This is a genomic window from Bizionia sp., from assembly GCF_048259285.1.
GTDB lineage: Bacteria > Bacteroidota > Bacteroidia > Flavobacteriales > Flavobacteriaceae > Algorimicrobium > Algorimicrobium hallyeonense.
Map to the genome: position 1 here is coordinate 1 of NZ_JBLXHU010000011.1, position 96,112 is coordinate 96,112.

The 96,112-nt window shown below is 34.1% G+C and carries 78 protein-coding genes and 2 tRNA genes; 39 read left to right on the forward strand and 41 right to left on the reverse strand.

The genetic code is table 11. From position 1 onward, the window contains the following. A partial coding sequence (locus ACN0QX_RS07265; protein WP_417196043.1) for a two-component regulator propeller domain-containing protein occupies positions 1-293 on the reverse strand: 293 nt, incomplete at its 3' end. A gap of 188 nt (positions 294-481) precedes the next feature. Between ACN0QX_RS07265 and ACN0QX_RS07270 the strand changes: the two genes are divergently transcribed. Beyond that, entirely contained in the window at positions 482-1,183 is a 702-nt protein-coding gene (locus ACN0QX_RS07270) for a class I SAM-dependent methyltransferase (RefSeq protein ID WP_417196121.1), read from the forward strand. Positions 1,184-1,261: 78 nt separating this feature from the next. On the opposite strand, the gene ACN0QX_RS07275 is transcribed toward ACN0QX_RS07270, so the two are convergent. From ACN0QX_RS07275 to ACN0QX_RS07310, 8 genes are all read right to left on the reverse strand, one after another. After that, positions 1,262-1,840, reverse strand: a complete 579-nt coding sequence (locus tag ACN0QX_RS07275) for an MliC family protein (protein ID WP_417196044.1) — start codon at positions 1,838-1,840, stop codon at positions 1,262-1,264. Between the two features lie 156 nt (positions 1,841-1,996). Then, positions 1,997-2,773 (reverse strand): LytR/AlgR family response regulator transcription factor, encoded by a 777-nt coding sequence (locus ACN0QX_RS07280; protein WP_417196045.1) that lies wholly within the window; start codon positions 2,771-2,773, stop codon positions 1,997-1,999. Beyond that, positions 2,766-3,812 carry a sensor histidine kinase gene (locus ACN0QX_RS07285; protein ID WP_417196046.1) on the reverse strand — a complete coding sequence of 349 codons (1,047 nt, stop codon included), beginning with the start codon at positions 3,810-3,812 and terminating at the stop codon, positions 2,766-2,768. The genes ACN0QX_RS07280 and ACN0QX_RS07285 overlap by 8 nt, the downstream gene beginning before the upstream one ends. Before the next feature lie 69 nt (positions 3,813-3,881). After that, positions 3,882-4,619, reverse strand: coding sequence for a hypothetical protein (locus ACN0QX_RS07290; RefSeq protein ID WP_417196047.1), 738 nt, complete (start codon positions 4,617-4,619; stop codon positions 3,882-3,884). A gap of 255 nt (positions 4,620-4,874) precedes the next feature. Then, on the reverse strand, positions 4,875-6,275 hold the full coding sequence (gene lpdA / locus ACN0QX_RS07295) for a dihydrolipoyl dehydrogenase (RefSeq protein WP_417196048.1): 1,401 nt from the start codon (positions 6,273-6,275) through the stop codon (positions 4,875-4,877). Positions 6,276-6,506: 231 nt separating this feature from the next. Continuing rightward, on the reverse strand, positions 6,507-7,277 hold the full coding sequence (locus ACN0QX_RS07300; RefSeq protein WP_417196049.1) for a response regulator transcription factor: 771 nt from the start codon (positions 7,275-7,277) through the stop codon (positions 6,507-6,509). 57 nt (positions 7,278-7,334) lie between these two features. Continuing rightward, positions 7,335-8,930, reverse strand: coding sequence for a S41 family peptidase (locus ACN0QX_RS07305; protein ID WP_417196050.1), 1,596 nt, complete (start codon positions 8,928-8,930; stop codon positions 7,335-7,337). A 226-nt stretch (positions 8,931-9,156) separates the two neighbouring features. Next, positions 9,157-9,615 (reverse strand): Lrp/AsnC family transcriptional regulator, encoded by a 459-nt coding sequence (locus tag ACN0QX_RS07310; RefSeq protein ID WP_417196051.1) that lies wholly within the window; start codon positions 9,613-9,615, stop codon positions 9,157-9,159. Positions 9,616-9,784: 169 nt separating this feature from the next. Here ACN0QX_RS07310 and ACN0QX_RS07315 point away from each other — a divergent pair, with 169 nt between their 5' ends. The 5 genes from ACN0QX_RS07315 to ACN0QX_RS07335 all read left to right on the forward strand — a co-directional run bounded on the left by ACN0QX_RS07315 (position 9,785) and on the right by ACN0QX_RS07335 (position 14,083). Beyond that, the gene (locus ACN0QX_RS07315; protein ID WP_417196052.1) at positions 9,785-10,984 is read left to right on the forward strand and encodes an aminotransferase class I/II-fold pyridoxal phosphate-dependent enzyme; all 1,200 of its coding nucleotides are present in this window, start codon (positions 9,785-9,787) and stop codon (positions 10,982-10,984) included. Between the two features lie 166 nt (positions 10,985-11,150). Further along, entirely contained in the window at positions 11,151-12,623 is a 1,473-nt protein-coding gene (gene nhaC / locus ACN0QX_RS07320; RefSeq protein ID WP_248400042.1) for a Na+/H+ antiporter NhaC, read from the forward strand. A gap of 141 nt (positions 12,624-12,764) precedes the next feature. After that, positions 12,765-13,403, forward strand: coding sequence for a peroxiredoxin (locus ACN0QX_RS07325; protein ID WP_248400043.1), 639 nt, complete (start codon positions 12,765-12,767; stop codon positions 13,401-13,403). A gap of 107 nt (positions 13,404-13,510) precedes the next feature. Next, entirely contained in the window at positions 13,511-13,819 is a 309-nt protein-coding gene (locus ACN0QX_RS07330) for a thioredoxin family protein (protein WP_248400045.1), read from the forward strand. Between the two features lie 6 nt (positions 13,820-13,825). Next, complete coding sequence (locus ACN0QX_RS07335) at positions 13,826-14,083, forward strand: DUF6952 family protein (RefSeq protein ID WP_066249974.1); 258 nt, start codon at positions 13,826-13,828, stop codon at positions 14,081-14,083. 90 nt (positions 14,084-14,173) lie between these two features. On the opposite strand, the gene ACN0QX_RS07340 is transcribed toward ACN0QX_RS07335, so the two are convergent. Further along, the gene (locus tag ACN0QX_RS07340) at positions 14,174-14,752 is read right to left on the reverse strand and encodes a fasciclin domain-containing protein (RefSeq protein ID WP_371922417.1); all 579 of its coding nucleotides are present in this window, start codon (positions 14,750-14,752) and stop codon (positions 14,174-14,176) included. A gap of 183 nt (positions 14,753-14,935) precedes the next feature. On the opposite strand from ACN0QX_RS07340, the gene tpx reads away from it, so the two are divergent. The 6 genes from tpx to ribB all read left to right on the forward strand — a co-directional run bounded on the left by tpx (position 14,936) and on the right by ribB (position 22,128). Further along, a complete protein-coding gene (tpx, locus tag ACN0QX_RS07345) occupies positions 14,936-15,442 on the forward strand; it encodes a thiol peroxidase (protein WP_417196053.1) in 507 nt (168 codons plus the stop codon). Next, positions 15,435-15,803 (forward strand): diacylglycerol kinase family protein, encoded by a 369-nt coding sequence (locus ACN0QX_RS07350; protein WP_248400049.1) that lies wholly within the window; start codon positions 15,435-15,437, stop codon positions 15,801-15,803. Before tpx ends, ACN0QX_RS07350 begins: the two co-directional genes overlap by 8 nt. A 128-nt stretch (positions 15,804-15,931) precedes the next feature. Further along, positions 15,932-18,316, forward strand: a complete 2,385-nt coding sequence (locus ACN0QX_RS07355) for a DNA translocase FtsK (RefSeq protein ID WP_417196054.1) — start codon at positions 15,932-15,934, stop codon at positions 18,314-18,316. Positions 18,317-18,369: 53 nt separating this feature from the next. Further along, positions 18,370-19,008, forward strand: coding sequence for a LolA family protein (locus ACN0QX_RS07360; protein WP_417196055.1), 639 nt, complete (start codon positions 18,370-18,372; stop codon positions 19,006-19,008). A 104-nt stretch (positions 19,009-19,112) separates the two neighbouring features. Next, positions 19,113-20,942, forward strand: coding sequence for an LptF/LptG family permease (locus ACN0QX_RS07365; RefSeq protein WP_417196056.1), 1,830 nt, complete (start codon positions 19,113-19,115; stop codon positions 20,940-20,942). Positions 20,943-20,973: 31 nt separating this feature from the next. Beyond that, a complete protein-coding gene (gene ribB / locus ACN0QX_RS07370) occupies positions 20,974-22,128 on the forward strand; it encodes a 3,4-dihydroxy-2-butanone-4-phosphate synthase (RefSeq protein WP_417196057.1) in 1,155 nt (384 codons plus the stop codon). On the opposite strand, the gene ACN0QX_RS07375 is transcribed toward ribB, so the two are convergent. The 12 genes from ACN0QX_RS07375 to ACN0QX_RS07430 all read right to left on the reverse strand — a co-directional run bounded on the left by ACN0QX_RS07375 (position 22,125) and on the right by ACN0QX_RS07430 (position 38,314). After that, positions 22,125-23,381, reverse strand: a complete 1,257-nt coding sequence (locus ACN0QX_RS07375; protein WP_417196058.1) for a hypothetical protein — start codon at positions 23,379-23,381, stop codon at positions 22,125-22,127. The two genes, ribB and ACN0QX_RS07375, sit on opposite strands and share 4 nt — an antisense overlap. Positions 23,382-23,558: 177 nt before the next feature. Further along, the gene (locus tag ACN0QX_RS07380) at positions 23,559-24,347 is read right to left on the reverse strand and encodes a T9SS type A sorting domain-containing protein (RefSeq protein ID WP_417196059.1); all 789 of its coding nucleotides are present in this window, start codon (positions 24,345-24,347) and stop codon (positions 23,559-23,561) included. 40 nt (positions 24,348-24,387) lie between these two features. Further along, positions 24,388-25,353 (reverse strand): hemagglutinin protein, encoded by a 966-nt coding sequence (locus ACN0QX_RS07385; protein ID WP_417196060.1) that lies wholly within the window; start codon positions 25,351-25,353, stop codon positions 24,388-24,390. Positions 25,354-25,379: 26 nt separating this feature from the next. After that, positions 25,380-26,354, reverse strand: coding sequence for a hypothetical protein (locus ACN0QX_RS07390; RefSeq protein ID WP_417196061.1), 975 nt, complete (start codon positions 26,352-26,354; stop codon positions 25,380-25,382). An 889-nt stretch (positions 26,355-27,243) separates the two neighbouring features. Next, positions 27,244-27,837 carry a hypothetical protein gene (locus ACN0QX_RS07395; RefSeq protein ID WP_417196062.1) on the reverse strand — a complete coding sequence of 198 codons (594 nt, stop codon included), beginning with the start codon at positions 27,835-27,837 and terminating at the stop codon, positions 27,244-27,246. A gap of 99 nt (positions 27,838-27,936) precedes the next feature. Beyond that, positions 27,937-28,794 carry a proprotein convertase P-domain-containing protein gene (locus tag ACN0QX_RS07400; protein ID WP_417196063.1) on the reverse strand — a complete coding sequence of 286 codons (858 nt, stop codon included), beginning with the start codon at positions 28,792-28,794 and terminating at the stop codon, positions 27,937-27,939. 308 nt (positions 28,795-29,102) lie between these two features. After that, positions 29,103-30,272 carry a hypothetical protein gene (locus tag ACN0QX_RS07405; protein WP_417196064.1) on the reverse strand — a complete coding sequence of 390 codons (1,170 nt, stop codon included), beginning with the start codon at positions 30,270-30,272 and terminating at the stop codon, positions 29,103-29,105. A gap of 362 nt (positions 30,273-30,634) precedes the next feature. Beyond that, positions 30,635-34,522, reverse strand: a complete 3,888-nt coding sequence (locus tag ACN0QX_RS07410; protein ID WP_417196065.1) for a two-component regulator propeller domain-containing protein — start codon at positions 34,520-34,522, stop codon at positions 30,635-30,637. 278 nt (positions 34,523-34,800) lie between these two features. Then, positions 34,801-35,175: a DUF4870 domain-containing protein gene (locus ACN0QX_RS07415; RefSeq protein ID WP_248400075.1), complete on the reverse strand. Its 375-nt coding sequence runs from the start codon at positions 35,173-35,175 to the stop codon at positions 34,801-34,803. A gap of 259 nt (positions 35,176-35,434) precedes the next feature. Continuing rightward, entirely contained in the window at positions 35,435-36,256 is an 822-nt protein-coding gene (locus ACN0QX_RS07420) for a hypothetical protein (RefSeq protein WP_417196066.1), read from the reverse strand. Between the two features lie 206 nt (positions 36,257-36,462). Continuing rightward, positions 36,463-37,656: a DegT/DnrJ/EryC1/StrS family aminotransferase gene (locus ACN0QX_RS07425; protein ID WP_417196067.1), complete on the reverse strand. Its 1,194-nt coding sequence runs from the start codon at positions 37,654-37,656 to the stop codon at positions 36,463-36,465. A 28-nt stretch (positions 37,657-37,684) separates the two neighbouring features. Further along, positions 37,685-38,314: a nitroreductase family protein gene (locus ACN0QX_RS07430; protein WP_417196068.1), complete on the reverse strand. Its 630-nt coding sequence runs from the start codon at positions 38,312-38,314 to the stop codon at positions 37,685-37,687. 178 nt (positions 38,315-38,492) lie between these two features. Here ACN0QX_RS07430 and ACN0QX_RS07435 point away from each other — a divergent pair. The 11 genes from ACN0QX_RS07435 (at position 38,493) to ACN0QX_RS07485 (ending at position 51,344) form a co-directional block, all read left to right on the forward strand. Next, positions 38,493-38,577: transfer RNA gene (locus ACN0QX_RS07435), tRNA-Ser, on the forward strand. A gap of 484 nt (positions 38,578-39,061) precedes the next feature. After that, on the forward strand, positions 39,062-39,787 hold the full coding sequence (locus tag ACN0QX_RS07440) for a peroxiredoxin (RefSeq protein WP_248400148.1): 726 nt from the start codon (positions 39,062-39,064) through the stop codon (positions 39,785-39,787). 100 nt (positions 39,788-39,887) lie between these two features. Next, positions 39,888-41,234, forward strand: a complete 1,347-nt coding sequence (locus ACN0QX_RS07445) for an MBL fold metallo-hydrolase (protein WP_417196069.1) — start codon at positions 39,888-39,890, stop codon at positions 41,232-41,234. Between the two features lie 100 nt (positions 41,235-41,334). Further along, positions 41,335-42,048, forward strand: a complete 714-nt coding sequence (locus tag ACN0QX_RS07450) for a class I SAM-dependent methyltransferase (RefSeq protein ID WP_417196070.1) — start codon at positions 41,335-41,337, stop codon at positions 42,046-42,048. Positions 42,049-42,050: 2 nt separating this feature from the next. Next, the gene (locus ACN0QX_RS07455; RefSeq protein ID WP_417196071.1) at positions 42,051-42,644 is read left to right on the forward strand and encodes a class I SAM-dependent methyltransferase; all 594 of its coding nucleotides are present in this window, start codon (positions 42,051-42,053) and stop codon (positions 42,642-42,644) included. Positions 42,645-42,994: 350 nt separating this feature from the next. After that, positions 42,995-44,452, forward strand: coding sequence for an NAD(P)/FAD-dependent oxidoreductase (locus ACN0QX_RS07460; protein ID WP_417196072.1), 1,458 nt, complete (start codon positions 42,995-42,997; stop codon positions 44,450-44,452). Between the two features lie 337 nt (positions 44,453-44,789). Then, on the forward strand, positions 44,790-46,100 hold the full coding sequence (locus ACN0QX_RS07465; protein WP_417196073.1) for a TolC family protein: 1,311 nt from the start codon (positions 44,790-44,792) through the stop codon (positions 46,098-46,100). 104 nt (positions 46,101-46,204) lie between these two features. Next, positions 46,205-47,284, forward strand: coding sequence for an efflux RND transporter periplasmic adaptor subunit (locus ACN0QX_RS07470; RefSeq protein WP_417196074.1), 1,080 nt, complete (start codon positions 46,205-46,207; stop codon positions 47,282-47,284). 208 nt (positions 47,285-47,492) lie between these two features. Beyond that, positions 47,493-50,687, forward strand: coding sequence for an efflux RND transporter permease subunit (locus ACN0QX_RS07475; protein WP_417196075.1), 3,195 nt, complete (start codon positions 47,493-47,495; stop codon positions 50,685-50,687). Positions 50,688-50,779: 92 nt separating this feature from the next. Beyond that, positions 50,780-51,085, forward strand: a complete 306-nt coding sequence (locus ACN0QX_RS07480) for a hypothetical protein (protein ID WP_417196077.1) — start codon at positions 50,780-50,782, stop codon at positions 51,083-51,085. 31 nt (positions 51,086-51,116) lie between these two features. Beyond that, positions 51,117-51,344 (forward strand): YgaP family membrane protein, encoded by a 228-nt coding sequence (locus ACN0QX_RS07485; protein WP_248400167.1) that lies wholly within the window; start codon positions 51,117-51,119, stop codon positions 51,342-51,344. Between the two features lie 116 nt (positions 51,345-51,460). Here ACN0QX_RS07485 and nhaA read toward each other — a convergent pair whose 3' ends face one another. The 8 genes from nhaA to ACN0QX_RS07525 all read right to left on the reverse strand — a co-directional run bounded on the left by nhaA (position 51,461) and on the right by ACN0QX_RS07525 (position 71,146). Then, on the reverse strand, positions 51,461-52,774 hold the full coding sequence (nhaA, locus tag ACN0QX_RS07490) for a Na+/H+ antiporter NhaA (protein ID WP_248400176.1): 1,314 nt from the start codon (positions 52,772-52,774) through the stop codon (positions 51,461-51,463). A 357-nt stretch (positions 52,775-53,131) separates the two neighbouring features. Next, positions 53,132-53,977, reverse strand: a complete 846-nt coding sequence (locus ACN0QX_RS07495) for a universal stress protein (RefSeq protein WP_417196080.1) — start codon at positions 53,975-53,977, stop codon at positions 53,132-53,134. Positions 53,978-54,084: 107 nt separating this feature from the next. Next, positions 54,085-55,056 (reverse strand): type IX secretion system membrane protein PorP/SprF, encoded by a 972-nt coding sequence (locus ACN0QX_RS07500; RefSeq protein ID WP_417196082.1) that lies wholly within the window; start codon positions 55,054-55,056, stop codon positions 54,085-54,087. A gap of 35 nt (positions 55,057-55,091) precedes the next feature. Beyond that, positions 55,092-64,691, reverse strand: a complete 9,600-nt coding sequence (locus ACN0QX_RS07505) for a T9SS type B sorting domain-containing protein (protein ID WP_417196084.1) — start codon at positions 64,689-64,691, stop codon at positions 55,092-55,094. A 122-nt stretch (positions 64,692-64,813) separates the two neighbouring features. Next, positions 64,814-67,519, reverse strand: coding sequence for a PorP/SprF family type IX secretion system membrane protein (locus ACN0QX_RS07510; protein ID WP_417196086.1), 2,706 nt, complete (start codon positions 67,517-67,519; stop codon positions 64,814-64,816). Then, positions 67,520-68,905 (reverse strand): gliding motility-associated C-terminal domain-containing protein, encoded by a 1,386-nt coding sequence (locus tag ACN0QX_RS07515; protein WP_417196088.1) that lies wholly within the window; start codon positions 68,903-68,905, stop codon positions 67,520-67,522. A 210-nt stretch (positions 68,906-69,115) separates the two neighbouring features. Further along, complete coding sequence (locus ACN0QX_RS07520) at positions 69,116-70,417, reverse strand: hypothetical protein (RefSeq protein ID WP_417196090.1); 1,302 nt, start codon at positions 70,415-70,417, stop codon at positions 69,116-69,118. 276 nt (positions 70,418-70,693) lie between these two features. After that, on the reverse strand, positions 70,694-71,146 hold the full coding sequence (locus ACN0QX_RS07525; RefSeq protein ID WP_248400190.1) for a hypothetical protein: 453 nt from the start codon (positions 71,144-71,146) through the stop codon (positions 70,694-70,696). Between the two features lie 257 nt (positions 71,147-71,403). On the opposite strand from ACN0QX_RS07525, the gene ACN0QX_RS07530 reads away from it, so the two are divergent. From ACN0QX_RS07530 to ACN0QX_RS07545, 4 genes are all read left to right on the forward strand, one after another. Next, a complete protein-coding gene (locus tag ACN0QX_RS07530) occupies positions 71,404-72,183 on the forward strand; it encodes a DUF3108 domain-containing protein (RefSeq protein WP_248400192.1) in 780 nt (259 codons plus the stop codon). Between the two features lie 6 nt (positions 72,184-72,189). Beyond that, complete coding sequence (locus ACN0QX_RS07535) at positions 72,190-72,597, forward strand: FUSC family protein (RefSeq protein ID WP_417196093.1); 408 nt, start codon at positions 72,190-72,192, stop codon at positions 72,595-72,597. A gap of 90 nt (positions 72,598-72,687) precedes the next feature. Then, entirely contained in the window at positions 72,688-73,725 is a 1,038-nt protein-coding gene (locus ACN0QX_RS07540) for a M28 family peptidase (RefSeq protein ID WP_417196095.1), read from the forward strand. A 113-nt stretch (positions 73,726-73,838) separates the two neighbouring features. Further along, positions 73,839-75,395 carry a M28 family peptidase gene (locus ACN0QX_RS07545; protein WP_248400198.1) on the forward strand — a complete coding sequence of 519 codons (1,557 nt, stop codon included), beginning with the start codon at positions 73,839-73,841 and terminating at the stop codon, positions 75,393-75,395. 167 nt (positions 75,396-75,562) lie between these two features. Here the strand turns inward: ACN0QX_RS07545 and ACN0QX_RS07550 are convergent. The 3 genes from ACN0QX_RS07550 to ACN0QX_RS07560 all read right to left on the reverse strand — a co-directional run bounded on the left by ACN0QX_RS07550 (position 75,563) and on the right by ACN0QX_RS07560 (position 77,581). Beyond that, a tRNA-His gene (locus tag ACN0QX_RS07550) sits at positions 75,563-75,638 on the reverse strand. A gap of 60 nt (positions 75,639-75,698) precedes the next feature. Next, on the reverse strand, positions 75,699-76,421 hold the full coding sequence (gene bshB1 / locus ACN0QX_RS07555) for a bacillithiol biosynthesis deacetylase BshB1 (RefSeq protein WP_248400200.1): 723 nt from the start codon (positions 76,419-76,421) through the stop codon (positions 75,699-75,701). Positions 76,422-76,423: 2 nt separating this feature from the next. Then, positions 76,424-77,581, reverse strand: coding sequence for a trans-sulfuration enzyme family protein (locus tag ACN0QX_RS07560; protein WP_248400202.1), 1,158 nt, complete (start codon positions 77,579-77,581; stop codon positions 76,424-76,426). Between the two features lie 189 nt (positions 77,582-77,770). Between ACN0QX_RS07560 and ACN0QX_RS07565 the strand changes: the two genes are divergently transcribed. Next, positions 77,771-78,142, forward strand: a complete 372-nt coding sequence (locus ACN0QX_RS07565) for a hypothetical protein (protein ID WP_248400204.1) — start codon at positions 77,771-77,773, stop codon at positions 78,140-78,142. A 10-nt stretch (positions 78,143-78,152) separates the two neighbouring features. On the opposite strand, the gene mscL is transcribed toward ACN0QX_RS07565, so the two are convergent. The 4 genes from mscL to ACN0QX_RS07585 form a co-directional block, all read right to left on the reverse strand. After that, entirely contained in the window at positions 78,153-78,596 is a 444-nt protein-coding gene (gene mscL / locus ACN0QX_RS07570) for a large conductance mechanosensitive channel protein MscL (RefSeq protein WP_248400206.1), read from the reverse strand. A gap of 13 nt (positions 78,597-78,609) precedes the next feature. Next, on the reverse strand, positions 78,610-81,822 hold the full coding sequence (ccsA, locus tag ACN0QX_RS07575; protein WP_417196099.1) for a cytochrome c biogenesis protein CcsA: 3,213 nt from the start codon (positions 81,820-81,822) through the stop codon (positions 78,610-78,612). 123 nt (positions 81,823-81,945) lie between these two features. Continuing rightward, positions 81,946-82,350 carry a group III truncated hemoglobin gene (locus ACN0QX_RS07580; RefSeq protein WP_248400218.1) on the reverse strand — a complete coding sequence of 135 codons (405 nt, stop codon included), beginning with the start codon at positions 82,348-82,350 and terminating at the stop codon, positions 81,946-81,948. 8 nt (positions 82,351-82,358) lie between these two features. Then, positions 82,359-82,655, reverse strand: a complete 297-nt coding sequence (locus tag ACN0QX_RS07585) for a hypothetical protein (protein ID WP_248400220.1) — start codon at positions 82,653-82,655, stop codon at positions 82,359-82,361. 71 nt (positions 82,656-82,726) lie between these two features. On the opposite strand from ACN0QX_RS07585, the gene ACN0QX_RS07590 reads away from it, so the two are divergent. The 7 genes from ACN0QX_RS07590 (at position 82,727) to corA (ending at position 88,029) form a co-directional block, all read left to right on the forward strand. Continuing rightward, positions 82,727-83,314 carry a Crp/Fnr family transcriptional regulator gene (locus ACN0QX_RS07590; RefSeq protein ID WP_248400222.1) on the forward strand — a complete coding sequence of 196 codons (588 nt, stop codon included), beginning with the start codon at positions 82,727-82,729 and terminating at the stop codon, positions 83,312-83,314. Positions 83,315-83,333: 19 nt separating this feature from the next. Continuing rightward, a complete protein-coding gene (locus tag ACN0QX_RS07595) occupies positions 83,334-84,125 on the forward strand; it encodes a Rossmann-like and DUF2520 domain-containing protein (protein ID WP_417196102.1) in 792 nt (263 codons plus the stop codon). Positions 84,126-84,203: 78 nt separating this feature from the next. Beyond that, positions 84,204-84,734, forward strand: coding sequence for a KdsC family phosphatase (locus ACN0QX_RS07600; RefSeq protein WP_248400226.1), 531 nt, complete (start codon positions 84,204-84,206; stop codon positions 84,732-84,734). Positions 84,735-84,792: 58 nt separating this feature from the next. After that, positions 84,793-85,710 (forward strand): geranylgeranylglycerol-phosphate geranylgeranyltransferase, encoded by a 918-nt coding sequence (locus tag ACN0QX_RS07605; protein ID WP_417196105.1) that lies wholly within the window; start codon positions 84,793-84,795, stop codon positions 85,708-85,710. Continuing rightward, positions 85,710-86,300: a Maf-like protein gene (locus ACN0QX_RS07610; RefSeq protein WP_417196107.1), complete on the forward strand. Its 591-nt coding sequence runs from the start codon at positions 85,710-85,712 to the stop codon at positions 86,298-86,300. Before ACN0QX_RS07605 ends, ACN0QX_RS07610 begins: the two co-directional genes overlap by 1 nt. Before the next feature lie 70 nt (positions 86,301-86,370). Continuing rightward, entirely contained in the window at positions 86,371-86,928 is a 558-nt protein-coding gene (locus ACN0QX_RS07615; RefSeq protein ID WP_248400232.1) for a mechanosensitive ion channel domain-containing protein, read from the forward strand. 33 nt (positions 86,929-86,961) lie between these two features. Then, positions 86,962-88,029 (forward strand): magnesium/cobalt transporter CorA, encoded by a 1,068-nt coding sequence (gene corA, locus ACN0QX_RS07620; RefSeq protein WP_248400234.1) that lies wholly within the window; start codon positions 86,962-86,964, stop codon positions 88,027-88,029. Positions 88,030-88,071: 42 nt separating this feature from the next. On the opposite strand, the gene ACN0QX_RS07625 is transcribed toward corA, so the two are convergent. After that, the gene (locus ACN0QX_RS07625; RefSeq protein WP_417196110.1) at positions 88,072-88,668 is read right to left on the reverse strand and encodes a hypothetical protein; all 597 of its coding nucleotides are present in this window, start codon (positions 88,666-88,668) and stop codon (positions 88,072-88,074) included. Positions 88,669-88,858: 190 nt separating this feature from the next. On the opposite strand from ACN0QX_RS07625, the gene ACN0QX_RS07630 reads away from it, so the two are divergent. From ACN0QX_RS07630 to ACN0QX_RS07645, 4 genes are all read left to right on the forward strand, one after another. Beyond that, positions 88,859-91,357, forward strand: a complete 2,499-nt coding sequence (locus tag ACN0QX_RS07630; protein WP_417196112.1) for a PIG-L family deacetylase — start codon at positions 88,859-88,861, stop codon at positions 91,355-91,357. A 123-nt stretch (positions 91,358-91,480) separates the two neighbouring features. Continuing rightward, positions 91,481-93,172 (forward strand): sodium:solute symporter, encoded by a 1,692-nt coding sequence (locus ACN0QX_RS07635; protein ID WP_248400240.1) that lies wholly within the window; start codon positions 91,481-91,483, stop codon positions 93,170-93,172. A 125-nt stretch (positions 93,173-93,297) separates the two neighbouring features. Continuing rightward, positions 93,298-93,774, forward strand: coding sequence for a hypothetical protein (locus ACN0QX_RS07640; protein WP_417196114.1), 477 nt, complete (start codon positions 93,298-93,300; stop codon positions 93,772-93,774). Beyond that, complete coding sequence (locus ACN0QX_RS07645; protein ID WP_417196116.1) at positions 93,764-93,964, forward strand: helix-turn-helix transcriptional regulator; 201 nt, start codon at positions 93,764-93,766, stop codon at positions 93,962-93,964. Before ACN0QX_RS07640 ends, ACN0QX_RS07645 begins: the two co-directional genes overlap by 11 nt. A 59-nt stretch (positions 93,965-94,023) precedes the next feature. Here the strand turns inward: ACN0QX_RS07645 and ACN0QX_RS07650 are convergent, their stop codons facing one another. The 3 genes from ACN0QX_RS07650 to ACN0QX_RS07660 all read right to left on the reverse strand — a co-directional run bounded on the left by ACN0QX_RS07650 (position 94,024) and on the right by ACN0QX_RS07660 (position 95,992). After that, positions 94,024-94,623 carry a hypothetical protein gene (locus tag ACN0QX_RS07650; protein ID WP_417196118.1) on the reverse strand — a complete coding sequence of 200 codons (600 nt, stop codon included), beginning with the start codon at positions 94,621-94,623 and terminating at the stop codon, positions 94,024-94,026. A 3-nt stretch (positions 94,624-94,626) separates the two neighbouring features. Next, positions 94,627-95,475, reverse strand: coding sequence for a DUF2911 domain-containing protein (locus ACN0QX_RS07655; protein ID WP_376859273.1), 849 nt, complete (start codon positions 95,473-95,475; stop codon positions 94,627-94,629). Positions 95,476-95,566: 91 nt separating this feature from the next. After that, positions 95,567-95,992 (reverse strand): hypothetical protein, encoded by a 426-nt coding sequence (locus ACN0QX_RS07660; protein WP_248400259.1) that lies wholly within the window; start codon positions 95,990-95,992, stop codon positions 95,567-95,569. Positions 95,993-96,112 lie beyond the last annotated feature (120 nt).

A 96,112-nucleotide genomic window follows, 5' to 3' on the forward strand; every position in this document is an offset into this window, starting at 1 on the left:
TATTCTAAAGATTTTCCAGAAAAACGAATTACACCATCGCCATTTGTGCCAAACCACAAATTCCCTTTACTATCTTGAAAAATATTACGGACAAAATCGCTAATTCTGTTGGCTGGTGGTTCATTTATAAATGGTGCGCCATAATTTGGACTATTTATTTGACTAATGTTGGAATTTGAATGTTTCTGAGCATTTGATTTTGCAGATGTTTTAGTTTGTCCGTTACAAGCCGTTAACAGAAACGAGCTAAAAACAATTAGGCATATTTTTAATACTAGGTATATTTCTTTCATTTTTGGCGAATATTTTTCTTTTCAAATTTAATATGAAAGATTCCTTTATAGCAGTCTGAAATGTAAAAAATATGTCAAAAAAGTGTCTTAATGAAGTTTGAAAACCAATTAAATCCTAAATTCCATTTTCCTTCCTACCGATTTTAGTAATTTTCTATCCAGAATAAAAAAAACTTACCTAATAATTGATGAATCCTGAAAAGAACTCAAAAGAACATAAAAAACCATGGCCAACTAAAGCCGCCATGGAGCAGGTTTACACCATGAAACTTTGGGGAGGCAACACTGCTCATTATTATTCTGGTGATGGCTCTCACCTACCAGAATTGGTAAACCCGTATATAGAAGCGGTCACCACGTTTTTAAAATCGTTTGAAAACCCGTTGACAGTTGTGGATTTAGGTTGTGGTGATTTTAACATTGGAGACAGCTTGGTACAACATACGAAGAAATATATAGCAGTAGATATTGTACCTGATTTAATAAAACATAACATAGAAAAATTTAAAACAGCAAATTTAGAATTCTACTGTTTGGATTTAGCTAAAGACGCCTTACCACAAGGAGATTGCGCCATTTTGCGCCAGGTACTTCAACATATATCCAATACTGAAGTGCTGGAAATCATCAAGAAACTGCACGCGTATAAATACGTTATAGTAACAGAGCATATTCCAAAAGAACCTTTTATTCCGAATAAAGATATTATTTCCGGACAAGGCATTCGGTTAAAAAAACAAAGTGGAATCCATTTACTAGAACCACCTTTTAATTGGATCGTGAAAAACGAAAGACAACTTTTGTCTATACCTTTGGCCCATGGCAAAGGATTAATAGTTACAACGCTATATGAAGTTTTTAAAGCCAGGCTCAGGTTTCCTGCCAAATAATAAAAAACCATATCCGTTAAGACATGGTTTTAATAATCCGTTTTCTATAGGCTAATATTCAGATATAAATAATGTGTTTTAATTTTCAAACACTACGTTGCCATCTTTAGTCAGCGTTAAATTCTCACCTTTTCCTCTTAATTCATAGTGGTTATTTTTATACCAAATTCCAGAGGCCGGTTTTTCACCTGTTAATTCTATTTGTTCGCCGCCATTTACATACACCTTTACAGTATTGGCAGTATTATTAAAGGTCATATCCAGGATATCACCATCTTTATTTTTAATTGAATAAATAACAATATTATCTTCATGCTTAAAAATAACGTCGCCATCTTTTTTCAGTTCAAGATCATTTCCTTTACCTCTTAATTCGTAACTTTCATTCTTATACCAAATTCCCGAAGCGGCTTTTTCTTGCCTTAACGTTACCGTTTCACCTTTGAAATTAAAGGTTACAGTTCCTTCTGAATTATTAAATATTAATTGTAATGTTTGTCCTTCATTATTGGTTGATGATGTTTCTACAATATCATCCTGTGTATTAGTTACAATTTCGGTGGTTGATGATTCTGCTTGATTTTGCTTTGGAGTTTCTTTACAAGCATTTAAAAATAGGGTTGCTACTACGCCAAGGGCTAAAAAATTCTTTGTCATTTTGAGGGTTCGTTTTTAAAATTAATTTTGTTTACAAGTATTGAGCAAAAAGTTTGCCATATGTATCAACTTAAACACTTATTATGATGCTAAATTTTATAAACTCTCTTTTGGTGGGTAATTAGTATAAGTGCGTTGTTAACAAAACGTTTTAAATTACAAATCTAACCAGTTATTAAAATCACTTGTTTTACTTTGGCTAGTTTTTAACGTTTTCTGTCCAGCATTTAGGTGGATGGAAAGCGTGTTTTTATTATATCTTTTAATTTTATTAATATATTGACGTTGCACACTTTCACTACGATTAATACGGAAAAATTTTTGTGGATCTAAAAATACTTCTATTTCTTTTAGTGTAGCTTGAGGCATAACATGACGTTTATTCATGGTATCAAAGGCACATATAATTCCGTTGTCTGCTTGAAAATAAACAATGCTCTCTGTTTTTAAAAAATATGTTTCACTTGCCATTTTTATGGCAAACTGATTTTTATAGGATTTAGAAACCGATTGGTTATTTTTTAACAACTGATGGATGGTTTCCATTAACTGATTATTGTTTACAGGATTGGTTTTATGTAATCGAATAAACTTATTCCACGCCTTTGAAAATCGTTCCAAAGAATAGGGTTTTAAAAGATATTCGATGCCGTTGGCTTCAAACGCATTAATTAAAAACGCGTTATAGGCGGTTGCGAAAATTATGGGGCAATTTAATGTTATAGTATTATACACCTCAAAAATATTACCATCTCTTAATTGGATGTCTGAAAAAATAATATCAATTTCCAGAGCTTGCTTTAGGAATGTTTTTGTATCCTCTACCGTTTCCAATTCCGCGACTATGGTATAAGCTCCACAGACTTCCGCGATAAACCGTTTTAGCTTTTTTCGAGCAGGTGCTTCATCTTCAATTATTAAAATTTTATACATCTTGGTTACTGTTTATAAAAGGTAGTGTTACTTTAAAATGGGTATCACTAGAGTCTATGCTGATATTTTTATCACTTAAAAGATTAAACTGTGTTGCAAGATTTTTTAAGGCTCTACCACCTGTTTTCTTTTGGTATTTTTTTGGTATACTATTATTACTTACAATAATTTTATCTGAAATAGAAATAGTTATAAAAACGGGTGTTTTGTCAAGACCTAAATTATGCTCAATAGCATTTTCAACTAAAACCTGTAAACAGAACGGTGGTACAAAAACGTGAGGTATTTGATGTTCGTTTTCTATTTCTAAATGATAATATCCCAAATATTTATGTGCCATTAACTCAAAGTAATTTTTAGCAAATTGTATTTCATCCTGTAAGGGGACTAATTTTTTTTCAGAGGTTATCAGAGAATACCGATACAGTTCTGAAAAATGATGTAAAAATGCACTGGCTTTGGCAGGATCTTCTTCAATTAATTCATCTAAAGTATTTAAATTATTGAATAAAAAGTGGGGATTTAGTTGTGCTTTTAATTGCTGAATAGCACTACTAGAAAGTGCCTGATTGTATTTTGTAATTTCCGTTTTAAACTTGTTGTTTTCATTATAGAATAAATACGCTAAATAAATACTACCAAATAAAGTAAATTCTACCATTCGCGACACATTATTTAAAAGTAAGGTGTGTGTATTAAAGTTTCTTACAATGGTATTGAAAAGCGCTGCAATAACAAGACTAAATACGTTAGAAATAATGAGATATAATATAAATGAAACACTAAAGTAAATAAGATATGTTTTAGCTGTGTGAATCTTTAAATCATGCTTTCTTTGGATATAGCTTATGGTTATTTTGATAAGAATCATAATAACAAAAACGGCTAAAAACTGCGCGATGGGTGCGTCTGGCTTTAGCACATTTAAGATATCCGTCTCCACTTTAATTCTAGAATCAATTATTAATAAGTAACTGATAAAAAAAATAAATATCGTGAAATAGCGGTCTATATCTAAAAAGTTAAATAGTCTTTTCATTGCTGCAAAATAAGATATATCCTTGAAAGAATTAATAATCATTTCATGGATATTCTGTTCTAGATTGATTTATTGAGGCCACGAATTAATGATTTCTCCATTCTCATCAAATACAACCAACTTTACTTGATTATGTTTATCAATACTAAATTGGGCTCTTGGGGTTCCATGGTCATCAAATAAAAACAGGCCGTTATTTTCACTTGGGGTTTTGCCCAGCAAAATTCTGGTGGTAGAACCCATTAAGTTTTGGTCTTTATAGGCTTGGTACTTTTTTCTACGTTCTTCTGGATTTTTTATAGCTTTTAGTTCTTCGCCAATTCGCATAGTTTCTAATTGGGATTCATTTTCTGCCCGATCATTAAACGCTAACATGCTAGAAACAATTCGTTTATCGTCTCTTTTACTATCAGTTGTTATTAATTGCATAACTTGATCACCATCATATTGGTCGTAAGTTAAAGAAAGGCCTGCGCTGTGTCCGTTATCATTTTTCGTTCCGTCATAAATAAAACCACCACATTCTATGCCGTCTTCATTAAAAAAAAGCATGCCCGAGCGTTTTTTACGTTCATGATACACGCGACTATTGATGGAATCACCAAAAGACGGAAAATGTTCTGTATTAGTTATAAGCATTTTAACGGTTCCATCCTTTTCTATAATATTTATGCGTTCTACATCAATAGTTCCAAACCTTTTATTGCTATTTGTATTAAAACTATATATACTTGCTATTACCATGACACCAACCACAGCGAGCGCAAAAGTTCTTAAGAATACTAATTCACGATTTAAATTTTTCATTGTCTTTGTTTTCGTTAATAATTAATTTGTGGCAATAGTAGTCCTAATTGCTAATTTCAGAAACAACAAAACAATAAACACAGGAATAAATTAAACGCATTAAGGAAATAAACCAGTAATTAAAATAGGAATGCTTGTAATGCGTGTACTATTAGTGTTATTTATAAAGAATAGTAAAATTAAATCAAAAAAAACCACTTCAATTGAGAAGTGGTTTTGTAATATTTAAATCCAATTTAATGGAATTTAGTGTTATTATACATGCAAAGCACGATTGTCTGTTGCTGCTAAAGCGGCTTCTTTAACGGCTTCTGCAAATGTTGGGTGTGCGTGAGACATGCGAGAAATATCTTCAGCTGATGCTCTGTATTCCATAGCAACTACAGCTTCAGCAACTAAATCGGCTGCACGCGCACCTACCATATGAAACCCTAAAATTTCATCTGTTGATTTATCGGCTAAAATTTTAACAAACCCGTCTAAATCCATACTCGCTCTACTTCTACCTAATGCACGCATTGGAAATTGCCCGACTTTATATTCTACTCCAGCTTCTTTTAGTTGCTCTTCTGTTTGACCAACAGCTGCAACTTCCGGCCATGTATAAACAACACCTGGAATTAAGTTATAATCGATATGTGGCTTTTGTCCAGCAATAGTTTCAGCAACAAATACGCCTTCTTCTTCCGCTTTATGGGCTAACATAGCGCCTTTAATAACATCGCCAATGGCATAAATGTTTTTGGTAGCTGTTTGTAAGTGATCATTAACTTCTACTTGACCTTTATCATTTAATTTTACACCAGCAGCTTCCGCATTTAATCCATCCGTATACGGACGACGACCAACTGACACTAAACAATAATCACCTTTAAACTCTACTTCTTCTCCTTTTTTGTTGTCCGCTTTTACAATGATTTCATCACCCTTACGTTCAACAGATTTTACTTTATGTGAGGTGTTGATTTTGAATTTTTGTTTCTTCAACACTTTATTTAATTCTTTAGAAAGTCCTGAATCCATTGTCGGAATAATACGATCCATGTATTCTATTACAGAAACTTCAGCACCTAAACGCTTGTAAACTTGACCTAACTCTAATCCAATAACACCGCCTCCAATAACAATCATGTGTTTTGGAATCTCCTTAAGCTTTAGCGCTTCAGTAGATGTTATAATACGCTCTTTATCAATATTTATGAATGGCAAACTTGAAGGTTTACTTCCAGTGGCAATAATAGTATTCTTCGCTTCAATTTCCGTTTCTTTTTCACCTGAAATCGTAATATGAGTGGCGTCTTTAAAGCTTCCTAATCCTTGGTAAACATCAATATTATTCTTCTTCATCAAGAAATCTATACCACCTGTTGTTGTATCTACAACTGCCTGCTTACGGGCAATCATTTGTTTTAAATTCACTTTAATTTCACCAGGAATATCTATACCATGTTCTTCAAAATGCTTGACTGCATCTTCGTAATGATGAGACGAATCTAAAAGCGCTTTACTTGGAATACACCCAACATTTAGGCATGTTCCTCCAAGGGTTGAATATTTTTCTATAATAGCAGTTTTCAATCCTAATTGCGCGCAACGAATAGCTGCTACATAACCTCCAGGACCAGAGCCAATAATGGCTACATCGTATGAATTCATATAAATATTTTTTTTCAAGTTGTATTAATACAAGAACAAAAATACAAATGTTTTATGGGAAGGCAATAAAAAAAATACAGGATAATAAGCGCCATCAAAATAAGTGTAAAAAAAAAGGGCAAAACTAACAATTTTGTTAGATTGCCCTAAATATAAGGTATCACCCTCAAATAATAGCATTACAAAAATGGTGTAATATTTCAGGTTTTGCAATACTCAATTTGAGTAATTTTACAGAAAATTCGTGTTCATTTTTAACATACCTATCAGCTCTCCTGTTGATGAAATGTTAAGTTTCTTTAAAATATTTCTTCGGTGTGTATCTACTGTATTAGGACTAATATTCAATAAATCAGCTATTTCCTTACTTGAATTATGCAAGGTTAATAATCGTATCACATCGCGCTCCCGATTACTTAAACCATCTGTTAATAGTTTTTGGGAATAATTATTAAAATATTTGGTTTCATATTCGTTGTTTTCATTGAGTAATTTGGCTGTAACCGTAATTGGCATTTGTATATTTATATCCATAACGGTGTAATGCGCTAATCCTATTATTGGTTTCATTTCCGCATCAAACTCTAAAGGTGTGGTGTTTTGAATTATGTTTACATATTCGTCCTGCGCATTTTTTAAGCGGTAATTCCATGTATAGCTCATTTGGTATCTGTGGTTTACCGGGATTTCAGCTAAAGTAAATTCCATTAAATCGTTTAAACCTCTTAACCAAAGTTCAATATCTTCTGGGTGAATGCGACTCCAAAAATTTCGCATACCTTCCTTTAGCAAGACATTTTTTTCCAAGCCTAGACAGGCCGTCATGTTTTTACTAACAAATTCAAAGGTTAAATCTTGGGTGTTTGTTATGCAGAAAAAGGTAGAACTGTATGGCAAATACACATCTAATTCCATGATTTTTTTAATATGCGTGCCTAATTCAGGGTGTGCATAAGACATGAAAATATCATGATAAATCTTTTTGATGTTTTTATAAAGCATCTATTTGGTATAAAAGTGTTTTTTGAAAAAAAATTCGCAATAAAGTTACATAAAAATCTATGGTTTCTCTTTCTCTACATGATTTAAAATCCATTCCAGCTCGGGATCACGTTCATGTAAAACATCATTCCAAGTTGGAACAATTGGAATATCCGGCTTAATACCATATCCATCTGGCTCTACTTTAAAAGGCGCATCAATTTGCATTAAACCAATGCGTACACGAACCTTACTATTTGGTAATTTATAAATTTTAAATAAACCCGCAACGGTTCCATTATAAGCACCTCCCGTTTCTTCACCAACAAATGTGGCTAAATTATGACCTTGAATATTAGTAGACAATATGGATGATGCCGAAAAAGAATTCCCATTAATAAGCACATATAAATTACCTTTAAAATTATCCGGAAATGGGGATTGCATTTTGGCATATTTAAATTTATAATAAATAGCATCATCAACCTTTTTGGTTTTTATTAAGTTATGGGTTACAATAACAGGTGAAAAAACGGCTCCAATTATCTTTAACATTAAAGGGCTACCATTGCTCATGGTGTACACCATAAATGGCACACGACTAGTTACCTCACTTTCATTAATAAACTGATAATCTTCTTGCGCCAAATAGCGGAATAAATAAGCAATTTCTTCTATTCGACCACCGCCATTATCTCGTAAATCCAAAACGAGATTCGGTGTATTTAATGAATCTAATTGGGCAAAACTCTGTTTATAGAATTTTTTATAATTCCCATTTCCAAAAGCTCTTATTTTCATAACGGCAACAGAACTATCTATTCCCTTAAAATTGAAATTACGCGTGTATTTGCCGTCTGAACCTTCAGAACCATATATTCGATCTTGTTTTCGCTTTTCTTTTGCTTTCTGCTTTCTAATTAATTTTTCTGCTTTAGTCAGTTGGGCTACTTTAATTGAATCAGCTTCCTGTTTTAATGAATCTATTGTGTGTGAAGTTGAATCTTTTGGAATGCGTCGGAAAACTTTCGTGTATAATGAATCTTGTTTATTGAAGGTTACGGATAAGCTATCTAAAAATCCTTTATCGCGTGCATACAATCTTTGAAATGCACGGCCCAATTGCCTATCCATCAACGTGGTATTAAAGCCATCAGAAGCATATTGTGTTTGATATTTCTGGATTAACGCGTTGGCAGATTCATTTTCAATCTGAACCACTTCACTTCCAATTAATAATGAATCTGATTTGGATCCTGACACCCATAATTGTTTGTCCATATAATTAAAATCTAAATCGTAAAACTCAAACCGTTCCTTCATTAAAACCTTACGTTCTTTTTTAGTGAATTGCATTTGAGGTGGCATAACCGAAATATGACCTTGACGCACTTCCATTAAAATAGGTGCTAATTGTTCATAAAAATCATGACTACTTAATGGTTGTGTGATACTGGTTTTTAGGCTATCAAATTTAAAATCTAACGCTTCTTTAGAAATATACTGATATAGGCGGGGATGATGTTTTTGCAGTTGATTATAAACCGCATCTACGTCCTCTCTCAATTCATCTGCATCATGCAAACTACTTACAACGGCGTTATTTTTTTTAACGCTTCCGCAGGATTGGACAATTATTATTACTACTAGAAACCACAGATATTGATATTTCATAAAGTTATATATGCTAGATATTGAACAACGAAATACGCAGTTATTTTTAAAAAATAAAAATAGATTACCAAAAATAACTAATTACCCCTTCCGGAATTTGATGGAATTCAGTCGTTCGCCTGGGTTTTATGGTTAAAAAACGAAAACCTACAAACAAGAATTGTAGCAAAAAGGTATACTAAATTCAATTTTACCTAATTCAAAATGTTTTTATCAGGCCGGCAAATTAAATCATAATGGCTGTAGTATGTTTTACTTCATTAATAACAAACATACTGTGGGTGCTACCAATATGATTAATAGATGTTAGTTTTTTAACCATAAACTCCCTAAAATCTTCCATATCCCGAACCATTACTTTTAATAAATAATCGTAATCTCCACTAATATGATAGCATTCAGAAATTTCTTCTAAATTGGCAACTTCACGCTCAAATTTCACAATGTTATTCTGTGTATGCTGAACAAGTTTAATATGACAAAAGGCAACAAAACTCCGATCCACCTTATTCTTATCCAACAAGGCCACATATTGCGCAATAACACCTTCGCGTTCTAACTTTCTAATCCGCTCGTAAACAGCTGTAACAGATAAATTTAACCTGTTAGATAACATTTTGTTGGTCTGCTTCGCATCTTCTTGAAGAAATTGTAATAACTTTAAATCTATGAGATCGAAATTCATAATAATTGAAAATTTTTCGTTTAAAAAACAATATTAACCAAATTAGACGTGATAAAAACTATTATTCATGTTTTTTATAGATTTATAATCTAAATATAAAGATATCTATTGATAGATAATCTAATATTAACGATTTTTACTGTATTATTAATTAATAAATTTTCACACTATGGCATTCAAACCAGCAAATAATATTCAAGATTTACAATATTTTGGTGAATTTGGAGGAGTAAACCCTTCTATTTCAGATTCATCAACCTACACTTTTTTATCGGCTAAAACCATGTTTGACACCTTTGAGGGTAATGCAGATGGCTGTTATTTGTATTCAAGACATTCTACGCCTTCAAACTTATATCTCGGCGAAGCTTTAGCAGCCATGGAAGGAACGGAGACTGCAAATGTTACCGCTTCAGGAATGGGAGCCATAACACCAGTCATAATGCAGCTTTGTGGCGCTGGCGATCATGTCGTTTCTAGTCGCACCATTTATGGAGGAACGTATGCCTTTTTAAAGAATTTTGCACCTAGACTTAACATAACAACGACTTTTGTAGATATTACAAAATTAGAAGTGGTTGAAGCTGCCATTACGAAAAACACAAAAATTTTATACTGCGAATCTGTTAGTAACCCGCTCTTGGAAGTGGCTGATATTTCAGGTTTAGCAAAGTTGGCTAAAAAGCACAATTTAAAATTGGTGGTAGATAATACGTTTTCGCCCTTATCTGTTTCACCTGTGCAATTGGGAGCTGATATCGTGATTCACAGTTTAACTAAATTCATAAATGGATCTAGTGATACGGTTGGTGGTGTAATTTGTGGTACACAAGAATTCATAAACGATTTACGAAGTGTCAACGATGGCGCCTGTATGTTATTAGGCTCTACTATGGACAGTTTAAGAGCCGCTTCTATATTAAAAAACCTACGCACATTGCACATTAGAATGCAGCAACATAGTTTAAATGCGACCTATTTAGCAGAAAAATTTGAAGCTGATGGATTAAAAACCGTGTATCCAGGTTTAGCTTCTCATCCAAGTCATGAATTATTTAAAAGCATGATGAATGAAAAATATGGATATGGTGGCATGCTAACTGTAGATGTTGGTTCTTTAGAAAAAGCAAATGCATTAATGGAATTAATGCAAGAAAAAAATTTAGGATATCTAGCTGTTAGTCTAGGGTTTTACAAAACCTTATTCTCGGCTCCAGGTAGTTCTACTTCATCGGAAATACCGGAAGATGAACAAAAAGAAATGGGCTTAAGTGATGGTTTAATTCGTTTTTCTATTGGATTGGATGCAGACATTGAGCGCACCTATAAAACTATGCGTTCTTGCATGGAGTCTCTTGATATATTATAGTAAGCCTAAATTACAAGTAAATTAAGGAGTTCGTTTAAGCGTGCTCCTTTTTTATTTTTAAAAACAAGGTCATTCCTTTCACCATATTAGCTTAAGCGACAATTAGTATTTGCATACTTTATCTGAAAATCGTAACATTACAATCCTAACGAAACTAACAACCAATATGCAGGACGATAAAAACCTATCAGATATTGATATTGAAGACCAAACAATTATTGAGAATAAAGAATTAAGTATCTGGGAAGCGTTAATTCCTGTGGTTATTTTAATGCTAATGCTGGCTTACAACATCTTTCTTGCAGATGGTGAAGCTTTAGGAGAATATTCCAATCAGTTTATTTTACTATTAGGTGCGGCTGTGGCTGCCATCGTTGGATTTTTTAATAAAGTCCGCTTTCAAATCATGATGAAAGAGGTCTGGGAAAACTTGCGCAGCGTATTTGTACCCATAATGATTTTGTTTTTAGTTGGCGCTTTAGCCGGAACGTGGTTGGTAAGTGGTGTTATTCCGGCCATGGTATATTATGGTCTACAAGTTTTAAGTCCGTCAATATTTTTACCGGCTTCTGTTATTATTTGTGCGGTTATTTCCATTGCAACAGGTAGTTCTTGGACCACTTCTGCAACGGTAGGTATTGCCTTAATTGGAATTGGAAGCGCTTTAGGAATTCCTACAGGCATGATTGCTGGTGCCGCTATTTCTGGCGCATATTTTGGCGATAAAATGTCGCCATTGAGTGATACCACTAACCTAGCTCCTGCCATGGCTGGAACGGATTTATTTACACATATTAGGTATATGGCGTTAACAACTATTCCTACGATTATAATTACATTAATAGCCTTTTCGGTAATGAGTATGACTATTGATACCACAGGAACTGCCGATTTAAGTAGTCTTTTAATAAGTATTGAAAACACGTTTAATATTACACCAATGTTATTTATTGTACCATTAGTGGTAATAGCTTTAATTCTTTTAAAAACAAAGCCACTTATTGCTCTTGGTGTTGGTGTTATATTGGCAGCCGTTTTCGCTTTTATTTTCCAACCCGCTATTTTAGATAGTTTAGGAGATTCTAAATTAGGCGCCACCGTTAATGCCATATTAACAGACACGCAAATTGTAACCGATAACGAAAAACTAAACGACTTATTTGCTGCAGGCGGCATGAAAGGCATGATTTGGACCATTCTTCTAATTTGCTGCGCCATGTTTTTTGGTGGCATTATGGATGCTATAGGCGCTTTGGCAAGAATTACTAAAGTACTCTTGTCTTTTGCTACAACGGTTTTCGGATTATTTGCAAGTACCGTTATCAGTTGTTTAGGATTAAATACTATAGCCAGTGATCAATATTTAGCCATTGTTATTCCTGGTAAAATGTTTAAGCAAGCGTACAAAGATAAAGGATTAGCTCCTGAAAATTTGAGTAGAACCTTGGAAGATTCTGGAACGGTAACGTCCGTATTAATTCCTTGGAATACCTGTGGCGCTTATCAAAGTAGTGTTTTAGGTGTTTCTGTTGCTGATTATTTTGTGTATGCCATCTTCAATTGGTTAAGTCCTTTTATGACCTTAACTTACGCGGCATTAAATATTAAAATTAAACAACTAACGAGCAACACTAAATAAGCATAAACTATCACTTTCTAACTTTACCATAAATTTAAGCTATACTTCAATAAAGAATTAAGATTTCATTTCGACTGAAATACTATGACTTGTTCTTATATTTGTCATTAAGAAAATTAATAACAATTAAAATATAAAAACATGGCATTTGTAGGAAAAAAATTCCCAGATTTAAACGTTGACGCAATGAATGAAATGGGCGACACTTTTAAAGTGAACGTTCTTGAAGAAGCAGTAAACAACAAGAAAAAAGTAGTATTATTCTGGTATCCTAAAGATTTTACCTTTGTATGTCCAACGGAGTTACATGCATTCCAAGCAGCAATGAAGGAATTCGAAAAACGTAATACAATAGTTATTGGCGCATCATGTGATACTCCTGAAGTACATTTTGCTTGGTTAAGCACAGCAAAAGATAATGGTGGTATAGAAGGTGTAACCTATCCAATCCTTGCTGATAGTAATAGAAACTTATCTAGCGTTTTAGGAATTTTAGATATTACCAACGAAATTTTTGATGAAGAGACAGGAACTGTTCAAGTTGAAGGCGATAATGTAACGTATAGAGCTACCTATATTATTGATGAAGATGGTATTGTACAGCACGAAAGCATCAACAACATGCCATTAGGTAGAAATGTTGGTGAATATATTCGTTTGATAGACGCCTTAACACACGTTCAAGAAAAAGGTGAAGTTTGTCCAGCAAACTGGGAAGAAGGAAAAGACGCTATGCAAGCTAACGCGAAAGGAACTGCTGCATATTTAGCATCTCACTAATTTAGATTTTTCAACTTCACACGAAGAACTTCAATACAACCTATATTAAACATCTAATTAAGTCCTTCCAATACGGAAGGACTTAAATAGCTAAAACTTTTAAAACTATGGTACAGGAATTAGAACAAGATAATTTACAGGATATCATTAATAATAATGATACAGTAGTTGTACAGTATTCAGCTACTTGGTGTGGAAACTGCCGCATTATGAAGCCTAAATTCAAGAAATTAGCAACAGAGCATGAAGGTGTTACTTTTGTGATGGCTGATGCTGAAAAATTTCCTGAAAGTAGAAAATTAGCAACTGTTGATAATTTACCAACCTTTGCGACTTTTAAAAAAGGGGAATTTGTTGGTCAAGAACAAACCAATAAATTCGACGCTTTAAAAGAACTTGTTGATAACGTAATCTAGATTAGTATGAAACTACCTATTATAAAACATTTAACACAGTTTATTGAAGAGAATGACGAGGATTATGTTCTTGAAACTATTGAAACTTTAGAAGCCTTAACGGAAGTATCATCATTAAAAGATGAAGAGCTAGATGTTATTGGCGAACTAATTTCTAACATGTATGGTGCTATTGAAGTGAATAAAATGATGAAAGATGGCACACCACAAAAAGAAGCTTTAAATAGCTTTATGAAACGCGTGCTTGGTTCTATTGACAAGTAATTGACATATTAAATCAACACAAAAAGGCCACTAAAATATAATTTTAGTGGCCTTTTTTAATTCAAATAAAATTAGGGACTAATTATAGTCTTACGACTTTGGTAATAATACGGCATCAACGACATGAATAACACCATTAGATTGGTTAACATCGGCAATCGTTACCAAAGCAGAGTTTCCATTCTCATCCGTAACATACACAGCTTTTCCTTTCATCCAAGCTGTTAATGTTCCACCACTTAAGGTTGTAATTTGCGCTTTACCATTACCCTTTTTAATGGCTTTCATAATATCTGAAGCATTCCATTTTCCAGAAGCAACATGATATTTTAAAATGGTTTGTAACATCATTTTGTTTTCCATCTTCAGTAAATTATCTACGGTTCCTTTTGGTAACTTATCAAAGGCACTATTGGTTGGAGCAAAAACGGTAAACGGACCTTCACTTGATAAAGCATCAACTAAATCTGCAGCTTTAACGGCTGCAACTAGCGTGGTATGATCTTTAGAATTCACAGCATTCTCAATAATGTTTTTTGTAGGATACATTTCGGCGCCACCAACCATTTTAGTCTCCTGTTTCATCATGTTGCTTTGAGCACTCATATTTAAAGACATTACAAATGTTAATAGACATGTTGCTACTGTTACTAATTTCAAATTTTTCATATTGGTAATTTTTAAGTTATTAATTTGTTTATACCCTACTAACGTAATTATCTAGGTTGCGGTTTTTATTTATTTTTCGTTTAACGCATTATTAACATACAATAGAATAAAAAAACCTTATATTTTAGTAATGTTTCAGGGGAAATATCCCTATTTTTATAACAACTAAAATTTTAAAAAATTATGGCAACAGTAACCTTACATGGCGATGCAATTCAAACATCTGGATCACTTCCAAAAACGAACAGTAAAGCACCAGATTTCTCTTTAACCAACACCGATTTAGGAACTAACACATTAGCAGATTATAAAGGACAAAAATTAGTGTTAAATATATTTCCAAGCGTAGATACAGGTACGTGTGCAGCTTCAGTCAGACAATTTAACCAAGAGGCAAGCGAATTAGACAACACAAAAGTACTATGTATTTCTAGAGATTTACCATTTGCTTTAGCTCGTTTTTGTGCGGCGGAAGGATTGGACAATGTGGTATCGCTTTCAGATTTCAAAGATAGAAGCTTTGGAAAAAATTATGGCGTGGCTTTTACATCTGGACCATTAGAAACGTTACTTTCAAGATCAGTAGTAGTTATTGATGAAAAGGGACAAGTAGTTTATACGGAACAGGTTCAAGAAACGGTTGATGAACCAAACTATAAAGCAGCTTTGGAGGCTTTAATGGATGCCTAAAAAAGATTCATTTTTAATTAATAGATTAAAAAGCGTTACATATGCTTTTAAAGGCGCTTTTATATTAGTTTCCACAGAAGCTAGTATAAAAGTGCAACTTTGTATTGGTATTATCATGACAGTTGCGGGTTTTTATTTTGAAATCTCAACAACCGAATGGCTAATTCAAATAGGAACTATTGGTTTAATTATGGCTTTAGAGGGTATAAATACAGCCATCGAAGAAATAGCAAATTTTATACATCCAGAATATCATAAAAAGATAGGACTCATTAAAGATATAGCCGCAGGCGCTGTTTTTATTTTTGCTATAACGGCAATAATCATAGGATGTATCATATATATTCCAAAGATTTTTTAAATACATTTAGCTTTAGGATTAACGCGAACTATTTGTATTTTTGTGACCATCTGATGTCACATCAATTTGAACCTAAATTTTCAGAATTAATTACACAATAACCTTTTTCTGTTTTACGGAAAGTATATATGGCCAAAAAGAAAACAAAAGCAACAAAAGCGACGAAACCCAAGTTCAAAGCGCCTAGTTTTAAACTATCCAATCAACAAAAGTTGGTATTTGGCAGTTTTTTAATTCTTTCAGGTCTTTTACTTTTTATTGCTTTTGTGTCGTACTTTTTTACAGGGCAAAACGACCAGAGTACGCTTTCAGAATTTGGTAATAAAGCTATTGAATCTCAAAATTGGCTTAATAAAACAGGTGCTTGGGTTAGTGATTTTTTTATCCATCGTGGCTTTGGTGTGGCTTCATTTATTTTTGCAGGTCTTATTTTCCTATCAGGTGTTTTCGTTCTTACCAATGGCAACCGCTCTAAACTTCGCAAACATTGGTTTTGGGGCACTTTAATTGTTGTTTGGCTTTCTATAATTTTTGGGTTTTTCGCTGAAAAATGGAGCTCTTTAGGAGGAACAGTCGGTTTTGAAATAAATACCTATTTGCAAATCTATTTAGGAAAAATTGGAACCATACTTCTACTCGTTTTTGGTTTAATATTCTATTTAGCCATTCGGTTTAGATTGACTTTTGATAACATTAAAAACGCTTTTAAATCCGTTAAAAAGGACATTAACGCCAATATAAAGGATAGTCAGACAGCTGATGATCCATTGGTTCCTTTGGATAACGATTTGTCAGCGGAAGCGGAAGATATTAAATCTGCTTTCGATTTAACTGTAGAAAAAAACGAATCAGAGGCTCCAATTACACCGCCAACAAAGAAACCAGAACCTAAACTTGTAGCAAAAGTCGATACGGAAGAGCCTGAAATGCAGATTGAAGTTGAAACGGTTGAAGAAGAACTTTCGGAAACTGATAATTTAGCGAATAAATTGGTTGAAGATTTTGGCCAATTTGATCCGACTTTGGAGTTGAGTAATTACCAATTCCCATCATTAGACTTACTGAAAAAATACGATTCTGAAGGTATAACTATTAACCAAGAAGAATTAGAAGAAAATAAAAACCGCATTGTAGATACGCTAAATAACTATAAAATTGGTATTTCCAATATTAAAGCAACCATTGGACCAACAGTAACCTTGTATGAAATAATACCAGAAGCTGGAGTCCGAATTTCTAAAATTAAAAACCTAGAAGATGATATTGCTTTATCGCTTTCCGCTTTAGGAATTAGAATTATTGCGCCAATTCCAGGAAAAGGAACTATTGGTATTGAAGTTCCAAATAAAAATTCTACTATCGTTTCTATGCGTTCGGTTATTGCCTCGCAGAAATTTCAGAAATCGGAAATGCAATTGCCAATTGCTTTAGGTAAAACGATTAGTAATGAAACTTTTGTGGTAGATTTAGCCAAGATGCCTCACCTGCTAATGGCTGGTGCAACAGGGCAAGGTAAATCGGTTGGATTAAATGCGGTATTAACATCACTACTCTACAAGAAGCATCCTGCGGAAGTAAAATTTGTATTGGTAGACCCGAAGAAGGTTGAATTGACGCTTTTCAATAAAATTGAACGTCATTATTTAGCCAAACTACCAGATAGTGAAGAAGCCATAATTACAGATAATACCAAAGTAATTAATACACTTAACTCATTGTGTATTGAAATGGACAACCGTTATGAATTATTAAAAAATGCGTTGTGTAGAAACATTGCCGAATATAATGCGAAATTTAAAGCGCGAAAATTAAATCCAAATGATGGCCATCAATTTTTACCCTATATCGTTTTGGTGGTGGATGAGTTTGCCGATTTAATCATGACAGCTGGTAAAGAAGTAGAAACCCCTATAGCACGATTGGCACAATTGGCACGAGCCATTGGAATACATTTAATTGTAGCCACCCAAAGACCTTCTGTAAACGTTATAACAGGTATTATTAAAGCAAATTTCCCAGCGAGGATTGCATTTAGAGTAACCAGTAAAATAGATTCTCGTACTATTTTAGACGGTTCTGGAGCTGATCAATTAATTGGACGTGGTGATATGCTTTTTACACAAGGAAACGAAATGATCCGTATTCAATGTGCCTTTGTTGATACACCGGAAGTGGAAAAAATTACCGATTTTATCGGTTCTCAAAAAGCATATCCAGAAGCTTACTTACTGCCAGAGTACGTTGGTGAGGAAAGTGGCACAAGTCTTGATGTAGACATAAGCGATCGGGATGTTTTGTTTAAAGATGCGGCAGAAATTATTGTCACAGCCCAACAAGGTTCCGCATCATTATTACAACGAAAATTAAAACTAGGATACAATCGTGCTGGTCGTTTAATAGATCAGTTGGAAGCAGCAGGAATTGTTGGTGGATTTGAAGGTAGTAAAGCCAGACAGGTTTTGGTACCAGATTTAGCAGCGTTAAATATGCTTTTAGAAAACGAAACATCTTAAAAATTAAATAACAAAAAAAGCGTAAAAATTAATAGCGCATAAATTTATTCGTAATGAAAAAACTATTAGTATTAGTATTAATCATGGTCACGTCTGTAACTTTTGCACAAGATAATGAGGCCAAAACTCTATTAAACAAGGTTTCTAAAAAAGTAAAAAGTTATGATAATATATCCATTGACTTTAAATATGCTTTAAGCAATGATGTAGAAAACTTAAAGCAAGAAACACGTGGTGATGTGGTTATTGCGGGCGATAAATACCGTTTAAATATACTAGGAATGACCCGCATCTACGATGGCAAAACACTTTATAGTATTAGCCCTGATGATGAAGAGGTAACCATTTCATCAAATAACACCGAAGATGAAAATAGTATTACCCCAAGTAAAATGTTGTCTTTTTACGAAACCGGATACTCTTACAAAATGGATATTCTTCAAAATGTACAAGGTCGGAAAATTCAATATGTAAAATTAACACCTAGTGATTCTGGTTCCGAAATTAAAAATATTCTTTTAGGTATAGATGCTCAAACCTATCACATTTACAATTTAATTGAAACAGGTAAAAATGGTACAAAAACTACTTTAACTGTTAATTCTTTTAAAACAAACGAGCCCTTATCAAAAACCTTATTTACCTTTGATGCTAACAAATATAAAGACCATTATATTAATAAGTTAGATTAGACTGGTTAACACTTTGCATTTCAAGAATTTAAACTTCATAATAAACCTTTAATAATCAGCCATTTTTAATTTCAAATTGGATAAATGAAGGAAACTATAACCGTGTGAAAATACTAGACCGTTACATACTTACTACGTATTTAAAAACCTTTTTCAGCGTGTTTATCATACTCATGCTAATTTTTGTATTACAAACCATTTGGCTTTATATAAAAGAATTAGCTGGTAAGGATTTGGACATGGTTGTCATTTTAAAGTTTCTATTTTACTTTACACCCAAACTTATCCCACTAGTATTACCACTAACTATTCTTCTATCTTCGATTATGGTTTTCGGTAGTTTTGCTGAAAACTATGAATTTGCCGCCATGAAATCCACTGGAATTTCGTTACAGCGCGCCATGACTGGCTTAAGTATTTTTATAGTAGGATTGGGCATTACCACCTTTTTATTTGCTAACAACGTTATACCTTGGGCTGAATTTAATTCACATAATCTTCGGAAAAACATTGCCACCTTAAAACCTGCTATGGTAATTGCCGAAGGTCAGTTTAATGATGTCATGGATTACAACATTAAAGTTGAAAAAAAATCAGGTGAAAATGGCAGGTATTTGAAAGGTGTGGTCATGCACAAGAAAAGCCAAAGAAATAATGCCAACAACACGATAATAGTTGCTAAAAATGGTGAACTTATAGGTGAAGAAGATTCTGATGTGTTACAATTTATTCTCTTTGATGGATATTTTTATGATGATACGCCATCCAAAAATCGTGCTGAAAGAAGTCGGCATCCCATGGTAATGAGTCATTTTGAAAAATATATTATTAATATCGATTTATCCCAATTAAATAGTAATGATTTAGACGAGAAAAATGTATCAGACAAGTACAATATGCTGAACATTTCTGATTTAAATTTTATGATAGACTCATTAGGGACTGCTTTAAACAATGATCATGAAGACTTTGCTATTAGTTTATACAACCGCTCCAACTTACCTGTATTAAACTCTGGGATTACAGTAACGAAAGGTATTGACTCATCTTTTAGCGGCAATGTTTTAGAATTATTTCCGGATAAGAAAAAAGTACAAATGCTAGATCAGGCATTAAATTCGTTAAAAAGTACCAAACAAATTGTAAATATTAAAACCAAATATTTTAAAGAGCGTAATGTTGAAATCAACAAACATTTTATTGCTCTTCATGAAAAATTAGCTTTAGGTTTTGCCTGTATTATCCTATTTTTTGTAGGAGCACCTTTAGGTGCTTTAATTAGAAAAGGTGGTATTGGATTGCCAATGATTATTGCTATCTTATTATTTTTAACTTATCACTTTATAGGAATTTTCGCAAAAAACAGCGCTAAAGATGGTAGTTTAAATCCAATTCTCGCTGCTTGGTTCTCTACGCTTGTTATGTTGCCTCTTGGCTACTATTTAACCAAACGCGCAACAGCAGATCGTGGTTTATTTGAATTTGATCATATTATTGAACCCATTAAGAAGCTATTAAAAATTCCAAACAAATCAGAAGAAAGTATAACAACACAAAAACCTCGAATTTCTTTAAGTTCTGAAGGCGACTTACAAGCTAAAGCGCGTTTAACAGATTATAGCATGCATGCTAAATTTAGTTTTGTTTTTTATTGCATTGCTATTGTACTATTTGTGCTTTATTTCGTGTTTCAAAATAATAAACTAGAAGAAATTGCGGCCATAATAATTCAAATAAGCGCTATTTCTGGTGTAATTTATACACTTTACTTTATCGTATCATATGTAAATATTTCAGGCTTATCAAAACGGATTGAAACATTCCACGTTTCTAAAAATCCAATTTTTATCATACTTGGTTTTATTATGTACCCCATTAGACATTTTTTACTGAAGAATAAAATAAATAAAGTCTTTTCACTTAATTCAAAATAAGCAATACCTTTGCTTTTAATACAAAATGGTTATGTCCATGACTCAAACTCAAAATACCAAAACCTTTCAATTAGATGCCATTGAAGATGCCATAAACGATATCCGAAATGGAAAAGTTATTATTGTTGTTGATGATGAGAATCGGGAAAATGAAGGTGATTTTCTAGCAGCTGCAGAAATGGCAACACCTGAAATGATTAACTTCATGGCCACACATGGTCGGGGCTTAATTTGTACACCATTAACCGAAAATCGTTGTAAGGCTTTAGAGCTTGATATGATGGTTCGTAATAATACGGATCCTATGGAAACAGCGTTTACTATTTCAGTAGATTTAAGAGGAAACGGTGTTACTACGGGTATTTCAGCTGCTGATCGTGCTAAAACTGTTCAAGCTTTGGTAGATGATAATATGAAACCTTTTGAATTGGCTAGGCCTGGTCATATATTTCCTTTAGTTGCAAAAGAAGGAGGTGTATTAAGGCGAACCGGACATACGGAAGCTGCTATAGATTTTGCACGACTTGCTGGATTAAAACCAGCAGGTGTTATAGTGGAAATTATGAATGAAGATGGTACTATGGCTCGTTTACCAGAGTTAATGAAAGTGGCCAAAAAATTCGATTTAAAAATTGTTTCTATAGAAGATTTAGTGGCTTACCGCATGCAGCACGATTCTTTAATTGAAAAGGTGGAAGATTTTAATCTAGAAACCCGTTTTGGAAATTTTAGATTGCGTGCCTATAACCAAACAACCAACAATCAAATTCACATTGCGCTTACTAAAGGGTCTTGGTCTGCTAGTGAACCTGTTTTAACACGTGTTAATGCAACGCTTGTTAATCATGATATTTTAGGCACTTTAACCAACAATGCCGACCAAAAGCTGGACGACATGTTTAAAGTTATTAATCAAGCTGAAAAAGGTGCTGTTATCTTCATTAATCAGCAATCGCAGACCATGAATTTATTAAAACGTCTGAACGTTCTAAAAGAAGCACAAGTTCCTGGTGAGGTAATAAAAGCACCGCGTCTTGATATGGATGCGAAGGATTTTGGAATCGGTGCTCAAATTTTACATGATTTAAATATTCATAAATTAAAACTCATTTCTAATAGTGAGCAAACCAAACGTGTTGGGATGATTGGTTACGGATTGGAAATTGTTGAGTATGTTAATTATTAGTTTTCCGTATAGGTTACTTTTACAGAATGAATTGCCAAATTACTTCCATCCCAATTAGATGAAGGTCTTACTCTAATATAATGTTGTCTATCTGTAGCAATATTAAAAGGATTAGAACTTACCTCTATCATACCAATTGTTGAACTTCCAAATGTTGAAACTGTAACTGGTATAGTTGCAGATGTATTCGTTCTATAGTAGGCTATTACATCTCCTATCAGATTTACACCACCAGCGTTATTGGTATCTCTAAAATAGAATGTAACCGAGGTCACTGTAGAACCTATAGGAATTACCAATGGTGCTAGTATAGCTTGTGTACCAGTCGGTTTATAAGCATATCCACCACCAATCCCAAAATTTACTAAACTATTATTACTTGTGAATGTTGTGGCGGGAACAACAATTGTTTTAGCAGTAGGTGCTAAAGTTGCTATACTATTATCCACGTAGGTTTTAACTGCCTGTTCTGTTGGTACTGCATTATCACTGTTATCTGCTAATGTATAATCTGTAGAAAATTCGTTTACTCTTGCTCCAGTTTCCAAAGTTAAACCCATTCTACCCAGATTCATTAACGATTCATAACCTGTTGTCGGTATTATATAATCTGTATCGGTTTCAAACCTTAAATAGTCGCTCCTGTTTTCAATTCTGTAAAAAGTATGTGCCCCTGTTTCATCGCCAGTTTCAAGTTCTAATTTTGATGAACTACCAACTGTTGGAACTGTCAATTTTATGGTTGCATTATTCGGATCATTAATTTCTAATAATTCCGTTGGAGAATCTGTTCCAATACCCACATTTTTTGATAATACATGCACATTATCTATTTCGGTTTCCCAAGATTTATCGCCAGACGAAAGTGCATATGGAACGGCATTAAATTCGGTTATCCCCATATCCACCAAGCCATCGCCAATATTAACGAATACTTGCAGAAAATGCGTATCGCTAGCCCAATCAATGGTGTTAAAATCAGGACTGCCACCAACTAGTATACCTTCGCCAATATTTACAATAATAATACCATTAGCATCCGTTGTTGGCGTATGTAATTCTGAATATACATTGGTTTGTGCAACACCTTGTAAAATGTTAAATTGTACAGGTACCACATCATTAGCAATAACGATACCGTTATCATCTTTAATGATAGCTTTGTAATTTATACTCTGCTGTGCATAGATGGTTGAAAATAATGCGATAAAGCACAGTGAAAATAATACAATTGTTTTTATAGACCGCTTCATAATTGTTCGATTTTTAATGATTATAATTTTTTGATTTATAACACCTTAATAATATAATTCTAACTAACACCTATTTGTACTAGGTTGTGAATACTTGAAATCAAAAAAAGGGAAACAACACAAAATGTTACATAAGGTCATTCCCCCTTTTCACTTCAATAAATAGCCTCTTTAATATTATTTAATCACTATTTTTTTAGTGACGCGACCTTTCTCTGTTTGAATTTTCAGAAGATAGATACCAGATTGAAAATTACTAACATCAATTTGGTTTGTATTTTGGCTGCTTTCAAATACTTTTTTACCTAGAATAGAATACAACTCAATAGCATTTATGGTATTTGGTGTTTTAATATATAGAATATATGATGCTGGATTCGGATAAACAGAAAACGAAGTATCATCAATAACAACTTCCGTACTTAAGGTGGCGAAATTTACAGAACTTGCTGTTGGATTGTTTTGTGAGTATAAGTTTTGTGCCCAGATATTGATATAATTTTCAATAAAAATGGTGTCAAAAACTGGATCACCATTTTCAACGAACAGAATAGCGCCTGTTGTTGGGTTAGGATCTGCAATAACATCAAATAAAACTAGCTCAAAAGGCCCTGCACCATTTAACATTACGGTAAATTGGCCAGCTTCATCGCGACCTAAAAAATAGGCATCGCCATTAACACCAGGTCCCATGGAAATAGACGCCCATTCGGAGGCTGGAAGATTAGAATTACCAGTTACAAAATTACCTATAGTCATACCTGTTGGCACATAAAAGCCGGCTCCCATATCGTCTGTACTGTCATCAACTACGGATTCGCTTGGTGTTGCCAATAAAGCCATTTGGTAGTTGCCTGTGTTCGCGTTTATCCCTACAAATGAGATACTAAACTCATAAGTATGATTTTGTGCTTGTAATGTGAAGGTCATAAAAATTAAAATGACCGCTGTGTATACATGTTTCATAATAATATAGTTTTAAAGTGTTAAAATTTAGATGTTTATTTTAATTTGGTATTTGTTGTGAAATAGGAAAATAATTGGACGAAGGATTAGCAGGATGATTTAGTATGATATTTTTCAAAATACCTTTATCATTACCTGGCCCTAAATATCGGACGACACCGTTTAAGTTAATATCGCCTAAATTGTAAGTTGCATATGGAAAATAATTACTTCCAGAAGCATTACCAGGCGCATTGAGCACAATAGTTTTTAAGGTAGCCGAGTCGTTACTTGGCCCTAAATAACGCACTTGATTATTTCCATTCACATCACCAGCCCAAAGTGCCGTATTGCCAGAAGTTAAAATAGCTTGCGCCATGGTTCCATAAGTGGCAAATCCACTATTAGTGAAATCTACGATGCTTGCTGTATTTGCATTAAGTCCAATGGTTCCAGCGCTCATAGCACCTAAATGATTTCTGTGATTAACCACCACATAATAATTAGAAGGTGCAGCATTCATAATGAGACTTGTTACACCGTCTAATCCAACTACATCACCGTCACGTTGTAATAGGGCTGATTTTCCAGTAATACGCTTGGTATTATCATTAGCCGCGCGGAGTTCCACCCATACCCAATCTACAATAGCATTTGCTCCAGTAACAGAAAATACCGATACATTACATGTTGCTAAATCTGCATACGGACTGGTTGTAGGAATTATGGCATTTTGTCTTAAATTATCATTCATTAACCCAGCTGAAACTGGATTTAATAGTGGTCCTTGCAAGAAAAGCTTTGGGTCCATTTTTATTTTCATAGTACCATTAATAAAACCTTCAGAAACCTGAATATTTCCGGCACTTAATTCTTGTACATTTACTTCGCCAATGGTATAGAGAATTTCTATTCCTCCAGCGGTAGCATTTGCGCCTCCACTATCGATACTAAATTTCTCAATAGTTTGTCCTTGACATATAAAAGCCAAAATTAGACTTAACAGTAATGTGATTTTTGTTTTCATAATTTTATATGTATTTGTAAACATTTTTATTTATAAGTGATAAACTGAAAATTACCTTGGATTAATGCGCCTGCTGAATTATAAAGGTAAATTAGTAATTTGCCACTAGCGCTACTTACACGTTCACGGTAAACAGTGCTTGAACTACTAGTAACATTTGTAGTAAAAAGTGTCCAGAAATAATTCTCTCCTGTAATAGTAATTTCATATCTATTATCTACGGTATTCCAAGTAGCACTAAAATTCCCTGAACCAGAACTTACATTTCCGCTAGATTGCACAAAACCATAGGCAAGAGGACCAACAACAGCAGTGGTCTGTACCGTATTATCTTCAAACTGAACCGATTTAAATTGTGCTGAGCCATCACTATTAATTGCTGCAACAATGTCAAAGCCATTTTGCATTTCAATAAATTGGGAATTAGATGGAGACCCAGACGGGACAATAAGTTCCAAAAGATCTTTACCCGTAGGATGATCTAAACTTTCAATACGCACGGTGTTAGCCGTCCCCGTTGCTTGAACCACAGATAAAGGATTTGACGGATTACTTAATCCAATACCAACATTACCTGCACTGTAAGAAATTCGGGTATTATTTTTATCCCAGATTGTATTTTCTACATCTTTTGCCATTAATGCGTAAGGCACTGGTTTAAAAGCTGTCGTACCCATATCTACAAGACCACCTCCCGTATTTAATTGTACATTTAAGAAGTGATTACTACTACTCCAATCAACTGTTGAAAATGCCGTAGAAGTAGGAGTACCTTCACCAATGTTTACGATAATAATTCCATTGTCATCTGTAGTTGGTGTTTGGGTTTCTTGATACACAGTAGTTGCGCCGTCTATAATCGTGAATTGAATAGCTATCAAATCGTTAGCTACTATATTACCAAGGTTGTCTTTTATAACAGCTTTGTAATTGATACCATTTTGTGCAAAGGTCATGATGGTCGTAAACATGATTACTAATAATGATAATTTTGTTTTCATAAGATTGTGTTTATTCATTAATGGCATAAATTATTAGAGGTTAACATTCTGATTATTAATTATTTCTCATTATTTCTTTCAAAAGTAAAATGGATACCGGTCTTTGTATATTACTATTGTTTCAAAGTCTATAAAATATGTTCCATCCTTATAACAAACACTGAAAACATTATTCTTCAAGTCTAATTATGTTTATAATCTTCCTGATAGGTATTACAGCTAAACATGAGCAGCAATAAATTGATTAGAATTAATAATATAATAGCGGAACTAATATATAGTAGTATCATAGTCATGTCCTTTTTTTGTTTTGGTCATTGTTTTTATAAATAAAATTTCTGGGAGGTTATTTACAGCAAACTACTTTTCTATCTCTATAGGTTTTACTGCGTTATTATTTAGTATAATTTGTAATTGGTAAACGTCTTTTTTAAGATGATCTATGGATATATAAATCTTATCATCACTTTCTTTTTTTATGGAATTTGAGATTAGTTTCAGAAGGTATTCCATTAAAGGGATTCAAATTTAGATATAGAAAATCTGCTTTGATTACCGATATGTTTTAAAGGATATAAAATATGTACCAAATGTTGTTGAAGTGTTATGTTCTAGGCCATACCTCGTAATCTTAATGTATACAATCATCATGCGCTAATGAATTCACAGAAGGAATAATTAGTAATTGTTAAATATAGGTTTGTAATTAACTTAAAAATATATTGATCTTTTTTCTATTCTAAATGTCCCGGCTTATAAAATTATTCGATAAGAAAAACAATGGAAAGACAATTATGATTAGTCTTATATTAACGCAACGCCTCAAAATTTCTATTCGAGGCGTTGTAGAGTTATTACAATTATAGTAATTTCAAAAAAAAAAAAAATATTAAGGAATCGGGAACCGTTTAACATGAATTGTTCCAGTTACTTGCGTTGTAAATGTTTCTGTTTGATTAACATATCCAACTTCCATTTCCGCGCTAAAGGTTATTGTAAAATGTGCATATGCAACACCCGAGTATACATTACTTTGCCCATAATTAGTAATCGTTGAAGATCCTGAAATGGTATTCATAACATAATTGTTATAAGTAATTGACATGCCGGAACTGGTTTCGGTAACGCTTGGTCCAAAATCCATACCTTGGTTATTATTCATAGTCAATACCATGCCCAAAGAAATATTAGGGGTATGGATTTCATCTAACAATGTTAAAACCATGGTATCTTCTTCAGTACCAACATTATTTGTGGATATCGTTCTTACGGCTACAGCTCCACTGGATTCGCTCCCATTTGCAATAGTCCCAGAAAAAGTATCGCCATCTACAGGTCCACCAGAAAAAGTGAGTTCATAAAAATGAGAATCTCCTATTGGATCGGGATTGGCATGTAATGGATTGTCATCGCTGGAGCATGACGTTGCCATTACAACTAATAATAATGCGAAGAGCTTTACTGTAATTTGTAGTGTTTTCATAATTTTATAATTAGAAATAATTAATTTGGAAACGATTTTTTTGGATGTTGCAAATTCACAATTTTTCGAGTTTCTAGTTTGTTGAAAAAAATGTTCCTTTTAGTTACCACAAATCTCTAGAGACCAATTGATAAGTTCACCTCCATCTCCACCGGCATCATCCGTAATACTTAAAGTCCAGTTTCCATTGGACTGTAAACCATTAAAATCTGCAAGACTACCTTCTGGTTGATACACATTTGTAAAAGGCGCATTGGCAGATGTTGTATTCACAATTAAAAGTGTAGCATCATCATCAAAAACAGTATTTACGAAATTGTCACCACTTCCGCCATTGTCAGTTGTTAATTCAACCATAGTTGTGCCATCTGGAGCTATTAGAAATATGTCTAAATCATCTACCCAAGTATGATTAATGTTTAATGTTACATTTATATCAGTTACAGTAAAAGACTCTGCAACATTAATAACAGATGTGGTTATGGCTGCAGCATCTGGCCCAACTGGAAGTACTGTAGGATTTATTAATGGTTGACAAGGAATTTCTGTAGCCATGGCAGTAATAACTAAAGGCGAACCATTTAAAGGCGTTACACCGTCTGCTTTAAAAGCGGTTGCGGTTAAGTCATGCGCTCCACTCATGGCTCCAAGAGTCCAGTTTGTTGATGCCAAACCATTTCCGTCACTGGTAGCGCTTACTGTTGAAATAGTTCCTTGGGTTGCCGAAAAATTAACAGTTGCTCCAGCAAATGAATTACCGTTTTGATCTTTAATTAACACGACAATTGGACTTGCTAGTTCAGTTTCTATTATACCCGTTTGATTAGCTCCTGAAAGTATTTCAATTCGGTTGGCTTCTGGGGTAAATTGTGGTGAATCGTCATCACTTTTACTACAAGAGGTTGACAGAATGAAGAGACCAAATATTAGTGTAGTTAAATTTTTAATACGTTTCATGTTGTTATGGTTTAATGGTTAAATTTTTGTTTTTTGTTTTGATATATTCCGATTATACTTCTAACTCCGAATATTTAGATAAAGGCTGTTTTCAATATTTAGGATTTAATCGAATATATGTTTGATTTAATTGTTTGGTAAGCGAATCACCTGGACTATTTTAATCGTTTTACGGTTTTCTTCAATAAAATTCCATCGCTTTTCTAAATGCATGTTCGTAATGACATTCTTATCAAAAATATTTTTTCATTAACCCTCATTTTGAGGGTTAATGAAAAAAGAAAGACTAATAAAAATAAATTGGCTGATTAGTTTTGACAAAATGTATGAGCTACGTTTATGTATGTTAAATTAGAACTTGTTAATGTGTCAGGATCAGCTGGGAATTTATATTGATGTATAGCACAATTTTGAATATCCTTAAAAGATACATCGTGTACATTTAAAACAGTACCGTACCATGTTTCAATTGCTCCCTCTTGATCAGGATTACTTGCATTTTCTATAGTTGCAAAACCAATTTCGTTTAATGCATTAGGTGAGTCAAAATAAATACCTCTCCATGCACTCATAACATTATCTATGGATGTAAACACAATAGGTTCTGCAGCTGTACCAACAGCTATGATACTAGGTTTAGGTCCACTAGCGCCTTCGTTTATAAACAGTCTTGAGTCTTGACCAAATTTCATGATAACCCCTGGCATTACGGTCAAATTTCCTCCAGCAATTACATCCACTCCATTTGGAAAATGATATGGTACATTCAATTTAGTCCAAGTATGATCTTCGTCTATAAAACCTCTATCTACAATTATAGCATCTGTATTATTGCCAGTATAGCTTCCGTTAGAAATGGCTGAAACATAACTAGCATCTAAATACATTGGTGCCTTACAAGCCGTAATTGTATTATTTTCTAATAGCAATTCGTTATTGTTAGTGTTTGCATGAAGTCCATAAGTTTGACTGTTGGTTATGTTTGTGTTGTTCATTTTTAAATGCGTGTCAGACCATAATAATATAGCACCATCATCGCCAACGGCTCCTGCATATTCAATTGTTGCATATTCAATTTTATTTTTAACGTCACTACTAATTATATAAAGACCTTTCCATGAACCAGGTACTTTATCTTCACCAGTAAATACAACTTTGTTTTGAGCTGTTCCCAATGCTTGTATAGATCCTGAATTATAAACTCTAATTGTAGCATCAGTACCAAATTGAATTGTAACGCCTGGATCTATAATCAAATCACCATTTACAGGATAGGTGCAATTAATAATATAATCTACTCCATTATTTCTGTTTTCTAGGATAAGTGTTTCGCCCTCAGCTATACCAGAGGAGCAGTTACTAAGCTCTAAAGCTTCTAGTTCAGGTATTGATGGTGTTATAGTATCATCATCACTGCTACAAGAAGAAACAAACATAAGTGCGCTAATCGCGCTTAATAATAATAATTTGGTTTTCATAATTTTTGTTTTTAATAGTTACCTACTTCGGTTTTAAGTCCTTTTTCGGCTTATTCAGACTTTATGCTTAATGTTATTCGCTTTAAAAGGTTAACATCCTTTATTGAGTGTAGAGGCTATTTTATTATTACAATAGACATTACCACTTTATTCTTCAATAATATTTCAAGCTCATAGTGCCCATCTTTTAAATGATCGATACTTAAATAAATCTTCTCACTCTTTTTAGGGCTATTGGCATAGCTTTTCATTTATTCACTTTTTAAATATGTGATAAAAGTATATGGAAGTTTTGCCTTTGAATATCAGATATGTTTCAAAGGATATAAAATATGTGCCAAATGGCTATTTAATGCGTTTTTCTAGATGTTTAAAAGGTACTCGTTTGGTGTACAACCATAAACGTCTTTAAAGCATTTGGTGAAATAGGAAGGGGAATTAAATCCAACTTGATAGGCAATTTCCGCCATGGTAGCATCGGAAGTTTTTAACAGCTCTAATGATAGTTTTAAGCGTTGAGATCGTAAAAACTCACTAGTGGTCATTCCTGTTATGGCTTTCAGTTTTCGGTGAAGTTGGGTGCGACTTATTAGTATCTGTTTGCTCAACCCTTCGCTATTAAAATCGGGGTTTGTTATATGTTGGTCTAATGTGGTTTGAAGCCTTTTTAAAAATTCCGTTTCGGTGGAAGTAATTGCTAATTCCGGATTTATTGTTAAGGTATTACTGAAGTGTTTTTGAAGTTTAAAGCGGCTTTCTATCAGTTTTTCTACTCGGATTTTTAATTTTTCGCTACTAAATGGTTTTGTAACATAGGCATCTGCTCCTGTTTTTATACCTTCAATTTCATTAGCATCTCCAACTTTGGCCGTAAGTAGAATTACAGGAATATGACTTGTAAGCGCATTTGTTTTAATATCATGGCACAACGTTATTCCGTCCTGTTCAGGCATCATAATATCACTAATAATTAAATCTGGAAGGTGTTTTCGAGCTTTTTCTATACCTATCTTACCATTGGAGGCTTCTATAATTTGATAGTTATTTGCAAACACAGAAACGATAAATGAGCGAATGTCTAGTTCGTCTTCCACAATGAGCAAGGTTGGTTTATTGGTTTTAAATTCAGCAATAGATGTGTTTAAATCTGAATTGAAATTTTCTGGTTCATGGCTAACTTGCCATTCATCTTTAGTAAACGCATCTTTATTTAAAGGTAAGGAAACGGTAAATTGAATGCGGTCCGATTCCAAATTGTTGGCTATAATACTGCCCTTAGATAGCGTGACCAAATCTCGAACCAAAGCCAAGCCAACACCAACACCATCTGATAATTCATTATTTTGATAAAAACGTTGGAATAGTTTGTTTAAATCCTCTTTTCCAACGTGATTACTAGTATTTATAATGGATAATACCAAAACACCTTCTTGATTGCTAGCTTGAAAAATTATATCACTGTGCTTTGGTGCATATTTTATAGCATTGGAAAGTAAGTTAGATGTTATTTTTTCAATTATATCCTTATCAAACCAAACGGCTTTTAAATGATGAATTTGGTAGTTAATTTCAATGTTTTTTTTGTTAGCCTTATATTGAAATGCGCTTATAATTTGCTTTAATAAAATGGTTAAATTTCCTTGTGATACTTTCAGCTTTATTTGTCCAGAATCTATCATAGAAAGATCCAACATCTGGTTTACCAAATTAAGCAACCGTGTGGCATTTTGCTTAACTAAAGTCAGTTCTTTCTTATCAGTTTTGGACAGTTCTGGTTTGGCTAATTGATTATCTATAGGACCAGAAATTAAGGTTAATGGTGTTCTAAATTCGTGAGATATATTAGTATAAAGCTTGGTTTTAAATTCATCTAATTTCTTTAACCGTATTGTTTCAACTTGCTCTATACGCAATTGATTTTTTACATTCCAACGCCATTTTAAATACAAGTATAAAATATACAACAAGATTATTATTAAAAATACATACACGGTTTTGGCCAAATTTGTAGCGTACCAAGGATCTAAAATGGTGAATATATATGTTGCGGGTGTGGTATTCCAAACGCCATCATAATTACTAGAAATAACTTGAAATTGATATACGTTTGGTGGTAGGTTGGTGTAATGCGCCACATTATTGTTTCCAGAATTTATCCAATTGGCATCATTATTTATTAATTGGTATTTGTATTGATTTCGTTCAGGCTGGGAATAATGTAATGCGGAAAATGCAAACGTCAAGGTGTTTTTGTCATGTTTAAATTCCTGATTATCAATTAAATCAACAGGTTTATTGAAAACTTCCAAATTTGTAATAATTGTTTTTGGCTTTATAGGATTCAATTCAAGCTGATTGGGATTAAACCAATTTAAACCTTCTAAACCACCAAAATATAATATACCATTGGAATGTTTGTAGGAAGCACCTGTATTAAATTCATAAGCTTGAAGACCATCATAATTATCATAGTTTTCTATCTCTGAAATCTCCCCACCTTCCATTTTTAATTTAGTAATGCCTTTATTGGAACTCAACCAAAGGAAATCATTATTTCCAGGCAGAATTCCATAAATAACATCGTTTAATAAGCCATTGTTTGTGGAATATGTATTAAATGTGTTTCGTTTTGTGTTGAACGATTTTAAACCATTACCATTGGTTCCAACCCAGAGAATAGAATCGTGATAGAATAAAGATTTTATTTTATCGCTTATTTTATCAACTTTCACTAAACTATCTGTGTTTTTATAAAACTTATAAAGCCCATCCGTTTCCGTTCCAATCCAAAAAATACCTGGTTCACCCAATACCATGGTGCGAATATTATTAGTTTCCAAAATGGTGTTTTCTGCATTAATCTGTTTTGTTATGCCGTGTTTCTCATTAAATTGAACGAATCCATGATCTCGTGTAGCCAACCACAAATTGTTAGATCTATCTTTAAGGATTTTCCAAATAGTAAATTGTTCCGTTTCTTGAAAGGATGTGATTTTCCCACTAGCATCCATTTTTTGTAATCCATACGTTTGATGGCCAATCCAAAGGTTTCCTTTATCATAATATAGACTCATTATCCTATCGCCTAAAAGGTTAGAGTTGGCAGCTGTATAGGTATGAAAAGTTTGATTTTTTGTATTTACAACCGTTAAACCTTTTCCTGATGTACCCAACCACATATTATTTTTATCATCCACAGTTATGGCACGAATAACATCTACATGGACATTTTGTGGAACTTGATCGTTTGTTAATACATTAAACTTTATTAAAAACTCATCATAATAACTTAAGCCTGCACCATCGGTTCCAAGCCAGATGGTTCCTGTATTATCTTCATATAAGGATATAACATCATTATAATGAAGTGCATATGGATCATTCTTATTTTCTTTGAAATTTTGAATATATTGATTTTTAAAATCTACTAGAAATGCACCTTGTCCATAGGTGGCTATCCATAATCTATTGCGTTTATCAACTAGTAAATCTTGTATTATTAAATTATTTGGAAGCGAAAAAGATGGCTTATTTTTAAAAGGCGCAAACTGATTTTCGTTTTCCGATTTTACAAATAACCCTTTGCCAAAACTACCTAAATACATGGTGTTATTATCCGATTTTGCTAAAGCACTAAAATTGGCTAACGACTCAATTTCTATATATTCATACCCCGTATTCTTAATTTTAAAAACACCTCCTTTTGTAGCCGCCAATAGGCTCTCCTTATCGCCTTTTATAAAATCGTAAATAGTATGATAGGCGTGTTCTGGTTTTAAAAACTGGATGGTATCTGCAGATTGAGAATTGACCTTATATAGTCCGTTATCAAACGTTCCCATATAGAAGTTTTGCTGGTCATCTTGAAAAACGGTACTAACCGCATAATTCGTTATCACGGATTGAAAACTGTCTAGATCCTTATTAAAAAACTGTAATTTTCCCGAATTAGCAATAGCCCATAATTTACCTGATTTATCCACATATAATTTTCCTAGTTTACTAAAGGTGGATCTCGTAACGTCTTCAAACTGAATTTTGTAATAGGAAAATTCGCGACCATTATATTTATTTAGCCCATCTTGCGTAGCGAACCACATAAAGCCAATGCTATCTTGCGCAATGCTAACAACACTATTTTGAGATAAACCTTGCTCCACAGTCAATTCCCGAAATGCCACTTGCTTGTTTGTTTGAGAATAAACAGCACAAGTTCCGATAAAAAACAGAAGCCATTTTAAATAACTCATTTTGATTAAATTAACTATTAAAGTACTAAATGTTTTTGATTGCTTATTGAAAGCTGATATATTTATTTTAAATTGATTTATTAATGTGAATTTATAAATTGGCTGTTACGCTTTTAACATAATCCACGACACCATTAAAAGCAAAAAAGGAGAGCAACGCTTCGTTTAATGTAAGCATCTTCTCCTTTTTAAAACCAATTAAAACTATTTTAATAATTTTGTTTTGAGTGTCGTTTTAAATGAATTTTTTGAAATTCTAGTTCAAAATAAAAGTCGACTTATAAGTTTTTAAACCATTCTTCGTATTTATTTCCTAAAATAGGAAGCGGTTTTTGTTTCTCGTTAATGGCATTCATCAAACCCGAAATCCACATAAAAATAATTACAAAAAAGCCAATTACACTAATTAACCAACCTAAAATAGGTATCATACCAATAACACCTATTGCTAAACCTGTTAGGGCTAACCCTAATGATTGTGTAATATGGTACTTGGCAAATTTGTTCTTCTTGTCATTATTCATTACAAAAGCAATTACTAATCCTATAACCGTTAAATAGGCAATAATAGCCATGGATTTACCTTCGGTTATTTCAGATTTTGTACTTGTTGTTGCTACTGTTGCTTCTGCTGTTGGTTCTGATGTTTTCATGGGATATAAATTTTATAATTGATAACTACGTATTTATGTAAACATTTATAAAAGGTTAACAAAATGAGGGGGAAAGTTTACAAATATTCCAATTATTAATTTTTAAAGAGCTTTTAAAGGTGTGATTAACAATTAATTAAAGATTAAAAACACCAATTGGTTGTAAAAAAAAACAACTTTAAAGAATTTATAAGTTCTTTAAAGTTGTTAAAAAGTAGAATTAAATAAGCTTCCAAAGTATCTTCAATATATCCTTATGTTATGGTAGATATGTTAAGATCTTGTTTGGATATGCATCCATAGCGCTTTGAATAGTGCTAAAACAACAAGCAGCACCACAGGAGTCATAAAAGCGAATAAAATAGTCGCCACTATCCCTAATAGTTATAATACCATCGCCTGGTGGTAATTCCCTTAATTTTAAATTAATGCTCCCTCCTTCTTGACCTGAAATAGCGCCTAATCCATTATACCAATTTCCTTCTAATTTTACCTCTGTTGATGTGTGTACTAATAGCGCTCTTATGGAATTCTCTTCATTGTCATTTATAAAAGTATAACTTGCTGTAAGCTCATTGTCATTAATTTCCCAAGATCCATTGGCAAGTATATCCTCACCTCTCATATATTTTACGCCTAAAGAACCGTCTGGGCTAAAATGGAGTTCATAGGAACAGGTTCCTTCAAATTTATGCGTAAAATTGCCGTGGAATTTATTTTGTAAGATAAGATTTACACTTTTCTGACCGGTACTATTTGCTATAATAACTTGAATAGCGTGATTACCTTGTGGTAGAGATTTCGTCCAACTTAAAATGCCTGTATTTGCATTTATGCTTAACCCATCTAAAGGTGTCACCAAAGAAAAAGTACCTACATCACCATTCCAAGTAATATTTGGTGCTGCAGAATTTCCTGCTTCAAAAAAAGTAGCACTTATTGTTGAACTTGGGTAATTAACTATTGGCTCATTAACATTTGGAGTACTAATGGCTGAATCATCATCTGAACTACATGCTGTAGCAAAAATAAAAAATAGCAACATTGATACGTGCTTAATTTTTGTAGTTGTTTTTTTCATAATTAATGTTTAAAAAATTTATTCGATTATAATTACCTCTTTGTGTAAGTTGTTTTAACAAGTAAACAAACTTTATGAAAATTATATTTAGATGTAATTTTCTTAAGCCTAATCCAAAAGCGTAAAAACAAAAAAGCAACCTTACAGTTAATTCATGGTTATGAACTTTTTAAAGGTTGCTTTTAAATATGTTATTTGCCTAATGCTTACAAGGCTTCCAAAATGGCTTTTTTCATTTTTTCAGCACGTTCTCGAACTTGGTCTTCTGTCCACGATAACTTAATTAAACACGATATATTTCTTGCTATGTAGTGATCTGACTGCTCAAAAGTTTTTGTTTGAAGATATTTCAAACCTTCCTTAACTTCAGGAGAAATAGGATATAAAGATTTTATATCTTTTAAATGATCCCATTTTCTAATGTAATGCCAATTGTTATCAAAGTAGTGAAAGCACGCATCAACTCCTGATTTTTTGAATGCTTTTGAAGCGTTTCTTGCTGCCTCCAAGTCTGGTAAAAAGAAATTTAAAAAGCCATAACTTTCTTCACCACCTTCAGGAACGGTTCTAAATGTAATTTCTGGAATTACCGATAATGCTTCACGTAAAATGGTATAATATTTTTTTTGAATGGCAACAAAATCATATAGACGTCTAGCTTGAGCCAATCCTACAGCAGCCTGTAATTCTGAAATTCTAAAATTATACCCTAAAAATGGATGCGTTTCTGCACCGCGATCCATACCTTCATGATCGTGACCATGGTCTGTATAATGATCCGCATGTTTAAAATAGGTGTCATTATTAGTAATTACGGCACCACCTTCACCACAAGTTATTGTTTTTACAAAATCGAATGAAAAACACCCTACATCTCCAATACTACCCAATGGTTTTCCTTTGTACGAACCACCTATGGCTTGGCAAGCATCTTCTATCAATAATAAATTATGTTTTTTACAAATTGCTTGTAACGCATTCAAATCTGCCATACTACCACACATGTGAACAGGCATAATGGCTTTTGTTTTCGGTGTTATAGCAGCTTCCACTGCTTTGGGATCCAGCGTTAAGGTATCATCTATATCCACTAAAACTGGAATGGCCCCTAACATCATAATGGCCTCAAAGCTTGCTACGAATGTAAAAGTTGGCATAATAACTTCATCTCCAGCTCCAACACCCGTAATTGCCATAGCAACGGAAACAGCAGCTGTACCACTTGATACTAATTGGGCATGATTTACTTGCAATTTTTCTTGAAGTTCGGCCTCCAATTCTTTAGCTTTCCAATGTCCATTTCGCATACCGTCAAAACCGTAACGCATTAAAACACCACTGTCTAAAACGTCATTTACTTCTTTGCGTTCTGCACTTCCAAATAATTCAAATCCTGGCATAATACATATATTTTTTGATGTTCTAAAACTACAACTCTATAATACTATCTGCAATGGGTTTACGGACTTTTTTAAAATCAGCAAACATATCATTTTCTGCACGATACCCTATTGGTAATAATAAAACCGACTTCAAACCTTTTTGACTCAAACCTAATAAATCATCACAGGCTTTTGGATTAAAACCTTCCATTGGACAAGCGTCAATACCTTCCATAGCGCAGACTGTCAAAAGGTTTCCCATAGCCAAATACAATTGGTTTGTTGCCCATGCCTCTATTTGCTCTTGAGGTTTCTTTTCAAAGTCTGAAATTAGGAAATCTTGAAACGGTTGCAATATGGCTTTTGGTGTTTGTCGAATGTTATGAACCCGATTAAAATATTCAGTTACAAAATCTTCATCAATTTCGGTTTGAATACAAAATATTAAAACATGTGATGCTTGTTCTATGTTTTTCTGGTTCATTGCCACTGAAACCAAGTCTTTCTGCAACTGATTATTGCTAACAATGACTAATTTTATGGGTTGTAACCCATAAGAAGTAGCCGTTAAATTAAAAGCTTGTTTAATTACCTCTAATTTTTCCGATGCTACTTTTTTATTAATATCAAACGCTTTTGTGGCATAACGCCATTGTAAATGCTCAATAGTGCTCATAATTACTTCATTGTTTTTGCAAAAATAAGGTAAGTGGGTGTCAACAACTAACAGAAAATAAATTTATTAGCAAGATTTTTAAAAATGTTTTAAAATTTTCAGTTTTTTTCTTTGAAAGAATGAAAAAAGGGTTCTATATTTGCACCCGCAATCAGGGTATACCTGATACGGCGCTCAAGGAGAAATGGCAGAGCGGTCGAATGCGGCAGTCTTGAAAACTGTTGAGGGTCACACCTCCGGGGGTTCGAATCCCTCTTTCTCCGCAAAAAAAAGCTTCACTCAAAGAGTGGAGCTTTTTGCATTTTATGAAATTGAAAGTGATACTTTTATTAAAATAATTCAAGGCGGCTATACCTTTAACATGTAGTAAATCCAGCCTTTTCAAATTATAAAAAGTTAAACCCTATTTGTTATAAATTCCTTTTCAGTACCACTGTAATAACATCTACCGGTCTAAATCTTTTCATAATTTTCCTAATAAACACCTAATTTTCTAAATTTAAAAAAACATCTGCCAAGCGTATAGGATGTCAATCTTAACTAGTTTCAGGTTCAGAATCAATTCACTTTATATAACCATTGACCCTAATTAGTAATGTGTATAAAAATTACTTAATAATATAAACCTCTGTTTTTAAACTTTAATTGAATAAACTTTATAAAAAGTTAGGTATAGGTAACTTAAGTTACATAGTTAAAAACTATTACAAACTATATTTGTAATAAATTAATCTAATACCCTTTGTTATGAATACCACAGAAACAACAAAAGAAGAACAAACATTTTCAATGCCACGAATAGGTGATAAAGCACCTGAATTTACAGCTGTAACAACACAAGGCCACATTAATTTCCCATCAGATTATAAAGGAGAGTGGTCAATTTTATTTAGCCATCCAGCCGATTTTACACCAGTTTGTACATCGGAGTTTATGACATTCGCGCATCAAGAAGAAAAATTTAAAAAAGCAAACTGCAATCTAATTGGTTTATCAATTGATGGTTTGTATAGCCATATTGCTTGGTTACGAACGATAAAGGAAAAAATTAAATTCAACGGCATGGAAAATGTCGAGGTTAAGTTTCCATTAATAGAAGATATATCTATGAATGTTGCCAAGAAATATGGAATGGTTATGCCGGGAGAAAGCGAAACTCAAGCTGTTAGAGCTGTGTTTTTTGTAGATCCAAAAGGAATTGTTCGTGCGATAATTTACTACCCTTTAAGTTTAGGACGTAACTTTGATGAATTATACAGGGCATTAATAGCCATGCAAACATCTGATAAATTTAATGTCGCCACCCCAGCCGATTGGAATCCAGGCGATGATGTTATAGTATCACCAGCAGGATCTTGTGGTGTTGCTGAAGAACGCATGACAGCAACCGATGAACTAGAATGTCATGATTGGTTTTTCTGTACTAAAAAATTAGATAAAGATTTAGTACTGAATGAAATTTTACAAAAATAGTTAAGTCCATCAAGAAAAAGAGCCTCAACTTGAGGCTCTTTTCTATGAAATTTTAAAACATTTTTCTATATTATCAATAATACGATATAAATTTTAAATTATGACGATTAAACAATTTGAAGATAAACCATTAGCACATTATTCTTATGCTATTATTAGTAATGGAAAAATGGCAATTATGGACCCTTCCAGAAATACAAAACCATATTACGAATTAGCCGAAGCACACAATGCCAATATTGTAGCCATATTTGAAACGCATCCGCATGCTGATTTTGTGAGTAGTCATCTACAAATGCATAAAGAAACCAGAGCACAAATTTACGTTAGTAAGCTTGTTGGTGCAACGTATCCGCATAAAACATTTGATGATGGGGATACAGTAACTTTAGGGGAAGTAACGTTAGAAGCTATTAACACACCCGGCCATTCGCCAGATAGTATTACGGTTATTGCTACAGATGCAGATAGGAATCACTATATGTTTTCAGGAGATACGTTGTTTATTGGTGATGTTGGCCGTCCGGATTTAAGAGAAAAAGCGGGCAATATGAAAGCTAAACGGGAAGAATTGGCTAAAAGCATGTATAAAACCATGAAAACTAAATTTAACCACCTACCAGATAGCACAATTATTTATCCGGCACATGGCGCAGGTTCTTTGTGCGGAAAAAATTTGAGCGAAGATCCGTCCAGTACTTTAGGAAGAGAAAGAACTGAAAATTGGGCCTTTAAAAATTTATCGGAAGAAGAGTTTGTTGCACATATTTTAAAAGACCAACCGTTTATACCTTCCTATTTTGGATTTAATGTGGACATAAATAAAGAAGGAGCAGATAACTTTGAAACAAGCATTGCAAAACCGCCTTTTCAATTTCAGATCAATACAATTGATAATAATGACACTTTAGTGATAGATGTTAGAAATCAAGATGATTATAATAAAAATCATTTAGCGCGAAGTATCAACATTATTGCAGAAACCGAAGATGACAAGTTCGAAACTTGGCTTGGTGCCATTGTTAAACCTGAAGAGCCTTTTTATGTGGTCTTAAATTCCATAAAAGACAAAAACAATATTTTAAATCGTATTGCCAAAATCGGTTATGAGAAACAATTAAAAGGTATGATGACTTTAGATAAATCATCCCTTTTAAATACAGAATCTATAAATTTAGAAGATTTTAAAAGGCAAACGAATGATTATACTATAATTGATGTTCGAAATAAGAGTGAAGTTGAAACAGGTAAGTTTTTTGAAAAAGCGATTTCTATTCCTCTAAATGATTTGAGAGATTCCAAAGATAAAATCCCTACTAATAAGCCAATTGTGGTGTATTGTGCAGGCGGTTATAGAAGTGCCATTGGCAGTAGTATTATCTCTAATTTAATTGATAAAGCTTCGGTATATGACTTAAGTGATGCGGTTGAACATTTTAAAAACTAACCTAACAAAAAATTAAAATAAGATGATCTGTTTGTAGGTCTACTAAAACTTAAATAAATTAAAATTGAATATTATTATATACCAAAATAACTATATAATCTTGAGCAAGGTAAAACAACTTTTCCTAGCTATAATTATAATGCTGGCATTTACGGCTTGTAAAGAAAATAACCAAAAGAATGCGATTCAGGATGCAATGCATGAAACAAATCACGACAAACACGATAGTTCAAAATCCGCAAATGAACACATGCAGCGTTCATCCACAAAAGATTTAATAGAGCGGTTTGAGTCGCCTGAACGTGATGCTTATCAAAACCCAGAGAAAGTGCTTGAATACCTTGGTGATATAAACGGTAAAAAAAATATGGACTTAGGTGCTGGTTCAGGTTATTTTTCGGTGAAATTGGCTGAAAAAGGTGCGCATGTTATTGCTGCTGATGTTAGTAATGAGTTTCAAGACGCATTACAAAAACGGATAGAAGAAAACAACCTTGAAAATATAGAACTTCGAAAAATTCCTTATGACAGTCCTAACTTATCAGACAACGAAGTAGATATGGTGTTAATTGTTAATACATACCATCACATAGAAAACCGAATCGATTATTTTTCAAAAGTTAAAAAAGGAATTAAATTAAATGGAGAATTAGTCGTTATAGATTACTTTAAAAAAGAACTTCCAGTAGGTCCGTCTGTTGACCATAAAATTGATCTAGAGACTGTAAAAAGCGAATTAGAAAAGGCAGGCTATACAAAATTGGATGTCAATGTAGATTTGTTGCCTTATCAATTTATAATACGAGCTAAATAATTATGAAAGAATTTTGGAACGAGCGTTATGCGAATGAAGAATTTATATATGGAACGGAACCCAATGCGTTTTTTAAACAACAACTCGACAAATTAAATCCGGGTAAAATTTTACTTCCAGCAGAAGGTGAAGGCCGAAATGCTGTATATGCTGCTTCTCAAGGTTGGGAAGTAAAAGCGTTTGACATGAGCATAAAAGGCCAGGAAAAAGCGTTGCAATTGGCAGAAAAGAAGTCCGTTAATATTAGTTATGACGTTACAGGAGTTCAGGAGTTTCAATCTAATGAAAAATTTGATGCTGTAGGTTTATCTTTTGCGCATTTTCCAGCAGATATCCGTAAACAAGCGCATCAACATGTTTTGGGCTTCTTAAAAATAGGTGGTCAGGTTATTTTTGAAGCGTTTGCCAAATCACAACTAGAACATACATCTGGTGGCCCAAAAAATATAGACATGTTATTTTCTATAGATGAAGTTAAGGACGAATTCCCACAACTAGAGTTTGAAATATTAAAGGCATTGCCAATTGAACTTACTGAAGGCGAACATCATAAAGGAAAAGCAGAAGTGATTCGTTTTTTGGGAGTAAAAAAATAAGTGAATTCAACAATAAAGAGTATAAAGCTGCTTTGAATATTTATATATCATTGCGGTTTTTTTTAGGTGGTATTGCAATAATCAAGCATACTAATTTTGAGTTATTAGTTTCAATATACATTCTAAATTTAAAACTAGTTTGCTACTCACTACTCCAATCTTGACTTCAATTTAAGAAGAATCCTATATGTAACCCAATATGATATTTTTATAAAGTTGAAAATAGTCATTTTTAAACCTATAATATGACATCCACGATTTTGGTCTTCTTCAATTAAAAAATAGCTTAAGTAACTAAAGTTACTGTGGGAACTATTTTTGCACATTACCTTTAATAAAAATTCATAGTCATGGCTAAAATTGTTATTCTAGGAGCAGGTATTTCCGGACATGTTGCGGCAGCACATTTACGCAGAAAATTATCTAAAGATCACGAAGTTGTAGTCGTATCACCTAACAGCAATTACCAATGGATTCCCTCTAATATTTGGGTTGGAATTGGTAGAATGAAATCGAAAGAAATTTTATTTCCTTTGGAACCTTTGTATAAGAAAAAAAATATTGATTACATCCAAGCCAAAGCAATCACTTTTCACCCAGAAGGTGATTCAACCGAAAACAAACCGTATGTTATGGTGGAATATGTTGTTGGCGATAAAAAAGGCCAGCATGAAAAGGTAACTTATGATTATTTGATAAACGGAACAGGTCCAAAATTAAATTTCGAAGCTACTGAAGGTTTAATACCTGGTAAAAACAAAGCGTATTCCGTTTGTACATACACGCATGCAGATCATGCTTGGGAAGGATTAAAGGCCTTAATTCAAGAAATGAAGCAAGGTAAAAAAGCTAAAATTTTAATTGGAACAGGTCATGCCAAATCAACATGTCAAGGTGCTGCTTTCGAATATATTTTAAATGTTGAACAGGAATTACATAGGCATGGCGTACGCGATATGGCTGAAGTAACTTGGATATCCAATGAATATCAATTAGGTGATTTTGGAATGGATGGCATGTTGTTAAGTTATGGAAGCATGACCATGAAATCCCATGAAATGATTGAAATGATTTTTGAAGATCGTGACATTAAATGGATATTGGGTGCTGGTGTTAATAAAATTGAAGATGGATTGGCACACTATGAAAATTTAGAAGGCGAATACAAATCCGAAGCTTATGATTTTGCCATGTTAATTCCAGCTTTTTCAGGTCATGGATTTAAGGCTTATGATAAAAATGACGAGGACATCACTGATAAACTCTTTAGAGGCTTCATGATTGTGGATGCAGACTATACGCCAAAACCATACGAAGAATGGTCCGTTCAAGATTGGCCTGAAACCTATCAAAATCCCAATTATAAAAATATTTTTGCCCCAGGAATTGCCTTTGCACCTCCTCATTCCATCTCTAAACCTAGAAAAAGTAAAAATGGAACAGATATTACGCCTGCTCCTCCACGAACAGGAATGCCATCTGGAATTACAGCCAGAATTGTAGCCGATAATATTATAGATACCATTAAAAACGGTAAGGAATCTTTACATCATAAAGGTTCTATGGGAAACATGGGAGCCGCATGTATTGCTTCTGCTGGCTACGGACTAACCTCTGGAAGCGGTGTGAGTATTACCACCTTCCCCATTGTTCCTGATTATGAAAAATATCCAAGAACACAAGGGCGAAAATTAGGTAAAACATTTGGCGAAATTGGATTGGCAGGGCATTGGCTTAAGCTTACGTTACATTACGCCTTTATTTACAAAGCAAAAATGAAACCATTTTGGTGGTTGATCCCAGAGTAAATATAGTTCAAGGTTTAAGGTTTAAGGTTTAATAGTAAAATACAACAGTGTAAATAGTTATTAAATGACACAACGAATTTCAAAATATCAAAGATTTAAAATGATGAATCCAATCATCCAGTTTTTCAAATACATTTATTTAAGTATTAAAATAATGGTTATTGTAGCTGGTGGTCATGGAGGCACTCGAAAGGCAACCTGATGTGATGGTCAGGATTATTGGTTGATTAGTGAAAAACACTCATTTTAATAATGAGTGTTTTTATTTGTTTGGTAACATTGGTTACTGACCAACATGTTTTATCAAGCTATTTTTGTTACAGAAATACAAATAGGAATGAAAAACAATTTATTTATAACAGTACTAATCGGTTTATTTTGGAGCTACAATCTACATGCGCAAGAATTGGTTCCGATTACCAAATCGGATGTATTGCTTAAAGTTTCTGAAAACAATACAACTATTAAAATATCAGAAAAGGAATTTAATGCAGCCAAAGCAGATTTTAATCAAACAAATGCTGTATTCCTGCCAAATATTACGGCCAGTCATACTGGTATTGCTACCACTAACCCCTTAATGGCTTTTGGTTCGAAGCTAAATCAGGAAATTTTAACAGCTTCAGATTTTAATCCAGCCCTATTAAACGATCCTTCGCAGATAGAAAATTACGCGACTAAATTTGAAATACAGCAGCCATTAATTAATGTAGATGGTATGTATCAGCGTAAAGCAGCCAAGTCAAAAATGGAAGCCATGTCTTTAAAGACCGAGCGTACACAGGATTATTTGGCATTTGAAGTTGAAAAAGCCTATATGCAATTACAATTAGCCTATAAAGGTGTTGCTGTTTTAGAAAAAGCATTAGCGGCTGCCAATTCTAATAAAAAACTAGCGGATAATAGTTTTAAGCAAGGGTATTTACAACGTGCAGATGTCCTGAATGTGGAAGTTCGTGTTACAGAAGTAATGAATCAATTACAAATGGCGAAAAGCAATGTGCAGAATGCATCTAATTACTTGTCATTTTTAATGAATGATGACAACTATGTGGTTTACACGCCTACGGATAGTTTAACTATTTCCGTGGTATCACTAAAAGCACAAAGCATTTCGGAGAATCGTTCGGATATTAAGGCGATGCAATTAGCCACAAATGCTTACGAATCCATGAATAAAGCCGATAAAATGGCATTTTTACCACGCTTAAATGCTTTTGGAAGCTACGAATTATATGACGACCAAGTGTTTCAAGGCGATGCCAACGGTTACTTATTTGGTGCACAGCTATCATGGGATGTTTTTCAAGGCTCCAAGCGCTTTGGAAAAGCACAAAAAAGTAAAGCCGAATTTGAAAAATCGAAATTAGAATATACGCAATATGTGTCCCAAAGTAATTTAGAATTGAATAAGGCAAAACGTGCTTTAATTGATGCTGAAAATAAATTAACATTAACGGCATTGGCGTTGGATCAGTCTGAAGAATCCTTGAGGATTAGAACCAATAGGTTTAAAGAAGGTTTAGAAAAAACATCCGATTTATTAACCGCTGAAACACAATATTCACAAAAACAATTGGAATATTTTCAAACTATTTTTGAATATAATTATGCACTAGCGTATTTACAATTTTTAACCAAAGAGTAAAAAGTTTGCAGTAGGCAGTCTCAGTATTCAGTCAATAAATAACGCAGAAAAATTATTATTAAAGGTTTTTAAAGCCTTGAAACTATTAAAATAAAACTAATAAAATGAAAAAATACGTATACCTATTAACTTTAACTGCAGTATCAGTATTCCTGACGAGTTGTGGTAGTGAAGACAAAAAAGAAGTTGCAGATAACACGCCGGCAATTGCAGTAAAAACAAATCAAGTTGAAGCCAACAGCAACAGTCCCTTTTTATCTGTAAGCGGAAAAATTCAGGCTGCAAATAGTGCTGAATTAAGCACCAGAATGATGGGTTATGTTAATAAAGTTTACGTAAATGTTGGCGATAAAGTTAGTAAAGGGCAATTATTAGTATCTATTAACAATGCTGATTTACAAGCAAAGAAAGCGCAAGTAAATGCGGGTATTTCCGAAGCTACAGCCGCTTTTAATAATGCACAAAAAGATTATAACAGGTTTAAAAGTTTACTGGATGACAATAGTGCGTCGCAAAAAGAAATGGATGATGTAACAGCTAATTATGAAATGGCAAAAGCACGATTAGAATCTGCAAACCAAATGAAAAATGAAATTAGTGCACAATTTGCATATAGTAATATTACGGCGCCTTTTAGCGGAACTGTAACAAGCAAAAACGTGGAGGCCGGAAATATGGCTAGTCCAGGTGTACCATTAATTAGTATTGAAACACCAGGGAATTTTGAAGTCATGGCCATGGTTCCAGAAACAGAAATTTCGGAAATAAAAAATGGCTCTTCAGTTGATGTATTAGTCAAGTCTATCAACCAAACCTTAAAAGGAAAAGTTATTGAAGTAAGTACGTCTGCCAAAAATACAGGCGGACAATATTTAGTAAAAATAGATTTAGAGAAAACTGATGCCAATATTTTGTCTGGTATGTTTACAACCGTTCAATTTCCTGTGGCCAGAAAAGCAAAAACATCCATGGTTTTAATCCCTAAAGAGGCATTAATTACTAACGGCCAATTATCCGGTATATATACCGTTAGCCAAAGTAATACTGCAATTTTACGTTGGTTACGACTAGGTAGAACTTACGGTGATCAGATAGAAGTGTTATCAGGTTTAAATGCCAACGAAGCCTACATTGTTTCAGCAGAAGGAAAGCTTTTTAATGGCGCCAAAATAAGTGTTCAGTAATCTGGTTAAGTTTTCAATTTACTACGCGGTTTGTATGAAGCTTAATATGGTGTCTGAAACCTTGTAAGCATAATTGAGAACATTAAAATAATAATTAAGAATTGTTTTCGCGTTAGGGATAGAAGTGAAAATCCTTTTTTTGCTGCCATATATGGCAAAAAAAGATTGTAACGGATAGCCTGTTAAAACGCCCTAATACATATAAAAAATGAAAGAAGGAATCGCAGGAAAAATTGCCAAAGTCTTTATGCAATCTAAATTAACCGTGTTGTTAATGATTGTATTTATGGTTGTTGGTGTGTACGCATCGTTTTTAATTCCGCGTGAGGAAGAACCGCAAATTGACGTGCCAATGGCAGACATTTTTGTGGGTTACCCTGGGGCAAGTCCGACGGAAGTAGAATCACGGGTCATTAAGCCATTAGAGCAATTAATTTCGAATATTAAAGGCGTGGAATATGTGTATTCTACGTCTATGAAAGAGCAAGGCATGGTTATCGTACAGTTTTATGTTGGCGAAGACATTGAGCGTTCCTTTGTAAAGTTATACAACGAAATTAATAAGCACATGGATCAAATGCCAGCTGGCGTTACCTTTCCATTGGTAAAAACGCGTGCTATTGATGATGTTCCCATGTTAGGATTAACCCTATGGAGTGAAAATTATGACGATTTCCAATTAAGCCAAATGGCTCAAGAGTTGGAAGCCGAAATTAAAAAGGTAAACGACGTAGCTATTACGCATAAAATTGGTGGTCGTGATCGTCAATTACGTGTGGTTTTAGATAAAGATAAATTAGCGGCAAGCGGATTGGATTTTTTGTCTGTTTCTGAAATGATTACCGCAAATAACAGTCAATTAAGTGCTGGGAGTTTTGATAAAAATGACACCGAATTCCTTATAAATACTGGAAAGTTTTTAGAAACGGTAACCGATGTTGAAAACTTGGTGGTTGGTGTGCAACAGAATCAGCCTATATATTTAAAACAAGTTGCTAAAATTATTGATGGACCAGAAGTACCACAAAACTATGTGAGTTTAGGTTTCGGAAAAGGAAGTGCAAAGTCTTCGGAATATAAATCGGAATATCCAGCGGTTTCCATTTCTGTTGCCAAACGAAAAGGTGCTGATGCTATGAAAATTGCAGAAGTTATTATTGATAAGGTGGACCATTTACGCAGCACTTTAATTCCTGACGATGTTCATGTTGAAATAACAAGAAACTATGGAGAAACAGCATCGCATAAAGTATCTGAATTACTATTACACCTTATAGGTTCTATCATAGCAGTTACCATTGTGGTTATGTTAGCCATGGGATGGCGAGGCGGATTGGTCGTATTTTTATCTGTTCCCATTACGTTTGCGTTAACCTTGTTGAGTTATTATTTAATGGATTATACCTTAAACCGTATAACCTTATTCGCTTTAGTATTTGTAACGGGTATTGTGGTGGATGACTCCATTATTATTGCCGAAAATATGCATAGGCATTTTAAAATGAAACGCTTGCCGTTTAAGCAAGCAGCTTTATATGCTATTAATGAAGTGGGTAATCCAACCATTTTGGCAACCTTTACGGTAATTGCATCCGTTTTACCAATGGCTTTTGTGTCAGGATTAATGGGTCCATATATGGCACCAATGCCTATAGGCGCTTCCATTGCCATGATTTTATCCTTATTTGTAGCCTTGACCATTACACCTTATTTAGGCTTAATTTTCTTGCGGGAGAAAGATAAACAGGGAGCCAAGCAGAAAGAAGAAAAACCATTAAAGGAAACTTTAATTTATAGAATCTACAACAAATTTGAAAGACCATTATTAGAAAGCAAAACTAAACGTTATATATTTTTGGGAGGCACATTTGCGGTATTGATGGGAACTATGGCTTTGTTTTTCACGAATTCGGTAGCTGTAAAAATGTTACCATTTGATAACAAGAATGAGTTTCAAGTAGTAATTGACATGCCAGAAGGAACAACATTAGAACGTACTGGTGTTGTAGCACAAGAAATTTCACAATATTTATCTACACGTCCAGAAGTGGTTAATTATCAGAATTATATTGGCACCTCTGCTCCTATTACGTTTAACGGTTTGGTGCGTCATTACGATTTACGTGGTGGCTCTAACATGGCAGATATCCAGGTTAATTTAATTGATAAAAGTGAACGTTCAGCGCAAAGTCACGATATAGCCAAATTATTGCGTCCGGATATTCAAAAAATTGCTGCCAAGTATCATGCCAATGTAAAGTTGGTTGAAGTTCCACCTGGACCTCCTGTATTGTCAACAATTGTTGCAGAAGTTTACGGTCCGGATTATAATGAACAAATTAAGATTGCCAATAGCATTCAAGGCATACTGAAAAATACAGATGATGTGGTTGATATAGATTGGATGGTTGAAGACGACCAAATTGAATATCAATTTGACATCAATAAGGAAAAAGCCATGCTATACGGGGTGGCCCCACAGCAAATTGCTTACACCATGAATATGGCTTTATCAAACCGTGCGATAACCAGTTTATATGATGAAGATGCTGTAAGTCAAATAGGTTTAATATTAGCTTTAGATGAAAAAGAGAAATCTACAATAACTGATATTTCGCAACTGAAGGTAAAGTCTAAACAAGGTAATATGGTACCAATTGCAGATTTAGTAACGATATCAGAAACGACCGCAGCCAAAAGCATTTACCGAAAAAACCAGAAACGTGTGGTCTATGTAATGGCTGATATGGCTGGAGAACTAGAAAGTCCTGCCTATGCTATTCTAGGAATGGAAGATAAGTTGAAAGAGATTCCGTTACCTCAAGGCTTCGAATTAAACGAACTGTATTTAGGTCAGCCAGATTTTGAAGATAATTATACGGTGAAATGGGATGGCGAATGGCAAATTACATTAGAGGTATTTAGAGATCTAGGTATAGCCTTTTTAGGTGCCATTATATTGATTTATATCCTAATTGTAGGTTGGTTCCAAAACTTTAAAGCTCCAATTGTAATGATGGTTGCCATTCCGTTGTCCTTAATCGGGATTATTTTAGGACACTGGATTATGGGAGCTTTCTTTACAGCAACGTCATTTATAGGCATGATTGCTTTAGCAGGAATCATGGTTAGAAACTCCGTATTATTAATTGATTTTATCAATTTAAGAACAGCGGAAGGTGTCCCATTGAAGCAAGCAGCAATTGAAGCAGGAGCCGTTAGGACCACACCTATTCTGTTAACCGCAGGAACGGTTGTTATAGGTGCCTTTGTTATTTTGTTTGACCCCATTTTTCAAGGCTTAGCCATCTCCTTAATGGGAGGAACTATCGTTTCAACGGTACTAACATTGTTGGTTGTACCATTGGTTTATTATATGATAGAAAAGAAAAATTATAAATAATCCTTTTTCCACAAATTTGATTGGTTCAAGCAGAGCGTAAAAATACAATTTGCCTTAATCGTGAAGTTTTTGGAAAATATAAAATAGAAATTATGAAATTAGTTATAGTTACAGCAGTCGAAGAGTTTCAAACAGCTATTTTGAAACTCTTTAAAAATTCCAACATTCACAGCTTTAGTAGTTCAGATATTGATGGTTATAAAAATGGGGCATCCGTTTTAATGGCTTCTAGTTGGTTTCCTAGTCAAAAATTTGGGAATGAATCCCGTTTGTTTTTCTCGTTCACAGAAGATGAAAGTATTGATGTGCTTTTCAAATTAATACAGGAATTTAATTCAAATATAGAAACAAATAACGCTATAAGAGCCGTTGTCGTTCCTATTGAAAAATTTATATAAAGTAAAAGTTTAATCTAAAAAATAAATTACAATGTTAAATACATATTTTAGAATTATTGTTGGCACCATGGTATTATTAAGCGTTGTGCTTACCGTTTATGTAAACCCAAATTGGATGTGGTTTACGGTTTTTATTGGCGTTAATTTAATTCAATCTGCATTTACAAAATGGTGCTTGTTAGAAACCATTTTGCAAAAATTAGGTCTTAAAAAAGAAGGTTCTGCAGGTTGTTCGGTTCCAAATACCAATAAAAAATAACCCGATCTATTCCTTTAAACAAGAAACCGCAACAATCTAAAAATTAAGATTGTTGCGGTTTCTTTTATTTACATAAACTTACGGAATGTATATTTTATAGAAACGTGAGCTCATTTTTATATTAGATTATCATTTCCTTTACTTGGCGCAAATCGGAGAATAACATATCCTACAATAGCCGAAATTAAGGAGCCAACTAATATGCCAATTTTAGCCGAATCTATATATTCAGGATGTGAACTAAATGCCAAACTTGCAATAAAAATAGCCATGGTAAACCCAATACCTGCTAAAAATGCTACACCTATAATTTGATAAAAACTTATGTTTGATGGGATTGTTACCAGCTTGGTTTTCTTTGCAAGAAACACCACTAATGGTATTCCAATAGCCTTACCAAGAACTAAAGCCAGAATAATATTAGTTGTTAATGCCATATCTAATTCCACATCGCTACTTAACATAACACCAGCATTAGCCAGTGCAAATACAGGTATTATAAAGTAGGCTACCCAGCCATGTAAACTATGTTCTAAACGCTGTAAGGGCGATTGAAACTTACTCGTCCACTCTTCTAATTCATCAATATGACCAATTTGTTCGTTAGATAAAATTGGCTGTTTAAGGACACTAGACTTCTTAATTTTATTATAAATATCTTCCAAATTCTTTAAGAATGTTTGGGTATAAATCCCTTGTCTTACCGGAACTGAAAAAGCTACTAATATTCCAGCAACCGTTGGATGAACACCTGATTTTAAAAATAAAAACCAAACTACGACTCCTATTAAAAACAAAAAGAATTTGGAGTAATATCCCTTGTAAGATGTAAAATATAGGACACCTAATAAGGCGCCAGCTATAAGTAAAAGTGTGGTATTTATAGTACCACTATAAAAGATTGCTATAACTAATACAGCGCCAATATCATCCACAATGGCAAAGGCTGTTAAAAATATTTTTAAACTCAAAGGCACACGCTTCCCCAATACATTTAACACAGCTAATGAAAAGGCTATATCCGTTGCCATAGGAACTCCCCAACCTTTTAAGGTGTCTGGATTTTGATTTAAAAGAATGAAAAAGGTTACCGGAACAATCATTCCTCCTAATGCCCCAAATAATGGAAAGGCTATTTTTTTCATGGTGTTTAGTTCACCAATCAATAATTCTCTTTTAATTTCAAGTCCAATTAAAAAGAAAAATATAGCCATCAGACCATCATTAATCCATAGAATTAATGGTTTCTTAAATTCAAAACTTTCGGTTACTATTCCTAAATCATATTGCCATAACTCTTGATAGGTTGCACCGAAAGGTGAATTAGCCCAAACCAAGGCGGTTATAGTAGCCAAAAGTAATAAAATACCACTAAAGCTTTCTATCTTAACAAATTTTTGAAATGGTGTAAGAAGTACCCGTTTTATCATATATAAAGAAATATTTGAATACCAAAGATAAGTGATTGTGATTTTTGTTTAAAGAAAAACCGCTTATTTTAATATAAATTTATAATACGCTATAAAAATCAGAATGCAAATTATAATAACTAAACTGTATTTTCATGTTTTGGGAATGTAACCAAAATTAATGAGGAATGTAGAATATGCATCAATTATTCAATAAGAATAAACACTAAAAAATGATGACAATTGCAGCAGTCCAGTATCTAGTTTCCTAAATTTCGGCAAGTTTTAAAATCATTTTCAACAAAAAAAGTTACAAATAATAACCCTTTTTATGTAATGTAATTCTGATTAGTGGTTACTGTCTATAAATTAAACTAATTAACTATCCTTAAAAGCTAACATTAAAAATGGTATTTGCATATTATATGCAATTTGCTCGGTTTTATGGTTTAAAAACAGATGCTCTAAAAAACTATGCTGTTTACGCATCATGGCAAACAATTCAATATCGTTTTCTCTAATATAATCTAAAACTGTTCTTAAATAGGTTGTTTCGGATTTTAGTACAAATTGATGATTTATATTTCTAAAAAAACCTTGTAATTCTTGCTGTATAACGTGTTGTTTTGAATCGATAGTTTTTGCTTCGGTTATATGCAAAATATCTAATTTGTAATCGTAGTGCTCGGCTAAATCTATTAAAATGTTTAAATCTTTTAATTTATAAGCTGAATGGTATTTGGTGGTAAACAAGACATTTTTAATTTGTTTTATGGGGCAATTTGCAGGAATTGCCAAAACAGATATCTGACAACGCTGAAAAACACGCAAGGTATTACTTCCAAAAATAATTTTCTCCAAATTGGTCGCACCTTTTGTTCCCATAATAATCAAATCTATATCGTGTAAGGCTACAGTTTGATTGATAGAACCAATTAAATTATCATAATCAACAACGGGTTCAAAAGTATGCAACAGGTTATTGTGCCTGTTTTTAAAAGTCTCAATAAGTGCTTCTAATTTTACTTTGGCATCTGAAATTAGTTCACTATACAAAGATTCAGTGGGCTTGCTCTGCATGAGATCATCTGAAATAAATGTTGACGATTTTACCACATGTAAAACATGAAATTCACATTCGGCATAGGTAAATAATTCCAACGCATAATTTATAGCATGAATGGAGTTTTCAGAAAAATCAGTTGTTAATAATATATGTCTCATAATTTGTTATCAGTTTTATAACCTACAAGATACCATTTGAAACGCATATTTAAAATGACAAATATCATTTTCTCGTCAACCTAAATAACGACATAGAACGACACTTTCTAACGAAGCAATGATTGTGCACATGAGCAGTTACTAATTCCTTGGAAGAAGTCAAAACCTATGGTTATCATGTGGGTTCCGGAATTATACCCAGCCAAATCATTTATTGTTATTTGATACGCATAAGCAAAGTAAAAACCAGATTTTTTAAGTCCTGCCATAGGACCTAAATTTAAAGGATTAAAAAATTGGTCATTAAGAAATCGGTATGAAATGCCACCCCAATAATAATCATCTCGCTTATCTAACTTTCTAATTTTAATATTAAAATCTGTACTTGAACGATCATCACTAGCAAAGTATTGAAAGAATGTTGAAGGTTCAATTTCAAGTGATTTATTATTTTTATTTTGAATAACCAATCCGGAATAAACCTGATAATTTAAAAGTAAATCTGGTTCAATACCTAAAAAATTATCGATATCTTTTGGTAAAATATTATTCACGTTTAAACTGAAATAAAATCCTTTATTTCTATATAAAACACCAACATCAAAATTATTATTTGAAATAGCTCTATCGTCAGTTACGCGTGGATCAATTATGGGTGATTCCGAATTAGTTTCAAAATCTTCAATTCGAATTCTAAAACTATTTAAGTTATACGTAAGACCAAAGGATAAAAACTGATCGGAATAATAATCTAAAATAAGATGATGCGCAAATGAGGCTTTTAATCCTTTCTGCTCCGTAAGTCCATTTCTATCGTTATACAAAGAAACTCCCACACCAGAACGGTTGGCAATTCTAATATCGGCATAGACAGATTGATTATCTGGCGCGCCTTTTATGCCAACCCATTGTGTTAATCCATTAGCTCTAATCCTTAAATTATCGCCAATTCCGGCATACGTAGGAGAAATCACAAAAGGGTTATCTGCCAAATATTGCGTGAACACGGGTAAGTTTAATTCTTGACTATAACCTTGAGCTATGACTAAGAAAAGAGAATATATAATTAGTTTTTTCATTTTGATTTGTATTAAAATTTATAACCTCTTTTAGTTTATCGGTAAAGTGTAAAGTGTCCCACGAAGTCTCTATCATCATTCTCATCATTTAGCCTAACCACGTACCAATAATCTCCGGTAGGAAGTTCTTTACCATTGTATTTACCATCCCATTTTTGCCCTATTCTTAACGTGACAATTTTTCGGCCATAGCGATCAAAAACATCAAAATCAAGATTTGGATAATGGATTGAACATCCTGGTCCCCATTCATCCATAGTACCATCACCATTTGGTGTAAAGTAATTAGGGATACAAACATCTACATACTCAAAATATCTAGTTGCAATAGCCACGCAACCACTACTATCGGTTACGGTTACGGTATATGTTCCAGATTCGGATATATAAAACACGTTCGTATTTCCATAGTCAACACCATTTAATGTATAAACATAATCTCCCGAACCTCCAGTTGCTGTTGCTATAATTTCATTAATAACACCATCAGTTAAAACAAGTGTTAACGGATCAAAGGCAGTTATATCAAAAGGATCCGTTGTTTGAATACAGCTATTAGTATGCTGTACATCTATAGTATGTCCAATTCCTGGTGGTACATCAATAAATACATTACTAGCTTGAAATGGTCCTCCGTTTAATGAGAAGTCCACATCCGCTAAATCCGTAATACTTTCATCTACTATAACGGTAACAATATTGCCTGACGCATTATTTACACATGCATATTCAATTTCAACCGTAGGATTTATTCGTGCAGATTCAGGGAAAGGTATCAACATTTCCGAATCGCAACCAGAACTATCCCGCACATAAACTGTATGGTTTCCACCAGCGACACCTGTAAAATCAAATATTGTTTGACCACTAGTTCCTACGGTATAAGGACCATTATAATCATCAAGGCTTACTGAATAAGGCGGTGTTCCTCCTGAAATTTCAATACTAAACTCACCATCCAAATCACCTTCACAAATTTCTTCAATAATGGTTAATGAATCGAACGTTATAAATACAGGAGCTGGTTCAACGATAGTGAAATTAAGAGTTAAGTAACATCCTAATTCATCTTGTACAATAACATCATACGTTCCTGGTTCTAAATCTTCAAAAACACCACTATCGAAAAACTGATTTAATTGCGGTGAAATGGCGTATTTAATGATTCCTGTTCCGCCTGAAGCATTAATAACTACAGAGCCATCATTTGCACCAAAACACGAAACATCTGTAACCGTAAAAGGTGCTATTAGAGGTGCAGTAGGTTCCGTTATATTTATAGGGTTTGAAGTTGTTAAACAGTCACCACTAACCACTTGAACAATATAAGTACCTGCAAAAAGCTCCGTAAAAATACCTGGACTAGCTTGAGTAGCAGGTATCGGATTTCCTAATGTATCTAATAATGTATATACATAATTTCCTAATCCACCTTCAGCAGTTGCAACAATAACGCCTGTTCCATCTCCAGCACAATTAATAACGGCATTGGTTAATGATAAATTAAGTGTTAAATCCGGTAATGGATCAATTGTTATTTCATTAGAAACAATAGCAATACAACCATTAGCATCTTGTACATAGTATTCATAAACTCCAACTGGAACTGTAAAAGTTGTTGATGTTGCAAAAGATCCTAAAACTGGTGTAAACGAACTATTAGCACTATACGTATAAGGTCCTGTTCCACCAGAAGCACTTAACGTAAGTGTTGCTTCCGTTAAACAGGTTTGTGACGTGGTTTTCACCAAGCTAGCTTGAATTGGTGTTGGCTGCGTAATTGTAATATTAGGCGATGTAAAACTACAACCGTAACCATCCGTTACTATAACTTGATACGTTCCAACGCCTAATCCTCCAAATACAGGAGAGGTTTGTGGTCCTGAAGAACTACTAGTAGGTGAAAGCATATTTAATGTATACGAGTAATTGCTTCCTTGTCCACCTGTTGTTGTGGTTACTGTAATAGTAGCATTTGCATCATCAAAACATGATAATAAGGTTGTGCTAGGTATAACCGTTGCATCAATTGGTGCAGGAATATTTAGCGTTACTGTATCTGAAGCAATACACCCTCCAGCATCCATTACATTTACGGTGTACGTTCCTGCTGATAGATTCTCAAACGTATTGTTTGATGAATATGCAACGGTTGCCGCACCCGTTAACTCATATTGATAAGTTCCCCAACCACCTGTTGCTGTAGCGGTAATGGTTCCTAAATCATTAGTACAGGTTACGTTAGACGTTTCTAAAGCAACAATTGTTAACGCTTCCGTTGGTGATGTAACCGTTACCACATTGGTAGTGGTTGAACAAAACGGACTTGCCGTTTCGGTAACTTCAACGGTATAATTACCCGCTAATAAACCGGTTATAGCTTGTGGGTTCGTTGTAGTATTAGAGGCAATTGGTCCAAGTACTGAAGTTCCTGTATTGTCAAAAACTTCATAATTATATGTTCCGGTGTAACCAGTTACATTAATTTCAATGGCACCATTATTATCTCCAAAACAAGTTACGGCTGTGGTAGCTGTTGCAGTTGCATCAACCGTATCGAATGGTGAAACAGTATAAGCTGCTGTGGCTATAGTACATCCTGTATCTAAATCGGTTACAAGGAAAAAATACTCACCAGGCAATGTAATATTGAAGATGTTTGAAGCTTGAGGCGTTCCATCTGGTAACATTTGATATTCAAAATTTCCGGAGCCTCCAGTTACCGTAATGACTATAGAACCTGTGTTATTACAATCTATTGGTGTTGCTTCAGCAACTGTTGCTGCTGTTAAAGTTGGCAATGGTAAAATAGTAACTGTATTTGTTGCAATACACCCGTTACCATCTTTTACATATATGGTAATTGTTTGGGCACTTCCTGTATCTATAATATCGAACACATTAGAAGCAAAGTAATTTACACCATCAATACTATAGGTATAAGAAGGTGTTCCTCCTACTTCCGAAATTGTTAAAACGGAGGTGTTTACTGAACCATCAGCAGCACATGCAAAATCGGTTGCCGTTCCAGAAACCGTTAGTAAGGTTGGTTCATCAATAATAACATTGGCAGTTGCAGAACAACCTCTACCAGAATTTACTTGCACGGTGTATGTTCCCGCCGGTAACCCTGTAAAAACATTTGAGCTTTGAGGCGCCACAACTATTGGTGCTATTATTTCATAGGTGTAAATAGGGTTATCGTTTCCTGCATCTAAAAGAACCGTAATCACGCCTTCATTGCTACCATTACAAATTACATCTGTAACAGTGGTAGTAAAACTAACAGGTGTTGCAGCATCTAAAGTAATGCTCGCATCTTCTGTACAACCTGTGGTTGCGTCTGTAATGGTTACTATATACGTTCCTGATGGTACACCGGAGAATACATTTCCAGTTAAACTAATTGTTGCAGGATTTGGGCTAATACTATAAGAATAGGTTCCAGTTCCACCTTGCGCTGTTACGGTAATTTCGCCATCATCATCCGAACATGTTGTAATTCCGGTTACTGTTGGAGAAATTCCTAAAGGTGCTTCAATATTTACAGTCACTGTATTTCCACAACCATTAACATCTCGTACTTCAATAGTATGACTACCGGAGTTTAAATTTTGGATTGTGAATGGTACAGTTTGCGATTGAAATGCACCTCCATTTACACTAAATGTATAAGGTGGCATTCCTACAGTTGATAATGCAACATCTATTTCAAAAGTCCCTTCAGCAGTATTACATTGGTTACTTACAGTTGCAGAAACTACTGGTGAAGGATCCATAGGTAATACTAAAACAGGTGTGGTTCTAATACATCCATAAGCATCCATAGCATGTACATAATAACTATTAGCATCCATATTAAACGTGCTAGTTGAAGCCCAAGATGGGTCGGTTGCCAAAGGTGCAGTTGCCGTTGTAGTAATTTGATACATATATGGCGGTGTTCCATCCGTTGCAATAGCGCTTATAACTCCAGAATTAAGATTACAATTTGCATTCTGATCAACAGTTGCTGTTACACTTAATTCAAAAGCAGACTCCGTAATATTAAAAGGCACGGTAACCACACTACAACCTGTATTTGGCCCTGATGTTTCACTTATTAAAACAAAGTAATTTCCAAAAGGTAATGGTCCTAAATTAGCAACGGGTAAAGAACCATTTCCTGGCACTGTTCCTGTCCCACTAATTCCTGTTGTTACCAATGATAACGAATCGAAAATTTCATAAGTTACATTGGTAGCAGCACCATAGGTACTGTTAATTGTAAATGACACATTGCCGTCCGCACTACCTGTACAGGTAATGTTATTTGCCGTAACCGCCGTAGCCGTTAGCGTTGAATTTGTAGGAATTGGACTTGTAGCTGTTTCATAATAACTACAGCCAGTTGATGAGTCATAAACAATAAAGGTATATGTTACACCTGGTAATAAATTGTCAAACGTAGCAGAACCTGGTGTTAACTCTGGAACCCATGAACCACCTGGTGCTGTACCTGTTGCTGGGTAAAGACTAAAGTAGAAAGGTCCAGGACTAATTAAAGTCGTGCCAATGGTAACAACGGCTTCGCCTCCTAAAAGACAGTCGGCTGTTGCTGTTATATTAATATCTAAATCGTCTGGTGGTGACGCCACAAGCACATCTTGAACTAACACTGAACAACCATTAGCATCAACCACATTAATTTGATATAATCCAAAATCAACCACATCAAAGCTTATGGAAGTTGTTCCCGCATTGTTAAATTCCGAATTATTGTAACCATTAGTTCCTGTTACAAAATAATTATATGGCGGTGTACCGCCACTTACCCCGTCCACAATAACTGATCCTTGAGACACACCACTTGGGCTACACGTAATAGGAACTGCATAATGTACTACATTGATTGGTGATGGTTCAGCAATAATTATGGTTTCCGTGTCTGTACAGGAATTGTTATCGGTTAAGGTAATGGTATATGATCCTGCAGCTAAACCTGAAGTTTGTGTGCCATAATCAAAACCAGTAGTTGTATTATACACATTAATTACAAATACAGGCTCGCCAACGGTTGTGTTAATTACAACATCAATAGCAGCGTTTTCATCACCATGACATAAAATAGGTTGTGTTTCTGTTACTGAAACAATTTCAGGTAACGTAAGTACATCAATGGTATTAACCGTTGAAAGTGCTGTACATCCTTGGGCATCCGTTATTTGAAATTGGTAGGTTCCATCATTTGCAGTAGCATACGTAAATGGAGAGCCTGTTGCGCCTAACGCTGTAAATGCACCTCCATTAACAGATACCTCATATGTAAATGGTGGATACCCGCCAGTTATTGTTCCTGTAATAAGAGCGTCTGGAGATGTTGTACAATCCAAATCTTTAGTTACTATTGTACTCACGGTTAATTGAGCTGCAATAGTTTCAGCAGGCATTGTAAAAGTACAACCATAGGCATCTCTTACTATAATGGTATATGTTCCTGGAACTAAATTATTAAACGTATTATTTGAAGTAAATGGAGCACCATTGATACTATATTCATAAGGTGGCTGACCACCAGATGCAATTACCTCTAAAGTTGCTGCATTAGTTGCATCAAAACAATAATCTGAAGTTACATTAATAGTAGCTGTTGGACTTGTTGGAACCAGTAAATCGAAAGTCGTTGTTACTGTACAACCTTGTGTATCTATTACAGTTGCTGTATACGTTCCTGTTTGTAATAGATTTGTAAAGGTATTACTCGCTTGTGCTGGAAGGACAGTTCCATCTGGAAAGGTTAAACTATAGGAATTTCCGCCCCAACCTCCTGTTGCATTTATGACTACTTGTCCATTTCCGTTACAGGTAATTGGGCTAACAGTTGTTGAAATATTTAGAGCAGTAGTTGGGCCATCTATAGTTAATGTTTCTGTAGCTTCACAATTAGTTGTCGTGTCGGTTACAACAATTGTATACGTATCCGCAGAAAGACCATTTAAAACTATTGGAAATGTTCCTGCTGTTGAAGCGCCTCCATTTATGGTATAGGTGAATGTTGTTGAACCCGATACTGTAAATTGAATAGAACCGTCTGAATCACCAAAACATGTCACATTACTGATGTTTTGACCTATAACAGATAATGCTGGTAACGGGTTAATTGTATAGGATTCGGTATACGTACAATCATTTTCATCACTAACTTGGAACGTATAAGTTCCCGGCGCTAAATCAGCAAATACATTGGACGATTGATAAGGTGTTGCTTCTGTTGCTGGTGCAATAATTTGATATTCTAAATTTCCAACACCGCCAGTAGTTCCTGTAATGGTTATTGTTGACGTATTTAATGGACAACTCAATGCCGTATTATCAAATGTTAAATCCGTTGGAGGATTTAACGGGTCAATAGTAATACTACCCACAATTACTGCACACCCGCTACCATCTTGAACAGTAATTGTGTATGTGCCATTTGATAAACCAGAAAAGGTATTTCCTGCTTGGAATGTAACACCATCAATGCTATACGTATAAGGCAATGTTCCACCTGAAACTCCTGTAACCGTAATTTCACCATTTGTAGTACAGGTGTATGGCGTCGTTAACGTAAGGGTTCCTGTAATTGGGTCGCTTTCTGTAATCGTTATCGTTTGCGGATCTGTAACACAAACATCTGGTCCAGTAGTATATTGAACAACCACATCATAATCTCCTGCAGGAAGTCCTGTAAATACATTAGAACTCACGAAGGTAACGCCACCGTCAATACTATATAATAAGCTGTTTCCGTTTGGATTGGTAACATTTACAGTTATGGAACCATTTCCTGCTCCTTCACACGCAATATTAGTTTGATTTACCGTGAATTCTGGTGCTAAAGTAGCTTCCACGGTTATAGACGTAGTAGCTTCACAGTTATTAGAATCTATAACGGTAATATTATAAACGCCTGGAGCTGTAACCACAACTTCAGGAACCGTTTGGAAAACCGTTCCACTATTTACAAAGTAAAAATAAGGTGGTGTGCCGCCATTGGCATAAACGGTAATTTCTCCATCTGTACAAGTTAATGGACTTGTAAGCGCTGACGTTGCTGTTAATAAAGGTGGTTCAATGATTTCAACATCTTCGGTATGTGTACACCCATCATCAGTTTCAACAAGAGTTGTATAGATTCCTGGATTTAAGTTGGAAAATGTGTAATTATTCTCTGTTATTGGACCAACACTATTTACCAATGTTCCACCGTCATAAATTGAAAAGAAATATTGTGGTCGTACATCATTGGCTGCCAGCGTAATACTACCTCTATCCCCATAGCAAAGTGGTTGTGCTACTGTTAAAGACACAGTGAAATCACGCGCTCTAATTTGAACATCTGGAACTGTAAAAACACATGGATTTGTTGAAGCGCCTATCTGTCGGATGAAAATCGTATAAGTTCCCGCCACAGTAATAGGGAAAACATTACTTGCTTGGTATGTAACGCCATCAATGCTATATTCGTAACCATTTGGTACACCTCCAATGGTTATTTGTCCCGGCGTTGTACAGATAATATCATTACTCGTTACGGTTGGGTTTAAAACATTTTGATACACATTAAAATAAAACTGATTAAAACAACCACCTTCATAATTAATCGTTAATCGAAATTGCCCAGAAGTATTCGCATTAAAATTTGAACCAGTTCCTACTTGATTCCAAGTACAAGCCCCATCTTCATTTGCACAATCTGCGTTGACAACTGGCGTACAGCTCCCCTCATCTAATTGTTCCCATATTATTGAAGATGCATCTGTAATTTGGGTTTCAATTAAAGTGAAATCATTAGCGCCACACAAAAATATATTTGGTAATAATTTTCCGTCATTTGGACAGGTTACAACTTCATCGGCAAACGGAATAACTGGGTTTGTTAAAGTTGTACCTCCATAATTAGTAACCACAAACGTTTGGGTAATGGATTGACAGGGTGCTATAGCTGTATTATAAACGTAATAAGTACCTGTTGCAGCCACGGTTATGGATTGCGTTGTTCCAATTACCGGTGTGCCTGTTGGACTGGTGGACCAAGAATAGGAATCATAGCCATTTCCAGCTGTTAGTTCAACTGTGTCTCCACATAAAATGACATTTTCTATAAATTCACAGTCCAAATCTGCTAAAAAGTTCGTTGCTTGCGGTATAATTAAACAACCTGTATTAGTGTTTAAACTTGGATCGTCTGAAATAATAAAATTCGGATTTTCAATACCTCCGTAGGTAGCAAAGGCTTGATTGTTTATAATGTTCGAGCAGGCATCTGCTAAACTATCACAACTTTCTACTACTTGTACATGGATTCTAATTTCAGTAACAGGATCTCCTTGCTCTACAATAGAATTATCAACGCTAAAAATAAGCTCTCTTGTTGCTGGATTATAACTTTGTACGGTAACGCCCGGTGGTAAAACACCTAGATCTGCCGGATAGTTAAAAATAACATTAACAGGAAGCACGTCTCTTATGGTTAAGTTGTCGGCATCATCATTTCCTGTATTATTAAAACCAATTACATAATTTAATGAAGTTCCTAAACCCACTGTTTGACCACCAATATCGACTCCAAAATCATCTTCTACTATTTTGGTTAATACGATTCTTGGTTCAATAATTTCGACAGCAAAAGCACAGAAGTAAGCAAAATACTGATCTTGATTACTTTCTAACCTAATAGTAGCAGTTGTATCTCCATTACCAATGACGGTGTTTCCTGGGTTAGGAATTACCATAATACCTGTATCAAAACCTAAAGTATTTGCACTGTTAGGGACTCTGTTATTAACAGGTAAGGCACTCAATTGAGTTACAGTGGAATTAAAAAAGTTATTTGCTGGTCTATCTACCGCAGACATCGTAACACCATTAAGAATTAATCTGTCATTCTGAATAGGGCTATCCCCTTCTAGCGCCGCAAAAGCAAAGTTTGCTCTTACAGGAACTGGTGCCGGAACGGTTCGGAATCCTGATACTGGAATATCCACATTAACAGAACTATTAATTGAACTAAAACCATCAAAACTGGTGATTGATTTTCCTGGCAAGGTTGGATCTTCAAAAACGATAAATAGCGACCACCCTGCGGATAAACCAGTTCCATTATAAGGATTAAAATTAGAGGTTTCTCCTTGTAATGTTGACACGTTCCCTACGGTATAAGTACCTAAATCGTTAGCCAAACCAGTAACGATTGAAGTAACATCTGCATAACAGGAATATGGAAAACTATTTCCGGTTTCAACACCGTTGGCTTCATAAATAACCGTACCTACCACATCATTATAACCGCCAGTGGGTCCTTTAAACTTGACATTGGTTATTGGGTCGCTTCCATTAGTAACAGCTCCCCAATATAAACCTGCATGGACAATTCTATAGCAGTTTGGGTTTGGTATTTCTAAATCGGCACTCGTAGAGTTAAAAGTGGATGGATCTCCATCAATATCAATATAGCGCATATCAACATTATGGTTGTATACAGATGTATTGTTAAATGGATTATTGCTTGGCCCTAAGATATTATTTCCAATGAGACGAATATCGCCTTTTAAGTCACTGTTAAATCTTGGTGTGAAGGGCACGAAGTTTTGAGCAATTGATTGTAAACTCATAAAAAGTATGATTACAACAATGCTAATCTTAAAAAAAGTAGGTTTTTTCATGATATCTTTGTTTATATAAACATTCAATCTTTTTAAGGGGCATTAAAAAGAGCAAATGGGGCACTCTATTTTTAATCTTCTATCTTAACTACAGACATTTCTTGGTTATAGGGTTTATTTCCTTTAGTTTCTAGGGCTCTCATAGCCTCTTCTACATAATCAAATTTTTGATAGTAAATAAAGTACTTACTCGAATTTACATCAAAAAAGAAATTAATGTTTGATTGTCCGGCAGCGATAGCTTTTTCTAAAAAAGCATCTCGTTCACTAACATTTTTATGCACGGCAACTATCATATAGTAACCGTTATCAACATTCTGAACACCTTTTAAAATTTGCACATTACTGCTCTGCTTCTCACCAGAATCAAAATCTTCTGCCGTTAAAGGAACCGTACTTAATGGGGTGCTGTTTTTAATTCTTTCAAGCGTCGCCATATCTTTATTATACCTATCCTTTTCATTATCGTATAGCGCACGTTTAATTCGACGTTTTCTTTCAATTTCTGTTGCTAATTTTATAGATTCTAATGTTGACACTAAACTAGCTCTGGTTCGTTCAGCTTCTGCTTGATCCGCTTTTAAACCACGAATAGTTTCTAAATAATATTTAGTGGTTTCATCATTTTTATTTGAACCTTTTTGGATGCGTTGTATATATAGATTTTCTAAATTCTTAATATCTTCGTTACGCTTATTTATTATAATATCTAAATCCGATTTTATAGCTTCCATTGCTCTGTTTTCCGCTGAAATACTCTTAAATGGTTTAGGTTCCATATAAATTCCTTGTTCACTTAAATCATTTTCTTCTTTAAGATCTTTCAGATCCTTATTTTTAGAAATAACAACTTCGTTTAATCGCACTAATAAAATTTCTTGTTCTTTTTCAGAGTCTTTTGTTGACTCGGTAATTGCGTACATGGATTTAGCTAAATCATCTTTTTGAGTTATAGCAACATCCGTTTCTATGACCCGTGATTGCGCTGCTTGTGCTTGAGCTGCTGCTTCAGCTGCTAATCTTGCTTCCTCGGCTGCTTGTGCTTGAGCCGTTGCTTCGGCTGCTAATCTTGCTTCCTCGGCTGCTTGTGCTTGGGCTGCTGCTTCGGCTGCTAATCTTGCTTCCTCGGCTGCTTGTGCTTCGGCTGCTGCTTCGGCCGCTAATCTTGCTTCTTCTGCTGCTTGTGCTTGAGCCGTTGCTTCGGCTGCTAATCTTGCTTCTTCTGCTGCTTGTGCTTGGGCTGCTGCTTCGGCCGCTAATCTTGCTTCTTCTGCTGCTTGCGCTTGAGCCGCTGCTTCGGCTGCTAATCTTACTTCTTCTGCTGCTTGCGCTTGAGCGGTTGCTTCAGCTGCTAATCTTGCTTCTTCTGCTGCTTGTGCTTGAGCCGTTGCTTCGGCTGCTAATCTTGCTTCTTCTGCTGCTTGTGCTTGGGCTGCTGCTTCGGCCGCTAATCTTGCTTCTTCTGCTGCTTGGGCTTGAGCCGTTGCTTCTGCTGCTAATCTTGCTTCCTCGGCTGCTTGTGCTTGGGCTGCTGCTTCGGCTGCTAATCTTGCTTCCTCGGCCGCTTGTGCTTGAGCCGTTGCTTCGGCTGCTTGCGTTTGGTTTTCGTCTTCGACTTGAGATTCTGCCAAAGCCGCAGCTTTCGCTTCGCGTTCTATTCTAGCTTCTTCTTTAGCTTCTTCACGTGCAAGAGCTCTAGCTTCTATAGCTAATCTTTTTTCTTCTAATTCCAATGCTTTTTGTTCTGCTCGTTCCGCTTTAGCATCAGCATCTAATTTGGATGTACTACTAGCCGAAGCAAGCGTACGTTTTTTCTGTTTTTTAATAAGGAGTGCTTGTTCTCTATCGTCACCACTATATTTAAATCGATTTCTCGTATTAAATTTATAAGCCAAGGTAAATTCATGGGATGAACCAAAGGTTGATAAATCGCCCATAGCCTTTTCGTAATTATATTCTATTGAAATTTGTTCCGTAATATTCATACCAACACCTCCCATTACGCCATAAACGGTATTATAGCCCAGCTGCGCCCATATCCCTTTTGGAACCATTAACATAGCAACACCTGAGAAAATAGTTTGATCTGTTTTAAATTCGGATTTAACTAAAGCTGAAAATTTACTTTCATCAAAGAAACCGCGACTATACATATAACCTGTATACATAACATGCGCCTGAATGCTACGTTGTGGATCTTCTTTTAGTAATTCGGAAGATTTTAAATTATATTGTACTAAGTTATTTACAGACACACCTAGATCAAAAAATACCAATCCGTAATTAATTCCGGGACTGACGGTAAAAATTGAATTTTTAGAAATATTATCTAATGAAGGGTCTGGTTCGTTTAAAACAACGCTTCCTTCGTTTATACTACTGGTATAAAAACCAAGATTCAATCCAAAAGTTAAATTACTATCTGTTTGAAGCTGGGCATTATAGGCCAAGTTAACAATACCTCCAAAGGTTGTTAATACACCATGATTTTGTTGAAATAAACCAACACCTACTCCCATGTTTTCACTATAACGTCCTGAATAATTTACTAAATACGTTACGGGTGCATCTTCAAATTGAATCCACTCTCTTTTATTGGTTATATTGATATACGTGTTTTGTTCTCTTACAAAACTAAAGGTTGGATTGGTTAAATATCTATTAAACTTTAAGGAACTTCTTACAGGAATAGCTAACGACACAACACCGTCCTCTTGAGAGAAAGAAAGTTGTGTTGAACACACGGTTAAAGCTATTATTAGTAAAAATGCTCTCATTTATTTTATAATGGTTATTGAACCTTTTTTTGTTTTATTATCTGTTGTGGTAATCACGTAGTAATAAACAGGGTTTACACTATTAAAGTTAATTTCGTTTTCTGGCCAATTATTTTGATAATCGGTGGTTTTTAGAGAAACCTTTCCGTAGGAATCCAATATGATTACTTCGGTATTTGTTCCACTTACATATTCGTTTGGAATAATCCATGTATCGTTGATGCCATCGCCGTTGGGACTTATAACATTTGGAATTTTTTCAACACTAGGGAATGGATCTATAGGTGCTTCAATTACAAATGAAAATTCATTGGAAACTAGACAACCTGTTGTTTGGCTAATAACAACTTTGTAATCACCATATTCTGATGCATCATAGGTGTTTCCATTGGCACCAGGAATAAGGGTATTATTTAAAAACCACTGATATTCTGGACTATTAGCAGAGCTTGTAACTTCTACATATAATGTATCATTAGCATCCATCACGTTTATCTCGTCCACATTAATACTACTTGTAAAGCCGTCACTTTCTAAATCAATAAATGCAGTTGTTGTACAGCTCCCTAAATCAATACTTACAGAATACGTTCCAGACGATGTCGTTTCAAAAGTTTGATTAGTTGCTCCAGAAATAACTTCGCCATCTAAAAACCACTGGTAACCATTCCCTTCAGTTGTAGTTAAAGTGGTTGGTCCGCCACTTGGGCAAAACGGATTTCCTAAACTGGAAATAACCGCCATTGTTGAGCCCGATGTAGATTCTGAAACTGTTACGCGATTAGAATAGGAATCTGAAGTACATGTCCCATAATTAGTTTCCACAAAATATGTTCCCGGTGAACTAACGGTTAAAGTTTCACCATCTGCCACAAAAACGGAAGTTGAAGGACCTGTTGTTCTGTACCATTTATAGGTTAGTGATGGATAATTTAATGGGGAATCGTTTATTCCAGTTCCAGGGTTATCTATTGTTAAAACATAACTTCCTCCAGCGCAATAAGTTGCTATTGGAATTAAATTATTGATTGAAAACGGTGTGTCTTGAATTTTGTAATAGGCGGCAAATGTTGATGATCCAGAGCTTGTAGCAGCCGGTGCAGTACTTTTAACGCGCAACCTATATGATTCACCTGTTGTAATAGTTGGCAAACCAAAGCTTAAAGTTGCGGGTGAAGTTGTAATGGCTCCTGCTGTTGAAGTAGCCACAGTTGTGGCACTAGCAAAACTACCAGTTGCATCAGATAGCTCAATTATAAATTGATTAGACGGATTTAATCCTGCTTCTGGAGAAAAACTAAAGGTAACATTAAACGTATTAAAAGATTCATTTGCACAAGCTTGGGTAAATCCAATATTTGGAACACCTATAGCTATCTGTGCCATTATGTTCTGACTTATGGTTAGAACAAAAAAACACATTACAAAAAAGGAATTTTTTACAAAAGTAGTTTTATCCATACGCTTTATTTATTGGTAGTCGGTACAAAAACAATGATTTATATAACACTGTGTTTGCACGTTTGAGGGGCTTAAAATAATTTAGGATTAATAAAAATGAACCTTCTAAAGAAGATTCATAAATAAACTAAATTTCTAATCATCATTGGATGCTATAATTTTATTTATTCGCAGTCTAAAATCTGGCCTTCTAGAATTTTGTAAATCAATAAAGGTTTCAGAATCCAATCCTTTTGAATACACATTAAAGAAACTGCTATTTCCATACCAACTCTCTAAATCTTCATTATTAGATTTATATTCCGTGAAAATATTTCCATTACAGTTATTGAAATACATTTCAGTAAATTTTATCCTGTCTAACGTTTCACTGTTAATTTTCATCTTATTTGCTAAAAGCACAGCTGGATTAAATCCAGAGATGACACTTTTATTCATATCTAGTTCGGCCAACTCATCAATAAAAATAGCTTCTTTAACCAGGCCTAATTCGATTTCAGATTTCAAGTTACTACTAGCGTTGATAAATGTTAGGTTTGTTGCAAGTACTGAAGTTTGCTTTTTAGAAAAATCGATTTCTGATTTATCATCTTTAAAGGATGCCACGTTTAGGCATCTAGATCCATCTGGACTAGAAACGTAAGATGACCTAACAGCTAATGAATTGTATAAATTACTTTGAGCTCCATAATTAAAGTTATAATCTATTTTTTCAGATTTATAAGATACAGCTTCACTTATATTAACTTGCCCGCCATACACATCGAATGAATTACCCGCTGAAAAACTAACCATAATATTTTCTAAAATAGTTTGGCTTCCCACACCTGCCAACAATAAGGCATTAAAATTCTCACCGCTCTTTAACTTTTTACCAGCATATTCAATTCGTACATAGCGCAAAATACCGGAATTGCTTTCAGTATTTTCTCCACCATAGCTAACATGGTCATAAGAGGCTGATTTAAAATCGTAATTTACGGAAGATCCATTACCAAATTTATTAATTGGTGCATCGCCTAGAATAATGATTCCTCCCCAATCGCCTGCTTTTTTCACACTTCTATTAGAAGTAAAAACAATAGGATCGGTTTCCAAACCATCAGCAATTATTGTAGCACCTTTAGTAATAATTAAAGCACCACTGGATTTAAAGTCTCCTATTATAACTGTTCCAGGCTCAATAAATAAAGTGGCGTTATTGGTAACAAAAACATTACCTAATAACATGTAAGTGTTTTTTTTGCTAAGCTTTGTATCAGCTGAAATGGTTCCGGTTAAAATCTCGGTGGCTTCACCATATTCATTTAAATCTGGTTTAAATTCTGTCCAAGAATTTAACCAGTTATCAGTGCCAATAATACCTTTCTCTTGTTGGGAGTAGGAATTGGAAAACACTAATAAAAAAATGCGTAAGAGTTGGGGCAAATTTTTCATAGTTAAAATAGTTATTTATTAATCATAAATATTCTTTTTATTATATACCAAACATATAAATAAATTCCACTAAACACAAATAATAACGACAAAATGCACAAATGAACATGTTTTTGAAGTTTTTTTCCTACAAATATGATACTGTTTTAAAAACTAACATTTAATTATAATATAGTTATTGTCTAACAGAAAATTTGTTTGAGAAAATATGCGCTTAATTAGCTTTGCTTTGATAATAGCAATCTAGATTATAATACCGCTTTAAAATAGCCTATATTAAAATCTATTATTTTCGCTATATATATGTAAAGATTTTAAAGTTTCTTCATAAAACAAAATCGCCGCTATTAAATTAGATCTGTCCGAATAGGGTAGAATTTTATTCTGAAAATCCATAGTACTTAAAAAGTAATCCCTAGTAGCGTCTATTTGAGTATCTAAAGCAGTTCTATTGTCTTTCGTATCTGGAATACCAAAGGTAGACATGGTAACGCCAGGCTTTGTTGCAAATGCTATATAAGGTAGAATTTTGATAATAATTTCAATTCGCTCATTATACAGTCCTAACAAAACACCTTTTTGCATCTGCTCCAGTTCCTTTCTGTCATGGTATTTAGAAATACCAACATCTTGACTGATAATACTTTTAGGTGCATCCTTATTCTGGCCAGATGCAATGCCTGTCATCAATAGACAGGTTAAACAAAACAAAGTAATTTTAGATTTCATGTTATAGGTTTTGGGGTTTAATATCACAAATTTATGCAATTAAACGAAAAAAACAAGCGTTTTGTCGATTATTTCATGTTTATCCACAATTATTTTTCGGCAATATTGAAATCAAAACGCTAACATTCAGATAATAATGTAATTATGAAAACTTTAACAATTAGGTTCTACCAAATCTGATTATACTTTTTTTCTAACATTTTACTTTCGGCACAATAAATGTTATTACCTTCGTTATACTAAAAACTAAAAATTATATGTTTAAATATTTTTTCATTTTAAGTCTTTTTGTTGCGTCTGTCGGCTATTCACAAAATACAGCCATTTCAATGAACGAAAGCTTAAAGTTTACTGCAGCTTACAACATGTCTGGCATTATGACCGATTTAGCTGAAGTAACCATGGAGACTAGCCTTGTAAAGACATCAAAAGTTACGCTATTGCGTTTAAAAACAACAGCAACCACTTATAGCAAATGGGATAATTTTTTTAAAATTCGTGATTTATACGAAAGCTACGTAAGTCCTAAAACCTTAACACCTTATTTACATAAGCGTGATATTAACGAAGGTGGTTATTACAAAGCAATGCAGTATAAATTTAAAAATAAAACAAATACAGTTGAAAGCATCAAGAAAAAACGACGTGGTGATGGGACTATTTGGGAAGAAAAGAAAAGCATAAATATAGGTAGCTCCACCAATGATATTGTAACCACTATATACAAAATGCGTAATTTAAATTTAGAGCAAGCAACAACAGGCAAAAGCTTTCCTTTAACTGTAATTTTTGATAATAAAGAATTTAAAATTTCAGTGGTGTATTTAGGAACCGAAACGATTAATACCGCCATTGGTAAAAAAACGTGTTACAAACTAGGAATTTCTGTTAACAATAGTTCGGTTTTAAAAGGCTCTAATGATAATTTATTGTGGTTAACCGCGGATGCTAATAAAGTACCTGTTTACGCTAAATTTAAAATAGCCGTTGGTAATGGTGAATTAAAAATAAAATCTGCTACGGGATTAAAAAATTAAAATAACATGAGAATACTAATTATAATTTTAAGTTTAATTTCAGCGGCTTTTGCTGTTATTCTATCCGTTTTACCAGTTTCAAACTTGGCATTTATTCCTGCTATACTTGCACTTGTTTTGGGTTTAATTGGCTTCTATTTGTCCAATAAAAAAAACAAACCCAAACACACCATAAAACTGGCCTTCCTCCTAACTATTATTGCTTTATCCATTTCTATTTACAAGGCTATTTTTGATACATCGGAAGTTGGTAATACAGAACAATTAGAACTTACAGAACAACAATCTGAAGAAGAAGCTATAGAGGTTTTAGAGGATTTGGATATCGAGGACATGGAAGATATGGATTTGGAAGATATCGATTTGGAAGGTGTTGAATTTGAAGATGTGGATGGAGAAGATATTGACTTATAAATATAATTATTATAATTTCCCACAGTTTAGAAAGATAATACTTCGGTATTATCTTTTTTTTTGTTTTATTTATAGGCTAAATAGCTATAAATGAAAGGATTTGTTATTGCTTCGGCACTTACATTAGTTGGTTCTTGTGCCACAACTCGTTATTCAACTAAAATTGAAAACATAAAAAACAATATTCAACTTACGGATAGTGCTACAGTAATGCGCTTTGCTAATACAATAACCGCTAACGAATTAAAAACGCATCTTATAGCTTATGCTTCCAATGATTTTCAAGGACGAAAAACAGGAGAACTTGGACAGAAAAAAGCAGCCAATTTTCTGAAAGAATACTACCAATCTCAAAACATTTATTCGCCAATAAAAGATTCTTTATATTATCAAGAGATTTCAAAGGCTTTTTTACCGGACAACATCAAATCCACAGAAAATGTTTTGGCCTACATCAAAGGCTCAGAAAAGCCCGATGAAGTTGTTATTATTTCTGCACATTTGGACCATTTAGGAATTGAAGATGATCAGATTTTTAATGGAGCTGATGATAATGGGTCTGGAACAACAGCTTTAATGGAAATGGCCCAAGCTTTCCAATTAGCAGCACTGGAAGGTTTTATGCCAAAACGCAGCATTTTATTTTTACATCTAACCGGCGAAGAGCTAGGTTTATATGGCTCAAGATACTATATAGAGAATCCTATTTTTGACTTAAACAAAACCATGGTCGATTTAAATATTGATATGATTGGTCGTATAGATAAAAAACATGAGGACAATCCCAACTATCTCTATGTAATTGGCGCAGACAGAATTAGTAAAGAGCTTCATTTTATTTCTGAAAAAATAAATGACACCTATTTCCATTTAGATTTAGACTACACCTACAATGATGAAGGTGACCATAACCGTTATTATTATAGGTCTGACCATTATAAATTTGCTCAAGAAAATATTCCTGTCATATTTTATTTCAATGGTGAGCATGACGATTATCATCAAGCTACAGATACACCAGATAAAATTGAATATGATTTATTGGCTACACGCGCACGACTCATATTTAGTACGGCATGGTATTTAGCTAATAAAGAACAGAAATTAATTCATAACGAGGATATTTAATAGCTTGTTAAAGTTTGTTAAATGTAAATGCGCATTTCTTTGAAATGATAGGTTATTTCGTAATATTGTCTTTAACACAAAAGTTATTTATTAACATCACTTACTTATAATTTATGAGAAAATCAGTTTTTATTCTAAGTGCTACTCTTTTAGCATTTAGTTGTGGATCAACACAGGAAAAGCAAACAGCTACAAAAGCTACCGAGATTGCTAATCCTATGGAGTATGCTAATACCATAACATCTGCCGAGCTAAAAGAAATGTTATACACCTATGCCTCTGATGAATTTGAAGGTAGACTTACAGGTGAAAAAGGACAAAAAATGGCGGTGGAATATTTAAAGCAACAATACATTACTATGGATGTTCCTGCAGCAAAAGCGGACGGGAATTATTTTCAAGATGTACCGCTAGAAGTTATGGAAGCGCCTAAAGTTAACCTAACCGTTAATGGAAAATCTTATAAAATGATAGACGATTTCGTTTCTGCTTCAACATCTAAAAATGGAAGCCTTACCGTGACGGATATTGTTTTTGCTGATTATGGCATTGATGATGAAAATTACAACAGCTACAATAATCTAGCTGTTAAAGGTAAAGTGGTTTTAATCCGATCTGGTGAACCTAAAAAAGCTGATGGCAACTATGTAATAAGCGGATCTGATGAAAGTTCAAAGTGGTCAAATTTTAGACAAGAATATGCGGCCAAACGTGATGCTGCTAAAGAGCGTGGCGCTGCTGCAGTTTTGTTTTATTATCCTGAAATTTATGACATGGCTGCGCAACGATTTGGTGGCTCTAGTGGAAGAATGTCTTTACGTGGTAATGCAGATGACATGTTCTATTTTTTAATAAATACAGATTTAGCGAAAGCTATCATGCCAACTATAGAAACAGCTACAAAAACAGAAACATTAACGGTTCCAATGAATCTAGAATATATAAATGCATCCAATGAGTTTATATCTGAAAACGTTGCGGCATTTATTAAAGGTTCTGAAAAACCAGATGAAGTTATTGTACTTTCAGCACATTTAGACCACATGGGTATTGAGGATGGAGAAATTTTTAATGGTGCCGATGATGATGGTTCAGGTACTGTTGCTATCATTGAAATTGCTGAAGCCTTTAAAACTGCTGTAAAAAATGGACATAGACCAAAACGCTCAATTTTATTTTTGCACGTTACAGCTGAAGAAAAAGGACTTTTAGGTTCCCGTTACTATACAGATACAGATCCTATTTTTCCGTTGGCAAATACTGTCGCAAATTTAAATATAGATATGATTGGTCGTACAGACCCGAAACGTACGGAAGGAGCAGACAACTATATTTACTTAATTGGTAGTGATAAATTAAGTCAAGAGTTACATGATATTTCGGAAGAAGTTAATAAAACATATATGAACATTGAATTAGATTATAAATACAATGATGATAATGATCCAAATAGATTTTATTACCGCTCTGATCATTATAACTTTGCTAAAAATAATATTCCTGTTATTTTCTATTTTAATGGAACACATGATGATTATCACCGACCAAGTGATACGCCAGACAAAATCCGTTATGATTTGTTAGAAAATAGAACACGTTTGGTATTTTATACGGCGTGGGAACTAGCAAACCGCGAAAACAGAATTATAGTTGATAAAATAAAAGAATAACTTCTTGTCAATTAAACATAAAAAAGCCTTTTAGACATAAACTAAAAGGCTTTTTTTATGTTTAAATACCTCGTTAATTTACTGTTAAACAATTAGTTGCACACCAAAACAGCAAACCTTGTATACAAAAAAAGCCTTTCAGAAATTCTGAAAGGCTTTATAATTTTGGGTGGAAGACGGGATTCGAACCCGCGACCCTTGGTACCACAAACCAATGCTCTAACCAGCTGAGCTACAACCACCATTTTAATAGGTCTGCAAAGATAATTTAATTCCTATTTCCTGCAAAGTATTTTTGAAAAATTATTTCAAATCAAACAAACTATTAATTGCTGGGTACCGTTCTACTGTAAAACCTTCAGCATAATTAACACCCACAATTCGTCCTAAATCGCGTGCCCTATAGTCCACACTATCAGTAAAGTTCTTGCTTGAAATAGGTGTTTCAGGCTCTTTACTTTTAGGGTCAAAAAACTGGGTTTTATAGGCGTAAACCGCCGCTAATTTTTTTTCCATAAATCCGGAAATATCCACTACAAAATCTGGTTCAAGGTATTTCCATTGGATATAATGATATACCAGTTTTGGCCGCCAAGGCTTTTGTGGTGTATTGGTATCCGATAAGGTGGTTTCAATTTTAAGTAATCCGCTCAAAAAACAGGCATTGCTTACCACATCACTCCCCTTCCCATGATCAATATGTCTATCATCAATAGCATTGCATAAAACCATTTCCGGTTGGTATTTCCGTATCATTTTTATTATTTCTAATTGATGGCTTTTATCGTTAACAAAAAATCCATCAGCAAAGCCTAAATTTTCACGAACAGTTATACCTAAAATTCGTCCAGCTTCAGCCGCTTCGGCATCGCGTGTTTCTGCGGTTCCTCGAGTTCCTAATTCACCACGTGTTAAATCAATTATTCCAACTTTTTTACCATTAGCTATTTCCTTTGCTATTGTGCCACCACAACCTAGCTCTACGTCGTCGGGATGGGCACCAAAGGCCAAAATATCTAGTTTCATACCTATTTAGTTTTTGTTTTTTTTATAGCTTGATTAATATCAGCCACTAAATCCTTTTTTGATTCGATACCCACAGAAAACCGGATTAATTGATTGCTAATACCAATAGCATCGCGTTCCTCTTGTGTTAATAACCCATGTGATGTTAAATAGGGCGATAAAACCGTACTCTCAACACCCGCTAAACTCATGGAAGATTTAATAAGCTGAAGGTGTTTCTGAAATTGTAATGCCTCCAGACCGTCTTGTAACTCAAAAGACATCATAGCACCAAATCCATGCATTTGTGCTTTAGCCAATTTATATTGCGGATGGGATTTAAGTCCTGGATAGTAAACGGCCTTTACATCGGGATGCTTCTCTAAATATTTGGCAATTTTGTTCGCATTTTTAGTTTGTGCCTTAACACGCAACGCCAATGTTTTCAAGCTACGTTCTAACATCCAAACGGTATAATCGCTTAAATTTCCTCCAAAGTTTTTAGCTACATGCCAGATTTGACCTATCAATTCATCAGAAGCGGCTAAAGCACCCGCCAATATATCACTATGACCGCCTAAATATTTCGTTGCGGAATGCATGATAATATCAATCCCAAAATCAATTGGGTTTTGGTTAATTGGACTTGCAAAAGTATTATCAATACTGGTTAGAATATTATGAGCCTTCCCTAATTTAGCAATAGCTTTAATATCGGTTATTGTAAGTAGCGGATTTGAAGGTGTTTCAATGTGAATTAATTTCGTATTAGGTTGAATAGCAGTTTCAAAATCTGCCACCTCATAACCGTCCGTAAACGTGAATTCAATTCCAAACTTAGGAAACTCTTCACGTATAAAATGGCTTGCGCCTCCATATAACGTGTTTTGAACCACTAAATGATCACCAGATTTTAAAAATGTTAAAAAAAGCGCACTTAAAGCTGCCATCCCTGAACCAAAAATTAAAGCCGATTCCGTGTGCTCTAATGCCGCAATTTTTTTAGATAAATGTTCCTGATTGGGCGTATTAAAATACCTTGGGTAGCGTTTTACATCAACATCATCAAACGCATAGGATGTAGAAACATAGATGGGTGATACAGCGCCTTTAAACTGTTTATCTTCAATTTCTCCAACATGTGTGCAAATGGTATTAATACCGAATTTTGAAAGTTTCATAACTTAAATTTTTGAACAACTAAATTACAAATAATCTACACGTAATAGGGTAAAATGAGCTAGGCATTTTTTGCGTTTCTTATTATAAATTCAAGTAAAAATAGAACACAAATAAAATATCATATTGATTATCAGGTTTTTAACATATTTTTAAAAATTTACATCAAAATTTTTACTATATTTGGGATTATGACTTCAACAGAACTACAAGAAAGCACCGCGTTTTTAAAAGAATCTTTAACCTATTTAGAGAATTTAGGTTATGACAACATCAAAGCCGATATGGAAGGGTATGAATCTCCAAAATCATATCATAAAAAAGGTTCAGATGTCACAATCACACCTAATATAGTTGCAGAAAAAGCAGGAAGAAAGCACTATTTTGAAATTAGCTTAAAATCTGAAGAACAAATTTTATTAAAATCAAAATGGCGTTTTTTAGATGTTTTAACGCGAATGAAAGATCATCGTTTTAGAATTATCACGCGTCGTGGTCATTACAAATTTACACAAGACATGTTGGACGATTTGAATATGGATAAGGATCTTATTAAATTATAAGACCTACCTCCTATTTAGATTTTTTCATTAGTGTATTCTGTTCCTCCATTAAATCAGTCAATTTAGTGAGTAACTCAATATCTTTAGGCGTAGAAACGGTTTTGTTTTTCGGGTCTTGAGATTTATTACGCAATCTATTCAGAAACTTTACGATTATAAAAATAGTGAAACCTACGATTAAAAAATCTAAAAAGGCTTCACTAAAGGCACCATATCCTATAGCTACTTCATCGGCAATAGTTTTACCAGCATCGTTTAAAACTTCATGACGCAAAATAATACGCTTATCAGACAGGTTAACACCTTCAACTAGCAAAGACAATGGTGGTAGAAATACTTGTTTCACTAAAACATCTACCAATTTATTAAAAGCAGCACCAATTATGATACCGATGGCCATGTCCATCATGTTGCCTTTTACGGCAAACTCTTTGAATTCTTTTAGCAACTTCATAACCTAATTAAGATTATTTTTTGTAAAATTTAACATGTTTTCTGTAGGCTAGTAATCCAATAACCGCAACAATACCAAACGCTATTGCAATAAACTTCACACTTACAATCTGATCACCACTTGCGTAAGAATGTAAACCTGCTAGATAAAAATTCACACCAAAATAGGTCATCATAATACTGGAGAACGCAATAATAGACGCGAAATTAAATCCAAATCGACTACGTAATCCAGGAACTAAACGCATGTGAATAACAAAGGCGTATACCATAATACTAATTAAAGCCCACGTTTCTTTTGGATCCCATCCCCAATAGCGACCCCAACTTTCGTTGGCCCACATACCACCTAAAAAGTTACCAATGGTTAATAACACTAGACCAACGGTGAGTGCCATTTCATTAATAATGGTTAATTCTTTAATATTAATTAGTAATTTATCTTTATTGTCTTTTGTGGTGAATATCATTAAAAATAAGACCACAATTCCTAATATTAAACCAAGTGCAAATGGTCCATAACTTGCCACAATGATGGACACGTGAATCATTAACCAATAACTATCTAAAACTGGCTGTAAGTTCGCGATAGCTGGATCCATCCAATTCCAATGTGCCACCATTAATATAATGGCCGTTACAAATGCTGTTGCTGCAATGGTTAAATCGCTTCGTTTTCCAAATGCTAATCCGAAAAACATGGTTGCCCAAGCAACATAAATCATGGATTCGTAAGAATCACTCCAAGGTGCATGGCCGGAAATATACCAACGTACTGCTAAACCTAATGTGTGTAATATAAAGAGTAAAAGAATGACAACCTTGAAAAGGGTTACTACTTTAGCAATGGTTCTATTATTATCTCTAAAAATCTGCACTATTAAGATAATAAACATCAATGCTGACGCATACATATACCAGCTAAACAAATTCTTAAAAATATCATAATGATTGTAAAGAACCTCGGTCTTTACTTTTTCATCTGAAAGCATCACATCGCTTCCATACTTTTTCTGTGTTTTAGTAAAAGATTCTAAAATTTCATTAACTTTTGTATAATCGCCAGATTTTTTAGCCAAATTCAATGTCATTAAATACGCGCTAAACCCATTGTTGATGAAATTTCCGTAAAGTGAATCTTTAATGTTTTCACGATGTCCATCACGTCTAAATTCCACAGACGATATCCATTTATTATTTTCATCATCAGGAATTGGGAAAATACGCAAGGCATAACCATCTATAGTGTTATATAGTAAATTAACACGTTGATCAGTTTCTTTAAATTCTTTTTGATGCCCATTAGGAATTTGAGCTTTGTAAGCTTCTTCCAGATAAGGCGCTAATTTGTAATTTCCTTCAGGGGTGAAGAAATCTACAAGAGGAACATACTCTTGATCTTTTGGTACGCCTATTAGACTTCTAATAGAATCTGCTTTTTGACGCTTTAAATATATAATAGGTACATTATACCAAAGCAATGGACTTTCCTGAATAGATAAGAATACTTGATTGGCATCAAAATCTTCATAAGTATCGTGTTTACTTAACTTCCGAAGCATTTCTGACGCAAATGTATTTACAGGCATCATGCGTCCACCAATATCTTGAATCACCAAATGGCCAAACTTATCAGCATGTTCTTTTGGTGTGATATTTGCAGCTAACACCGAATCAATTTGTGCCTTGGTTGGTCTGCTATTATTATGACCATGTCCATCATCAGGTGTGTGCACTTGCGCAAAACTAGTTAACGTGAATGCTAACATTAAAATACTGGCAACTTTGGTTTTTAATCTATTTCGCTTCTTATTTTTAATGGCTGTTAGTTTTCTTTCTAAATCGCCAAAACGCGTGTTTTTATCAAATAATATAGCCATTAACCCTAAATATAATAACATGTAACCTATGTAGGTCACCCATGTACCTAACATATCATGATTTACTGATAATTTTGTTCCTAATTCATCTGGATCAAATCCTGCTTGGAAAAAGCGATAACCGCGATGATCTAAAATATTATTCATAAAAATGCGATAATTAAAATCGCCTTCCTCTTTATCAATTATCGTTACTTCACTCGCAAAAGCTGAATAACTCTTCTCGGTTCCAGGGTATTTATCAGCAATAAAGTCATTCAATTTAATACTAAATGGTAATTCCAATACTTTAGAACCATACTTTACAGCAATATCTAATCCGCCAATTTTTACCTGCTCAAAAGGTTTACTATAGCCTTGACCTCCTAATAATTTAACCCGTTTTGTTTCGCCTGCTGAAGTAACTTTTAAAACCACACCATTTTCATCGCCACGTAATAATTGAGATTTTTGTACTACATCAAAATCACCTCTAACAACAGGTTTTGGAAATACCATTTGCATATTGCCTATAACGTAACGCGATCTTAAAACTAGAGGCTGTATGCTATCTTTTACCAATAACCCCGTTTGTCCCGTGGCCATGGTCATATACTCACCGTCAAAAGGGGATTGAATGCTTAATTCCCCATCTTTATAAGTAATATTTACAGCACCTTCTTGGTATTTATTCAAAGAAAAAAGTACGTTATGTAAACTTTGTGTTTCACCTACTTTTAAAAAGTGATTATGTGGTGCACCATTTCCTGCTTCCACTATTTTTAAATACTCATCACCTGTTTCATTTGGAACCACATCTAACTCGGCACCACCAATGTATTTTTCTAATTCAAATTTTACATCTTGACCATTATAATCCGTAGCGTAAGAAAAATCATTTTCCAATCTTGGTGAAAAATCTACTTCTTCTTCAACAATTTTTCGCTGCGCCATACCGTCCACCATATAATCGCCATCTATATAAGCTGTGATGTAGGTTTTTTGGGTAAGAAACGAGTTTTCTGTTTCGCCTTCACGAATAGCCATCATACCTTCAAAACCAATATACCTGGTAATTCCAGCACCTAAAATGATTAAAATAAAGGACAAATGCAGCGTAAGCGTTGCCCACTGATTTAAACGCCACAAGCGGTATTTTTTAATATTTCCTATAAAATTAATTATGAACACTAACATTATACCTTCAAACCACCACGTATTGTAAATCAGGTTTCGGCTATAAGGTGTTGGAGATGTTTCTTGCCCTGCATCCATAAAGGTGCCAATTGCCATAGCGGCGGCAAAAGCAATAAATAATACAGACGTTAATCGGGTTGAAAATAGAAATTTAGCGAGTTTATTTAGCATAACTTGAGACTCAAAAATTGAATTGTGCAAATTTAAGGTTTTGTTTTATAAATAATAGCAAATAAACCAAGACTTTTATAGATATGTTTTATCGGGATATAATTAACAAAGTGTAAAAAAAGCTTAAGTTGTTGATGGTCTAGCTTGGAAGATATTTAAATACATAAAACTTCCCATTTTTCTAGCACGACGCTTAGCATTTTCAGCCACCTCGCCTTCAAAATGTTCATCTATGGTTTCAAACCATAAATTTAACCAAGCTCCAAAATGATGTTCGGTAATAGCATGGTTATTTTCCTTATCTACTTGAACATGAACTTCAAGCGGGTTTCCGTAGTATTTTTTTTCTAATTTCCGAGTCATAAATAAACTCGTTTCCCAGAAAGTTGTCAATCGGTCAATATGTGCATCCCAATCCGTAATCACACGATTAAAAAAAGGCCCTAAAAATTCGTCAGCGCGAACTTTATCGTAAAATGAAGAGACTAAAAGAAAGACATCGTCTCGGGTTTCTATGTTTTTTTTCATGTGATGCGTTATGACAATTGATAAACATTAATTATTATCAGCAGAATATTAATAGTGATACTTGCCAATAAAATAGGAAAAATAATTTTGGTTTTAAGCTGTGCAAAAATTACAGCATTATAACCCATGGCTAAAACTACGCACAAAGTTAGTTCAAAAAACTTAAACGCTTCGTTAGGACTATTCATTAAAATATACATGGCTGCAATAGAACCAATACAACTTTGTAAAATAATAGTTAGTGGAATGTAAAGAATATAGTTCTCATTAAAGTCCTTAATGGCTTGTTGATATAAAGATTTCATAATAGTGTTTTTTTGTTGAAACAAAATTCTAAAACTTATCTTTGTTTATTTATGATTCAAATCATATCACCATGATTCCAATAGCCATTTTAGAGAAATATCAAGCAACCCTCAAAACCTATTCTAAAGGTCAGGTAGTTTTTAGAGAAAACGAGGAGGCCCTTTTTTATTTTCAAATAAAACAAGGAAAACTAAAAATGTTTAATCATTCGGAAGATGGAAAAGCGTTTATTCAAGGTTTTTTTGAGTCTGGAAAATCATTTGGAGAACCACCATTGTTTCAAAACTCTAATTATCCAGCTTGCGCACAATGCATTACAGATTGCAGTATCTATATGTTGCCTAAAGATCGGTTCTTTGAGTTATTAGAAAACCACCCAAAGGTGCATTTAAAACTCACCAAGATTTTATGTAAGCGCATGATTTATAAGGCGAAAATTATTCAAGAACTTTCTATTCATCCTCCAGAACATCGGATTTTAACCTTATTAAACCATTTTAAAGAAACAGCAAATTCCACCGAGCTTTATGAGGTAAAATTAACACGACAGCAAATTTCGGACTTAACAGGCTTACGCGTTGAAACCGTTATCAGAACCATAAAGCAATTAGAAAAGGATGAAAAATTAATCCTAAAACGGCATAAAGTTTATTTATAATTATGTGTATTTTAGCCTTATGATTTCAGTAAGTATTATTGGCGCAGGAAATGTGGCCACCCATCTATATAAAGCGTTTATTAAGGCAGAAACTATTTCCGTAGTACAATGGTATAATAGGGATATTAGGAAGTTAGCCATGTTTCAAAGTGACGTGGAGACCATTGATGATTTATCAGAATTAAAGCCAGCCGATATATATATAATTGCTGTTAGTGATGATGCTATTTCGCATATTTCCGAACAACTCCCTTTCGAAAACCGATTTGTGGTTCATACCTCGGGAAGTGTTAGTGTTTACGATATAGATAAGAAAAACCGACGTGGTGTTTTTTATCCATTGCAAACATTCTCTAAAAACGTTCCTGTGGCCATGGAAACGGTTCCTATTTGTATTGAAACCATAGGCAAAAAGGATGCGCCTCTATTAAAGTTGCTAGGTAAAAGTATGGGCTGTAAAACGCATAAGGTAAATAGTGATCAGCGTAGAACATTACATTTGGCCGCTGTTTTTGTTAATAATTTTACCAATCAATTATATCGGGTGGCTCATGAGATTACAGAGTCGGAAGGTGTAGAATTTGATATTTTAAAACCGCTTATTTTGGAAACTGCAAATAAGGTCCAGAATATTTCACCGTATTTAGCACAAACAGGTCCTGCTAAACGCAACGACAAAAAAACAATTAAAAAGCATTTAAAACTGCTTGAAAATGAACAGCATCAAGCTATCTATAAATTACTTACAGCGTCTATTAAAAAAACCCAAGGTGTTAGTAATAAAAAAGTAGTTAAAAACAAAACAAAATAGCTTGTTATGTATTTATTTATCAGCGTATTCAAGCTATAACGCATTTACTAATTAACCCAATAATTCACTAAATAAATTATGGAAACTAAAAGTTACAAAGAATATCTAGAACATATTACCACCTTTATATTTGATGTAGATGGTGTTTTAACGGATGGAACCGTAACCATTTTAACAACTGGTGAAATGCTCCGAAAAATGAACATTAAAGATGGCTACGCTTTAAAAACAGCAGTAAATAAGGGGTACAATATTTGTATAATTTCTGGCGGCACTAATGAAGGTGTTCGTATTAGGTTGGAAGGATTGGGTGTTACAGACGTATTTTTAGGCTCTCACGACAAAATCCAGCAGCTAAACGAATACCTGTCTCAAAACAACATCAAATTGGAAAATGTGTTATATATGGGTGACGATATCCCAGACTACCCCGTTATGAAACTTGTTGGTCTGCCTTGCTGTCCGCAAGATGCGGTTCCTGAGATTAAAGTAATTTCAAAATATATCTCGCATAAAAATGGCGGTTATGGTGCTGTTCGCGATGTAATTGAGCAAGTTTTAAAAGTTCAAGATAACTGGCAAGGTAATTTTGATGCCAAATATGACTAATTCGCATTTAAAGAATTAAAAAATTAACGCTCCTTTAATCACCTACTAACAAACAAGTATGCAAAGTATTTTATCACTAATTCGTTGGAAAAATTTACTCATGATTGCCTTGGTGCAATTACTTATTAAATATGCTTTGCTGGAGTCCTTTGGTGTAACCATTACTTTGAACGGGTTTGGGTTTTCATTACTTATAATAGCAACACTATGTTTAGCGGCTGGTGGTAATATTATAAATGATATTTTTGATCAAGATACAGATGCTGTTAACAAACCCAAAAAGGTAATTGTTGGTAAATCCATTTCTGAAAAAACGGCTTACAGTCTTTTTATTGGCTTTAATGTGGTTGGTGTGCTAATTGGTTTCTATTTATCCCATTTGGTTGGCCGCTCCGGATTCTTTGCCCTTTTTGTCATTGTTTCTGGATTACTATATATTTATGCTTCCTACTTAAAGCAAATGATATTAGTTGGTAATATTGTTATTTCGGCATTAATTGCTTTAAGTATTATTATGGTAGGGTTATTTGAATTATTACCAGCCATTACACCTCAAAATCAAGAAACACAACTCACTTTTTTTAAAATTATATTAGATTATGCCCTGTTTGCTTTCTGCATTAATTTAATAAGAGAATTAGTAAAAGACATTGAAGATATTGATGGCGACTACAAAGTTGGTATGAACACACTACCTATTGCTATTGGTCGTGCTCGTGCAACACATGTTACGTTGGCACTAACGTTTATTCCCTTGGCTGCCGTTATCTATTATGTCATAACATATCTATATCACAACTTATGGATTGTGGGTTATTTTTTAATTTTTATAATAGCGCCATTAATTTATGTCATAATCCGTTTGTTTCAAGCTAAGCTAAAATCGGACTATAATTTTATTAGTATTTTGCTTAAAATAATCATGCTCTTCGGAATGTTATCGCTGCTCATTTATAAATATAAACTTCTTGGATAATGCTCAACGAACAATTAAAAAACTTCAGACTTATTCTTGCTTCCGGCTCTCCGAGACGGCAGCAGTTTTTTAGGGAATTAGGCTTGGATTTTGAAATTATTCTAAAACCTATTAAAGAAGAATTCCCAGAACGTTTAAGCCATTTTGAAATCAGTGATTACTTGGCCCAGTTAAAATCCTTACCATTCAAAGCCGAATTAAATCCAAGCGACATTCTCATTACCAGTGACACCATAGTTTGGCACAATAATAAAGCGCTTGGAAAACCTAAAAATGCAGAAGATGCTTTTAATATGATTAAATCCATGAGCAATACAACGCATGAGGTAATTACTTCGGTTTGTTTTACTACCTCAGAAAAACAGAAAACTGTAAATGCTGTTACTAAAGTTACATTTAAAGCGTTAACAGAAGCGGAAATTAATTACTATATAAATACCTGTAAACCGTTTGATAAAGCGGGAGCTTACGGTATTCAAGAATGGATAGGGCAAATTGGTATTACCAAAATTGAAGGATCCTATTTTAATGTGGTTGGACTACCAACCCATGTTGTTTATCAAACCCTTCAGCAATTTATTTCTTCTTAAATATACCATAAATCGCATCTGTTTGTATGGTTTCTATGCTATCTTTGTACACTTAATGTGTTAATCAATTATGTTATTATTTATACAGTTTTTTAAAAATTATGAATCGGAAATTTTAGGAAGTATTATCCTTCTTTTAGTTTTATTAATTATTCGGTATATAGCCCGAAAATTAATTAAAAAAATTGGCCATAAAGCTGGAATTAATGATGCAAGAATTCATCTAATTTCAAGGTATGCCACGGCCACGCTTATTTTAATTTGGCTCCTAATAGAAACTATTATTTTCGGTGCTCAATTTGAAGAAATTGCGGTTGTTTTTTCATCCGTTTTTGCTGTCATAGGAATTGCGCTTTTTGCTATATGGTCTATTTTAAGCAATATTACATCCGGAATAATTATGTTTTTCAACTTTCCATATAAGGTTGGCGATAAAATAATGATTCACGATAAGGACTTCCCAATTGAGGCTATCATTGAGGATATTGCGGCGTTTCAACTGCATTTACGTTTGGATAATGGCGACTTGGTAACCTATCCAAACAACTTAATTCTACAAAAACCTGTTACGCTTCTAAAAAAGGATGCTATTGTTTTACCACAAGACGATGGCACTGATGCTGTATAATTTTTTCAAATAATTGTTGTAAATTTCAACATTATGGGTAAAAAAAGAACATCAAAGTATAAGAAACACGTTGGCAAATCGCCAGGAACTTTAATTTATACGGGAGATAAAACTGCACAAAAGCTTTTTATTGAGTCGTTTGATTATAATCCTGAATTTATCAATGAATTAGAACTTGAATTCATTGAGGACGCCTTTAAATTTAAGTCTACAGATTCCATTACTTGGATTAATATTAATGGCTTAAATCATATTGATGAAATTGAAAAAATAGGTGCGCATTACAATTTGCATCCCCTTGTATTAGAAGACATTGTCAATACGTCACAGCGACCAAAAATTGATGAATATGAAAATTACATTTTTGTATCCTTAAAAATGCTATATTATGATGTTGATGAAAATATTACTATAGAACAAGTCAGTTTTGTACTTGGAAAAAACTATGTACTAACTTTTCAGGAATCGGAAGGTGATGTTTTTGATACGGTTCGTGAACGATTGCGCGCCGGCAAAGGAAGAATCCGTACCATGGGTTCGGATTATTTACTGTATGCTTTAATAGACGCCGTGGTGGACCATTACTACATTGTTAGTGAAACCATGGGCAACAAAGTGGAAGATTTAGAGGATGTATTGTTTAGTGGGAATATTAAAGAAGATTTAAGTCAACAGGTATTAAGTCTTAAAAAGGAATTATTAAAAGTCCGTCGGTCTATTTTTCCCTTACGTGAAATAATTAGTCGTATTCTAAAAAGTGATAATACACTTATTCATAAAAAAACCATTCAGTTTTATGATGATGTATATGACCATATTATTCAATTATCCGACAGTATAGATATTTATCGCGAAATGATTTGGAGTTTAATGGATATGTACATGACCACTATTAGTAATAAAATGAATGAGGTCATGAAAGTACTGACTATTATCGCGACTATTTTTATCCCATTAACCTTTATAGCAGGTATTTATGGTATGAATTTCGATAATATGCCAGAACTTCATTTTGAAAATAGTTACTTTATACTATTGGGTATTATGTTCGTTATTTTTATTGGAATGGTTTACTACTTTAAACGCATGAAGTGGTTTTAATTTTCAACCATCCCTAAAATTTCTTGAAGAATAATTCTGGTATTAATCTACTTTAAAACCTAAAGCAATATAAGGCTGACCATAATTTATAACAGGACCCCCTGATCCATAGAAATTAGAACTTTGAAAAACCACGTTTCCTTCCGTTATTGGGTATGGAACGGGAGAAAAATCGGTTTTTCTATATATCCGTCCTATAGTTTCATTTAAATTACCATAACCTGGCAAAATTGTTCTTCTTACGGTAATCTCATCACCAGACGAAACTATTACAGGTGTAATGGCTTGATAATCTAATGCTGTTTGAGAAAATGTATGGGTGCCAGAATAAGATGCACCAGAAGTATTATTAATAACCTCCATAGTATAGCCACCCGCATAAGCCGTTGCATTTTGATACCCTACAGAACAAATTTCGCCATTTGCATTTATAATTATATCATATTCATGCGTTTCTAAATCCATGGTTTCATATAAATCATAATCAATATTGGTCGCGAACACGGAATTAATCAAATTATCTACATAACTGTTTTCACATACATTGTTAATTGGGTCGTTGTCATCATCACAAGATACCAGCGCTAAAAAGCAACATGTAAAAAGTAGTAAAAGTTTATTTGTTTTTAAATTTTTCATGATTATTAGTTTTATTGTTACAACCTGATATCAATAAAACTTCAATTTTGTTACCCTCCTATTTATAGTTTTCGTTTTACGCATCTCAAAAAGTTAGTAGAATTCCCGTATATCATTGCGTTAAAAAAAACTTAAAGCCAAACATCTTAATAAGTCTTTATTATATTTGGTCTTTTAGCCAAAAGCCATTATGATAAAACTAGTACGTTTCCTATTTTTAATTCTAATAAGTACCACGCATTCCTACGCACAGCAACCCAAAAAACCTAATAGTTCGGAAATTTACGAGTCCATAAAAAAACTCAATTTTTTAGGGTCGGTTTTATATGTTGCTGCACATCCCGATGATGAAAACACACGACTTATTTCCTATATGGCAAATAACGTCAAAGCAAGAACCGCCTATTTATCCTTAACACGTGGTGATGGAGGCCAAAACCTCATTGGTCCAGAAATTCGGGAGCTTTTAGGTGTTATAAGAACGCAAGAACTCTTAACAGCTAGAGCGATTGATGGTGGTGAACAATTGTTTACTCGTGCTAACGATTTCGGGTATTCCAAACATCCCGATGAAACGTTGGCTATTTGGAATAAAGAAGCAGTTTTAAGTGATGTGGTATTGGCTATTCGTCAATTTCAACCAGATATTATCATAAATCGTTTTGACCACAGAAGTCCAGGAAGTACCCATGGTCATCATACTAGTTCGGCTATGTTGAGTTTGGAGGCTTTTGATTTAGCAAATGATGCTTCAATCTATCCGAATCAATTACAAACAACGGAAACTTGGCAAGTTCAACGTGCGTTTTTCAATACATCATGGTGGTTTTATGGCAGTCAAGAGAAGTTTGATAGAGCCGATAAGAGTAATTTAATTGGCTTGGATACCGGCATCTATTTTCCTTCAAGCGGTTTGAGTAACCCGGAAATTGCAGCCTTAAGCAGAAGTCAGCATAAATCGCAAGGTTTCGGAAATACTGGAACACGTGGTACCGAAATGGAATATATTGAATTGATAAAAGGTACCATGCCAACCACTCCAACCAATTTATTTGAAGGTATTGATACCAGTTGGAATCGTGTAAAAGGTGGTGCCAAGATTGGCATTATTCTTAAAGAGGTGGAAGCCAATTACGATTTTAAAAACCCAGCTACTTCCCTTCCAAAGTTGGTTGAAGCCTATAATGCCATTCAAGCTTTAGAAAATACGCATTGGAAAATTATTAAAACCAAAGAGATTAAAGCCATTATTGCGGCTTGCGCTGGTTTATTTGTGGAGGCTGTGGCGGAAACGAATCAAGCTACATCCGGTGAAAGTATTCAACTAAATTTAGAAGCTATTAATAGAAGTCCAGCAAAAATGACGTTGGTGTCATTCACCAATCCAGATGGATTAGAAGTTCCGAAAGGCATTGAACTAAATGAAAATGAATCCATAAAAATTCAAGAAATTTTTCACATACCAAGTACCGATAATGCGCCTGTAACAACACCTTATTGGCTCATTGAAAAAGGAAGTTTAGGCATGTATAAAGTTTCTGATAAATCTCTAATCGGCAAACCGGAATCACCAGATTATTTCAATGTCACCTTTCATATTAATATTGCTGGAACAAACATTCCATTCACGAAGCCCGTTGTTTATAAAACCAACGATCCTGTGAAAGGAGAAGTTTATAAGCCTTTTGAAATCATCCCAGAAGCGTCGGCTAGAATTGCCGAAAAAGTCATCATTTTTGAAACCGTTAACACAAAAGATATTCCTGTACATGTAAAAGCTGGACACGATAATTTGGAAGGAATGGTCCACTTATCAGTTCCTGACGGTTGGCGCGTTTCACCCGAAAATCACCAAGTAACTATTAGCAATAAAGGTGAAGAACAAACGGTTTTATTTTCCGTAACGCCTCCCAACATTCAAAGTGAGGGATTCATAAAACCAATTATTACAATTAATGGGAACATCTATTCCAATGAACTAATTGAAATTGATTACGATCATATTCCTTACCAAACCGTTTTATTGCCAAGCGAAAGTAAAGTGGTTCGTTTAGATATAAAGAAAAAAGGCGAAAACATTGCCTATATTGCGGGTGCTGGCGATGTTGTTCCAGAAAGTTTACAACAAATTGGGTATAACGTGACTACTGTATCGCCTGATGACATTACGCCTGATAATTTAAAAGGCTTTGATGCTGTTGTTATCGGAATACGCGCATATAACACTGTTGAAACATTAAAATTTAAACAATCTGTTTTATTCGATTTTGTAAAGAATGGTGGTAATATGGTGGTTCAATATAACACGAGCCGCGGTTTGGTAACCGATGAGTTGGCGCCTTATACATTAGAATTATCTCGCGATCGTGTCACCGATGAGTTTGCGGATGTTAAATTTTTAGCACCCAATCATCCTGTTTTAAATGTCCCTAATAAAATAACCCAAACAGATTTTGAAAACTGGACGCAAGAGCGTGGACTATATTTCCCGGATAAATGGAGTACGGATTTTACACCAATTTTATCCATGCATGATAAAGGGGAGTCAGCCAAAAAAGGAAGTTTATTAGTGGCGCAATACGGAAAAGGCTACTACATCTATACAGGCTTGAGTTTCTTTAGGGAATTTCCTGCTGGAGTTTCCGGTGCGTATCGCTTATTTGCAAATATTTTATCTTTAGGAAAATAAAACCGAAAAATTAAAAACCATGAAGCAAGAAAAATACAAATGGGAAAAAATGTATACAATTTTACTCGTTGCTAATGCACTTTATATTTTAGCGTTTTATTTCATCATGCAAGCCTTTTAACTATGCAAACTCTCGACTGGATTGTATTATCCATTACTTTAATTACAATTGTTGCTTACGGAACCTATCAAACGCGTGGCAGTAAAAATGTTCAAGATTTTTTAAAAGGTGGTAATAGCTCTAAATGGTGGACTATTGGTCTGTCGGTCATGGCAACCCAAGCCAGTGCAATTACGTTTTTATCCACTCCAGGTCAAGCTTTTAATGACGGAATGGGTTTTGTGCAATTCTATTTCGGACTGCCAATTGCCATGATTGTCATATGTATGGTATTTATTCCTTTGTATCACAGACTTAATGTATACACTGCTTATGAATTTCTTGAAAATCGTTTCGATTTAAAAACCAGAACATTAACAGCCATTTTATTTCTTATTCAGCGTGGTTTAGCTGCTGGTATTACCATTTTTGCGCCAGCCATTATTTTATCAGTTGTATTAGGTTGGAATTTGTTACTACTCAATATTATAATCGGAATTCTTGTTATTATTTATACCGTTTCTGGTGGTACTAAAGCGGTCAATGTAACCCAGAAACACCAGATGGTTGTTATTTTTACAGGAATGATTATCGCTTTTATTCTTATTGTAAATAAACTTCCAGAAAATATCACCTTTAGCAACGCTTTGGATATTGCTGGTGCAAGCGGTAAAATGGAGATTTTAGATTTCTCTTTCGACCTCAATAACCGCTATACATTTTGGAGTGGTATTATTGGAGGTACGTTTTTGATGCTTTCCTACTTCGGTACAGACCAAAGTCAAGTACAACGCTATTTGTCTGGAAAATCTGTTCGTGAAATGCAATTGGGACTAATGTTCAACGGACTTTTTAAAATACCCATGCAGTTTTTTATACTGTTAGTGGGTGTTATGGTGTTTGTGTTTTATCAATTTAATAAAGCGCCAATTAACTTTAATCCTGTAGCAACGGAAGTGGTATTAAATACCCAGTATGCTGAAGAATACCAAGAGCTGCAAACGGAACAAGATGCCATTTACGATACCAAACAAGTATTAATTGCCGATTTTATAGCCAATAAAAATGAAGCTTCCATTGCAGGCGTGGCTTCCGCAAACGCCAAAAATGATAGTATTCGTGCGCGTGCGCGATATTTAATTGATAAAGCTGGCGAAACTAAAGGCGTAAAAGTGGAAAGTAATGATAAGGATTATGTGTTTATCAATTTTATTTTAAACAACCTACCGCGTGGTTTAATTGGGCTGTTATTAGCCGTTATATTAAGTGCAGCTATGTCTAGCACATCTAGTGAATTAAACGCTTTGGCTTCCACAACAACAATTGATTTATTTAAAAGAAACACCCGCGAAAGAACCGATACGGAAATGGTAAAAGTGTCACGTTGGTTTACATTAGGTTGGGGAATTATAGCTATTCTCGTTGCTTGTGTCGCCAATCTTGCCGAAAACTTAATTCAGTTAGTTAATATTATTGGATCCATTTTCTACGGAAATGTTCTAGGTATTTTCCTGTTAGCCTTTTTTGTAAAAGCCGTTAAAGGTCGTGCTGTTTTTATTGCCGCTATTATAACTCAAATTTTGGTAATCTCTTTGTTTTTGCTAGATCTGTATGAATACATTAATTTACCATTCTTATGGTTGAATTTTGTTGGCTGTGCCATTGTAGTGGCTATTGCTATCATGATTCAGTTTACGAACAAAAATAGAATTTAAAGCATTAATAATCTATCTCCTTTTTGTATTCTAATTGTCTCGTTCTTACAACCTTTTGTCAAATAAAATTGTCAATATGTAAAGTTTATTTTGTATTTGAATTGTCAATTTTAAATCGGACAATTATGAAAACTAATTATTTATTGCCACACAAGTACAAGGTGTTTGGTTGGGTATTACTTGTTCTTGGACTAATTTCAGGCCTCTTTTTATATGCCACAGATATGGATCCTGATATAATAAAACTAAACGTTTTAAGCATTTATAATGATGATAGTCTATTTACAGGAACAGAAGAAGGTTGGTTTAAAATTATAAAGAATGGAATCGTTGATGAACTTTCAGCACTCGCTATCATTATTGGTGGCTTACTAATTGGTTTCACCAAAGAGAAAATAGAAGATGAATTTATTTACCAACTCCGAACCGAATCGCTAGTTTGGGCGATAATTGTAAATTATACCATTTTAGCGTTTGCTGTCTTTTTTGTTTATGATATGCTATTTTTTAACGTGATGATATTTAGTATGTTTACACCGCTTTTCATTTTTATTATTCGTTTCAATTTTCTAAAATTAAAATCCACTACCCATGACGAATAGCTTAAAAATAGAGCGTGCCAGGCATAACATGACCCAAGCAGATTTGGTTGTAGCTATCAGCGTTTCCAGACAATCCATAAATGCCATGGAAAAAAACAAGTATGTACCATCTACGGTTTTAGCTTTAAAGTTAGCCCGACTCTTTAAAAAACCTGTTGAGGAATTGTTTCAATTAGAAAGTACGGATTAAGCATAAAAAAAACGACTTGCTATTACCAAGTCGTTTTTTTGTTAAAGTAGGCATTTCATTTAAATGCAGTTTTTATAATACTGTAATGCAGATAAAACATCCTCCTTTTTTTCAATAGGTTCGGAAGCCATGACCACCGAATTACAATTAGAAAAATAAGCATTCACATTTTTGCGAAAATAGTTTAAACCACGTGTAGCGCTTACTAATTCAGAGGCTTGCTTTTCACCTTCGCGTTGTACATATATTTCATTAAAGTTTGATGAAAACCAAACACCAACAGTTGATGCATGATTAACCTGCATGCTACGCGCATAAATAGTTAAATCACCAATAGTTTCAACTTCACGAAAAAGTGCTAGTTTTTTATCCACGATAATATTCACATACTTTACCGTACCATCTGTCCGAGAGGTCAAATAAACAAAAGCTATTTCGTGATCCTTAAACCGCGTTGTTTTGGCGTCTTTATTAGCTCTAAAAGCAACCTTATTAGCACCGATTCGTATCGATTTTGTTGGTTGCGGGATTTTAACTTGTCCCTTTTTTACGCTTCCATTTACCAAGTGTAACTCGCCCGATAACCATTCGGCTTCTTGAGAGTAGCTTTGTAAAGATAGTACCAATAGTGCAAATAGTGAGGTGAGTCGTAAAACCATATATTAGTTAGCTCCCCATTCTTTTAATGATTCCTCATTAAATTTTACATATTGCATGTTACCCGCAGCTTTAGAACCTTCTAAAGATTTTTTAGCTAATTCAATAGCACCTTTGGTATCACCCGCTTTGGCATATATTAAAGCTTGTTGTCTTACTTGGTAATACGCAGGGCTATCCATCATACTCATAGCTTTATCAATCCATTCTTTAGCTTGCTTAATATCTTTTCCTTCATTTAAGTAATAAACAGCAGAGGCATAATAATCAGTGGCTTTTGGCGTTCCGTTTAAAGCGTCATTTATAGAGGCTAACACTTTATCATCCGTAGGAACCGTGAAAGGTATACCGATATAAGTGTTTTCCCACATCATTTCTAATCTAGCACTTCCTGTTTTAATATCATTAATATCTATAGTAAATGTTTCAACCGTGAATGGAATTTTCTCCACTTTTACTTTTGCAATTGCAGCAACTAAACTTTCATCCCATTTTTCAGGTGTTCCCCAATTGTTAGTGTCTGAATAAAAATACACTTCCCACATAGATTCTCCAGGCTTTGTAAAAATAGCGTAAGAACCTGCTTTTAATTCGTAATCGTTAATAGTTACAGGGTCACTAAATGTAATGATGGTGTTTTTGTTAGCACCAGTACGCCACATTTTGTCATAAGCTTCAAGTCCTCCAAATATTTTTCGTCCTTTAACTCCTGGACGCGAATATTCAATCGTTACATCTGTTAATCCAACCTTCTGCTCCACTTTACTAAATGGACTAGATTCTGGTGTTGTTACTTGTGCTTGTATGCTAAATGTTAACACAAAAGCTGCTAAAATTAGTATTGCTTTTTTCATAGTAATTAAAATTAAATTGATTTATTTTTTATAGTCCACAAAAATACGATTAAACAGTCAAAAGCTTGTTAACTAAAGTATAAATTAATAACTAGTCCTTAAAGTTCCATTTACTATAAACACTGCGCTGAATTTGTCCAAAATTTTCTAAATGGTTTACATATTGATCGGTAGTTAATATCCCTTTTAATTCCTCATTCATTTTACCAACCAATATATTAAACTGCTCATGTATTTCATCACGGGTATACGTTTTGTCCGAATCATTTAAGCGACTCATATCAAACACATATTTATTTACAATACGATCGTAATCATCACGAAGCTCTGCTGATAATTTCATATCATTTACGCGATCATAAAACCAACGCTGCATATTTGCTCGCTCCTCTACCGAATAAAGCGTATCTACTTTTACTTGCTGAAGTTCCGATTCTTTTACTGATTTGTTTTGAGCAAAACTCATGTTTGCTACTAATAAAAAAATACCTATGTAGAGTATTTGACTTGTTTTCATAATTGTTAAGTTTTCTTTAACAAATATACTATTTTTTCGCTTTGCGGATACACTAAAATACGAATTCGAAAAAATATTGTTTACCTTTCCTGTGAATTAGTTAAACGTTTTGTATCTTTA

Excerpts from the sequence above, each read along its gene's own strand:
- ACN0QX_RS07660 (WP_248400259.1), bottom strand. The coding sequence starts at position 95,992 with ATGAAAACAAGTCAAATACTCTACATAGGTATTTTTTTATTAGTAGCA.
- ACN0QX_RS07530 (WP_248400192.1), top strand. The coding sequence starts at position 71,404 with ATGTTTAAATATTTTTTCATTTTAAGTCTTTTTGTTGCGTCTGTCGGC.
- ACN0QX_RS07325 (WP_248400043.1), top strand. The coding sequence starts at position 12,765 with ATGGCATTTGTAGGAAAAAAATTCCCAGATTTAAACGTTGACGCAATG.
- ACN0QX_RS07545 (WP_248400198.1), top strand. The coding sequence starts at position 73,839 with ATGAGAAAATCAGTTTTTATTCTAAGTGCTACTCTTTTAGCATTTAGT.
- ACN0QX_RS07420 (WP_417196066.1), bottom strand. The coding sequence starts at position 36,256 with ATGAAAAAAACAACTACAAAAATTAAGCACGTATCAATGTTGCTATTT.
- corA (WP_248400234.1), top strand. The coding sequence starts at position 86,962 with ATGGGTAAAAAAAGAACATCAAAGTATAAGAAACACGTTGGCAAATCG.
- ACN0QX_RS07600 (WP_248400226.1), top strand. The coding sequence starts at position 84,204 with ATGGAAACTAAAAGTTACAAAGAATATCTAGAACATATTACCACCTTT.
- tpx (WP_417196053.1), top strand. The coding sequence starts at position 14,936 with ATGGCAACAGTAACCTTACATGGCGATGCAATTCAAACATCTGGATCA.
- ACN0QX_RS07460 (WP_417196072.1), top strand. The coding sequence starts at position 42,995 with ATGGCTAAAATTGTTATTCTAGGAGCAGGTATTTCCGGACATGTTGCG.
- ACN0QX_RS07475 (WP_417196075.1), top strand. The coding sequence starts at position 47,493 with ATGAAAGAAGGAATCGCAGGAAAAATTGCCAAAGTCTTTATGCAATCT.
- ACN0QX_RS07580 (WP_248400218.1), bottom strand. The coding sequence starts at position 82,350 with ATGAAAAAAAACATAGAAACCCGAGACGATGTCTTTCTTTTAGTCTCT.
- bshB1 (WP_248400200.1), bottom strand. The coding sequence starts at position 76,421 with ATGAAACTAGATATTTTGGCCTTTGGTGCCCATCCCGACGACGTAGAG.
- ccsA (WP_417196099.1), bottom strand. The coding sequence starts at position 81,822 with ATGCTAAATAAACTCGCTAAATTTCTATTTTCAACCCGATTAACGTCT.
- ACN0QX_RS07425 (WP_417196067.1), bottom strand. The coding sequence starts at position 37,656 with ATGCCAGGATTTGAATTATTTGGAAGTGCAGAACGCAAAGAAGTAAAT.
- lpdA (WP_417196048.1), bottom strand. The coding sequence starts at position 6,275 with ATGAATTCATACGATGTAGCCATTATTGGCTCTGGTCCTGGAGGTTAT.
- ACN0QX_RS07605 (WP_417196105.1), top strand. The coding sequence starts at position 84,793 with ATGCAAAGTATTTTATCACTAATTCGTTGGAAAAATTTACTCATGATT.
- ACN0QX_RS07430 (WP_417196068.1), bottom strand. The coding sequence starts at position 38,314 with ATGAGCACTATTGAGCATTTACAATGGCGTTATGCCACAAAAGCGTTT.
- nhaC (WP_248400042.1), top strand. The coding sequence starts at position 11,151 with ATGCAGGACGATAAAAACCTATCAGATATTGATATTGAAGACCAAACA.
- ACN0QX_RS07540 (WP_417196095.1), top strand. The coding sequence starts at position 72,688 with ATGAAAGGATTTGTTATTGCTTCGGCACTTACATTAGTTGGTTCTTGT.
- ACN0QX_RS07385 (WP_417196060.1), bottom strand. The coding sequence starts at position 25,353 with ATGAAAACAAAAATCACATTACTGTTAAGTCTAATTTTGGCTTTTATA.
- ACN0QX_RS07495 (WP_417196080.1), bottom strand. The coding sequence starts at position 53,977 with ATGAGACATATATTATTAACAACTGATTTTTCTGAAAACTCCATTCAT.
- ACN0QX_RS07615 (WP_248400232.1), top strand. The coding sequence starts at position 86,371 with ATGTTATTATTTATACAGTTTTTTAAAAATTATGAATCGGAAATTTTA.
- ACN0QX_RS07645 (WP_417196116.1), top strand. The coding sequence starts at position 93,764 with ATGACGAATAGCTTAAAAATAGAGCGTGCCAGGCATAACATGACCCAA.
- ACN0QX_RS07455 (WP_417196071.1), top strand. The coding sequence starts at position 42,051 with ATGAAAGAATTTTGGAACGAGCGTTATGCGAATGAAGAATTTATATAT.
- ACN0QX_RS07355 (WP_417196054.1), top strand. The coding sequence starts at position 15,932 with ATGGCCAAAAAGAAAACAAAAGCAACAAAAGCGACGAAACCCAAGTTC.
- ACN0QX_RS07565 (WP_248400204.1), top strand. The coding sequence starts at position 77,771 with ATGACTTCAACAGAACTACAAGAAAGCACCGCGTTTTTAAAAGAATCT.
- ACN0QX_RS07380 (WP_417196059.1), bottom strand. The coding sequence starts at position 24,347 with ATGAAACATGTATACACAGCGGTCATTTTAATTTTTATGACCTTCACA.
- ACN0QX_RS07470 (WP_417196074.1), top strand. The coding sequence starts at position 46,205 with ATGAAAAAATACGTATACCTATTAACTTTAACTGCAGTATCAGTATTC.
- ACN0QX_RS07400 (WP_417196063.1), bottom strand. The coding sequence starts at position 28,794 with ATGAAACGTATTAAAAATTTAACTACACTAATATTTGGTCTCTTCATT.
- ACN0QX_RS07405 (WP_417196064.1), bottom strand. The coding sequence starts at position 30,272 with ATGAAAACCAAATTATTATTATTAAGCGCGATTAGCGCACTTATGTTT.
- ACN0QX_RS07535 (WP_417196093.1), top strand. The coding sequence starts at position 72,190 with ATGAGAATACTAATTATAATTTTAAGTTTAATTTCAGCGGCTTTTGCT.
- ACN0QX_RS07300 (WP_417196049.1), bottom strand. The coding sequence starts at position 7,277 with ATGCTTTATAAAAACATCAAAAAGATTTATCATGATATTTTCATGTCT.
- ACN0QX_RS07280 (WP_417196045.1), bottom strand. The coding sequence starts at position 2,773 with ATGTATAAAATTTTAATAATTGAAGATGAAGCACCTGCTCGAAAAAAG.
- ACN0QX_RS07590 (WP_248400222.1), top strand. The coding sequence starts at position 82,727 with ATGATTCCAATAGCCATTTTAGAGAAATATCAAGCAACCCTCAAAACC.
- ACN0QX_RS07330 (WP_248400045.1), top strand. The coding sequence starts at position 13,511 with ATGGTACAGGAATTAGAACAAGATAATTTACAGGATATCATTAATAAT.
- ACN0QX_RS07630 (WP_417196112.1), top strand. The coding sequence starts at position 88,859 with ATGATAAAACTAGTACGTTTCCTATTTTTAATTCTAATAAGTACCACG.
- ACN0QX_RS07635 (WP_248400240.1), top strand. The coding sequence starts at position 91,481 with ATGCAAACTCTCGACTGGATTGTATTATCCATTACTTTAATTACAATT.
- ACN0QX_RS07290 (WP_417196047.1), bottom strand. The coding sequence starts at position 4,619 with ATGAAAAATTTAAATCGTGAATTAGTATTCTTAAGAACTTTTGCGCTC.
- mscL (WP_248400206.1), bottom strand. The coding sequence starts at position 78,596 with ATGAAGTTGCTAAAAGAATTCAAAGAGTTTGCCGTAAAAGGCAACATG.
- ACN0QX_RS07335 (WP_066249974.1), top strand. The coding sequence starts at position 13,826 with ATGAAACTACCTATTATAAAACATTTAACACAGTTTATTGAAGAGAAT.
- ACN0QX_RS07440 (WP_248400148.1), top strand. The coding sequence starts at position 39,062 with ATGAATACCACAGAAACAACAAAAGAAGAACAAACATTTTCAATGCCA.
- ACN0QX_RS07390 (WP_417196061.1), bottom strand. The coding sequence starts at position 26,354 with ATGAAAACAAAATTATCATTATTAGTAATCATGTTTACGACCATCATG.
- ACN0QX_RS07610 (WP_417196107.1), top strand. The coding sequence starts at position 85,710 with ATGCTCAACGAACAATTAAAAAACTTCAGACTTATTCTTGCTTCCGGC.
- ACN0QX_RS07445 (WP_417196069.1), top strand. The coding sequence starts at position 39,888 with ATGACGATTAAACAATTTGAAGATAAACCATTAGCACATTATTCTTAT.
- ACN0QX_RS07655 (WP_376859273.1), bottom strand. The coding sequence starts at position 95,475 with ATGAAAAAAGCAATACTAATTTTAGCAGCTTTTGTGTTAACATTTAGC.
- ACN0QX_RS07305 (WP_417196050.1), bottom strand. The coding sequence starts at position 8,930 with ATGAAATATCAATATCTGTGGTTTCTAGTAGTAATAATAATTGTCCAA.
- ACN0QX_RS07500 (WP_417196082.1), bottom strand. The coding sequence starts at position 55,056 with ATGAAAAAACTAATTATATATTCTCTTTTCTTAGTCATAGCTCAAGGT.
- ACN0QX_RS07395 (WP_417196062.1), bottom strand. The coding sequence starts at position 27,837 with ATGAAAACACTACAAATTACAGTAAAGCTCTTCGCATTATTATTAGTT.
- ACN0QX_RS07375 (WP_417196058.1), bottom strand. The coding sequence starts at position 23,381 with ATGAAGCGGTCTATAAAAACAATTGTATTATTTTCACTGTGCTTTATC.
- ACN0QX_RS07285 (WP_417196046.1), bottom strand. The coding sequence starts at position 3,812 with ATGAAAAGACTATTTAACTTTTTAGATATAGACCGCTATTTCACGATA.
- ACN0QX_RS07410 (WP_417196065.1), bottom strand. The coding sequence starts at position 34,522 with ATGAGTTATTTAAAATGGCTTCTGTTTTTTATCGGAACTTGTGCTGTT.
- ACN0QX_RS07520 (WP_417196090.1), bottom strand. The coding sequence starts at position 70,417 with ATGAAAAATTTGCCCCAACTCTTACGCATTTTTTTATTAGTGTTTTCC.
- ACN0QX_RS07505 (WP_417196084.1), bottom strand. The coding sequence starts at position 64,691 with ATGAGTTTACAATCAATTGCTCAAAACTTCGTGCCCTTCACACCAAGA.
- nhaA (WP_248400176.1), bottom strand. The coding sequence starts at position 52,774 with ATGATAAAACGGGTACTTCTTACACCATTTCAAAAATTTGTTAAGATA.
- ACN0QX_RS07560 (WP_248400202.1), bottom strand. The coding sequence starts at position 77,581 with ATGAAACTTTCAAAATTCGGTATTAATACCATTTGCACACATGTTGGA.
- ribB (WP_417196057.1), top strand. The coding sequence starts at position 20,974 with ATGTCCATGACTCAAACTCAAAATACCAAAACCTTTCAATTAGATGCC.
- ACN0QX_RS07585 (WP_248400220.1), bottom strand. The coding sequence starts at position 82,655 with ATGAAATCTTTATATCAACAAGCCATTAAGGACTTTAATGAGAACTAT.
- ACN0QX_RS07340 (WP_371922417.1), bottom strand. The coding sequence starts at position 14,752 with ATGAAAAATTTGAAATTAGTAACAGTAGCAACATGTCTATTAACATTT.
- ACN0QX_RS07650 (WP_417196118.1), bottom strand. The coding sequence starts at position 94,623 with ATGGTTTTACGACTCACCTCACTATTTGCACTATTGGTACTATCTTTA.
- ACN0QX_RS07465 (WP_417196073.1), top strand. The coding sequence starts at position 44,790 with ATGAAAAACAATTTATTTATAACAGTACTAATCGGTTTATTTTGGAGC.
- ACN0QX_RS07315 (WP_417196052.1), top strand. The coding sequence starts at position 9,785 with ATGGCATTCAAACCAGCAAATAATATTCAAGATTTACAATATTTTGGT.
- ACN0QX_RS07515 (WP_417196088.1), bottom strand. The coding sequence starts at position 68,905 with ATGGCACAGATAGCTATAGGTGTTCCAAATATTGGATTTACCCAAGCT.
- ACN0QX_RS07310 (WP_417196051.1), bottom strand. The coding sequence starts at position 9,615 with ATGAATTTCGATCTCATAGATTTAAAGTTATTACAATTTCTTCAAGAA.
- ACN0QX_RS07510 (WP_417196086.1), bottom strand. The coding sequence starts at position 67,519 with ATGAGAGCATTTTTACTAATAATAGCTTTAACCGTGTGTTCAACACAA.
- ACN0QX_RS07640 (WP_417196114.1), top strand. The coding sequence starts at position 93,298 with ATGAAAACTAATTATTTATTGCCACACAAGTACAAGGTGTTTGGTTGG.
- ACN0QX_RS07595 (WP_417196102.1), top strand. The coding sequence starts at position 83,334 with ATGATTTCAGTAAGTATTATTGGCGCAGGAAATGTGGCCACCCATCTA.
- ACN0QX_RS07625 (WP_417196110.1), bottom strand. The coding sequence starts at position 88,668 with ATGAAAAATTTAAAAACAAATAAACTTTTACTACTTTTTACATGTTGC.
- ACN0QX_RS07350 (WP_248400049.1), top strand. The coding sequence starts at position 15,435 with ATGCCTAAAAAAGATTCATTTTTAATTAATAGATTAAAAAGCGTTACA.
- ACN0QX_RS07360 (WP_417196055.1), top strand. The coding sequence starts at position 18,370 with ATGAAAAAACTATTAGTATTAGTATTAATCATGGTCACGTCTGTAACT.
- ACN0QX_RS07485 (WP_248400167.1), top strand. The coding sequence starts at position 51,117 with ATGTTAAATACATATTTTAGAATTATTGTTGGCACCATGGTATTATTA.
- ACN0QX_RS07415 (WP_248400075.1), bottom strand. The coding sequence starts at position 35,175 with ATGAAAACATCAGAACCAACAGCAGAAGCAACAGTAGCAACAACAAGT.
- ACN0QX_RS07525 (WP_248400190.1), bottom strand. The coding sequence starts at position 71,146 with ATGAAATCTAAAATTACTTTGTTTTGTTTAACCTGTCTATTGATGACA.
- ACN0QX_RS07275 (WP_417196044.1), bottom strand. The coding sequence starts at position 1,840 with ATGACAAAGAATTTTTTAGCCCTTGGCGTAGTAGCAACCCTATTTTTA.
- ACN0QX_RS07270 (WP_417196121.1), top strand. The coding sequence starts at position 482 with ATGAATCCTGAAAAGAACTCAAAAGAACATAAAAAACCATGGCCAACT.
- ACN0QX_RS07480 (WP_417196077.1), top strand. The coding sequence starts at position 50,780 with ATGAAATTAGTTATAGTTACAGCAGTCGAAGAGTTTCAAACAGCTATT.